Source organism: Bacillus sp. SD075 (genome assembly GCF_017355165.1).
In the GTDB taxonomy this organism is placed as follows: domain Bacteria; phylum Bacillota; class Bacilli; order Bacillales; family DSM-1321; genus Peribacillus.
In genome coordinates, this window is sequence record NZ_JADILK010000002.1 from 1 (window position 1) to 115343 (window position 115343).

A 115343-nucleotide genomic window follows, 5' to 3' on the forward strand; every position below is an offset into this window, starting at 1 on the left:
AATCGGAGTCTTTTTTTATATGCGTTCAATTATTTTTGAACGTTAGCTGCTTGTGGTCCACGAGCGCCTTGCTCGATTTCGAAAGAAACTTCTTGGCCTTCTTCAAGCGTTTTGAAGCCTTCGCCTTGGATAGCTGAGAAATGTACGAATACATCGTCTTGGCCTTCAACTTCGATGAAACCGAAACCTTTTTCTGCGTTAAACCATTTTACTTTACCTTGTACCATGATAGTTCCTCCTGTGTTTGGAAAAATCCATTTTATTACTATTTTTGGTTCTGGATAATGTTTCAAGAGGAATCCTATTACAGTAAATCCTTCTATCAAACTTATTCCGAACAAAAATAATTACTTATATTATATCATGGGAAATCCTAAAAAAACAAGATTAACGCAGTAAATCAAACGACAAATTATCCTAAAATTCTACATTTTCCTCTTCTTGCTTTGTCGGAAGCCTTCGTCCAATAAGTAGCGCTCCGCCTCTACTGGACTCTCGAAACACTCCTCAAGATTCGACCCTGAATACACATTCCAAAGCAGGTCTTCCCTTTCAAGTGTAAGCTCTTGCTTTTCAGGGCCAATCCATGTCCCTTCCAACCTAGCGAACTCGTTTTCCTCTTCTTCGAATTCAACTGGAGGTTCAGATAGGTAATCCACGCTTTTTTGGATCAATTCTTTTAATTCCGCTTCATTATAGTCACGTATATTGATAAACCCTTTACGGTCAGTGTCTTTTTTTCTCATATGCCCTGCGTAAACGAATCCATTTCCATTGGGATGCAAGTGCTGAACGACGATCTTTTTCTCCTGGACACTACCTGGATAATGGAAGTTCACACGTCCCAATGAAACGTCTTTTCGCTGTAATTCCGGAAAAGTTTCAATGATGCTCAATTTTTCTACAAATGTTAACAAATTTCTTCCTCATTTCATTAGTTCATATTGTTTGTCGATTATAACACAGACTGATTAGAAACAACACTCTCCCTCTTCCAATATAAGGTAATGAAAGGGAGTGTTAGGATTTGATCATGAAAATTCGGGACCTGGACACCGATTATAGCCAACAGCTTTTTAAGCTTCAGAAGGAAGCCTATAAGGTGGAAGCGGAAATGATCAAGCATTGCCAAAACACCTCCTCTATCGGAATCATATGAACAATTCATTGTCATGAAACGTTTTATGCTATTTAATGGGTGATGCCTAAGCTGGTGCAATTTCAAAAGCATTCATTTTATGTAAGTCACGATAAAAAGCATAATGAATGAAATGGCGATAATTGCGGCAACCCACAGCCAGGCCAATGTCATATTCCCAGAGTCCATGGCGATATAAATCGCAGTCGGTATGGTTTGTGTCTGTCCGGGAATGTTCCCGGCAAACATGAGGGTGGCCCCGAATTCCCCCAACGCACGCGCAGAACTTAAGATGGCACCTGTGACGATGGATTTGATCGCCAATGGAAGGGAAACATTCAGGAATAATCTCCACTCACCGGCCCCGTCTACCCTTGCTGCATTTTCGATTTCTTCATCTATACCTTCAAAGCCCGTTTTAGCAGATTGGTACATAAGCGGAAACGCTACCACGGTAGATGCAATGACCGCCGCCCACCACGTGAACATCAATGGCTGATCAAAAACCCTTTCAATGAATTGTCCCGGCATTCCATTCTTGCCAAAAATCACAATCAATAAAAAACCCACGACGGAAGGCGGTAAAACAAGCGGCAATAAAAACACTGTTTCCAACAGGATTCGTCCCCTGAATCGCTTTTTTGCCATCATTCGCGCTAGGATAATTCCTAAAAAGAGAACAAGGATACCCGATAATCCCGCTACTTGTATCGATAGCCTGACTGGTGACCAAAAATCCGCTGTCATGATATTATCCGCACATCATTGTTAAATATCGGCCTATGCAGGCCCTTGTTCGGCACCACTACCCAAACGGTTTCTTTTTCATTAAAGGCAGGCTTCATTTCAGTTTCTCCCTTTCTTTTTTAAATAACATTTAAGTTTATTTTTCTTGACATCTTGCTGACACAAAGAAACGTTAAAGTAAGAGTATCACAAATATAAAAATAATTTCATTCCAATAAACTTGAAAACTTTGAAGGAGTCGATTTTAATGGTAACAATTTATACTACTCCAAGCAGTTTAGCCTGTCGTAAAGCAAAAGCTTGGCTTAAGAAGAACGAAATTTCCTTTAATGAACGTAACCTATATTCCCAACCTCTATCTATAGAAGAAATAAAAGAGATTTTACGTAAAACGGAAGGCGGGACAGATGAAATCATCTCAACCCGTTCTAAAAAATTCAAAAGCCTGAATATCGATATAAATAATACACCACTTAATGATCTTTGCAAGCTTATTCAGGATAACCCGGATTTACTTCGCCGGCCAATCATTTTCGACCATAAGAACTTGCATGCAGGATATAATGAAGAAGAAATGGGACGCTTCCTTCCAAGGAAAGTCCGTCATGTACAATTATGGCGAGCAATCAGCCAATTGGCTTAATTAGTTAGCTTTCTGTATAAAAAAGGGTTGTCCATTACATCGGACAACCCTTTTTTATATCTGATCCGCTTTCTCTATGACAATCGTGAAGGTTGTCCCTTGTTCATCGCTATCCTTAAGTATAAGATCTCCCTTTTGCGCTTTTGCGAGCATTCTACTGAATGGCAGTCCCAAACCTAGACCACGTACCTTCAACTTTTTGTTCTCACCCCGATAAAATGGTTCGAACACATATTGTTGTTCATGTTCCGGGATCCCCCGGCCGCTGTCCAGTATATCAATGCAGATCCTTTCTTCATCCTTTTCATAAAGGTGAACCGATATTTTCCCTTTGCCATCAAGTGCATGTCTGGCATTATTCAAAAGATTAATGACGATTTGCTGCATCCGTAATGAATCTATTTGACCAAAGACCGGTTCATCAGGAACTCTTACCTCAAAAGCGAACGATTGATCATCATCCTGGGTCACCTGCCAGCGATGGGCGATTTCCTTGATGAATATATTGATATTCTCTTTATGCACCCGAATTTTAAAAGCGCCTGCAGATATGGCATTATAATTGAGTAAATCCTCTATCATCCCTTGTAAACGTTGAGTTTCCTTCAAGGAAATATCGAGGAATTCCTTACTTTGCTCTCCCTTAACGACATCATCCTTAACCGCCTGTATCAGTCCGCTGATGGAAGTGACTGGCGTTTTCAAATCATGGGTTACGCCTGCAAGCAATTCCGCCCGCAACTTCTCCATGACCTTCAATCTGTTGGTCATTTCCTTAAATGATTCTACCAGTTCATAAATTTCCTCTTCCTTGATTTCCTCTTCCTCTTTAAAATGGATATCATAGTTGCCTTCTCGAACCTGGACAGCTGCGTTAGCAACGTCTTGAATGGGCCGTGAAATCTGCCTGGAAAGAAAATAAATGACTCCCGTTCCCAGAATCAGAAGGCCACCAATCATGATCGCCAACAAGCCATGATCTTGGTTGATTTCCTTCAATGCCCCTTCTTCCTGTGCAATGACCACCCAGCCTCTCGTTTCATCATTAAACGTAATGGGGGACTTGACTACATATACTTTGTTGTCGGAAATCTTGACCTTCTGGATTAACTCCGTATTTTTCATGATGACGTCCGGAAGTTTATTATCATCGGGATCTATATACAATTGTGGCATCGTATAAATGATGGTGGCATCGGGATCGACGATATAGATGATTGGCTGTTGGTTCAGATGGAGGATTTTCTCCCTTTCCTCAACAATTTCCGAAAGGATCGGGCCAATGACAATCTGACCATTTTCCTTAATCGCCCGATCGGATGTTTCATCCGCTAAATACTTAAGAAGGCTAAGCCTATATTCCAAAGCCGTTTTTTCCATCCACCATAAGGAAAAAACAGATAATAATATCAAGCCCGAAATCAAGGTCAATACGTATCTCTTGGTCCAATAGCGTTGCAAAGTGGTTCTTTTTTTAGTTTTCATAGACACTCAATTGATACCCCAATCCACGCAATGTTTTTATTTCCCCCTCAGTTACAGGCCATGCATCTATCGACTTCCTGATTCGTTTGATCGCCAGGTCCACCGCACGGTCACTGCCGTCATAATCCAAACCCCACACTTGGTCGAGCAGCTGTTCTCTCGTGAAAATTTGATTAGGGTGCTTAGCGAAAAAAACGAGAAGTGACAAATCACGCGGCGTCAAGTTTATCTCTTCCCCATTCAAATGCACCATATAAGACAGATCATCGATGGTTAAACTTCCAAACTCATGTACATGACCATCTTCCGTAACAACCGATGAGGACCTTCTTAAAACGGCATGCACCCGGGCCACGACTTCTTCGGCAACGAAGGGTTTGGAGATATAATCATCCGCACCTGACTTAAATCCCGATAATCTGTAATCGACATCTGTCAGTGCAGTCAACATGATAACCGGACATGTATCATCCTCCCGAATTTCCTTCAATATATCCCAGCCTTCCTTACCTGGCAGCATGACATCAAGCAGGACAAGGTCTGGCTTCGTTTCTTCAAACACCGGTATGGCCTTTAGCCCATCGTAAACTTGGACTACAACAAAACCCTCCCGTTCCAAATATGCTTTCAATACCATCGAAATGGCAATTTCATCTTCTACTACAAGAATTTTCTTCATTTATGGATTCCTCCTTCCTGAATTATAGTGAAATCATGTTGCATATGCTAACTATTAAAAACATCAAGCTTTTTCCCTCAATCTTACCCTTATTATGTGTCAGGATTATGTTCGCAGTAAAATTCACCGATGTTTTCACTTAGTCATTTCATGCCAGTGATCTGGATTCATTTTAACAGGAATGTACCACATAGTAGGAAATGGACATAAAATTACTTGAAACTCTTATTGCACTCTTAAGAGGCTGGCTCTAAACTGAGCCAGCCCTTTTCAATTACATGTCTCATGTGGATTCGGGCATCCTGCTTCCTGTCTTTCCACTTGAATTGTGCTATGTTCGATTCCAAACCGATCATGAAGTAGTTTTTGCGCTTCTGCTAAAACGGAATCGTGATCACCGCTTTCATCTATGACAACATGGCAGCTCATTGTCAAAAAACCAGAGGTGATCGTCCAGATATGGAGATCATGGACTTCGGATACACCAACCAAATCTGTCAAAGATGCTTTCACTTCATCCATATCGACTTGGTCTGGCGTGCCCTCCATCAAGATATGGAAAGAATCCCTCACTATCCTAAAACCGCTGATAATAATTAAGATAGCTACTATGACGCTGGCAATCGGATCTGCTATTCCCCAATCGAAAAAATAAATAAAGAGTGCGGCAGCGATGGCTCCTACAGATCCAAGCATATCACCAATAACATGTAAAAAGGCACTCCGTACATTCAGATTGTCTTCCTTATCTCCGCTCATTAAAATCCAGGCCGCAATGATATTAACAAGTAAGCCTATGATTGAAATCATTAGCATTCCCATGCTTTGCACCTCAGGGGGATCCAGGAACCTCTTAATTGCCTCTACGAAAATGAATACGGATATGATGATCAAGGTCAATCCATTCAAACAAGCAGCTATGATTTCAAAACGTTTATATCCAAACGTTTTGGACGATGTTGCTTTCCTTTCCCCCAATCTTACCGCTGTATAACTAAGTCCTAAAGCTGCCGCATCGCTAAGCATGTGACCTGCATCCGACAGTAAAGCCAGACTATTTGTCAAGAATCCACCAATTACCTCGACTATCATAAATGTGGAGATTAATAAGAAAGAAGCCAACAATACTTTTTTATTATTGGAATGATGGTGGTGGTGTCCGTGCCCATGATCATGGGAGTGACCATGATGATGTCCCATGCCATCCCCCTCCTCTCGGATTTGAAACTTATATATAGTATGGGATAAATCCGGAATGGTTTCAAATGATTCACTTCCGGGATTCCCCGGCTTTAAAAAAGGTGGTGAAAAAGGCATGGCGTGATCTTTTACGAAAAACCAACATTCTGCCTTCCCATTTCAAAGTAAAAATAAACGCTACAGACAATTCCTGCAGCGTTTTTCCCGTTTTATCTTTCCTCTTGCATCGTATCATCGACAATGGCATGCAAATCCTTATTGAACAATTCATCATTACAGACAAGACTGTGCCGCTCCATCTCTTCCTGCTCTTGACTTACCTGTTCCTTTTCCTTCATAACCTACCTCCAGCATCATGATGTTTGCCTATTATCGTATCCACAGGCATGTACCTTTATGCTCAACATTTTCCCATACTTCATCAAAAATTAACGTATTAGGCCTGCTGCCCGCCATGGAAGGCACGTATAATGAATTCATGCTCTGGAACTTGTAAGCTTTTATACGATAACAGGAATGATGTATTATCATAGGCCACTTTTTCAAGCTTAACCTGAATACCGGTATTTTCAATCGTAACTATGGCATAAGGAGCAACTGGTTCACCATTGCAGCCAAGAGAACCAGGGTTCAGAAATATCGTTCGGTCATTTTTAAAAAGGTGGATAGGGTGATGATGACCAAACCCTATTAAATCGTGATGTTGATCTCTGAAAAGCATTTCTAAGTTATCTAAATTCGGTTCAACGATTTTACTAAATGGATTTCGGCTTATGTGCTCATCCAATTTCTTCGATTCCATGTGATAATGGGTGAAGTAAACGGAGTGATCATTAATGATATGATGTATGGTACGAGGTAATTTTTTCAATTTGGTTAAGAATTTCCGATGCATCCTATCCGCTATCCATTCATGATGCTCCTTTACATGAATATGACCGGCGGGATGCGGCTCCCCGTTAATGATGGCCAGGACAGCTTCATCATGATTTCCAGTTATCATCGATAAATCATTTCTTGAAAATAAAAGTTCAAGGACTTCATTTGTATCCGGGCCAATTCCGACCATATCTCCCAAACAATAAAGACGATCTATATCTTCCCTTTGATCAATATCCCTAAGAACGGCTTTTAACGCTGATGCATTACCATGCACATCCGTTATAATGGCAACCTTCATGACTTAATTCAGCTCCCTTCCCCAACAATCCACATGGTATATTATAACATTTAAAACGAAATCAAAAAAATATTCGGGCTTATTCCCCCTGTTATACCCATGCCCATTTTTTATGAATAAGCAAACACTTCGGCCTAGAATACATAGTATGAAGTATTCCTGGTAAAGATGTTTTGCTAGGTTTGTAATTCATAATATGTATGAGGAGGAAATTAAATGGGTGGAAATGGTAATGATTGTTATGGCGGCGGTGGCGGCTGCGGTTTCGATAACGGATTTGCATTGCTGATCGTATTATTCATCTTGTTGATCATCATCGGATGCAGTTGGGGATTCGGTGGCGGCTACTAATAATGACATAAATCAAAAAGGCGCCTGATCAAGGCGCCTTCTTTGTTATGAATTGATAATTAGTGTATGTCATTGATTTCCCCTTTTCAATTGGTTATTACACACTTTAGCTGTTACCAAGCGAATACCTCTGGTACACAAGAATATCGATAGCCTCCACTCTCAAATCATATAAGGGGCAGAGACCCTGCTCAAACCATCTTCCATTTGTTTTTTTGCATCTTTCATCATGCCATCAAGTAATTCCTTTACCGTGGGTATATCATCAATCAATCCGGCAACCTGGCCGCTGTTCATGAAACCATTATTAACATCCCCGTTCATCGCCCCATTAATATGATGGACTTCAGAGGTCATTTCACGATAATTCATAGGAGACAGCCCCTGTTTTTCCAAATCCAGGACTTTCTCGGTATATGGGTCCTTCAATACCCTTCTGACCTGGCCATGTGACCTCCCCAAAATTACCGTATCATTGCCCATCGCTTCGATGAGTTTCTGTTTATATGACGGATGGAACGGTGCTTCTTGTGTAGCGATAAGCCTGGTTCCTAATTGGACTCCAGAAGCCCCCAGCATCAATGCAGCTGCCAATCCCTGTCCATTTCCTATTCCGCCAGCGGCTAAAACTGGCAGTGTCACATGCTTGCTGATTTGCGGAATGAGTGTAAAGGTCGTCATTTCCAGGTTCGAATTGATGCCGGCAGCTTCAAACCCTTCAGCGACCAACACATCGGCACCGGCAGCTTGCGCTTTTTGCGCGTGCTTAACCGACGCAACGATGGCAATCACTTTTATATTCTTTTTTTGCAATAATGGAATGATAGGGGCTGGATTTCCTGCAGATAAGGAAACTACAGGTATATCATGCTTCAGGACAAGATTGATTAATTCATCTGTATATGGACTAACGTTTATCGGAATGTTCAACGCAAAATTGTTATTGGTTTTATCTTTGGTATCGAGAATGATGGCTTCTACCTGTTCAGGATTCATGGTACCGCACCCTATTGTCCCTAGGCCTCCTGCATTGGATACTGCAGCCGCAAGACTAGCATTGCTTATATTCCCCATGCCGCCTTGAATAATTGGATATTTTATCGAAAAAAGCTCACAAATATATTTCACTTTCATCCCTCCCTGTCACTTTAATGTTATACTATATTCATTAGAAAAACAATTCTGACTTTTCAAAAAGGAGCGAGACTATGATTATTCCGTACAAGAATAAAAAACCATCCATTGATGATACCGTTTTCGTGGCACCTGGTGCTCATTTAATCGGTGATATTTTGATTGGGAAAGACTCGACCATTTGGTTTAATGCCGTACTGCGCGGTGACGAAGATTCAATTACAATAGGAGAAAGATGCAGTATTCAAGATAACTCCACCATTCATTTATTTGAAGGATGCCCAGTTGTCATTGAAGATGAAGTGACGGTTGGTCATAATGTAATCCTGCATGGTTGTAAGATAGGAAAACGCTCCATTATTGGTATGGGTTCAACGATATTGGATAATGTAGAAATAGGCGAAGAATGCATTATCGGAGCGAATACATTGATTTCCTCTGGCAAAAGCATACCTCCACGTTCTCTGGTCATTGGTTCCCCGGGGAAAGTGGTTCGCAGATTGAATGATAAAGATCTTGAATTGATCCAACTTTCGATCGATACATATGTTCAAAAAGGAAAAGATTTCAAAGGGATCCTTGATTAATTTTATAAAAGGTTCGAATATGTTTATGTGAAAGGAGCTTCAGCTAGTCGGAATTAGCGACTGGCTGAAGCTCCTTTCACTTAATGATAAGTGGATGATCCTTGGCATCATAGGTTTCGTCTTTCCGCCATAAATCGTTGTTTTCCTGAAATACGCTTTCAAAGAAACGGCTTGCCGGTTCTGCCAAGACTTGATAATACTGGCTAAATAAAAGAGCAGCATGATTCCCGTTCCACTTTGAAGGCAACAGTTCCTTTGGAAGGCCCGGATCGATAAATAAAAACTTACGGTATTCATGCACCAAGTTCGTTCGTTCTACAAAGCAATCTGCATCGGACATTTCTCCCCTGCTAATGATGCTTTGATGAACGATGAATTGTTTGCTGTATTTCTCGATGAATTCTTCATATTTATTTTCAATCTCTTCTAAATGCCAGCTCTTCTCGACAAGCGATTGATTTTCTTTTGGACCCTTGTACTCCGATATGAAAAAATCAACATATTCATTGATGTCATATTTCTCGATCAAGCGATTGATTTGTTTCTCCAAATCATTAGGGGAAATCCAGCAACCACTGGAAAAGCTGCCAAATCCGCTCCATAATAATTCTTTACGGAGATCGTCCCGTAATTGCCGCTTATCTTCAGGTATCGTGTACATTAAGGTACGCCATTTACCGTCCCATTCATTTGGTTTCATCTTGTATATGCGATTGGCCGCTTCATCCATTCGCTGTACACCCCGATCGGTCAAAAAGTAATAGCTTTTATTTCCCTGCTTTTCTGACTGAATCCACCCTTGCTTGACCATTCGTGAAACGGCTACACGAACGCCCTGCTCATTATGACCGAATTCCTTTAATAAACGAATTAAACTGCCTATCCAGATTTTACTTCCATAATTGCGGATATAATCTCCATAAATCGTAAAAATCATGGATTGCGTATTAGTTCCTATTTTTCTCACCTCACTCTCATATTATTACTATTTTCACACGGACGACATAATTATTATTATATCTTTTTATAAAGAAACCGCAATATTATTTACCCGTAAATTGCGTTTTTCTCCGTTCACTAAATGCTTGGAGCGCCTCCAATCTGTCTTGAGTCGGGATGGTCAATTCATAGGCTTTTCCCTCTATGGCCATACCGGTCTGCAAGTCCGTATTCATTCCTTGGTCAATCGCATATTTGGCTTGTTTGACTGCAATCGGCCCATTTTTCATGATATTTGCTGCCAATTCTTCACAAGCTGACATAAGTTGATTCCTTGGCAAAACCTTCAAAAGGATCCCTAATTGACATGCTTCTTCTGCAGTCAATTTTTTAGCGGTGAAGATTAATTCCTTCGCTTTCATTTCCCCAATCAATCTCGGCAGCCGCTGTGTACCGCCTGCCCCAGGAATAATGGCCCAGCTGGTTTCAGTGAGCCCCAAAGAAACACCTTCCGCAGCAATTGCAAAGTCACATGAAAGCAGCCATTCGAATCCTCCCCCCAATGCATACCCATTGACGGCAGCTATGGTTGGCTGCGGAAGCCCTGCGATACTATTAAAAACATCGCGAATCGCTTTAACGTTCCTTCTTACTTCCGCATCATCCAAAGACTTCCTTTCTTTCAAATCCGCTCCCGCGCTGAATGCCTTTTCCCCTGCACCTGTGAAAATGACGACACGGATTTCGCTGTCCATATAAACTGAATCGATGACTTCCTGCAATTCAGAAAGTGTCTCATAGTCGAAGCAATTCAATACGTCAGGCCGATTCACTGTTACATATCCGATTTGATTCATCACTTTATAAATAACATTGGACATGAGTCTCCTCCCCTTTTAAAAAAATGACCCTTTTTGAAGATAAAACTAATAAGGGCCGGCCCCTCTTCAATCTTTTTCAATATTTTCTATAATGGCGGATATGCCTTGGCCAACGCCTACACACATCGTCGCAAGACCATAGCGTACTTTCCGCTTTTTCATTTCGTGGACAAGTGTTGTTAAAATACGCGCCCCGCTTGCACCAAGCGGATGGCCAAACGCTATTGCCCCTCCGTTGACATTCACTTTCTCCTGATCCAATTTCAATTGGCGGATACACTCCAAGGATTGGGAAGCGAATGCTTCATTCAATTCCACTAGCCCGATGTCTTCAATCGTCAAACTTGCCCTCTCCAAAGCTTTTTTAGTGGCATGGATTGGACCAAGGCCCATAATGGATGGTTCTAAGCCCGCTACCGCCCCTACAACATATTTGGCCAGAGGTTTCAATCCAAGCTCCCGTGCTTTTTCTGCACTCATCAAAAGTAATGCCGAGGCACCATCATTTACACCTGAAGCATTACCTGCTGTTACAGTGCCGTCTTTAAAGATTGGTTTGAGTTTTTCCAACTTTTCGATGGTTGTGTCAGGACGAGGGTGTTCATCTTTATCGACAATGACCTCACTCCCTTTACGATCCGTGTATCTAACAGGTACGATTTCATTAATGAAACGCTCATTTTCCACTGCGTTTTTCGCTCTTTGCTGGCTTTGATACGCGAATCGATCTTGATCCTCCCTTGAAACCGAAAAACGCCGGGCGACGTTTTCAGCCGTTTGAGGCATGGAATCCACGCCATACATTTCTTTAAGTTTCTCATTCGTGAAACGCCATCCGATCGTTGTATCCTGAAGCTCCATTGACCCCCTCGGAAATTCACTCTCAGGTTTGGCCATGACGTACGGCGCCCTTGTCATACTTTCAGTACCTCCTGCGATATAAATATCGCCTTCACCTACAGCAATGGAACGTGCCGCATACATGACGGCATCCAGTCCGGATCCACACAAACGATTTATTGTCGTTCCAGCTACGTTTACCGGAAGACCAGCTAAAAGGGCGGACATCCGGGCCACATCGCGATTATCCTCCCCTGCTTGATTTGCATTCCCGAAGATGACATCCTCAATCTGATCTGGGGGCAGCTCTGGATTGCGATCGGTCAGCGCCTTGATTACAATTGCACCGAGGTCATCCGGGCGGACGCTTTTCAAAACTCCTTTATATCTTCCGATTGGTGTTCTCACAGCATCGATAATCACAACATCCTTCATTTCCTCATCAGCTCTCCATCTTTTGTATAATCGTACACACCTTTACCTGACTTTCGGCCGAGCCTGCCAGCTTTAACATACTGTTCAAGGAGCGGGGCCGGGCGGTATTTCTCACCAAGTTTACTATGTAAATATTTCAAATTATTCAAACGGGCATCCAATCCTACCAAATCACCTAGCTCAAAAGGTCCCATTGGGTAATTCAGCCCTAATTTTATTGCCTTATCGATTTCTTCCGGTGTTCCTAAACCTTCTTGAAGCATAAAGAACGCTTCATTCCCTACCAGACAGCTGATCCTGCTGGTAACAAACCCAGGGAATTCATTTATGACCACGGTTTCTTTTCCCATTTTTCCGGCTACCTCTTTTATTACGGCTGCCGTTTCATCGCTGGTTTCAAGACCACGTACAATTTCAACGAGTGGCATCTTTTGTACAGGATTGAAAAAATGCATGGCAATCGTTTTTTCGGGACGCTTTCCATAAGAACCAATTTCCGTCGGGCTCATCGTGGAAGTATTGGTTGCAAAATAACAATCTTCTTTTGCATGGGCTTCAATCGTTTCGAAGACTGCCCTCTTAATTTCCGCTTTTTCTGGAACTGCCTCTATGATCAAGTCGGCATATGCTGCTGATTCTTTCAAATTGGAAGAATAGGAAAATCTGCCTTTTGCGGCTGCCGCTTCTTCCTGGGTGATTTTTTGGTAGCGCACACCCTTTTCAAAAATGGCATCGATTTCTTTTCCAGCACTTTCCAAAGCATCCTGATTCACATCCACCAGTACTACATTAAAACCTCCTGTCGCCCCTACATAAGCTATTCCCCTGCCCATGACACCAGATCCGACAATCACTAAATTTCTAATCATTCGTTCATTCCTCCTTCACAAAATAAATAGGGGCTGGCTACGAATAACCAGATCAGCATTCATCCATACCTGAATCACTTTTCCGACATACCGTTCAGCCAGCCGCCTATTTTATGTTTTATTAAATTCCAAATGGATTTAATGGACGGCTTCCATGATAGGAAATGATGCTTTTCGTTTCTGTATATAGATCAAGTGTCTCAATACAAAGTTCCCGGCCGAACCCTGATTGTTTATACCCTCCGAAAGGTGTTCCAGGAAATGCGGAGAATGGGCAATTCACCATGACGATTCCCGCTTCTATTTGATTGGCCACTCTAGTTGCACGCCCGCCATCTTTTGTCCATAGTGCTGAACCCAAACCGAATTCCGTATCATTCGCGAGTCTCACGGCTTCTTTTTCATCTTTGAATTTCATTATGACAACGACAGGCCCGAATATTTCCTCTTTCACTACATCCATTTCATGATTGACATTCGCAATCACCGTCGGCTCATACCAATAACCGTTTTCGAAACCTTCTATGACCGCTGGCTTTCCTCCTGTCAGGATTTCCGCTCCGTCAGTAATGGCAGATTGTACATAATTGTCGATGACATCCAATTGCCCTTGATCTATGACTGCACCGACATGTGTTTCTTTGTCGAGCGGATTGCCCAATTTCAATTTTTTCGTTTTTTCTACGAATCTGGCAACGAACTCATCATATATGTCTTCGTGCACGTATAAACGGGATCTAGCTTCGCAAGACTGCCCGGTATTGTAGAAAATTCCATATAATGATCCATCGATAGCCGCTTCAAGGTCTGCATCTTCAAAAACAATATTAGGGGACTTACCGCCAAGCTCCAATGTCACCCTTTTTAATGTCTGTGAAGCTTTGCCCATGAGATCCCTGCCGATTGGCGTAGAACCCGTGAACGCCACCTTATTCACTTTCAGATGCTCGACAAGATAATTCCCTACGTCCGATCCAGGACCTGGAATGATATTGACCACGCCGGAAGGAACACCAGCTTCTAAACAGATTTCCCCTAATACGATGGCAGTCAGCGGCGTTAACGAAGCGGGCTTGACAATGACTGAACAGCCAACTGCAATTGCAGGTGCAATTTTCCACGCTGCCATCATCATAGGGTAATTCCAAGGGATGATTTGAGCACAAACACCTACTGGCTCTTTTTCCGTATAGTTATGGAATTGACCAGGAACATTATTGACAGATCCGCGGTGTGCAACTAAAGCGCCTGCATAAAACTCAAAATCCTCAATTGCCTGCATGACTTGGCCTTGCGCTGCAGAAATGGATTTGCCGCTGTTCAGGACCTCCAATTCAACCAATTCATTAAAACGTGAACGCATGATTGAAGCAATTTTGTTCAATACACGAGACCGTTTATTAATCGGAGTTTTCTTCCATTTCCCCTTATCAAATGCTTCACGTGCAGCTTGAACGGCTTTTTCTGCATCTTCCTTGGTCGCCTTTGCAACCTTGGCAATGATTTTACCAGTCGCAGGATTGTATGCATCAATCGTGGAACCGTCAGAGCTTTCCACTCTTTCTCCATTGATGATCAGATGATAATAATCACGCTTCACTTCCGCTTTTTCAAATGCTGCCTCTTGTACTCTAACCATGTAATCCCACTCCCTTTTCTATATTACTTGCCTATGAATTGAGCCGTCCTTTTTTCAGTGAATGCTGCCACACCTTCTGCATAATCCTTCGTTAAGCCAGCAATTCGCTGACCCTCAGCTTCTTCTTTTAAGTATTCTTCCAATGAAAGGTGATAGGACGCTTCTAAGTATCTTTTGATTAAACCGATTGCTTTCGTTGGTTTGTTTGCGATATTCTCTGCAAAGGCTTTCAATTGCTCGTTCCATTCCTCCACATCGATCACTTTTGTAGCGAGCCCGATATTTTCCGCCTCGGCTGCAGGAACCTTTTCCCCCAATAATGATAATTCCAAGGCCTTCGCATGACCAACGATCCGCGAAAGGTAATACAGATTCCCCGAATCAGGTATCAACCCGATATTGACAAAAGCATTTAAAAAACTGGCTTTTTCAGAAACAAGGCGGAAATCGCATGCCAGCGCCAGACTGAAACCAGCCCCTGCAGCCACTCCATTGACTGCTGCAATGATCGGTTTTTCACAGTTTGCTATTTGCTGCATCATCGGACCGTAGTCATCGCGAAGCATCTGGCCTAAATTCATGCCCTCATCAACATCCGATAAATCCTGCCCCGAACAAAAAGCCCTGCCTTCCCCTGTAATGATAATGGCCCGCACTTCATCTGACCCTGCAGATATTTTGATCGCTTTCTGTATTTCCTTATTCATTTGGGACGTAAAGGCATTAAGTTTATCAGGACGGTTCAAAGTAAGCCATGCCACTCCATTTTCAACTCTATATTTGATCGTTTCGTACATAGAGCACCCCTTATTCTCCAGTAAAATTCGGCTCTCTTTTTTCAACAAATGCGTTCATTCCTTCTTTTTGGTCCTCTGATGCAAAAAGTATATAGAAGTTCTTCCGTTCAAATTGCATCCCCTCATATAAGGGGTAATCAACGGCTTTATTGACGGACTCTTTGATCAGTCTTACAGCCAATGCAGGTTGCTTTGCTATCTTTCCAGCAAAATCAACCGTTTCTTCCATTAACAATTCAGGTGCCACGATCTTATTAATGAAACCATATTGTAGTGCTGTCTTTGCCTTTATCCTTTCAGCCGACAATATCCATTCTAGTGCCTTTGTCTTGCCTACCAATTTCGTCAACCTTTGGGTCCCCCCTGCACCAGGCATGACCCCTAATGTCACTTCCGGAAAGGAAAACTGGGTGTCGCTGGAAGCAATAAGGAAATCACAGGATAAAGCGAGTTCAAAACCACCACCGAATACAAAACTTTTCACCGCACCAATCACAGGCTTCTTGACTAGGTTCATTCGGTCCCAATCGGCAAATTGGTTCGTTAACTCCATACTGATTGGATTGTCGTTCACCATCTCGTCAATATCAGCTCCAGCGGAAAATGCTTTTCCATTGCCCGATAGCAAGATCACCTTCACTTGTGGGTCCCGGTCGAATTCTTCCATGGTTGAAACTATTTCCCTAACCATTTTCCTGTTAAGGGCATTCAGTTGCTTCGGCCGATTTAAAGTGATATAACCAATGCCATCCGCAATTGTTGTTTCAATGAATTGAAGCGCATTCATTTTATTTCTTCTCCGATCATCATCGTGACAAGTTTCCCGGCAAAGCCCATTAGGTCTTTCCCTGATGCTTTTCCTTCAGGGGAACGCATTCCTTGCTGCAATGCATCGTGGTCTTCATAATACATTTCACAAAGAATGTAATACTCAGAGTCTTTGCCCATTGGGGTCCCTACAATTTTAGTGACCTCCATTTTTTGAAGACCAGGAATTTTTTCCGTTATCGGACCATGTACATTGAAATAGTGCTCATCGAACTCTTCCTTATTTTCAGGTTGTTTATATAGGGCGATTAACTTTACCATTTTAAAAAACCTCCAGTTTTCATTAGATAATTTTTATCATAGGTTTCATCGCTTCGAACGGATTTTTGCATGCTTTACAATATAAAATGCTGCGGCAGGCCGTTGGACCGAAGATATTTTCCATCGTGACATATGTCGATTCACAATATGGGCAATCCACATGCCATGATCCATCACTTTTCATTTGTCGAGGAGGAGGGGAAATTCCAAAAACCTTCAATCCAGCTTTCCCCTTTTCGGTAATTCGATCAGATGTCCAGGAAGGGGAACGTAAAAATTCCACACTTACATTTTTTATGGAAGGCAGCTGTCGAAGGGCTGTTTCCACATTTTTTTGAATGATCGACAATGCCGGGCATCCAAGAAAAGTTGGCAGCATTTTTACCGAAACGTCATGGCCCGAAAACGTCACGTCTTCAACCATCCCTAAATCCAGGATACTCACTGTATCGATTTCTGGATCTTTAACGTCTTCCAGGAGTTTATATATTTCTTCTGTGTTCAACTGTATGGTCGACATGGTACCCCTCCCCTTTCTATTGATTCACCATGAAGCTGCTTTATCGGATGCGTACACTTCACTTAGGGTTTCTAACGCCTTTTCCAAATCTTCCGTATGCTGGCCATTTCGACCATCACCTCTTGCCATTCCTATTTCAATAGTTGTTGTCAAGCCAACACTTTCAAAAATTGGGGTGATAGCCTCGATCCATTTTCTTTGTAAGTCAGTTTCTCCCTCTATCAAGCCGAGCTCAACCATTTCCTCTCCATATTGGCCCAGTGAAAATACGCCAGCAAAATCCGGCATTGTTTTCCCAATCGCCGCTTTCATTCTCGAAACCGCTTCCAAATGACCAGATCCCAGCAATTGGACGAACCATGTTTTCCAGTGCATCAAATGATAGTACAGTTCCATTTGTACCTTTTGTGCCACTTCCGCAAGCGGTTCATATGAACATGAATGAAGGGATTGAACTTTAACCGCTTTGGCTTGGGTATAAAAATAATTCCGCACTACCGCAAACGCCCAATCATAATCCGGGTCTTTCATATAGTAACCAGGACCATTGACCAATTCGAGAATGATTGCATTGCGCCGTTCCTTGGCTGGACGGTCGTGAGCAAGCTTATCAGCATCCCCTTCACCGAGTTCATCTAGTAACTTATAATATATGGCTGCATGCCCCATCGTGTCTTGAGATATCGAAGCGGATGAAACATCTTCTTCGATATGCGGTGCGAGTCCAAGCCATTCTGCACCACGGTAAGAATGGATGAAGTCATCATCCGCCAGTTGAAGCAGCAATTCCTTGATTGCGATGTTCTTCAATGATTCACTCTTCATTTTTCACACCTCCCGCCCAAGACATTATCTCTTTTTCATCGAGCATTCCTTGCTCATACTTCCGCCATTTTTTCTTTAAATACCCGTACCCTTTCGTGGTCCTGTAATCTTTATTATCAATACGTTGAAGCGTTTTCTTTTCCTCGGCCGTCATTTTCCGTATATTCTGTCTTTTTATGACCCAGATATCATCAACCGATTCACGTCTCATGAAGTTTTCTTGTGCCATCATGATGGCAATATCCTCATTAGGGGCCAGCAGGCTAAAATGATATTGAACGGGTGAAGTTTGCGTTTTACGGCTAAACACTTCAAATTCTTCAAAGTAATTTTCTTGTCTAGTTTTCATATCGTCCTTCCCCCCTCCCTTAGATGACCTTTGGCGCTAACGCCTCACGTACCCATTTATTATTTTCATAAGAAGTTCTTCGAAGACTTAAGCGATCCTGCGAACAGGGCCCTTCATTCCTTGCGATGATTTTCAATTTTCCCCAATCGGGTTGTTGGTAAATCCATGTTTCAGATTCTTTATCAAATCTAAGCGTTTCATCTGGAATGGTAAAACCGAGTGAAAGGATTCGCTTCACATATTTAGACAAAAAGCCCTGGCGAAGCTCTTCATTGGTACTGGTTCTGATTCTGTACTTTATCGTTACATCCTGTTTGGATGTTCCCACTTCATTCTTACTGGGAGGTCCAAAGAAAAGTAACAAAGATTCCCACCAATAATTGATGGAGTCCTGAACCAATTTCCTTTGTTCTTCCGTTCCTTCAGCCAAAGCCATGATGATCGCTTCACCATGCTGGGCGTGAAAAACTTCTTCCGCGCAAATCCTCTGTAAAGCTCGGGCATAGGGTCCATATGAAGCACCAAGCATATTCGTTTGGGAAATGATGGCAGCTCCATCAACCAGCCAGCCAATCAATCCTGCATCGCCCCAGGATTTGGCTTCCATATGGAAAACATTATGAAACTTTAAATCTCCTTTAAATAAATCTTGCATAAGATCATCCCGTTTTTTGCTGTACGGCTTTAGCAAATCCTCGGCGACTCGAAGCAATAATTGCCCATGCCCCATTTCATCCTGCACCTTTGCCATGATTCCAAGTTTTCTATTTAAGGTCGGGGCTTTAGGTACCCATTCCTTTTCTGGAAGCGCCCCCATGATTTCACTGATGCCATGCATCGATATTAACTTGATGAGGGTGCCCCGATAATCTTCCGGCATCCAATCATCCGCTTCTATCTTTTTCCCAGCTTCGACTCTGGCAATAAATTGGTTCAGTTTTTCTTGTTCTGCCATATCATTTAAAAGAACGCTCATTCAAATCACCTCTTTTTTATTATATAACGTTTATATAACGTTATTATATTTTACTGTTATATTTATTGCAAGACTATTCCGTCTTTTTTTCGAAATAAAAGGAAATTATCAGGGATTCTACGATTCTTTTATTCAACTAAAACCTTAAACGGCGTACTTTCCACTTTAATTGACTCTGTTGGGCAGCCTTCCATTGCATCATCCAGATCATCAAATAAATCTTCCGCGACCTCTGCAGTTCCTTCATTTTCATCCTGGATGACAAATGCCACTCCCTCATCATTGTAATCAAAGATTTCCGGTGCAGCGGCACCGCACGCACCGCATGCAATGCAAGTTTCTTGATCCACAATTGTATATTTAGCCAAGATGCTTTCCTCCTTCTCTATTTCATGATTGATTCATCTTCTCTTCCATTAATAGATAACCCATAGTTAACCACGATTGCATCCGCCTTATGTAGCGCGTTTTCACAACAATCGTTCGATTCCCTTCAGCTCCGGGTATTTCAGCCAGGACATAAGCAGGCAAATACAGAACGAAAGAATCGCATTTTCAACGCTATCTTCATGGGCACGTAATTTATAAACTTATCACTTCATCCTTCCGTTTATCAACGACACGGATGGCCTTTCCTTCTGAACGAGGAATGCTTTTTGGAATGTTGACAACAATATCCATCGTTACAAGACATGTGGACTTCATATGATGCTGAATCGTTTTCCTTAATATCTCTATATTTCCATGTGTTAAGTCTTCTTCAATCTCTTTATAGAAACCGCTTTCAATTTCGATATGCAGTTCAACACTATCCATTTTCCCCTTCTTAACGAGATGAATCTGATAATGAGGCACGATTCCCTCCATTTGGAATAACACACGCTCAATTTCTGAAGGAAATACATTCACTCCCCTGACTATGATCATATCATCCGTTCTGCCTTTAACTCGGGACATTCTTGTTGTGGTACGTCCGCATTTACACGGTTCATGGGTAATGGAGGCAATATCACCTGTACGATAACGAATGATTGGCAGCGCTTCCTTTGTAAGGCTGGTAAAGACAAGTTCCCCCTCTTCGCCGTCCTCTACTGGTTCAAGCGTATCGGGGTTAATGACCTCAACAAGGAAATGGTCTTCTGCGATATGCAATCCATCCTGCGCTTCACGGCATTCTATCGCAACTCCCGGCCCCATGATTTCACTTAGTCCGTAAATATCGATCGCTTTCAAATTCAGTTTCCTCTCAAGGGTCGCCCTCATTTCCTCTGACCACGGCTCAGCTCCGAAAATCCCATACTCAAGCCCATTATCAGCTGGGTCAATCCCCATCTCTTCCATCTTTTCAGCGATATTCAAAATATAAGAAGGGGTTCCGCAAATGCCGCGCGGTTTAAAATCATTGATGATCGTAATCTGCCTATCGGTATTCCCCCCTGAAATTGGTACGGTGGCAACCCCTAGCTTTTCTGCACCGCAATGGAGACCCAGTCCGCCTGTAAACAGACCATACCCATATGCGTTATGGAAAATATCCGACTTCCGCCCCCCTGCCGCTACAATTCCACGTGCGACGATCGTTGCCCAGTTTTCCAAATCGTTTTTCGTATACCCAACAATGGTAGGCTTTCCACTTGTTCCGGATGAACCATGAATGCGTGTAACATCCTCCATCGGAACAGCGAATAGACCGAATGGATACTGATCACGAAGAGTCTGTTTTTTTGTAAATGGAAGCTTTGTCACATCGCTTAGAGTTTGAATCTCTTCTGGATCAAGGCCCATCTCTTCAAATTTCCCTCTGTAATAAGGTACATTTTCATATACATGGCTTATCGTTTTTTTAAGGCGTGCCATTTGTAAACTTTCCATTTCAGCACGCGTAGCCGTTTCAACTTCCGGATTGTACATTATTTCAGTCCCCCTCATTTGGTCCCATAGGATTCCATTTCGTAACGTTAATTATACGGAAATAAAATTATCGTTATGCTTAATTTCAAGATTAATACGTCATTTATACGTTGTCAATCATGTTTTTTTGAATTCAACAAAAATGACAGAGTAAACAAAAAAAATAAAGTTTTAATTTACTAAATTTTCTGAATATGTTAACTTTAGCATTGATATATCGTTTTATCGAATGTTCGTTTCAAAAACGTTCTATAATAAAAAGGGGGATCATTATGGAAAAACCTGTTAAGGTGAGCCTTTCACCTGAAGGTCATGACAGTGGAAGTAAGTATCGTCAATTAATTGAAACGGAAGAATTCAAGGATCTGCTTCAAAAGAAAAAAGCTTTTATCGTACCTGTCACTCTTTTCTTTCTTGCCTTTTATTTTGTTCTGCCTGTTTTAGCTGCATACACAGAGATACTGAAAGGTGAAGCCTTTCTGAATATTACTTGGGCGTGGGTATATGCACTTCTCCAATTTGCCGTCGTATGGATAGGAGGAATTGTCTATATAAAAAAAGCAACTACGTACGACAGGATGGCTAAGAATATCTTGAATAAATATGAGAAGGAGCTTGGCAAATGAGCATTTTATCCCTTACGCTTTTTTTAGGCATCATTTTGTTAACGCTTACAATAACCTATTACTCTTCAAAAAAAACAAAAAATGCCAGTGATTTTTATACTGCTGGCGGCGGATTGACAGCATGGCAAAATGGATTGGCCGTAGCTGGTGACTTTATGTCAGCCGCTTCTTTCCTGGGAATTACAGGAGCGATCGCGCTTATTGGTTTTGATGGCTTTTATATGAGCATCGGGAACCTTGTTGCCTTTCTTGTCTTATTGTATCTTGTATCGGAACCGCTTCGCAATTTAGGTAAGTTTACGCTGGCAGACATGATATCAGCGCGCTTTAAATCAAAAAAGGTGCGTGGGATAGCTGCGGCTAATACACTTGTCATTTCAATCTTTTACATGATTGCTCAACTTGTTGGTGCAGGAGGATTAATTAAACTGTTGCTCGGCATCGATTATTGGCTATCCGTTCTTCTTGTCGGTGTATTGATGACGATTTATGTAATTTTCGGTGGAATGAGAGCGACAAGCTGGGTACAGATCACCAAAGCGGTTCTTTTACTAGGCGGTTCCGCTGTGTTGACGTTCATCGTATTTTCCCGTTTTAATTTCAACATTTCAGAGATGTTCCATCATGTCCAAACTGCAACACCGCTCGGAAGGGATTTTTTGAATCCCGGAAATAAATACACCGATGGACTGGACATGATTTCATTTAATATGTCGCTTGTCCTTGGTGCAGCGGGCCTTCCGCATTTACTCGTCCGCTTCTTTACAGTAAAGGACGCAGCTACCGCAAGGAAATCCGTCGTATATTCCACATGGTTTATCGGGATATTTTTCATCATGACGATTTTCCTCGGTTTCGGCGCTGCCGCTTTCGTCGGTTTTGACCGGATTGTCGAAGCAAACTCGGCCGGAAACATGGCCGCGCCCCTACTTGCATTAACCGTGGGCGGTGAATTTTTATTCGCTTTCGTATCCGCTGTGGCATTTGCCACGATATTAGCGGTTGTATCCGGACTTGTTTTAACGTCGGCATCCGCTTTTGCACATGACATATACGGGGAAATCATCAAGGACGGGAACATTACGGAAAAACAGCAAATTCTCGTTGCCCGAATGGCTTCGGTCGGCGTAGCGGTCATTTCGATTTTACTTGCTTTATTTGCACAATCATTGAATGTCGCTTTTCTTTCAGTCCTTGCGCTTGGAATTGCCGCCAGTGCCAATTTACCGATCATCCTTTGTACAATATATTGGAAACGTTTCAACGCAACCGGAGCGATCACAGGAATGTTATTCGGGTTACTCAGCTCCATCATACTGGTCATGCTCAGTCCTAATGTGTGGAATCCGGAACCTGGAATGGGTATTTTCACAGGCAATCCCCTCTTCACTATGAGCAACCCGACCATTTTCACCGTACCACTCGGCTTTATGGGAGCCTATTTAGGTACAATCTTGTCAAAGGCAAAAAATGAGGAAAACAGTTTTCCTGAAGTACTGTTCAAATCTAACACCGGATATGGGATAAGTTCAGCAAAAGACCATTAAAGAAAGGGGATTTCCATGACCACATATTTAGATCAGGATATTCACGAATTGCATTATGACCAAATCAAACAAGCTCTGGCCGACGAACCATACGCTTCTTTTCTCGGGATGAAATTGACGAAACTCGGTCCCGGTACAGCGGAAGCAGAATTGATTCCAAGTGACCACATGCTTAATGCACACGGAACGGTTCACGGTGCCATTATCTTTTCACTTGCTGATTACGTGTTCGCAGCAGCCAGCAACTCATATGGCAAAATAGCGGTTGGCGTTTCAAACAACATCAATTTCTTATCAGCCGGTAAACAGGGGGAGACTTTAACTGCTAGAGCGCAAGAGATAAAGAAAAACCATAAACTTGCATGGTATAAAATAGATGTGTTAAATGAAAGGGAATTGATCGCAACCATGGAAGCGATGGTATTCAGGAAAAATCAATATTTCGTCGACCTAGTTGAATAATTATCATTTGAAACCGGACAAGCAATCCACTTGTCCGGTTTCTTTTCCCCTTGATTTGCCCATGAATACATAAGCAGAGCTGATAATAAAGGGGGATTCCCGATTCAGAATCCCCCTCCCTTTAAATTGCCCCGAACCTTATTTGAAAATTAGCTATTGACCTGAATACTGGAATCTATTACTTTTAACCACTCCCCACGCTTCCTATCACTTATTACATCAGTCTGATAAACTATTTTCCCTCTATTAATGGTAGCCGTGATTTGGCAAGGAAAGGTATGGCCCATATAAATGCTTTGCTTATGTTTCGCGAAAAAATTCGTTTCCGAAGCTTCATGCTTACCATTAAGGGAAACGATAGCAAGGTCCGCATCCTTCCCTTCCTTAACTTGTCCTTTTCTAGAAGAGAGACCGAATCTTTCAGCCGGGGCTGAAGCTGTCCACTCAGCGACTTTATGAAGCGGGATACCGTGTAAAACAGCCAATTCAATCATCGACATCAATGAAAATTGTCCCCCACTTATTCCCCCCCACGCTTCAAAAATATTATGTATGGCAGGATCTTTCAGCTCATAAGGGCATGGTGAGTGGTCGGAAGAAATCATATCGAATTTCCCTTCCATTAAACAGGTAATCAATCTTTCTTGTTCTTCTCTTTCCCTTAGCGGGGGAGCACATTTTGCAACCGCGCCTTTTTCTATTAAATCATCCTGATTGAATAATAAATAATGCGGACACGTCTCAACCGTCACATCCAGCCCCTTTTGTTTGGCCGATTCAATTTTTTCGACAGCCAAGGCACTGCTAATATGGACAAAGTGCAGCGGACAGCCTGTTAACTCTGCATATGTAATAGCACGCCCCACAGCCTCCGCTTCCGCTTGTACAGGTCTTGTAGCTGCATAATCATTCGCACTGAATAGTCCATTCTTCTCTTTTTCCTGTTTAAACCACTGAGTGATCGGATCACTTTCCGCATGAAGGGCCAAGACCTTGCCCAATTCTGCAATTTTCTTCATTCCATGTAAAAGGGTGAAATCATCCGCTCGTTCAAACTCCTCATTTCCCGTCGCTGAGAGAAATGCTTTAAATCCAATGACTCCGGATTTAGCGAGATCCTCCAAATCAGCGATATTTCCAGGGACCAGTCCCCCCCATAACCCAAAGTCTATAACCGACTTCATCTCACCGATCTTGCCCTTTTCAAGGAGAGCCTTTCGATCGATGGTTGAAGGGATTCCATTCAATGGCATATCGAAATATGTGGTGCATCCCCCCGCTGCCATCATTTGCGATCCCGTTTCAAAGCCTTCCCAATGAGCGCGGCCAGGTTCGCTAAAATGCACATGGACATCAATCATACCAGGAAAGATATGCTGGCCACCTGCTTCATATTCTACATCCGCTTTACCATCCAGGCGATCCCCAATCTTAACAATCACCCCATCTTGGATGGCAAGATCAGCTTTCTTCACTTCATCAGGAAAAACTACATATCCATTGCGGATAATAAGATCATAAATTGACATACGGACCACTCCTCCAAAATAGTTTTTTAATCAAAAAGATTCCCTAGATGCAACCACATTCCCCGTCTTTCCCATATATACATTTAGTGCTGCCTGTAAGGCCTCTCCCCGATTGACTTGGAACCCCTGGCGCAAAAGGACAGCTTCCAAGGAGGCCAATACAAAGAGGATGTTTTCTTTCCTGCAACTAAATCCCATGGTCCCAATTCTCCAGATTTTTCCGTGAAGTGGGCCAAACGAGGACGCAATCTCGATACTGAATTCATTCAACAGCATCGCCCTTACAGCTTCACCGTCGATTCCTTTTGGAATTTCGATGCAAGTTACACATGGAAGTTTGTTTTTCCCATCTCCGAATAACGACAGTCCCATCGCCTTGATGCCTTCAACGAGAGCAGCTCCGTGGAGTTCATGACGGGCAAAGCGCGTTTCCAGACCTTCTTCAAGAACAAGGCGCAACCCTTCACGCAACGCATAAATCATCGAAGTAGCTTCTGTATGGTGATTCAAGCGGCGCGGCCCCCAATAATCCTGCAGCATACTTAAATCGAAATAATTACTGGTGATCGGACGGCGGGGCGAAACCTTTTGGTTGTCTTCATCCGTCGCAATACCACGTTCCACCTTTTTGCGGGACTGGATGATTTCTTCTATTCGCTCATTATACGTAATCGGTGCCATACCTGAAGGAACGGACAAACACTTTTGTGTCCCCCCTACCAATCCATCAATACACCATTCATCCACCTTAACATCGGTGCCACCGATGGAGGCAACCGCATCCACCACAAGCAGGACACCCAATTCACGGCAGGCCAACCCAATTTCCTTCAAGGGCTGCATACACCCAGTGGAAGTTTCCCCATGGACGATTGCTGTTATTTTAGGTGAGACTTTCTTGATTTCCGCGATGACAGCTTGCGGTTCGAACACCTCTCCCCAAGGACATTCCATCGTATGGACTTCAGCTCCGTATCGCTCACAAATTTCCACCAACAAATGACCGAACCTTCCGAATATGGGAACCAGGACCTTATCTCCCGGCTCAATGATGCTGCATAGAATCGCTTCATTACCCGATCTTGAGGTGCCATCTATCGGGAACGCCCATTTATTTTTCGTTTGAAAAACCGAACGCAGCATTTCCATCACTTCGTTCATGATAGTAGTGAATGCAGGATCGAATTGCCCTAATATCGGTGTGCTCATCGCCCTTAAAACACGCGGGTCCACTTCGACCGGTCCTGGTGTCATGATTGTTCTCATCGGGGCATTCAATTCTGAATATGCCATTTTACCCAACTCCTTTAATAGGCTAATTTATATAATATTTCACTTAAAACGTCGATTCCCTTTTCCATATCCCCAACACTCGTAAACTCCTTGGGAGAATGGCTGATTCCCCCCTCACTCGGAACGAACAGCAGGCAAGTCGGACAAAACGAACCGAACACCTGTGCATCATGCCCGGCTCCGCTGATCATATCTTGGTAAGGTATATTTTTATCTTCAGCTATCTTTCGGACAAGGCGATTCATATCCAGATCCATCGCAACAGGTTTGACATCCATCCATTGTGAAACCTCCAGTTTCATTTCAACTTCTTTTGCCAAGGAATCGAAAGTCGAAAAGATTTCCTTACAAAACCTTTCCAGAACCACTTCCTCGTGGTGCCTTATATCGAGACTGAGTTCCACTTCACCAGCAATGACATTCGGAACATTAGGTTTGACATCCATTCTTCCAACCGTCGCAACTAGACCCGGGTCCATGCTCTTCGCTTTTTTCGTTAAAAAAGAGATGAATTCCGATGCAAAACCTACTGCATCCTTCCTATATGACATCGGAGTGGTGCCCGCATGATTACTCTCCCCAATGATTTTCACCGTATAACGGCGCTGCCCCACAATATGGCTGACAACCCCAATTGTATTCTCATTCTTTTCAAGTACCATCCCCTGTTCTATATGAATTTCGACGAACCGGTCAATATCATCGCGGACCGGGGTTTTATAGGTTTCAGGTTCAAACCCTGATTTTTTCATGGCTTCCAAAAAAGGAATTCCTTCTGTATCTTTTAAATCCCTGACATGCTCAAGACCATAGACGCCCTTAATATTCCTCGACCCCCAAAACGTTAAGGGAAATCTGCTTCCTTCCTCCTCGCAAAAGGAAACGACTTCAATCGTCTTTCGCGGCGCCCCATGCGCTTTATACAACCTCTTAACTGCGAGGAAACTGGCAATGACCCCATATGCGCCGTCATATTTCCCCCCATCCTTGACCGTGTCTATATGAGAACCGGTCAGAATGGTTCCACCGGAGGGATCTGTTCCCTCAAGCCTTCCAAACAAGTTGCCTACACTATCAAAATATGTAAGAAGGTTTTCTTTTTCCATCTCGGCTTTCATTGCCTGCTGAGCGCTCATCCATTCCTTGGAATATAATAACCGGGTCACCCCATTACTCTCCGTTGCCCCGAAAGTTGCTAACCATTCAATCATCGACGCAACATCATCCTTTTCATCTATGAATTTTTCGATTTGAATGCCCATCACATCGCTTCCCTTCTCAATATCCATTCATGTTATGAATATTCACAAATTTATGTTATCTATTATTTTACTTACTTTAGCATCTAACTTCATTGACAATTCTGTTAGTAATTTGATGATTTTTTGTGCAAAATAACCAACTGAAAGCAAACCAATAAAAGAAGAGAGTGCCCATTTAACAGGGACACCCTCTTTTTGTCAGCTTGTATAATTCGAACCTAAGCCCAATTCCCTTAATAGCTGACGATAAGCGATCGACGTCTTATCTGCTGCGATATGTGCTTCCGCTTGCAAATCGAGAGGCAGCTCCTCCGGCTTTTGATTTTCCACCATTTCCTTATCTTCATTGAAAATCTGCAGGTTGAATTCATAGGTATCTTCAATCGGGGCATCTAAATCAAAGTTACGGGCCATCGGCGAAAACATTCTTGTCTTCCGTGCAGAAACTGGACTGGCACAGTTCAGGATATGAAGTTTTCCATCCTCCGGAAAATGGACAGTAAGTCTGGCCGCAAGCGGCGGATAGATATCAAAAACACGCAGCCACTCAAAGTTGGCAGGTTCTAAATGCCGCATGCCTTTTCCGTAATTACTGACGGAACTTAAGTATTCCACATGCAGGCCATACTCCGTTTTTTCCACCTTATAACTAGGAACGATAGGGTTGTTACGATCAGCGAAGCTTTCCGAATGAACCCAAGCAAAGTGGGACACATCCAGAAAACCTTCCATCTGCCTACCGGCTGAACCGGCAATTTCTATGGACGGCGGCAGGATGTTCAAATATTCCTCATCATCCCAGGCAGGTAATTTCGGAATATCCTCTTTATCGCTCGCAATCGATGTCCAAATCAAACCGTAGCGTTCTACCGCAGGATAAATATTAATGCAAAGGCGCGGGGATATTTTAGCATTGGGATGTGCGGGAATCCCCGTACAATTCCCTTCAGGTCCATATCTAAAACCGTGATAAGGGCATACGATATCATCACCTTCCACCCACCCCATGCTTAATGGCACACCGCGATGCAGACAAAGGTCCCTTGCAACGATAATTCTTCCATTGGCCCGATAAAGAACAAGGTGTACATCCAAAAGTTTAATACCTATCGGTTTTTCCGATACTTCCTCGACGGCAGCCACAGGGAACCAGTATTGAGATAATATATCCCAGTCCTCTTTACTGAATGTACATTCTTTAGGAAACGGCGTGACTCTTTTTTTCTTACTTGAAGCAACTGTGCCTTCGCTCATTTTATCGTCTCCCTTATCCTTATGTTATTTTTATAAATATTAACAAAATTAAGATAATATGTCACCTTCAATGTTATAAAACCTAACACAAAAAACCACCTTTTAATTTATACCCATAATCAAAACACTAAAACTTGTAGGATATACCAAAGGGTTTGTATGATATGATAATGAAAATCCGCAAAGCAACTATTAAACGGAGGGATTCGGATAAATATCAGTATCACTCACTATCAAAACGAATTCAATTTTCCCGTATGTATAAAATCACACTCCATACTCTATTTTTTAAAATGAGGTGTTTCAGATGAAGGTAAGCGAGCTTTTAACATTGCCGGCATTAACCGGCATGCATTTAATTGCCGGAGGTACAGGGATCGAAAGGGAAGTCCGCACAGTAAATATGATGGACGCTCCAGATATCATCAACTTTTTAAAACCAAATGAATTCCTTGTAACCACGGCTTATCACATAAAAGACAAGCCACAACTCTTGTCATCACTCGTCGAAGCGATGGCAAAACAAGACTGCGCAGCCCTAGGGATTAAGACAAGGAGGTACCTAAAAGAAATACCGGCGGAAGCACTGGCTCTCGCCAATGATTTTTCCTTTCCAATCATTGAACTCCCGGCAGAATTGTCACTCGGGGAAATCATCAACCATACATTACGGGGGATTTTGGATCAACGTGCAGCGGAATTGACTTTTGCCATGGAAACACATAAGCAATTCACCAACTTAATCATGCGGGGTAAAGGGATTCAAAGACTGCTTGATCATTTATCGGATATGATTGGATATCCCATCTTATTAGTTGACCAGTACCTAAAACCGATATTTCATCCAATCTCAACATCCGGAATTATTCCAATAATCAAAAAAATGAGCGAAGAGGGATTTCGATTCCATAAAACCAAAACTTCATTCTTTTCATTTTCATCCCTTTCCAATAAACAGCCCTATACCGTTTTCCCCATCTATATGAATGAAGAAAAATTTGGTTATTTGACAATATCGGGAGAAATTAAGACTAGCGATCACCTCATGACATTGACGATAGAACAGGCGACTAATGTCATTTCTTTTGCCCTGATGAAAGAACATGCACTTAAACAGCATGATCGGAATATCCGAAATGATTTCTTCCTTCATTTTCTGGATGGCAGTTTCTCCTCACAGGAGGAAATCATAAACCGAGCAAAAGAGTTTTCCTTACGCAATGAACAAACCTATATATGTGCAGTTGGAAAGATGGATGAATCCGAATCGGACATAAGTTACACACAGCTGCAACGAAGGGCTGATTCGATATACGAGTTTTTGGAAGATGAACTTCACCTATCACCTAATCCCATTCATCTCTTTACAAAAGGCAAGAAATGCATTCTATTATACGAAGTGAATGAAGTTTCTGCCGATGCTCTCCAAACCGTCGAAACCTCGCTAAAATCATTGCAAAGGATAACGGCAAGCCAGTTCGACTGCACGATTTCTTTCGGAGTGAGCCATATGAGCCCAAGTTTTTTACAGACCAAGAACTCTTACAAAGAAGCGAACGACTCCCTTCTCGAAGGAGGTCTTTCCAAAAGGACCGAATACATCCAAATATTCCGGACAAAGGATATTATGGAGTTATTGAGGATCATCCCCGAAGAAGACCTAATGAATTTTCACCATTTTGCACTACAGGGGTTTTCAAAGATTTTCACCGATGAGGAACAAACCTTATTACAGACATTATCCGTCTATCTCGAAACGCATTGCCAAATATCCGAAACTGCCAAAAGATTATTCGTTCATCGGAACACCGTTGTATACAGACTCGAGAAATGTGAAGAAATGCTCGGCAAGAGCTTAAAAGATTCAGAGACCACACTCCAGATACGCCTTGCCCTTCGCATCAAATCCTTACTTAATATATAAAACACAAGTCTCCCTTCGCTTTATGCAAGTTGTCTATATCCGTAACCAAAAATTGTCTAATCTAACTAATGACAATTTTCTGTTTTTTTATTATGATGATATTATTCATAACAAAATCACGTGATATAAAATGACATGCCATTAGAGAAGGGAGTTTTTTTATGAATGAAAGAATTAACAAGTCCAAGGCCTTCTCGTTAGGTCTTCAGCACGTTCTTGCCATGTATGCTGGTGCCATCTTGGTGCCGATCATAGTCGGCGGGGCATTGGGATTCAATTCCCAACAGCTCGCCTACCTTATTGCCATTGATCTATTGACATGCGGGATCGCTACATTATTGCAATCTTGGAAAAATAAATACTTTGGCATTGGCCTCCCGATTGTTTTGGGAACTTCTTTCGTCGCAGTCACCCCCATGATATCCATTGGCAGTAATTATGGCATTTCCGCTATCTATGGATCAATTATCGCCGCTGGATTATTCATCATTTTTTTCTCCAACATATTTGCTAAACTGCTTAAATTATTTCCACCTGTCGTGACCGGGACCGTCGTCATCATCATTGGATTATCCTTAGTACCCACCGGCATAAGGAATATGGCTGGCGGATCCGGCAGTAAAGACTTTGGCTCAGCCGAGAACTTGATGCTTTCTTTAGGAGTCCTCGCTGTTATTCTGATTATCAATCGATGCTTCACTGGATTCATTCGTTCCATTTCCGTTCTGATCGGCATCATAGCAGGAACGATCGCTTCGACATTTTTTGGGAAAATGGACTTTTCAGCTGTTGTGGGGGCTTCTTGGTTCCATATCCCTGCTCCTTTTTACTTTGGTACACCCAGCTTTGAAATAGCACCCATACTTACGATGATGTTGGTTGGCACAGTCATCCTGGTCGAATCCACTGGCGCATTCCTTGCTCTCGGAAAAATAACCGACAGGGAATTGAGTGAAAAAGATATTGTCAAAGGCTACCGGGCAGAAGGTCTGGCATTCACTTTAGGCGGGATTTTCAATGCCTTTCCTTATAGTACATTCGCCCAGAATGTAGGCCTCGTTCAATTATCCGGTGTGAAAAAAAGAACGATCACCATTGTAGCCGGCTTCATTTTAATCGGGCTTGGACTTGTGCCGAAAATCGCAGCACTCGCTACACTGATTCCTACTGCCGTCCTCGGGGGTGCTACCGTAGTCATGTTCGGAATGGTCGTTTCATCGGGAATTAAAATGTTGAATGACGTCGATTTCTCGGATAATGCTAATTTATTGGTCATTGCTTGTTCAGTCTCACTCGGACTGGGCGCCACCGTCGTTCCCGAATTATTCTCAAGCCTGCCTGAAGCAATCCGTATCGTTGTCGGCGATGGAATCATTACAGGAAGCCTGACAGCCATCATCCTGAATGTGATCTTGTCTCCGCAAAGGAAAGAAGCAGATAGTACCATTCCTGATACAGATCAGTTAATGGCAAAAAGTATATAAGAAGGAGCCTTTAGAATGATTACTCTTAAGTCACTAAATGCACTAAGCGAAAAAGAGTTCACGAATTTCCTTGGTGATACTTTCGAACATTCACCTTGGATTGCAGAAAAATCGGCTGCCAATAGGCCCTTTTCATCAATAATCAACCTGCATCGATGCATGGTTGACATTGTAAGCAATTCGTCAAAGAAAGAAAAGTTAACGTTAATCAGGAAGCATCCGAACCTTGGGGACAAAGTTGAAATGAGTGAGGATTCAATTAAGGAACAGCATGGCGCCGGTTTAAAGGACCTCACTGCCGATGAATATGAAAATTTCATTTCATTGAACCGACAATATATGAATAAATTCGGCTTTCCATTTATCCTGGCAGTACGCGGCAAAGATAAAAATGACATATATCAATCGATGAAAACAAGGTTTCACCATTCCGAAACAGCCGAGTTCGATAAGGCCCTATCTGAAATTCATCAAATTGCCCTATTTCGTTTACAGGACAAAATCAAAATTGAAGGAGAGAATTTAATGAAAAATAAATCAGCCGCACAAATGCTCAGCTATGGAAAAGGGAATGTTTTTGCCTATAGGACCTATTCAAATCCTTTAACCGGAATCAAACAAATACCTGAATCCACTTTTTCAGGCAGAGATCATATCATTTTTGGCACCAATGTAAAAGTTTCCGTTGGAGGCTCCTCTTTTCTTCCATCCTTCACCGAAGGAGACAATTCAATGGTCGTTGCGACAGATTCGATGAAAAACTTCATCCAACAGCATTTAGCAACATTCAAAGGGGCAACATTAGAAGGGTTTGCTTCATATGTATCAAAAGCCTTCCTGAACAAATATCCTCAAATTGATACGGTTAAAATGATTACCGAAGATATCCCTTTCGAAGCTGTTACTGAAGCGACGGATCTTCAATTGAAACCGAGCGACCTTGTATTCAAAAAGTCCCGCAATGAACGGGCCAGGGCTGCCGTCGAACTTATCCGCGGGGAAAATGGCAGTGAAATCATTCAGCAAAGCAGCTCCATCCTCGACCTTCAATTAATCAAGGTAAGCGGGAACTCCTTTGTCGGTTTTGTCCGTGATGAGTATACCACGCTTCCCGAAGATGGAAATCGTCCGCTTTTCATCTATTTGAATCTCCATTGGGTCTACGAGGATCAAAAGGATGCATTCGGCGTGGATCCCTCTAAATACGTAGCTGCTGAACAGGTAATCGATATTGCTACATCCGTTTTCCATGAATTGGAGACTCCATCTATTCAAAATCTTATTTATGAAATCGGCTGCCGTATTTTAACTAGATTCCCTCAGCTTCTTGAAGTTACATTCGAATCCCAAAACCACACGTGGGATACAGTCGTTCCCGAAATCCCGGAATCCACAGGAAAAGTATATACAGAGCCGCGCCCGCCATATGGCTTTCAGGTCTTCACCGTTAAAAAAGAAAATCTCGAAAACAACATAATCCTGGCTGCTGCTGAAGAAAACATCGGGTAAGGAGTTAATTATGCCTGGTATAACAACACATATATTGGATTTAATGCATGGCCAGCCGGCCGAAAACGTGACGATTGAATTATACTTTTCCAAATCATCCACATCTGACTGGCTGCTGCTCCAGTCGGCTGTCACAAATACAGACGGGAGGCTCGATGCCCCGCTGCTGAACGCAGAAAACACTAAAATAGGAAATTATGAAATCATTTTTCATATCGGGGATTACTTTCGGAATAAGTCCATCGAACTTCCTGATCCGCCCTTTTTGGACCAGGTACCCGTCCGTTTCGGACTATCTTCCCCAACCTCTCATTATCATGTGCCACTGCTCGTTTCCCCATGGGGCTATCAAGTGTATCGGGGAAGTTAAAGAAACTGCCGGAGAACATGACTTGCTTCCCCGGCAGTTTCTTGTTTAATTGATTACATTCTGGATCATAAGCTGGATGAGCAATCTAAATGTGTACAACTATAACACACATGACAAAACCCCACCTGTTCCCATAGCAACTGGTGGGGTTTCTAACTGGCTTCTACATCTACATCAATCGGGAGATCCATCTTGTGCAATCACGCCCTTTCATTTAAACGGCTAATTTACTGTATTCATTCAACTGGTCTTTGGTTAGATTTTTGATGAAGTGGTCGAAGTTTACCGACTCGATTTCATACCTTTCACAAATCTTTAAATAACTTTCATAGGCTTTATCATGAATATTCATCATATTGATTCTCCCTTCTGTTATATAACAATAAATTTAACTTATTAATAATATATAACAACTGTATTTTCCCGTCAATGTATTTTTCCGAAAATTCGGTGATATCTTCATTGTCTTAGTATTTCCCACATTGTTCTTCGCTAACCGCCGTATATCGAGTAGGGGGAAAATAAGTGTATTATTTTCGCCCCTCTCACAACACCGTACGTACGGTTCGCGTATACGGCGTTTCAATTTATATCACAGTGTGTACTTTTAGATAATGTTCTAAAGCAGAGGGAAGTCCCCTCTGCTTTAGTCTTTTGTTTGAGATTGCTCTTTGGACAACTTTGGATACTCCTATGAATCGGTAACCTTTTCGACAGCGGGTTAATCCTTCGCTGCTTCCTCCGGAATTGCTAGTTGAATAAGCGATTTAATTTGTTTCTTCGCTACTTTCCATTGTTTCCATATGATGACCCTGATTCTAGAGTGAAGAATTGTCTCTATTCGTTCCGTCGTTTTTTCATGTTTGCCACTCTGAAGTAGTTTACCCATCCAACTATTACTTGGTTCAATTTCAATATTCGGCAGTCTAGTGGAACATTCCAATTTCGCTTTGTCAGTTGTCGAAGTTTCCTTTGAAACTTCTGTACAGACTTGGATGGGGTTTCACTTTGTAGTTGTTGTTATTCGTGCCGTAATAATACACAAATCCTAAGAATTTCAACTCTTTTGGACGTGAGATTCTACTCTCTCCGTTGACTATCAGGCCTAATTTCTCTTCTATAAATCTCACGATTGTGTTCATTACTCGGTTCGCTGCCTTTTTACTTTTCACAAAGATTCCTGCCTAGTTAAGACTCGGTGCTTCAAATTAGGGAATACATCACGAATTTTAGCAATCTGAGATGGATCAATCTCTGTTTTTATAATCGTTTCTTCATCTCCTCCAGCAGCCACAACAATCCCCCATGGGTCAACCACTTGACTATGACCAGCTAAAAGGACGCCATTAGTATTACCAACACAATTACTGGAAATCAAGAAACACTGGTTTTCTAATGCTCGAACTGAGTTGAATAATTTCCAATGCTCAAGCCTTCTATGCGGCCAAGCAGATGTAACAAGAAGAAGTTCTGCTCCTAAATCTACTTCTGCACGATACAATTCAGGAAATCGCAAATCATAGCAAGTTGATAAGCCCATTTTCCCGAATTCTGTATCCACTACCGTCGTTTCATTCCCCCTCGTCAATATTTGCCCCTCTTTTGAACCATATTGAAATAAATGCATTTTTCGATAGGTTCCTATAAGTGTCCCAACAGGAGAAAACAGAACACTTGTGTTATAGTATTTCCCATTATTTTTTTCTATAAAACTACCTGCAAATATATATGAATTAACTTCTTTGGCCTTTGAGGAAAAACGTTGTACAAAACTCCCATTCAATTCTTCCGATTCATCAATATAACGATCAAATGAAAAGTACCCCGTTGCCCACGTTTCTGGCAGAACTATTAAATCTTGTCCTTTTAATCCGTCAATCATTGACTCCACACGATCTATGCGAGCATTTTTAGGTTCACTATCTTTAATCTCTAATTGGATTGATGCAATTTTCATTTCTTCAACCATCCTTTTATTTATATTTGTTATATTAGTTCTTTCACCTGAGTGGGAAGTGGATAGCTTCCTAAAAATCCATCCACCATTTGAACCGGCTCATCATATCCGTGATTTCTAAATGAAAAGCCTTTCGTGACGAAGGCTGCACCATTATAGAACATGTCATACTGTTGATGTCTACCACCAAATTCTGAACCAATGATATCCCATACTAACTTAAATAAGTTAATTTTCTCCTCAGCCCCAACTCCTGTAGAACGTATATATTGATACATATCATCTTTCGTTTCAGGATCGATGGGTTCTTTATATGAAGATGGTAATTGTAAAACACCTCCACCGCATAACTCCCTTAAAATTATAATAGTGGAAGCATAAATAGTTAACTGTTGACCTACTACACCATAAAGAAAACGTGGATTCGGTTTTGCACACCGTTTTTGTCGATGGTACAATTATATTCAGAATCTAAAAGATTACCTTCTACAGAAGCCGCAATAGAAGCAAGTTCCCCTAACTTCTCTTGAACTGAAGGATTTTATCAATTCCATCATAGCGTTGACTTTTCGAGCAGCACCAATCAAAAATTACAATTTATTGCTAAATCTTATTTGCACTTGATTATTGCCTAATATGTGAGCTAGTGTTTCATGGAACTGCTCTTACTGATATCAATATTTTTGTAAACAAAAATATCTTGCCAAGGGATGGATACCACAATTTATCAACTTATCAGCAATCCTTAATTGTATTATGTGTTGTGTATACATCAATAGTTTTCCAAAGGCTTTCTCTCTAAACCTGAAAAGAAGAATTGGTCTGACCTTGCAGGAAATAGGCAAATCTCAAGGGCTGAAGTTGATTCTAAACCATTTTTTGTCCCTAGAGATGTAGTAAGCTACCTTTTAATAGGAGCAATCCTCCCCATCAAGCAATTGATAGAAATTCAGGAATTATCAACAATATTTAATGTTTCTTTTGTATTTTCTAAATGGTTTAATATCGCCTGTGTAGCTAGTTCGGGATTTTTCTTCTCTAAGGCCAGGATAATTTGATTATGTTCCATTAAAACATTTTTCATTCTCCCATGTTTACTGACTGCTTTTAACCCCATGAGCTGAGTAAGGTTATGAAGATTGTTCAAAACTTGCTCTATTATGGTGAAGTTTGCTAGTCTTGTCAGAGAGAGATGAAACTCATGGTCTAGCCTAATAAAACTAATAGCATCATCATTTTGCAATGCTTCTTCTTGTTGCTTCAGAATTAATTTAAGTGATCTCAGTTGTTTAGGTGATGTAATTTCTTGTGTTAGTTTTTTCACCGATTCCACTTCAATAGCACTTCTTAGCAAAAAGATTTCATCCTGTTCCCCTGGTGTAATCTTTCTTACAGTTAACCCCTTCCTTGGGATAGAAACAAGCAATCCTTCCTTCACCAAATCTTGTATGGCTGCCCTTACCGGCGTTCTTGAAGTATTTAACCTTTCTGCTAATTGAACTTCTGTAAATATTTCATCACTGGTAATACCACCAAATAAAACTGCCTTTTTTATTTGCTTATAAACTTTATCTTGCGTTGTTCTTTCCTTTTCGATTGGTTTTAATTGAATCCCTGCCATATTATTAATCCGTCCTTTATGATGAGTCTTTATTAATTGGCTAAAAGTCCATATGTCTTGGGTGTTATGTATTATGTATACATAATACATAACACCCAAGACATATGGCAACGATATTTTTCATTTTTCTGAATTTTACAAAATGCACAGACCCTTTGTGATTTTCATAAAACGCATTAATCGTGATATGAAATATTTTAGCGGAGCAACAACAAAAGCAGTGAAAACCCGCGGTTAGCTTGGATATCTGAGAAAATATCCTCACCCGCGATATTATCTGATGAATCATACCTGAATCCTTCTCAACGATAATGGCTGTATTGCAGAAATGCGATTGTGATTAATCCCGAAATCCCTCTTCAGGAAAAATAAGGAGTAGTCATCATCCATTAGAGGTTATTAATTACTAAAAAAACAATTGTGGACTGACCCCATATTCCCTTTGCTTTCCCTTTTCCAACGCAAGGAGTCATGCAGAGATTATAGCCTAAACACATTCATAAACGGCAGTTTGAGCAAATTAACATAGAAATTAATTTTAAGATAAGAAAAAGTTACCAGATTGGCCAAAAAAATAAGTATAAGAAGGTAATAGAGTGGATAAACTAATAAAAAAGGAGTGAGGGATTATGGAGACTAAAATTAAAGAAGGAACGAGAGAAATGTGGAGCGAAATAAATGCATGTATAACTCGGAAAATTAATGAAAAACATGATTTATCTTTTCAAAAGAAAAGCAATGATAATTATATGAATCTATATATTCAAACAGCTGTATTACACACCCTGTTTGAACTATCAGACGAGTTCAGGAAAATTGAAAGAAAATATAACGAATTGTGATGTTTCTGGAAAGGTCAAACACTAAATTTAACTTAATGGTGGATTAGGATTAAACTCCCTAAGGGAGCCGTTAAATCCTAATCCACTTTTTCTTTTCAGCTTTATAACTTACTATGTAAAATCGATCATTATCGCTATCGACAACTTGACTAACATTAACACTGTACCATTTGTTCTTTCCCTCCCCTATAAATCCCTCTTTTCGTTTCAACTAGAATCCAATAAGCCAAATAGAAAACCCACTAGTTGTTAATAGTAACAGGTGGGGTTTTGTCATGTAGTTTAAGTCTTACATACTATCCTGATCGACGAATAATCTTTTGCTTCTATGTAAGATTGCAAATTAGAATGTACAATCCTCTTGCTGATTTCTAAAGGTACGCTAGGTCTAAGACTATTATTTGTTTTTTTATTAATCTAAAATCTTGTATATTTAAATGAGTTTTCTGTTATAACTTACTGATATTTAAAACGATTGATTAGTAGCGGCTCGGAATAGCTTAATAATTAACTAAAATCATTGAAAATAAATATTTTCGAAAGAGCGCTGACAGGCAAATCGGATTTTCTTTTTGGATAGGTACAATATTCATTCGGGAAGAATAACCGTAATAAAAAACATTGAATGGCGTTTTATATTAAAAAGTACCCTATAGACACTTTAAAAAAAGTTTTCCTACCTATAGGGTATTTTATGCACTGAAAAATAGGATTGGAAAAATTTTTGCTACTCATTTATCCTATATACATTTGTAATTTTCAGCGCCAATATAAAGAGAAAGGGATCACTACAGACAGCTACAACAAGTGCCTAAAATTCGACCTCTTATAGTTTAAAAATCGTACTACTTACCAGTGCATTAGATGCTCCTATTTTTTTATGTTGCAGAAGCTTCTATAGCACTCATAAGCTCCCGGATACTTTTCTTATGTTCAAGGTTATGAATGGTTTCTAATAACCTCTGCGCAGGTTCTTTTCCTAGAAATGGTGTGGTCAGCCAGAAGTACTTGTCTTTTTTATCTTCAGCCGTTAAAGGGTAATTATAGTCTCCACGGGCTTGCATGGTTTCAGATTGATAAGTGCATCCATCCTGCATTAGTATTTTAACCCTACTTAATGCTTTTTCTGGGAATGCTTCATTAAGTTGTTGATCAATTACCACTGATATCTTGTCCATAATGCTCAAAATTTTTGGATCATCCAGATGATCTAGTATTTGTTTTGGACCCACTTCACCGTAAGAAATAAATGATGCAACAGGAAAAAACAGATTGTACTGTGCTTCCTCTGTAGTTTCTGGATAATCTTTCGATAATGCTGCCGATTCTGTAAATGTATGAATGACTATTTTATTAATATTTGTGGATATTAGTATATTTTTAGTTTGTATTTCCCTAATTGCCTCAATAGCTGGCTGTGCCCACCGGCAGCAAGCATGTGGCTTATAATACAGTTCATTTACACGATAGTTTTTTCCTAAATCGTGTGTAAGGCCTTCTGTTTCTTTTTGTGTAAATAATGATGGAATACCTGTATAGCCTGCTTTTGCTAAATGAGCTGCACTAACCCCTGCCATACATCCCCAATTAATTCCGTCTTTTAACATGGATGGATGTTCGATGCAGCGCATCATGGGAGAATAAGCACCAAAATATTCCGCATTGCCCAGTGCGTTCCCGATCGTATTCCCTTTAAGCCCTAAAATGTACGAAACACCAGCTGCAGCACCAACTGCTCCCCAAGATCCTGTGCAATGATAATCTGGCCGGCTCAGGTGTGCGGCAATACCAGCACGGATACCCACTTCATAGCCTATAAGGAGCGCCGTTAAAAACTCTTCACCGCTTACATCATTTTCTTCTGCAACGGAGAGTACCGCTGGAAAAACAACCGCGCCGGGATGCCCTTTTGTGAGGCGATGACCATCATCCAAATCTAGGGCATTTGCCATTGTCGCATTGACAAAAGCTGCCCCGGCAGTCGTTAATCTTTCACGGTGCAGGATGAGCGAACTATTGCCTGTCCCCCACTGCGATACAGCAAATTCTTTTGAAATCTCTGCTGCATTCGTATTTCGACCTGCAATAGTACAAGCGATAATGTCTGCTAGGGCTTCTTTGAGTGAGGTTAATGTGCCTCCGTCCAAATATTTTATCGACTCAGATTCTATGTAGGTGATGAGGGAGTTATTTTCTTTCATCTCAATCTAGCATTCCCTGTTCAACCAGCCATGTTTTAGCAACTTCATTTATATCTTCATGTTTAATATCGACACGATAATTTAAATCCTTCATTGTATCTGCATCTAAATGATCTGACAGTTCATTAAGAAGCTCTTCTAATTCCGGATACTCCTTCAATACTTCTTGACGAATGACAGGTGCTCCATTATACGCCGGGAAAAACTTACTATCATCTTCCAGAACGAGGAGTTTAAACCCTTTAATGCGACCATCTGTAGCAAAACCAACAGCCACATCAACCTGGCCTTCTTTTAAAGAATTATATAGAAGTCCCGTATCCATTTTGACGACATTTTTAGCTGGTAAAGAGAAATTATATTTTTTCTCTAAACCTTTCATTCCATCTTTTCGTGCATAGAACTCAGAGTTTGAACCAAATTTTAATTCACTAGAATTTTTCTTTATAAAATCAGCAAGGTCGGATATTGATTTGATTCCTAATTCTTTTGCATAATCTTCCCGCATTAAAATAGCATATGTGTTATTAAATTCGGATTTATTTAACCATTCAAGTTTATTCTTACTATCCAGTTCTTTTACTTTTTCATATGCCTTATCTGGATCAGTTTCAACAGGTTCCTTTAAATAAACCATTAATGCCGTTCCCGTATATTCCCAGTACACATCGAGCTGACCATTTTCAAGCGCGGACCGGGCCACTGTGCTCCCCATACTACTTGCTTCATCGACTTTATACCCTTTTTCTTTTAAATAAATAGAAGTAATTTGCGTTAATATGTGCTGTTCAGTGAAATCTTTTCCGCCTACCGTTATTTTTCCTTTACTTGCATTTGAACCGGCATTGGACTCAGAAGAACTGCATGCTGTAAGCATACAGGCAAGAAGCGTGACACAAAATAATAGGCTAAACTTTTTCATTTTACTTCCCCCTTTATTGTCTTATATTAAATCAGCTTTTCTTTGTAATCCTTTCGGTGTAGTGACTTCTTCAATTTTCCCTAATAGAAAATCAATTGCAACGGCCAAAAAGATAACAGGAATGGCACCTGCGAGCATAATGCCTGGATCGTAAAGTGAAATTCCGGTAAATATAAGGTCACCTAACCCACCACCGCCAATTAAGAAGGCAAGTGCAGCTGATCCAACATTAATAACTGTTGCGGTACGAATGCCAGCAAGAATCGCATATGATGCATTCGGGAGTTCAAGCTTGAAAAGAATGAGTTTTTGCGTCATCCCCATTCCTGTTCCAGCATCAATAATTGATGGAGGAACCGATTGAATTCCAGCGATTGTATTACGTAAAATTGGGAGAAGTGAGCTGAACCACAACGCAAATACCGCTGTTTGCCACCCTAAACCTAAATAACTCATTACAAGCGCTAAAATGGCTATACTAGGAACCGTTTGCCCGATATTCGCAAAATTCACTACTATAAATTCAAATTTTCTAAACTGAGGTCTCGTAATGAAAACCCCCAGTGGCACGGCCACAAGAATGGCTGCCATTGATGAAAGCGCCACCAATTTCATGTGCTGTCCAGCTAAGTATAGTAGTTCACCAGAGTTTTCTTTTATATATTGAAACGCACCGGATTGGAAAGTATAAACGAGTAGGGCAATAATAATTAACACCAACAACGCGCGAATCATTATTTCTATCTTGTTAAATTCCTTCATCAAAAACCCTCCTTATTGAACTATTGACTTTAACTTCGAAGGGTGAACACCTGTCAAAACTTCAAAGTCGCCAATACCTAGTACTCCGCCTGGCTGTCCTTTATGATCCATAATCACGGCTTCCCCTTTTGGGGATGATAATAATAGTGAAAGTGCTGTACGAAGATCTGTATCAATATGAACGACATATTCGCTGGATTCCATTGTCCTATTCATTTTACGATTCACCTTTTTCGCTTTATTCAATAGATCCCTAACCGTTAATAGCTGTAACCGTTTAATCTCACGATCATTGCCAATGAAGTTTTTCACGAAATCATTTTTGGGATTAGACAAAATCTCATCCGGTGTTCCATATTGCATGATTTGGCCATCGTTAAATATAGCGATTTTATCCCCAAGGCACAAAGCCTCATCGATATCGTGACTAATAAATAAGATTGTTTTCTTTACATCTTTTTGAATTCGTAAAAATTCATTTTGTAACTTATCACGAATAACCGGATCCAGTGCTCCAAATGGTTCATCCATCAACATAACGGGCGGGTCTGCTGCCAGCGCTCTTGCCACTCCAATACGCTGTTGCTGTCCTCCGGATAGTTCCCAAGGAAAACGCTTTCGGTATTCCTCATGGTTCAATCCCATCATTTCCATTAATTCTTTGTAACGTTTTTTCATTTCCCCTTCGTCCCAATTCAGCATCTTTGGAACAACATTAATGTTTTCTTCAATCGACATATTCGGAAACAGACCATTTTGTTGAATCACATAGCCGATTGAGCGTCTTAATTCGATTGGGTCCAATGAGTAAATATCTTTGCCTCCGACTTCAATAGTCCCATCTGTAATCGAAACCAGCCGATTAACCATCCGTAAAAGTGTTGTTTTCCCACATCCTGAAGGGCCAAGGAATACACAAATCTCGCCTTTTTCTATTGTCATATTTACATTATCCACTGCTTTCACCGATTTGCCAGAGCTTTTATATACCTTCGACACATTTTTAAATGTAATCATAAGACGTCCCCTTCCCTATCCTATATGAACTTTTTTAGGCGAAACCCGTTTTTGTACCTGACCTAGTAAATAATCAGCAGCGATCGCTAATATTGAAACAGCAATGGCTCCAGCTTGAACCATCTCTGTGTAACTTGTTGATATCCCTCTTGCGATATATACACCAAGTCCACCCGCACCGATATAGGCTGCAATAGCCCCAATTCCAATCGTTAACACAACGGCCATTCTAATTCCTGCCATAATGACTGGAAGGGCAATTGGGATTTCAACTTTTAGAAGACGCTGCCATGTGGTCATTCCCATTCCTATAGCCGCGTCACGCATATTGGGATCCACATTTTTTACAGCGATGAATGTATTACGGATTATTGGAAGCTGCGAGTATAAGACCAAGGCGATAAACGCTGGTAAAAACCCAATTCCTTGATTAATAATAGATAAAATCGGAATCATGATACCGAACAGTGCAATACTTGGTATCGTCATAATAATACCTGCAACCGTCAGTATAAGGTTAGATAACTTATCGTGCTGTGTAATATAAACTCCAAATGGAACACCGAGTAAGATGGCTACCCCAACCGCTAATCCAACTAATTGGATGTGTTCCCATGTCATTGCTAAAAGGTCCCCCCAGTTCGAGCCGATAAAGTCTAATAGTTCCACTTCGTTCTCCCTCCTTTAATTTTAATGACGAGCTGCTGACTTATAGTTATTCAAGGCCACCAATCTCTTAAAATATGGAAATGCTAGCTCTAGTGTCACTTCAAGCGTTTGCCTACTTAATTAAACAAGCATCCGCTAATATTTCAACAATGTGTTTAACATCCACATCACCGCTAGTACCGCTTCTCTCTACACCTAGTTTCATTTGGAGCAGGCACCCCGGATTGGTTGTAACGATTGTTTTTGCTTCGGTTTTCCCCACTTTATGCATTTTTTCATCTAATATTGTCATTGATTCATCAAAATTGATTAAATTATAAATACCACCAGAAGCACAGCAACGGTCACTTCCCTCCATCTCCAAATAACTTGCACCTGGTATGGACCTAAGAAGTTGCCTAGGTTCTTGAAATACTCCCTGGACATTTCTCAAATGGCAAGAATCTTGATACGTTATACGACCATTCCATTCTTTTTTAAATGGGAGAGGGCCAAATTTCACCAGAATTTCGGTAATATCTTTTGATTTTCCTACAAATGCTTCACTGCGCTTTTTCCATTCAGATTCTTGGCCAAAAAGGTGATTATACTCACTAAGCATTGCTCCGCAGCCTCCTGCGTTATTGACATAATAATCAGCACCGGACGCTTCAAATGCTTCTATATTTGCTTTTGCGAGATTTACAGCCTCTTCTTTCAAGCCTTGATGGGAATGAAGGGCACCGCAACAATTTTGATTTTTCGGAATAATCACTTCACAGCCAATTACTCGGAGCAGTTCAATTGTAAGTCTATTAATCTTAGACATGATAGCGTCCATGATGCACCCCGGGAAGAAGGCAATTACTGCTTTTGTCTCACCTTTTGCAGGGAATTTTTGACCGTATTTATAACGTTTATATGGTGCTTCGAGCTCCGGCAAGACCTTTTCAAACTGTCCCATGGATTCTGACACTGTATTAATCATTTTTGTTTTTTGCACCACTTTATTTAAATTCGTTTTTTGATACAGCCAGGTTAGGTTGCCTAATGTACGAAGACGCTTGCGGTGCGGAAATAAACTTGTCAACGTAAATTTGACCACTTTTGTTTGAATCTTTGGTTTACTAATTTGCTTTTTGTGATGTTCATGCTTTTGATTTTCAATTATGACTTGTTTGGCTGCCTCATAAATTTGTCCGTATGGAACATTAACCGGACACGCTACTTCACAAGCTCTGCAACCGAGACAAAGGTCAATGGGTTCAGCGAGATCTTTTTGAAGATCGATTTTTCCCTCTGCCGCCATTTTGACCAGGTTAATTCGTCCGCGGGGTGATTGCGATTCCTTCCCCATGGATTCATAGGTTGGACAAGCAGGGAGACAGTAACCGCATTGCACACATTGATTGGTTGCCTCATACGACAGGTCATGCAATTTTTGGGTAAACTTATCTGAAAGCGCTAGTTCCTTTTCAAGAGGAGCTTTATTCATGTTAGTTCCACCTTTAGTTTTCCAGGCTGTGGAAATATTTTTCCTGGGTTTAATATAGAATTTGGATCCCATGCATCTTTAATTTTTTTCATCATGAGCAGACCATCAGATCCAAGCTCCAATTCCATATATGGAGACTTTAATATACCAATCCCATGTTCCCCTGAAAGCGTCCCGCCAAGTTCTATAGCAGCTTCAAAAATTTCACTGACTGCATCCTCGACACGTTTCATTTCTTCTATATTTCTCTTGTCGGTAATAATATTGGGATGGAGGTTACCGTCCCCCGCGTGACCAAAAACGACTAAGTTCAACTGATATTTCTTTCGAATTTGATAAAGCTTTTCAATCATCGCGGGGATTTGGCTTCTTGGCACTGTCGCATCTTCAGAAATTTTCGTTGGTCCCATTTGTGTAATAGCTGGAGAAACCATTTTACGCGCTTTCCATATCTCATCTCGCTCAGCATCTGTTTCCGCCACTTTGACATTGGTTGCGCCTTGTAAGAGACAGATATTCTCACACTTTTTTATTTCTGCATCGATTGCTGTTGGATGACCGTCGACTTCAATGATGACAATCGCTTCCGCCTCTATTGGCAAACCTGCTGGTGAGTAATTTTCAACCGCACGAATACATGCATTATCCATTAATTCCATCGCACAAGGTAAAATACCATTTGATAATATTTTTGTTATGGCGTGCCCCGAATCAGCAATTCGTACAAATGAAGCTAATAGTGTTTTTCTTGCTATCGGTTTTGGAATAAGACGTAAAATGGCTTCTGTTACAATTCCCAGTGTGCCTTCCGATCCAACTATGAGTCTTGTTAAATCGTAGCCTGTTACATTTTTAACCGTTTGCCCCCCTGTCCGAATAATTTCTCCGGTTGGAGTAACAACTTCCAAACCAATCACATATTCCTTCGTAGTGCCATATTTCAAACCTTTTGGACCACTTGAATTTTCCAGCAAGTTTCCTCCAATTGTTGAGACATGGGAGCTGCTTGGATCGGGAGGATAAAATAAGCCCACCTCTTCGGCCTTTTGTTGTATGTATCCTGTAATGACACTTGGTGAGGAGATTGCCAGTAAATTTTCACGGTCAATCACTAGTTTTTTCTCAAATTGTGACATATCTAGAATCATGCCCCCTTCGACAGCAAGGGAACCCCCGCTTAAAGAGGTAGCCGCCCCTCTTGGGTAAACAGGAATTTTAAACTCGTTTGCTAGTTTGATTAAGTCTGCTACTTCTTCTTTATTTTTTGGTTGAACAACGATTTCCGGCAAATATTCACCGAATGAAGCATCAAAACTATAAGAATATAGCTCTGCTAAATCTGTCAGTACCCTTTCTTTTGGAACTATGGTATATATAAGTCTAATCAGTTGCTCTTCCATCGCACGTCACCACCCTCACTATTCAATATCTAAAAGCTGCTTTGGATTATGAACAATCATCCTTTCAATCTCGGTTTCCGTTATACCTTCTTCGATCATTTCCCCGACAAAACGACTTAATGCTTCTATTGGCGCAATATTGTGTTCTTGGCCATAATCCGTTACAAGCACACAGGACATTGGCCCGATTTCACGTATAGACTCAGCCATTTGAGCTACCGTTAAGTCTTGAAAATCCACACTACAGGCTAAATAACATTTCTCGATGATAGCGCCTTTTTTGGCAAACTCTTTTTGCATTTCAATGGGGATAGGGGCAATGCCTAGATCTGCATGCTGAATTAGGATTTTATCGATATCACGTTCTTTGGCTTCATCAATTAAAACAGCCACTTCTTCTACAGATAAATGACCTGTTGCAAGGGTAATATTTGCCTCACTAATAAGTTCCAGAATTTCAATGACTTCAGGTTTTAACTGTTTATTCTCATTTAAAATGGTTAAACCATCTTCAATGGGCAGGCTCCGTTCACTATTGAAAAAGCGGGTTTTCTTCTTGGCAAAATTACAACAATGCTGATTTGCTGAAATAGTAGGCATCCAAATTATTTTGGCACCCTGTCTAATTGCAGCATCAACAGCTTTGGGTGATAAGCCACCTGTAAATTCATTTAATACAAGTCCACCGTAAATATGAAGATCAGGATCTTTTAAGCGTATTAATGTAGTGCGGTCTACAGTTGATGCCTCATGTGCCTTTAGCACGGCCCCCGCCATTTTAGCCTTTTTTAGGTCTTCTATAAATTCCCAATCAGTTTGCTTTCTTGGGAAAATACTCGGATACGTATGGCAATGCAACTCAATTGCACCTTCTAATAAAGGATGAAAACCCATCATGCCACTCCTTTTTAAAAATTTATTCCTTTAACAGAGAAATGAATGCAAGAACTATGCCACGCTATAATAAAGGATTTATTAAAAATTTTTCATATTTTTGTAAAAAATTTTTTCAATTTGAAAAAATACTTTTACAAAAATATGAATATTAGAAATATTAAGCAGAAAAAAAAGAAGAATTAATTAAACTCTTCTTTTTTTTGCTTAATTTCCTCAGATGACTTATTCATTTGTTCATGATATTTATTTATCTTGTAAAATAGCCGCTGCCTTGAAATTCCTAGTTCTCTAGCTGCTGCAGCAATTTGGCCATTGTTCTCCTCAACTGCAGACAAAATAAATTGTCGCTCAATGTCTTCCATTTGTTCAGGAAGCGTTTTCTTTTTATTAAAAGAAACGATGGTCGGTAACTCCGAAAGCAGTTCACTAGATCCCTTTATTTCGCAAGGGAAATCTTGTAACGACAAATCTTTTTCCTTACACAAAACAACTGCCCGCTCTACAGCATTTTGAAGCTCCCGAACATTACCTGGCCATTCATAAGCTGTCAAAATATTCATAAGCTGAGGTGATACACGATAATCTTTCTTCATTTTTTTACGGTGCTTCTCCAAAAATTCCCCAACCAAAAGAGGAATATCCTCTTTTCTTTCTCGAAGTGAAGGAATATGCATATCTATAATATTCAAGCGGTAATACAAATCTTCGCGGAAAGTTCCTTCTTGTACCATTTGTTTCAAATTGCGATTTGTTGCAGAAATAATTCGAACGTCTACTTGTTTTAGTTGATTGCTTCCCAAACGCATAAAGGATTTCTCCTGAACGATTTGAAGAAGCTTAGCTTGAAGCGTAAGAGGCACCTCACCAATTTCATCCAAAAAAATAGTACCGTTTTGGGCAGCTTCAAATTTTCCCGCTCGGCTGGCTGCAGCTCCGGTAAAAGCACCTTTTTCATAACCGAAAAGCTCACTTTCCAATAAATTTTCAGGGATAGCTGCACAGTTTACAGAAATAAAATGACCTTGGTTTCGATCACTTAAGCTATGAATCATTTTGGCTATCATACTTTTTCCTGTTCCACTTTCTCCATGAAGAAGAACTGTTGCATCGGTTGCCGAGACACGTCCAATTAATTCATAAATCTGTTTCATTTGCTTGCTTATACTAATAAAGCCCTCTAACGATTCAAGCTTGTTTAACTGATTTTTCAATTGGATATTCTCTTGTTTAACTTCGAGTAGTGTATATGCTCTATTAATCACAAGTTCTATTTCTTCTAGTTTTGCTGGTTTTACTAAATAATCGAATGCGCCTGCCCTTATTGCGGATACAGCACTTTCTATATCACCATAAGCTGTCATAATGACGAACACTTTTTGAGGATAAAGTGCAATGAATTCCTCTAAGAGTTCCAAACCATTTGCATCAGGAAGATTCAAATCCAGAAAAATAAGGTTTGGATCGTCCTCTTTCATTCTTCTTCGTGCTTCTTGTCCATTCGCAGCTAGAATTACGTCGTATCCCTTCTTTCGAAATGACAGTGATAAAACGCGTAAAAGTCTAATTTCATCATCCACAAACAGAATGCTCTTCATATTGATTCTCCTCATATTTTAGTATCTCAATATGGATTGTGGTTCCTTGAGAGTCTAAGCTTTCCGCCCAGATTTCCCCACCATGTTGAACTATTATTTCGTGAGCAATAGATAACCCTAGACCAGTTCCCTCAGGTTTTGTGGAATAGAATGGATTGAAAACCCAATTTAGTTTATCTTCTTTAATGCCTTCTCCCGTATCCGAAATTGAAAGCTTCCAATATGCCCCTTTCTCATTAAGCGAAATATGAATATCGCCCTCATCTTTTATCGCTTGTATACTGTTCAAAAAAACATTCAAAAGCAATTGAGTCAATTTATGCCGATCCCCTAAAACTGGAGCTTTACTAAACTTATATTCGGTTGTGACCATTATGTTTGCATCATTAAATTTCCTTCTTAATAAATTTAGCAATTCATTTGTAATAACAACCAAATCCGTTTGAACATGCTTGTTATATTCATCATCTTTGGTAAGCTTCAGAAAATCCGTTAATAGTTTGTTCATCCGATCCGATGCTGTTAAAATATCTCCTGTCAATTCATCAATAACTTCATTTTCTTCAAATTCAGATTCAATTTGAAGTCGAATCGTTTCAGCTGCAACCTGAATAATACTTAAAGGATTTTTTATTTCATGGGCTATCCCAGCAGTCAACTCACCTAATGATGCCAGCCGTTCACTTTGTTTTAAGTATTCTTCAAGTTTTTTAACATCACTTACATCACGAATGACAAGAATGGAGCCGATGTACTCATCTTGTTCCCCTTTAAGTAGAGAGGCATAAATACGAACATCATGGAACCCCTTTTCTTTATCAATAATATAGCTTTCGACTTCTTCAAAAGACTTCCCTGCATTAAACGTTTTTAACAGAACAAACTCTTGTATATCATGTTTTATCGGCAAATTAAAAATAAGCTGATTTAATACTTCTTCGCGTCTATATAGCATTAAATCTTCAGCGCCCTTATTGAAGGTCATGATCCTACCATCTTTGTCTGTAGTAATAACACAATATGGAATGGACTCCAGGATATAAAACATACTTCTTTCTTTTTCCCTCAATTCCGTAGCCATTTCTGATAAAACAATCGATAGATCCTCTATTTCATCATTTGTTTTCACTTTAACAAATGCATTTCGCTTACCTTCTTTATATTCTTGCACATGCTTAATAAGCGTCGTGACAGGGCGAATCACTCTTGATGCACTGAACATAGCAAGTCCTATGGCTATAATAAAAACGATAGAAAAACCTTGAAAAAGTAAAAATTTCACCAACCTAGCTGGCTGTAGTGCTTGTTTAATAGGTTCTCCCACAATCAGACCGATATCTCCCAAAAGAATGGGGCGATAGGCAATGACCATATCCTTGCTGAAAATCTCACCATTCCATATATCAAAATCTTCTTTTTGAAGATGAATTCCAACTTCATGTTTCTGAATGGATTTGCCAATATAACTTTGGTCGGTATGTGCGATAATGGTTCCATTGCGGTCAATCATCGCATTCACTCCTTCTTTCCCTATTGCAAACCTTTGAAGGTGATCTGATAAAACCTGTAGATTCAAATAAGCGACTACACTCCCCTTAAATTCTCCCTTTTCATTAATGGATGGATAGGCAATTGCAATGGTCTTGCGCCCGTCCGGCAGTTCAATCATATTTGAAATATAGCTTGTCTGACTCCAGGATAGTCTTTTTATAATGGAAGCGTTTTCTACAAAATACGAAAAGGGAACATCCGGAAGACGGAGGGCCAACTGATCCTCTTTATATACTTCAATAAACAGATATTGTGGATCGTGTGACAAGATTGTTTCCATTTCTGCTCGATAGGCGTTTTCTGCATCATTATCAAAGTTTGTAACAATGGGTGATATCTGGCGCATATCAGAAACTGAATTTTCGAAAACATTTTCAATTTGGTTCCCTAGGGTTTTTGCTATAAGTTCATCTCGATACTCCATTTGAGACCGAACGGATCCATTTATTACATTTACGGCAATCATATAAAGCGAGGCCAGTACAAATAGAACGACAACTAAAACAATAGCTACATAACGTTTCATTAGCTTTGATTGAAATACTTTCATTTACAAAACCTCGATATGGGAGAATTGAAACAGTACTTTACCCATGTAATCAAAGTACTTTATATGTTTGTTTCAAATTAACAATTATCTAATTCGGATATAAAACGTTTACATTTTTATTTTTTTTACCAACGGCCTGTAAAAAATAGGCCTTCTTGATCGTAAAAGCTTATGTTGATCAAACCACCCATTTTGTTCCATTTTAGAATTAACCACCATCAATACTGCTTCATATTGAGAAGAGGCAACTACCGGCATATCACTTCCATAGATTGGATCGGGCGTATAAAGAGCACTCCCACCTTTACAACCGATATCAGTACCAATGAAATTCGCAATGAATGTTTTCGTTTGCGAAAATCTTGCCGTGGCATCCCATGTCGTCATTGAATTAAACGGAAACTTATTTTCCATCATTTTTTCAGGAAGTGCCAATATTTCTCCAAATTCACCATACCAGCATGAGGGGATAATAATAACATCAGCATGCTTTACGGCAATAATGCCAGCTACCTCAGGGAATGTAGCATCAGAACCGACTATTAGGCCCACACGACCAATATCTGTAACATTTGCAACCACAATTTCCCAACCTGCCGAGGCCCAGCGTTCGTCCGATTCTGACAAGTGAATCTTACGGGCTTTAATTACCCTATCTTCCTCTGGCGTCAGAAGAACAACTGTATTATAAAGGAGATTCTCTTCCCTCTCTATCATACCAAATATAATTTTAATTTGATATTCAGCTGAAAGCCTTCTCATATCTTTTACCGTTACTCCATGTATGGGTTCACTGAGTTTCAGAATTTCCTCAGGACTAAGTGAATGAACAGGACCTGTTAAAGAAAGCTCTGGGCAAATAACCAATGATAATTCGCTCTTTTGTTCTTTTGCTTTTACGGCAGCGTCCGCCAAGAGCCTTTTTATTTTCTTTAGATTTTCTTTTTTATCTCCTATTACCGGTTCATACTGCAATAAAGCAGTAGAAATCCTTTTTTCATAATTCTCCGTACTAATTTGCTCTAATGGATTTATCGATGTTTTATTTTCCCATGGTCCGTCATGCAACATTAAATCAGAGTAAAGGCCCGGCTTTCGTTTTTCCATCCTTTTTTTTGCAGGGTTCTCAAATAGTTCGGGGTCAATATCGGCATATAAAATGACGGTCTCATCTCTTGCTTGGCTTTCTTCCACGTATGGAGTTTCAGCAATTTTCCTGCCTAAAGGTGACCAAACGGCACTTGCACCGACCATATGATAATCGGTTTCCGTATTTGAACGATTCGCACCTATGACATACAGACCGTTCATTTCAGCCCATGCCTGTAGCATCGAAAGCGATCCACCTGTTGAATTCGTCGGAAAGCAAAGAATATCAGCTCCCTTCACTGCAACAATCCTGGCTGATTCAAAATAGGTTGAATCCATACAGATAATTATGGCAATCCTACCAATAGACGTTTCGTAAACTGGTATACCCAAGTCTCCCCAATGAGCCCAGTTATCTTCCGTTGCCCATTGATGCACTTTCCTGTATTTTCCGATATATCCCTTAGGACCCACTAGCGCAGCGGAATTATAGCAAAGTCCGTCCTCTCCATCCACCTCCGCCATTCCTATGACAATATGTGTACCGTATAATTTTGCGACTTCTTCAAAACGATTGGTCGTTTTTCCAGGGATGGTATCTGTAAATGGAAGGATAGACTGACGATTCTCATAATGATAACCTGTTGTAGCCATTTCCGGAGTGACAATTAGTTTTGCTCCATTTTTTGCTGCTTCTGTTACCGCTTCTAGCAAATTATCCAGATTGTTGTCCAATTGATTTAATTGTGGATTAAATTCAATAACGGCTGTTTTGAAAGGATGCTTAATTCCCATAAAGTGGCTCCTTTTGATAAATGATATGAAAAGACAGATGACAAATAATTTGCCACCTGCCAAGCTATTATCTAATTCACCTTTGCAATTGGGTGACTTTACTATCTTCTTCCTTTTTTGTTAGAATTCCATTAAAGAATGCTTTTAGCTGTTCATTCAAATCTTGGAAAATTTCATGCTCATGATACATAAAATCATTATGCTTACCATTTATTATATAAAGTTCCTTAGGTTCATTTGCTGCTTCGTACAGCCCATTCGCCTCATCCAGTGGATGTAATAAGTTATCTTTCCCATGAGCTATGAAAAGTGGCACAGTTACATTTTTCACTTCTTCTTCGGCGTTCATGCTTATTATTGAATCCGTAAACTGCAACACGGTTTGCTTACCAAATGGGGATAGAATGGCCAATTCCTTTTCAACATAATCCGCTGTTTCCGGATCAAGTGGATAATGAATAAACGTATTGGCAAGTTGCGACTTTCCAGTTAATACTCGTTGTTCTCGATCTTTTTTAACCGTCTTTAAGATTTCATTCCATTCAACATAGGAATGAATAGAGCGTAACCATCTTTGGCCATTATAAAAACCATTCAGTGCTGCCACTGCCTTGACCCGTTTGTCTCTTGCAGCCACACGGACAACATTCGAACCACCCATACCCCAACCTATTAATCCTATTCTATCTGAATCTACTTCTTCTTGGAGGGAGAGAAATGTTATCGCATTATGAATATCTTCTACCTGCTCATCCAAAATAACGCGACCTTCTTCTCCTTCACTTTGCGCAAAGCTCCGATAATCGAATCCTAAGCAGACATATCCTGCCGCTGTTAAATTTCGTGCAAATAACTTTGGATAAAATTCATTAAACCCTTGATATCCAGAATTCGGAATAATCGCTGGTCTTTTTTCTCCTTTTTTATAATCGTCGGGAAGATATACCGTGCCGTCTAATTTGTAACCTTCACTATAAAATTGAATGTGACGCTCTATCATTTCCATTACCTCCAATACTGTTTTAAAAGCTTTCATGAATAGATATTGCAAGCAGCGTGCCAGTTTTGGAATTTGCACATTGGAAGCAGAAAAATGGAGTAAATAAAAGGGAAATCTAAAAATAGTCACAGTGAAAATCTATTAAAATCGAAAATGCGTTAAATTTTTTTTACATGGGTAATTAATTTTATGACAATTCGAGTAAAGAGAGTATGTACATTCTAAAATTGAAGAGGACAATGAATCGGAAACTCAAAAGCACTGTTACTTTTTGAAATTCAATTAAAAAAGTAAGGTCAATTAACCTTGCTGCAGTTTGTAGACAAAAGGAGTTTCCATCTAAAATTTTAAACATAGTTGATTGGAACGGAAGGTGCGAGACTCCTGCGGGAATAGCGAGTCTAAGGGAGACCCCACAGGCGCAATTGCGCCGAGGAGGCTCCCGGACCGCCCGCGGAAAGCGAGTGCCTGAAGTGGAAATCAACGTCCAAATTTGTACAAGCCAAAAAAAATGTAGACAAACTCGATTTTCATCGAGTTTGTCTACATTCCGAACCCCTTTTGAAATCCCTTTTGAATGTTCGCCTAAATGTAATACTTGGGCTTCCTGCCTCTGAATACTTCTCTTTCACTAAGTCATAAATGAAAGAGAAGTCAGTGGCAGCCTCCATTTTACGAACCAAATGGTTCGATGGCACCAGTTGTTCTAAAGTAATCATTTCCAGTTGATCTCGCTGAATACAATCATGTTTAGAAATCATCCTCATCCCCTCAAGTTTTAATCCTTTTATTTTAAAACCAAAAAGACTCTAAGCAAAAGTGCTCTATCTTAAAGGTAAAACGAAGTTGATTGGACCGGGTGTTCGAGACTCCTGCGGGAAAAGCGCGTCTATGGGAGCACGCGGAAAGCGAGTGCCTGGAGTGGGAATCAAATTGCCTCAGAAACCGAGTTTTTTAGGTACTCATTCCAGAAGACTCTACTCCCTATATTTTGGATGTGTTTTCCCCTCGTATTTTCCCTTAAGTTTCGTTTTTTCACTATATATTCTCCACATCCTCTAATACGAAAATGCGGTTTCCCCTGAAATCTTTGCCATACTTAACTTCCTCAAGAACCGACCGCCGCACCGTCCCCACGCGGATCGACCCCGCCTTTGAGGAAGTTATGCTCATCAATCCGAATGGCTTGTGCATGGCCCATCACCCCATCGAATTCTTCTACCACTTCGACATGATGTCCCCTTTCTTTCAGTCCATCTACTGTCTCCTTTTTGACACGGCTTTCGATTTTCAACGACTCGCTATCTTCCCCCCAGGTTCTTCCCCAGACGAATCGCGGTTCATTGATAGCAGCTTGTGGGTCCATTCCGTAATCTATCATCCTGGTAATGATAGCAGTCTGTGTTTGCGGCTGTCCTTCCCCACCCTGAGTACCATATAAAATGCTGGGTTTTCCATCTTTGCAGGCTATTGCCGGCATCAATGTATGGAATGAACGCTTGTTAGGTTCGAGTGAGTTGACATGGTTGGAATCAAGCGAGAAAAACGATCCCCGATTTTGTAACATGACCCCCGTTTGACCGGCAGTTACACCTGATCCAAACTCAAAATAAAGGCTTTGAATAAAGGAAACCGAGTTTCCATCTTTATCGACCACTGCGGCATAGGCCGTGTCATTTCCCATTGAAGGACTCGTGACTTTCACGGCATTTGTCTGAATTGCTGATGCTAGCTTCGCTGCATATTGCTTATCTAGCAGCTTATCTAGCGGAATATCAAAGAATTCAGGGTCTGTAAGGACTTCGTTACGATCTCGGAAACCTGCTTTCAGAGCCTCTGCCAGTAAATGATAGTATTCAGCAGAACCATGATCAATGTTGTCAAAGTTAAAATTCTCAAGAATATTGAGCGCCATCAGCCCGACGAACCCCTGAGAATTTGGCGGAACCTGATAAATCGTATAATTTCTATACTGAGTTGAAATGGGTTCTACCCAATTGCCATGGTGATCAGCGAAATCAACTGCGGATAACAGACCTCCTTGCTCTTTTAAAAAGGATACGATTGCTTTTGCAAGTTCTCCCTTATAAAAAACGTCACGGCCTTGATCAGCAATCAATGCTAAGCTTCGAGCAAGATCTTTTTGAACAAACCGTTCACCTACTTGCGGAACATGTCCACCCGGTGCGTATATTTCAGATGTTATCGGTGTCGTCGAGAGCCAACCCCAATTTTCCTCCGTATACATCACTTGATTTTTCGTAATCGGAAAACCCTTTTCTGCATACTCGATCGCCGACTCAAGAACTTCAGCTAACGTAAGTGTCCCGCATTCTCTCAATATCTCATCCCAGCTGTCTACCATCCCAGGAACTGTAATTGCGCTTCTCACCCCTCGAAAAGGAATCTTCTTTTCCCCTTTATATGCCTCTCGATTGACATTGCTTCCTGAGCGTCCGCTTCCATTGAAAGCACGAATTTTCCCGTCCTCCCTTTCATATGTTAGCCAGAAAGCATCTCCTCCAAGTCCAGTCATATGTGGGTAAACAACACCCAAACAGGCACTGACTGCCACTGCGGCATCAAAAGCATTCCCCCCTTTTTCAAGAATTTTATTTCCTGCCATCGATGCTAAATAGTGAGGGCTTACCACCATACTTTTCGTTCCAATTATCGATTGGGTCATAAATTCACTCCTTCTCCATTATTTCATTTTTCAAAAAATTATGATATTTGTATTATAACTTGTTTGTTTTTTTAAAGGAAATCCAAATCCCTATTTAAGACAAAAAGGTTTTTTTTTTCATCCTAATCCGTCTATTTTATCAATAAATACCATTTATACATTCATTACGTAATTATCATTTAAATTTTATATACATTTCGTAATCATTTTTGTTATCATTAATTCATAATCATGGAAATGAACTCTAAACGTTAAACAAAGGAGGAATCGTTTTTGAAAAATCCATATACGGAATTGACGGTTGGGATGATGAGAACGGGGATTCTAGGTTTCGGCGGCGGGCCATCTGTCATCCCGCTCATCCGCCATGAAGCCGTTTCCCGTTATCACTGGCTCGACGATGATGAATTCGGGGACACTTTGGCGATTGCCAATACACTCCCAGGACCGATTGCCACGAAGATGGCAGCATATCTTGGTTATCAATTAAAAGGCTGGCCGGGAGCCCTCTTAAGTGTGGCCGCTCACATTTTACCTTCAGGCTTTGCGATGGTTTTCTTGATAGCGTTCATTAATGTATTAAGTAATTCAGCGATGATCAGTAATATGATCGCTGCTGTCATGCCGGTTGTTGCCGTCATGCTTGGTCAAATGGCTTATGAGTTTGGCGAAAAGGCGGTAAAAGGTTTAGGAAAGGTAGTCGGAATCACCTTTTTTGCGATTTCCTTTTTCCTTTTGCAGGTCATTTCCCTGCATCCAGGTATCGTCATTATGATTTTCCTTTTATATGGGGCGTTCCATTTTAAATTAAAGGATAGATTGAAAAATAAAAAGGTTGATAGGAAGGAGGAATCCGCTTAATGGGTCTAATCATCCCTATTGGAATTACTATTTTCCTAGCGTTTTTCATAGCCAATATCCTTGGATACGGCGGAGGTCCAGCCTCGATTCCGCTAATGTATGATCAAATCGTCACTCGTTTCGGTTGGCTTGATAATACTGAGTTCTCACAAATGCTTGCGTTAGGAAATTCACTCCCAGGTCCGATCGCCACCAAAATAGCTGCATATGTCGGATATGATGTATATGGCTGGCCAGGATTTTTAGCTGCATTGGCGGGTACGATCATCCCTTCAGCCGTGGCTTTAATATACTTATTAAGAATCTTGCGAAAATACAAGCAATCACCTATCGTAAAAGGCATGTCCCTGCTTGTGCAGCCCGTGATCGCAATCATGATGTTATTGCTCACCTGGAATATGGCTACTGATGCCGTCGGTTCCATCGGCTACATCCATTCAATCGTCATCGCTGGATTGGCCTTCCTGGCTTTAGGTAAATTCAAGATTCACCCTGCATTCGTAATCATTCTTGCCTTTGCGTACGGCGGCTTTATCATACCGCTCACATGATAATAAAAAATCCACCTATTATAGGGGGATTTTTTCATTTAAAGCTTCATGCCCATCCGGCTTTTATAACGTTTAATTAGAATCTGGCAATCAACGCTGACAACACCGACGACCGCATACAGCTTCTCATTGAGAAAGCGTTCCATCTCCTGGTTATCAGTAAAGATTCCGTGCATATGGAGTTTACTCGGACCGGTCATATGGTATAAGCTCGTTACTGCCGGTTCACTTTCTAATTGCTGCGCTACCGATTCCAGATATTTAGGCTCAACCTCAACGTTAAAGAAAGCCGAAACATGGATGCCGACCTTAGCTGGATTTATGACTGCGGTAAACCTCTCGATCACACCGTTCTCAACAAGATGATTAATTCTCATTTGAACCGCAACCCTGGAGAGCTCCACTTTCTTCGCTAAGTCGGTATATGAAATTCGCGCATCTTCATGTAAAACCGATATGATTTTCTTATCGATCTCATCAACTTTCAAACTGGGAATCTTAAAGTCCTCTGCCATCCTACGTAACTCCTTTTCGATTTCTTTATTCCATTATCGCAGAGAACACCCTCGGATCACAACAATCTTCCTTTTCACTTTTTAACCTCCATTAAAAACGGAGAACTTAAGCAATAGCCTAATATATATTGGCCTGCCCATTTTCAATAATCACCCTCCAAACTGCACATGAACGTCCATCATATATGTAGTTTTTCAAACTAAGGATACATATTCCGCCCAGCTGTATGGCTAAAAGCGAAGCCATCAAAAAGATGAAATCCGATAGAAATCAGAACAGGACAAATTAACCACATCGGAGACAACCCCTTAAGAGGCAACAAGGGAAACCATCATCCCCCTCTATAATTAATGGGAGTCCCTAATAAACTGCAGTCCCCCTCCTCATTTGAGAAGGCGGGGGTTTTACAGCCCGTTTAATGCAGGATAAAAGTTTATGAATATCCAATGGACACTTCCTCATTCCTTAGTTTGAAAAGTCTTCGCGATATTTTTGTATTCCTCTTCATTGAGAATGCCCATTTTTTTGAATAATGCGGAATAAGCCATTATTTTTTTTTGCGTACGGTTTGTACAATTCATATGGATCAGCTCCTTTTTTACATAGTATTCATTTACGACAAAATGTTTCCTCAATACAAAACATTTTGAATTGGCTAAATCAAAAAAATTGAAGGTAAAAGTCAGTCACTAACCAAAACGCTATGTATATTCCCAATTGATTTTTATGCTGTTTAGTAATGCTTATGTTCATTTAGATTAAGTGTCAAAATACAACCTTACAACCTGATTTCCGATTACCATATAACCAAGACTGAAAAAATGCAGTTTAGGTCCATTAAAATGTTGTCCTTCTTGCAACAAGTGATGATTCGGATTATCGTTGTTTAAGAAGATGCGAAGAAATTGAAAAAACTGCATACTTTCTTCATACTTTTTCGCTAAACTGAATTTATTCCATAAGAAGGTGAATACGTTGAAAATCTCCTTTAAACTCGGACTATCTATATTTATTTGCATTCTTATAATGGAAACCATTTCCATGATTTACTTGCATAATAAAGTGATCCATTCCCGTATCAATCAAGAATTGGAATCACTGAAGGCCCGTGGCAATAGTCATCGTGATGTGTTGGAAATCACGTATTCCGACTCAACACTTCAGCATATCGGCCTGATGGAATCACATACCGATACAGATGTCGTGATTACGGACACAAAAGGGGATATTCTGATATCTTCCAAAAAGGTAAATGGGGGAATGGAAAAAATCTTAGCAAAAAACATTCCACAAGTACCCCGAAAAGGCCTGGTCATACAATCAAGTTGGAAGGATGACAGGTATATAGCCACCGTTACTCCATTTATCAGTGATAAAGAAAACAAAGGCTATGTTTATATGTTCAAAGATACTAGGAATGTTGAGGAGTTAATCGCACAATTGAATAGGCATTTCCTTCTTGCGACAGCATTGCTCCTTTTCTTCATGCTTATCACCATCTATTTTCTCTCAAAAGCTTTGACTAGACCGCTTATTGCCATGAAGGAAGCGACAACCAAACTCAGCAAAGGAAATTTTTCAGTGGCTGTACCAGTACGATCTCATGATGAACTTGGGGAGCTTGCCCAATCCATTCAAGGTTTGGCTAATGAATTGAACTATTTAACGAAGGAACGCAATGAATTTTTGGCAAGTATCTCTCATGAACTTCGCACGCCGCTAACTTATATCAAGGGATACGCTGATATTGCCCGCCGGAAAGATTTGGATGCTTCCGAACGAACAAGATACTTAGAGATCATCCAAGATGAATCCGAACGATTAAACGGATTATTGGACGAACTATTCAATATGGCTAGAATGGATGTTAATACATTCACCATATCAAAGGAAACCGTCCAGATCTCCTCATTCCTGCAAAATATTCATGAAAAAGTCTTACCGGCTTTTGCAAACGAAAGAATTCAATTGAATCTGGAATGTAAGGATGATTTATTTATAGATATAGATCCCTCACGGTTTGAGCAAGTCATTCTTAACCTGCTGGATAATGCGCTGAAGTACTCGAACGAATATACAGTCACCGCCATCAAAGCCACTAAATGCCTTGGCAGGATTTCCATCTCCATAATCGATCAAGGAGTTGGCATTCCCCCTGAAGATATCCCCCATATCTTTGATCGCTTATATCGTGTCGAGAAATCACGCGCAAGAGATACCGGTGGATTCGGGTTGGGGCTCTCCATCGTCAAGCAATTAGTGGAAATACAAGGAGGAACCATTTCGGTTAAAACCAACTTGGAACAAGGAATGTGCTTCACCATCACATTTAAGGAGATAACAAATGAAGACAGTAGTTCTGGTTGATGATGAACAGAGAATGCTTGATCTATTAGAGCTATACATTGTACCTCATGGATATACATGCATGAAGATGAATTCTGGACATGAAGCCTTACAGTTCTTGAGGCATAAACATGCGGACATAGTACTTCTTGATATCATGATGCCTGAGATGGATGGGTGGGAAACGTGCGAAAGGATCCGTGCGTTTTCCAATATTCCCATCATCATGCTCACCGCCCGGGATGCTGCACAAGAAGTGGTGAAAGGGTTGAAAAAAGGCGCAGACGATTATATTACGAAACCCTTTAATGAGGATGTTTTAGTTGCCAGAATCGAAGCGGTAACGCGGCGAATGCAAAATCAGGATGATCATGTGATCTTTAGAGGACTAAATTTAACTGAATCCGCTTATGAAGCACACTATGGTACTAAGACAATCCCATTAACGCCAAAAGAGTTCTCACTGTTGTGCTTGTTTTTAAAATCCCCAGATCGAGTGTATTCCAGAGACCACCTGCTTTCGACCATATGGGGATTTAAAACGGATACGGAAGATCGGACAATCGATTCCCATATTCGAAATATTAGAGAGAAATTGCGTCATGCCGGTTTTCCAGCAGATCACCATTTGAAAACGGTCTGGGGCATCGGATATAAATGGAGTTCTTTGGATTGATATGAATTTCATTTCTGAGGCATTACTATCCAGCGGCCCTTTTTCCATTGCTGTAAGTTTAGTATCCAATATATTGATTAGCGTGCTTGGTTTTATTCCAAGCGTATTCATCACGGCCGCCAATATCACCGTATTTGGATTTGAAAAGGGATTGATTCTATCTTACATGGGGGAAATTGCCGGAGCAGTGGTCAGCTTTTGGTTATATCGAAAGGGCTTTCAAACATTCCAACCCAAGTTCATGAAGAACAGGTGGGTCATGAAGCTGCAAGAGTCACAAGGGTTTCATGCCTTTTGGATGATCCTGATGCTTAGGCTCCTTCCTTTTATACCATCCGGCGTGATCAACCTTACAGCAGCATTAAGCAAGACAGGAATGATGATTTTCTTTATCGCGACATCCATCGGAAAACTCCCTGCCCTCCTTGTCGAAGCCTATTCGGTGACACAAGTATTGAAGACATCGGACGATGTAAGGATCGTTTTGGTTCTGTTGATTCTTCTAATCGCGGTCGTTTATTACTTTAATAGAAATAATAAAAAAGGAATGTAGTAAAAACCTTCTCTATTTTTTCGTTAAATTGGAAGAAGTTCAACTTCCATTTTACAGGCTCCATCCATTAAATTTTTCCAATAATCGGTAACCCTTGTCCTCGAGGGGTTACCAGAAGGCGGATGCGACCTTTTCTTTCCTCGAGGGCATTCCCCCATTATATCCGGAAAAGATATCCGGCGAGTTCGGTGTTTAATATATCCCTGTGCTGCGAACGGTTTCGCAGCCTTTTCATTAAAACAACACAGAAGAAAGACATCACTATGGATGGATCGCAATGCTTTCCTTTTTGTTCGTTTATGAAAGATAATGCCCGCTCCACGGACCAGGAATCTTTATAAAGCCTTCTGCTGGTCGATTCATCGAACATACCCACAATGGGATTTCCTACCTTTCAAACCGATATCCAGTACCATCCCATTTTTGATGATGTTGGAAGATCATGTTTTCAGCCACTTCCAGGCTGCTGATCACATCATTGTTATTTCCCTTGAAATTTTATCCAAAATATCGGATCCCATTAACGGATGCATCGCGATGATTTTTTTCATATGGAGATAACAGGCCACGTTTGTATAAAATCCCCTCAGTATCTCAACTTTCCCGATACCATGTAGAATACTTGAATGAATGATATGATTCATATAACTTTTAGATAGTTTCAGCTGACATCTTCGATTATGAACCATACTTAGCTGCTCGGTTAGATTTTAACTATCTATAAATGCTCTTCAATGCCGGGATCAGGATTTTGCATGAAATGGCAAGGACCTTTAACAATTCCCTTTGAGCCTCTGCCCTTTTCTTTTCTGAACTGTAAAAATTTCCACGAAATACCCCAGATACCCTAAATGAATGGGAGTAATCGTAATCGAGGAATGCCAAATGTCACCCGATTTCTTTCGATTGGTGAAGACTCCTGACCAAGGATTTCCCTTCCTTAACTCATTTTTCAGAGCTGCGTATGTACAAAAAGGTGTAAACCCTGACTTTAACAACCCAGCTTTGAATCCAATGATACTGTTCCTTGAATGCCCTGCCAATTCAAATGACAGCCTTGATTTTCCTATCATAAAATCTATACCTCCAATAACCTGCTGGATTTTCCAATTCTGTCTCCTAGTTACACGGTTCTCACTGGCATGGCCCACTCCGTTCATTATTAAAAATTTCAACACATAGCCCAAATGAACTATACCTGGATGATAAGGTATATAATACCATCCAAGTTTGTGATTAAGGGATGGATGACACGTTTCTGTCTGCACCAGGCATCAGAATTCGCACGCTCATTAAGCTTATTGCATGTCGAAGGGTAAATTGGTCCATTTCCACGAATGTAACACTTATATAATGAGCTATTGCCTATACTATCTTCCTGTTTCCTGGAAAAAAGAATGAATATATTGTGTTTTAATGGGAAATTCCTTTATAATGCGCATTAGATGATTTTTTAGCACTGAATACGAGAGGAGACTGAATATGAAGAAACTAATGTACCCAATCATCATAGGATTATTGGCAGTTGTTCTGACAGCTTGTGGTTCGAACGATGAAGCTGATAAGAAAAATGACGAGAAAGAAACTAAAACAACTGAGAAAGAAACGGCTAAAGCAACTGAGGAACAGCAAAAAAAGATGGAAGAAATGCAGAAGAAACTAGACAAGCAAAAGGTGGATGAAAAGAAAACGGTGGCCATCGTCAATGACGAAAAAATATTAGGTGCGGAATATAATACCGTGCTGTCTACCACACAAATGCAAATGCAGCAATTCGGACAAGACCCAACATCCAAGGAGGGAGCCAAACAAATTAAAGAGCAAACGATCAACTCTTTAGTGGGGCAAACACTACTGCTTCAAGCTGCTGATAAAAAGGGCTACACAGCTTCCAAGGCCGAAATTGAAGAGCAACTTGCCGAAATCAAAAAGCAATATGAGAGTGAAGAGAAATTCAAGGAAGCGATGAAGCAAGCAGGTCTTAATTCGGAAATGCTGAATGCACAAATCGCAGAGAACATCCCATATACGAAGTACGTTGAAAAAGAGATTAAAGTGGAAGAAGCAACTGATGAAGAAATCCAAAAATATTACGATCAGGTTGCGGAGCAGGCTAAAACAAGTGGGCAAAAGGTACAAAAACTCGAAGAGATGAAGCCGCAAATCAAGGAACAACTAGAGCAGCAAAAGAAACAGGAAAAGCTTGTGAAGCATGTGGAAGAACTTCAGAAAAATGCTAAGGTCGATATTAAGATTTAATGATGAAAAGAGCTGCCAAAATTGGCAGCTCTTTCTTTAGGGTCTTTGGTTGCCTACTAAACGCACTAACCGTTTTACACCCTATAAGCATGTTTAAGGTCACTCCGGTATTGCGGGATTATAAACTGCCGAGCAATTTCTTTATAACAACTGCTACCGCACCCCACGGCCTTTCCATTTTATTTATTCACCCGTTTTCGAAAAACGTGCCATTCTTTCACCAATTTCATCACGAACACGTTTGAAGGTCGCCCATTTTTCTTCATCTGATCCTTCCGCTTTTGCCGGGTCATCAAAGCCCCAGTGTTCCCGTTTAACATGTGGTGGCGTCATTGGACATTTATCTGCCGCATCGCCACATAACGTAACGACAAAATCAGCATTATTCAATATGTCAGGATCGATGATATCCGATGTTTGATTGGAGATGTCCATTCCAACTTCATTCATTGCTTTTACAGCTTTTGGATTTAATCCATGTGCCTCGATTCCTGCACTAAGCACTTGCCATTCGCTCCCTAAATATTTCTTCCCCCAAGCCTCTGCCATTTGGCTTCTGCAAGAGTTACCAGTACATAAGAAGTAGAGTGTTTTTTTAGCCATGTAGTTTCTCCTCCGTCAGTAAGTTATTGTTTAATGAATAATTCGTAACCATATGTATAAGCCAGCCAATGTGATGAACAATGTTGGGATGGTTAAGATGATTCCCGTTTTAAAGTAGGTTCCCCATGAAATCTTCACACCTTTTAATGAAAGGACATGCAGCCACAATAACGTAGCCAATGAACCGATCGGAGTGATTTTCGGACCCAAGTCCGAACCGATGACATTTGCATAAATCAGGGCTTCCCTGATTGCGCCTGTTGTATGGGTGTCGGAAATGGCAAGGGCATCAATCATAACGGTTGGCAAGTTATTCATAATGGAAGACAGAATGGCGGCGATGAAGCCCATTCCCAGCGTTGCGGCAAATAATCCTTGATCTGCTGTCACTTGTATAAGGTCAGATAAAATATTCGTCAATCCAACATTTCTCAATCCATACACCACGACATACATTCCAACTGAGAAGAACACAATCGCCCATGGTGCGCCTTTTAAAACTGTCTTGGTATTTACAGCTGGACTTCGCCTTGCCATAAACAAGAAGAAAATTGCGATAACACCTGCAATGATGGATACAGGAATGCTGAAAAATTCACTGATAAAATATCCTACCAACAAAACACCTAAAACAATCCCAGACAGGCGAAACATTTTCACATCACGAATGGCTTCGACTGGCTTCTTCAATTGAGCCATATCATAATTCTTCGGAATGCTCTTTCTGAAATACAAATATAATACCAGGATGCTTGCTACTAATGAAAAGAAATTTGGTATGACCATTCTAGAGGCGAACTCAATAAACCCGATATCAAAAAAGTCAGCAGAAACAATGTTGACCAGATTACTTACCACAAGCGGTAAGGATGTAGTGTCCGCAATAAACCCACTCGCGATGATAAATGGGAAGATCATTCTCTCTTCCAACTTCAGGTTCCGAACCATTGCCAATACAATCGGAGTTAAGATGAGAGCGGCTCCATCATTTGCGAAGAACGCAGCGACTAGGGCTCCGAGAATGCTCACATACACAAACATCCTTACTCCATTTCCCTTGGCCGCTCTAGCCATATGTAGAGCTGCCCATTCAAAGAAACCAATTTCATCTAAAATCAAAGAAATAATGATAATAGCAATGAACGCCAACGTCGCGTTCCAAACAATGCCCGTAACGGTCATTACATCGTTGAAGTCAACAACTCCAACTAGTAAGGCAAGCACCGCTCCCCCGCAAGCTGACCAGCCGATTGACAATCCCTTTGGTTGCCAGATGACGAATGTCAACGTCAGCAAAAAGATGATACTAGCTAATATAACTGTACCCACTGATGTTCTCCTCCTAGTTAGTCACAGCAAATCCGTTTTCCTTGTGCTGTTAATTCTTCTAATTTAAAGTTTTGACTTGGTAAGTCCCTGATGACCGTCTGAATAAATGAGTAATAGGAAGAAGACGAATTTAACGAGTAAAATATCCACTGTCCCCTTCTCGCTTCATTCACAATTCCGTTATCTTTCAGCTTTCGTAAATGTTGGCTGATAGCCGGTTGGCTCATCTCGAATAGGTCCACAAATTCACAGACACAGCATTCATGCTCAGCCATGATCTTAACCATGGTCAACCGAGTTTTATCACCTAGTAATTTAAGAATGTTTGCCGTGGTTTCTAAATCCGACGCTTCATTCGTTTGCATTTTATCCCTCCTCGCACAATCGAACAAATAAGAATATGCTTATACATTGCAACATCAGTATATAAGCATATCCTTATATAATCAAGCATTAAATTTTCAAGAAAATAATATTAAAATATCCCCGCAAACTTAGCCTGTCCCCCCCTCCCACGACTAGCATGGGGAAATCTTATCCAAAGGTTCTGTTAAAGGGTTATAGAAGATTTAAACTAATATCAAACAGATGTTAAATCATATTATAGATCCTTTGCTGTAGGCGGGGTTGGTCTTATTATTACAGAAGGAACTATATTGATGATAAGTATAGTCAAACTTACGATTTTCATCCAGGTATTGCATTTGATGAGCAAGCACAAGAGTGGAAAAGAGTTTCAATGCCGTTCATTCAGCAGGAGCAACAATCTTTATGCAGGTACAACATACTGGGCCATTATCTCAGGGAAATCATTTCACTTAGGTGAAGGAACCTTTCAATTACCTAGAGAAATAACAAAAGAAGAAATAGAGTTTAGTCAATGACCTATAATCGCAAATGGACAGTTAGAGAAGCCAGAAAGAGCTGCTGAAATGATTAATAAAGGTCATGCTGATATTATAACTTTAGGTAAAGGAGCATTGGCTAATCATGACTGGGTAAAGAAAGTTCATAATGAAGATCCTTTAGAAGCGTTCGATTCGGAAAAAGTATTACACCCAACTGCTGTTATTAAAGATTTCGAATTGTAGATGAAAAAATTAAATGTTTAACAACGCCTTTCCAAAAGGAATTTGTACTGCATCTTGAATTAAAAAGTATCCTTATTAAAAGAACAGCCAGGGGCTTTATCAGACTAAACAAGAAAACTGCCGAATGACCGGCAGTTTTCTTGTTTATAAATATTTCCGGTGAATACCTTTTCCATCATAGGAAAACAGGACTTCTTTCCCTTCCATGACTGATTCCATGTGCACGGAGCGGCCCCAGAGCTGATGGATATATGGCATGACTTTTTCGAGATATTTAAGGTCCAGTTCAATACCTTCATACCAATGCTTTAGATAAAGTTCCCCATTACGCATGAAGTCTCCATCATTTACTGTGATATAGGGGAACCCGCCGTTAACCCTCATGCTGACGAGTTGGTCACGAACCTGTTCCCATGCCTTATCGACGATTTTATAATCCTTGCCCTGCTTTTGGAATAAATACATATCCTCCCGCATGACCAGATCTTTCGTCAGATAATTGCGGAGAAAGGAAATATCCGATTCGATTTCCCTGACTTCGAACATCTTTTCCCGGCCAGATCCAGGCTTGACTCCAAGCCTGATCATTTCTTCGGAGGGATTATCATAGCGTTCTTCAATATCTTCAAGCACTTTCAATCCAAGATAATAAGGATTGATGCTGGTCCGTGATGGCTGAACGACGCCTGCGTTCAGTTTTGCGAATTCAATGGCTTCCCCTGAGGATAGATCCAATTCACGGATTATGCGCTGATGCCAATACGACGCCCAGCCTTCGTTCATGATTTTCGTTTCCAACTGCGGCCAGAAATACAGCATCTCTTCCCTGATCATCGTCATGATATCCCGTTGCCAATCGGTTAAATCCCTGCTGTACTGTTCTATGAAAAGCATAATATCCTTTTCAGGCCTTGGCGGGAATTTTTTTCTTTTTTTAATGTTGGATTTCTGCGGTTTCCCCTTATTATCAAGGTTCCATAAATCATCGTATTGTGTGGCTGTCGGTTTTATTTCCTCTTCTTCTTCCTCATCTTCCATCGTCCAGGCAAGCTTCGGTCTCATCAGCGACGGATCGATATGTTCTTCAATCGCTAAAAGTGCATCGAGGAAGGTTTCCACTTCCTTTTTGCCATGCAGGATTTCATATTCACGTATTCTTTCCGCCGTTGCCGACATACTTTCCACCATATCTCTCTTAGTATTATTGAAACGTACATTATTCTTAAAGAAGTCACAGTGAGCCAAAACGTGGGCAACAATCAATTTATTTTGTACAAGTGAATTGGAGTCCAGCAGAAAAGCGTAACAAGGATCAGAGTTAATGACCAGTTCATAGATCTTACTTAATCCAAAGTCGTACTGCAGCTTCATTTTATGAAATTGCTTCCCAAAGCTCCAATGAGAAAAACGGGTAGGCATTCCATAGGCACCAAATGTATAAATGATTTCTGAAGGGCATATTTCATAACGCATCGGGTAAAAATCCAATCCGAACCCAGTTGCTATTTCGGTAATTTCACTAATGGCATATTCCAGAGCCTTTTGCTCCGCTTCATTCATCCGATATCCCCCTTGTCTTCCGCCTTTAAACTAATGTATGAAAAAAAGGAGGAAAAATGCCGTGATCATGAGTAAAGGTCCTAGATAATGGAAAAAAAACACCTCCATGAAGAAGATGTCAGGTGAAGTCATTCATGTATTCTGCACTCAATTTTAATTTTCCCCTTAATTTTAATATTTCGCGAATCCTGTATTCGCAGCCTCTTTTTTCATTTTTGAACGGACCCAGGAAACGATAAGCGCTGCAATGATGACAAAACCTAAGTATCCCGTGATTGGGTATACCGTCCCAACCAATTTAATAAAGCCAACGAAACTTGCGAGAAAAGCGAGGATACCAACTATTATCACGGATATTTTAAAGCGTTTCGTTTCGGCAGTCACCAACCTGGCAGTGAATGCATATAGCATCCCGACAGCGGTATTATAAATCATTCCTAAAAGGATGATTGATAGGATATATCCCAACCATGGAGAAATCTGATTCGCTAAATGAAGGGTAGGCATACCTGAGCCTTCTATGCCCTTCAAGTCGGACATCATCCCCAGATTGATCAAGAATAGCAAGATCCCCAATCCGATACCTCCTAGAATTCCTCCCATACCAGCCTCTTTCTTATTCTTGAAGGTCCCTCCCATTACGGCCAGCATGGCAATTCCGGCAGTCATATTATATGAAACATAAAGTAATGAACCCATCATCCAATTTCCGGTAGCAGCCATTCCTTTACTAGAAGATGAAATGATTTGATTGAAACTTAGATCGGATGTGAAAAATGAATAACCTGAAATAATGATCATGATAACAAATAAAAACGGTGTGACGGCACTAATGATGGACATTATTTTATTTACATTAAGTAAAAGCGTACCAATCGTGAGCACCGTCATGACGATTGCACCAACTATACTTGGAATCCCGAATTGTTCTTCAAAAATCGTTCCGGAACCAGCAATCATGATGACTGTTACGCCAAACAAGAAAAATGTGATAATAATATCGACCATCCTGCCTATATAGCGCCCGCAAATATGATCGATGATGCTTTTATGGGAGCGTGTTTGGAGAGTGCTCCCCAATTGGGTAACCTGCATGCCTAAAAATGCGAATAAAGCCGTCGCCACAACAATTCCCAATACACTGAAGATTCCAAAACTCGTGAAGAACTGTAATACTTCTTGTCCTGAAGCGAAACCTGCTCCAATGATGATTCCAATATATGCTCCTGCAAGATTTATACTGTTTTTCATATCAAATACCACCCTAATTATATGATTATTCTGACAATTGAAATTAAAGGAAGTACCTCGTTTCCACCAAATCCAGTTCTTCTATATCCTCCCAGCTAAACTGGGAGGTCCTTTAATTCCTACTCTTATTTACATATCATTTGGTATATCTTTTACTATAGGAAGTGAATTCATCGACCGCAGCGTAATCGACTTCATAGCCAATGCCTGCCGCCTTTGGAACGGTTATGACCCCATCAATCACTGTAACCTCCGGCTGGATGATGTCTTTATACCAATAATTCGCGGATGCTGCGGTATCACCAGGCATCGTGAAGTTATCAAGTGTTGTCAATGCGATATTATGGGCTCGTCCCACACCAGATTCCAACATGCCTCCGCACCAAACCGGTACATTCCTTTCTTTACATAATTCATGAATTTTCTTTGCTTCCGTTAAACCGCCAACCCTGCCGATCTTAATATTTATGATTTTACAGCTTCCCAATTCAAGGGCTTTTCTTGCATCCTCCACGGAATGTATACTTTCATCCAAGCAAATCGGGGTTTTGATGTCTGCTTGTAATGTGGCATGATCGACAATATCATCCGATGACAAGGGCTGCTCGATCATCATTAAATCAAATTGATCAAGCTGCTTCAATAATTCGATGTCTTTCAGACGGTAAGCGGAGTTTGCATCTGCCATGATCGGGACATCGGGATATCGATTGCGCACTTCCCTGATTACATCTACATCCCAACCTGGTTGAATTTTCATTTTGATTCTTTTATACCCATCCTTCAATCCAGCTTCTATCTTCGCCAGTAATTCAGGTACCGTTTTTTGGATGCCGATACTGATCCCGACATCGATTTTTTCCATTTCCCCGCCCAAGGCCATACTTAATGGGATATTCTTTTCTTTTGCATATAAATCCCAGATGGCTCCCTCGATAGCCGATTTTGCCATATTATTTTTACGAATATGCGAGAACATATCCGATACCTCACGAGGATGCTCTATTTCTTTATCCAATACAAGCGGAATCAGGAAATCCTCCAGCATGGTCCAATTGGTTTTTATTGTTTCTTCGTTATACCAAGGTGCTGAAAAAGCCACTGATTCAGCCCAACCAGAAAGCCCCTTTCCATTTTTAACTTCCACAAGAATGAACTCCTTATCTACAAACGTTCCAAAGCTTGTTGTAAAGGGAGCTACCAAATCCATATTTAAATGACGTAAACGCACTTCAGTTATTTTCATCCCGATTCCCCTCTATTCTTGTTTTTTTAATAAATAGTTTTGAATGCTTTCACTTTGTTCCCGTTCGATTCCGACTGCGACATATCCTTTGGCAAAAAGCGTTTTGAATAATTCACCCGTTTTTAACCGCCAATCAATCGCAAGGCGGAGATCACCTTTTTTTATTTTTTGAATATCCGTCGGAATGGGTATCGCGATCACTTCGGCATTGGTTTCGAAATGATAATCCTTGATGTATGGAAAGCCTTGGTCATTCAAGCCTGTCGTTACGATGTGTATGGCTTTATCAGAAGGGGAGGTCACTCCCTTTGCTTCCTGCCTTATATTCCATTCCACCATGAACCGATCAGTGGACAACCCTTCATTGAGGGTATCATTCATATTTCCATAACAATCTTCCATATATGTAGAGCAAACAGCTTTTAGCTTACCGATATTCAAGTTCGCATTCACACTTTCCAACGGGTCATACGTCCATGTGATCAAGTCGTAGCCTTTTTTGAGTGCTTCTTCTTTTTGTGCCAGTTTAAGTAACCTGCCGTATCCCTTCTTTTGATGAGCCGGATGGATGGCTAACATATGTGAACAAAGATACACCCTTCCATCCTTGAATCCAGGGAAACTGTATTGAAACCCTACTAATTTGCCATTGATGTAGCCGCCTAAAACAAGCCCTCCGTTTTTGACTGCCGTAATCGTCTGATGGGTGGGAACGCAATCCATGCCCCATACAAGGACTTCCAATCGCTGCACTTCTTGTAAATCCTCTAGTGTTGATAGGGATCTAATGATCAATTCATCAGTCATGTAAGTGGGCCTCCTCTCCATATTTCTCGAAAGTCAGTATGATGGCTTTCGTCAGGATTTCAATACCCGATAACAACGCTTCTTTGTTGAACGTCATGTTCGGATGATGAAGCCCTGGTGCTAAATCACAGCCCAATCCAAGCATCGTCGCCTTGACTTCAGGTCTTTTCAACGTATAAAAATGAAAATCCTCTCCTCCTGATGTAATGACGGGTGCTACCAGATTCTCTTCCCCGAGTGTATCGACGATCGCTTCAGACATTATTTCCTGTGCTTGATCGTTCACGATGGCTGCAGCAACATTGGTTCCCGGTTCGAGTTTCACATCGACTCCATGGACAATGGCCAAAGATTCTGCAACCTTTTCCACCTTTTTGGTAAGCTCTTCCATAACAGCATTATCCTGTGCCCGTAAATCCAATGAGAAAGTGGCTCTCCCCGGGATGATATTGGAACTTTCACCGCCAGCAAAAAACTGCGTCATTTTTACCGAATAAGGAATGGATGGATTAAGATGTATACCATTTAATAAAGTGATGAATGCTGCTCCTATCTCGATGGCATTTTGCCCTTGATGCGGTCTGGCTCCATGTGCATCCGTCCCCGCTATTTCTCCTTTAATGAACTGAGCGGCTCCATGGACAATGGCTGGTGCCGCTTGCCCATCCTTCACTTCCTCAACCGGCCTTAAGTGCACCCCATACAGGAAATCGACATCATCCAATATCTTTTCTTCAATCATCTTCAAGGCGCCCGTACCTTTTTCTTCAGCAGGTTGAAAAATGAATTTCAACTTGCCTCTTGGTCGAAAGTCCATTTCCTTCAACACCAGGAATACTCCAAGTGCCAAGGCCATATGTCCATCGTGTCCACAGGAATGATTGGCCTGAAACGTCCCATTCACTTCCTGCCAAAGTGCATCGATATCCGATCGTAACCCGACTGTGAAATTCCCTTCCCCGATTTCCCCAATCACCCCCGTACAGTCCTCGAATGTTTTCACCGTACATTGATTTTCCATTAAAACCTTTAAAATGAAAGCTGTCGTATTCACTTCATTCCAACTCGTTTCAGGATGTGCATGTAACTGGTCAAAGATATCGAGTATACGAGGCCTTAATTTTCCGATAGATTGTTTGATATCCATTTCTGTCTCCCCCTTGTATCCCGGTTTAATCGGCATATTCACCAAACTGATGGAAGTATTATCTCAAAAGAAGTAATCATCTTGATCGAACGCATCATATATAGCTTTTCTTTCCTTGAAACTCTGTTCGTTTTTAATCGATACACCGGCTACTAAACTATTCAATAAGGAAAATAACACCGGTGCCGTATCGATAGTGGAAGTCCTAGGTGTTGAAATGGGCAATAAAATGTCCGTGTATTCAGCAATTGGAGCCAGTTCAGAATCCGTGACCCCAATTACAAATGCACCCGCTTTTTTGGCCATTTCCGTGATTTTCACAGTCTCTTTGACATAGCGATGAAATGAAATGGCTACAAAAACGGAATTTTCAGTCATTTTATCCAACAGTAAAAAAATATCATCTGTATCAGGCCTATATAAATGGACCTCTTCCCTAACAAGCCTCAGCGTAAAGGTTAACCAATGTGCTGCCGAGAATGATAAACGGTGTCCGGATATCAAAACATTGTCAGCTGCCGCCAATTTATCAACTGTTTTGGAGAAATCTTCAATTGATAAATTTTTCATTGTCTTTTCGATACTTATGATATCCTGTCCCATCACTTGAGCCATGAAATTCGGCTGATTAGCGGCTTCAAGCTTTGAAGAATGATATTCATTCAAACTGCTGCTTTCGTATATCAACTGATTGCGTATAAGTTTTTGTAGTTCCGCATATCCACTTAACCCCAATGAATAGCAAAAGCGGATGATGGTCGTTTCACTGACTCCTATATTTTTTCCGAGGTTTTGAGCTGAAGTGACTGCAAATGTATGTGAATGCACCAACAAGTATTTTGCTACTTTTTTTTGGCCAGTAGATAAATCAGGGAATACTTCTTTAACTTTTTGCTGTAAATCCATAAAACATCCCCTCTAAAGCAAGATATGAATCCAAAACTTTTTATATGAAAATATGAAGTTTTGACTTCATTTACAATAGAGAGTATTTTATCACGGTACTTTTGATAAAACAATAATATTCTGAATTTTTAACATAAATAAGTGTTGCGATGATTCAATCCAAAAAACCACGAAGATGGACTCCGTGGTTTTCTTACCCTTATTTTTTATGGCGCTTTGCATAGCCACAGCGTTTACACAATTCTTCAACTGCACATCTTCTTGAAAAACCATCGTACATATTTTTCGCCCGTTCACCATTTAAAATGTCTTCAAGTGATGTTTCGAATATATTTCCCAGCGGCATTTTCCCTTCACTGTCCAAGCAACATGGTACGACTGTACCATCTACCAAGATGCCTAACTGATCTCTAAGGGCATAGCAGAAAATATTTTCATCGATAATGTCACGGTCCAATTCCGGCCACTCGAATTTTTCGGCCATGTTTATATATACCCGGTCCTTCAACTTAATATTATTCTTTTGCTGAAGAGCTTCACTTAATCGAATGTCCAATGAAAGCTTCTCCTCCAACATGCTAAGAATATCGTCGTTAAGGCCATTACTCGCTTTTAATTCATCCGTATCCATATTCCATAAACGAATGGCACAAATCACTTCACTTTTTTCATTTGCTTCATTTATGAAATCGGCTATATTACTGACATATGAGTCAAGACTATTGCTCGTATCGTTTGCCTCAAAGCTATGAAGTGAAATATTCACCTGCCGAAGGGCATTTTTGGAGAGCAGTTTGTCTTTTACCTTTTGAATCAACGTACCGTTCGTTGTAATATTAACCTTCAGGTCATTTTCAGCACTGATATCAAGGAATGTACCCAAATTTTTATTTAAAAATGGTTCACCCATCAGATGAAAATATATATGATCGGTGTGTGGTTTGATTTTCTCGATTACTTCCGTAAACCCTTCAGGATCCATGAATTTCAGGGTCCTTTGCAAGCTGGAGCTTGGACAAAAATTACACTTCAAATTACATATATTCGTAATTTCCACATAAACTTTCTTAAACTTTCTCATTTTCTAATACCCCTACAATCAAGCTTATTGTTTCAATCTGATACTAACTATACTGGTTCGCTGCTCATAAATGCAATGAAAACTTCATGGCAGCTGCTTGGACAGGCATCACTTCCCATTGGCACCCAATCCAATATCCATCATTTTCCGGAAAATATTTAAATGAAATCAGAAAAAAACATCTTCTGAGGTGAAGATGTCCGATAAGAGGCATACCTTTAATTTCCCGTTTGTTTAGATCTCACTTCCCTTTTTGCTCTGTGACCTTCAAGCTAAGTAATTTTTCATTTTTCAAATCATGTTGTACGGTCACGATGACATTGAACTCCCGGCCTTTATCCTTGACCACAAATCTGAAATCGTCTTCGACTAGATTTTCCGCTGCAGTTTTTCTGCCTTTATATTCGTAATCAGTAACCTCAACTTCAGGATAATCTGCCTGCACTACTGCAATTGCAATCTTTCCGTATTTTTCGTAATCGGGTTTTTGGGCCTGTGCTGAAATCGCCCCTGATTGTATAATCAAAAAAATTCCCATTAATATCACGATGATCTTTTTCAAAATGTTATCCTCCTATACTTTCCTCTTAGTATTATTATGTAAAATTGTTCAGTTATTATGCAGCTGTTTCGCTTCTTTTACAAGCATGATTCCAACTAATCGATTCCTCTTCCATTCCTCAGGAAACACAGCCAACGGCGGATTGGTTTCATCCACTAAATAACTAAGTTCGATCGTCATTCCCGGACGGCGGAATTCAGTTATGAACCAATCCGTAAAGCCGCTTCCTACCGCTTCTTTTTCTGGAAAGGTCAGTTCATATCCAGTCAATTCGGCAGTCTTTTTGGCAATCCCATAATCCCTTGCCATGTTTTTCCGTTTATTTTTGTAATGCCAAAAGATTTCCCTTCCTGAGGTATGATAGGAAACAGCAATAAGTGGATCGATTTCCTTCGTGAAATCCGTAAGCGCTTTTACTTCAGCTGCTTCTAATGGTTTGCCGCCTTTAAAAAATTGATACGTTGGTTTCGTTTCATGACTCATGACTTCATTCCATCCAACCGGATACTGCCTATTTAAATCTATCCCTTTAGCGTTGGCTTTCCACCGGGACCAATTCCTGCTATATCGGTTCATTTTCCATACTGCAGCCCTTTCAAGAACATTTAAGTTGGAGAAATCTCCTTGCTGGATGCTGACCCCATCTGGATTCAGCATCGGGATGAACCAGATGCTCACTTCATCCAATGATTCCGTCCGATATTCCCCAACAGGTTTGCCTGCTCGATAGGCGGCTGCATACTCTTCAAGCATACGCATTAAAAGTATGGAGCTAAGCCATTCCCGTCCATGATGTGATCCCACTAGCAAAATCGATCTTTTTCCTTTGCCTAACTTAACTGCCTTGATATTTTTCCCCTTTTCAGTTTTCCCGATTATTTGAACGTCCAGTTCATATTGCTTTTGGATTCCTTGCAGTTCCAATTCCATCTGTTCAGGGGAATATACTTCTGCCGCCAGCGATGGTTCAGGAAAAAAAAGGAGCACCAATATTCCAATTACCATTATTTTTCTCATGTACTCACCTTTTATTTTTATTCAGGTAAAAAGCAACAACCGCGGTCCAAATACATCGCCACTTATTGTAAGGAAATCTTCTGTCATATCTGAACAAAATACAAATAGCTCCTTATTAAGGGGGAGAAGAACATGAGGATTGCGGATTATGATCAAGCATTGTTTCACACACACCGTTCTGATTGGGACAGCTTGTTAGTATTGATGGTTCGAACGAAAGATCACTTTCTTTCGAAAAAAATAGAACATTTTTTGCACGCTTACAGATTTGAGCATGATTATCAAATTGTTCAATCCCAGTTGTATGCACTGCTTCGTTATCTAGATCATGCGGCAGAAAAAACAAGTGATTATTTAAGTGAACTTCCAAGCTAAATCAACTATAGTTTTTGCAAAATGGGAAAATTTATACAAGAGGATCGATTCTCGGGGATGTAACTTTGGCTGGTGAAACCCTATAAAAACAAGGAAGGGTCAGGTATTTAAATACCTGACCCTCATTTCATCATTTTTTCATTGTAGCATATGCAGTCGCATACATTTTAAGCTCTTCAATCATACCTTCTACAAGTACGGCAGACTCTTCAAATAAACCATCATTTTCATAATCGAAGCAATGTGGATCCAGAACCAATTGTTTTGCGATCACATTTGCATAAAGGCTTCGACCCACTGCCCTCATGGAATTCAAGGCATTGATCCCGCCTTTTCCTCCGCCGGATACAGCCAATAATGCTACTGGTTTATGCGTGAATTGTTCACTGCTTAAAAAATCCAAGGCATTTTTCAAGGCACCGCTCATGGAGCCATGATATTCCGGAGTGGCCAGAATCACACCATCAGCTTCCTCGATGCTTTTCTTAAGACCTTGAATGACTTCCAATTGATATTGCTCACCTTCACCTGAATATAAAGGGATTTCACTATTGCTTAAATCAATAAGTTCCGCTCCGTATTTCTTGGATATGTAGCGTGAAGCTATCCCCGTACGCCCTTGTTTACGTGGTGAACCGTTAATGATTACTAATTTCATGAATATATACCTCCATTATTCCCGAAGTTTTCCGGGATCAGTCGCCAATACAGTATACCAAAACCGAAGCGGAATTTCCTAGAATTTTGATCATTCACGCTGCAAAAAAATACCAGAATCAACTTTTATATAAAAAAACGAAAGACCAAAGAAGTCTTTCGTTTAGCTTTCATACATTTAAACTAATGCTTCAATCTTGCTCATGAAATCTCCCATGACTCCCGATAACTTGGACTCAGCTTCCGGCATTGATTTACCCTGGACACCGAAATAGAATTTTATTTTCGGTTCAGTTCCTGAAGGACGGAGGCAAACCCATGTACCATCTTCAAGGAAATACTTCAATACATTTGATTTCGGAAGCTCGATCAATTCTTCAGCATTTGAAAGTAATGTACGTTTTTTTCCGCTTTGATAATCTTCTTCAGCGACTACCTGAATGCCAGCTATTCGGGCAGGAGGATTTTGACGGAATTGATCCAATATTCCCTGAATCTGCTTCGCTCCCTCAATGCCCTTTAAAGTCAATGAACGCAATCCTTCCAAGTAATAGCCGTACTTTTCAAACACATACAGCAACCCTTCATATAGTGTCAATCCCTGCTTTTTATAATGAGCACAGACTTCAACAGCCAGCACTGCCGCTTGAATGGCATCCTTATCACGTGCAAAGTCTTTAATCAGATAACCGTAGCTTTCTTCATATCCGAACAAAAAGCTATTTTCCCCGCTTTCATGATACTGATTTATTTTCTCGGCGATGAACTTAAACCCGGTAAGTACATCAACGGTCTTCAAGCCATATGACTCTGCAATCGTCCGACCGATTTCAGAAGTGACGATAGTTTTTAAGACGACTCCATTTTGAGGAAGCTGCTCTTTTTCTTTTTTCTGAGACAGTAAATAATCCAGGAATAGTGCACCTGTTTGATTTCCAGTCAGGACAACATATTGACCCATCTCGTTTTTCACGGCAATGCCAAGCCGATCGGCATCCGGATCCGTTGCTATCAATAAGTCCGCCTCCACTTTCTTTCCAAGCTCGATCGCCATTTCAAATGCTGCTGGTTCCTCTGGATTTGGAGACTTCACTGTTGAAAAATCTGGATCTGGCAGTTCTTGTTCCTTAACGATATGCAAATTTTGATACCCTAAGCTTTTGAGCGCCCGTCTGACTGATTTATTTGCCGTACCATGAAGCGGCGTAAAAACGATTGACACATCTATTTCCTCGGCAAGCTGCGGATTCTCGGGAACTGTGAGCAACTCACGGTTATATGCCGTATCCAATTCCTCCCCAATCATTTCGATAAGGCCCTGTCCCTTAAGGACTTCAGCTTCCTCAATTTGAATTTCAAGCTCACTTTCAATGGCATTCACATAGTTGATGACTTGATCCGCTGCTTCCGGTGGCAATTGCGCTCCATCTGGCCCATAAACCTTGTATCCATTATATTCAGGTGGATTGTGGCTCGCCGTTATGACGATTCCAGCAAATGCATTCAGTTCGCGAACCGCAAATGATAATTCTGGTGTCGGACGCAATTCATCGAATAAATAAGCCTTCACCCCAAATGTTGCCAAGGTTTTAGCTGCTTCGAGTGCAAATTCCGGGGACTTATGTCTCGAATCATAAGCAATAACAGCCCCTCTTCCTTTTGCCTCTTCCCCAAACGAAGAGATATATTGAGCTAGCCCAACCGTTGCCTTCCTTACAGTATAAAGATTCATCCGGTTCGTTCCCGCTCCGATTTCCCCCCGCATTCCGCCTGTTCCAAATTCTAAATTTTTATAAAAGGCATCTTCGAGTTGTGCTTCATCCCGCTGCATTTTCTCAAGGAGGACACGTAATTCCCCATTTAAATTCTGGTATCCTGCCCAAGTGGTGTATAAAGATTTCCATTCCATCTCCCACATCTCCTCCCAAACGCCTTATTTGAAATAATTATGTATCTGCCTACATATACAAAATTATCACATTTATTCCAATAAATGAAGAGAAGGCTCATAATGAAAAGAACCAAATTTTGCGTTCTTCCATTACGAGCCCCTTTACCTCTTTATTTTTCGCCATCTTTGTAATGCAGATTGTAAATATCATGGCGGCGATCTTTCAATTGCCTTACAGTACCAGACTGACGCTCCCGCCTTAAGATTTCCAAATCAACATCGCCTATCAGGACCATCTCAAGATTTGGGCTGGTTTCCCCTACTATGCCGTCACGTGCAAATTCGAAATCCGATGGAGCGAAGATTCCAGATTGGGCATATTGGATATCCATATTTTCCGTTTGCGGAAGATTCCCGACCGTTCCGGAAATGACGGTATAAATTTGGTTTTCCACAGCACGGGCCTGGGCACAATAACGAACGCGCAGATAGCCTTGCCTGTCTTCTGTACAAAATGGAGTGAATATGATTTTGGCCCCCATGTCGGTGGCAATCCGGGCGAGTTCCGGAAACTCAATATCATAACAAATTTGTATGGCGATTTTTCCACAATCCGTATCAAAGACACGGACGCGGTCACCTGCGTTAATCCCCCACCATTTTCTTTCATTCGGCGTGATATGAATTTTATATTGCTTTTCAATCGTCCCATCACGACGGAATAAATAAGCGATATTATAGATATTGTCATCATCTTCTTTTACGAAATGGGAACCACCGATGATATTGACGTTATACCTTACAGCTAAAGTGGTAAACAACTCAATATACTGCTCCGTGAAGTCTGACAGTTTCCTTACCGCCAAGCTTGGTGACCTCTCATTCAAGAAAGACATCAGCTGGGTGGTGAACAATTCCGGAAACACGGCGAAATCCGCATTAGCATCCGAAGCAACGTCGGTGAAATACTCGACTTGATTAGCGAAGTCTTCGAATGAATCGATTTTACGCAGCATGTATTGCACGACGCAGATCCGTACCGGTTCGGATGTTTTATAATAACGTTTTGTTTTCGGCTGATAATCGACGTTATTCCACTCCATGAGCGTAGCATACTTATTGGATTGCAAATCATCCGGCAAGTAATTCGGATTGATCCTCATAAGCGTGAACCCATTTAAAAGCTGGAACGATAGAACCGGATCATATATTTTATGCAATTGCACTTCTTTCACATATTCCCTTGGTAACAGTTCACCCGCATGTTTATGGTAATTGGGGATCCTGCCGCCGATAATGATGCTTTTTAAATTCAAATGGGCAACAAGTTCTTTCCTTGAATCATATAGTCTTTGACCAATTTTCATCCTGCGGAATTTAGGATGGACCATGACTTCGATTCCATATAAATTATAACCGTCCGGATTATGATTCGTGATGTACCCACCATCTGTTACATCGTCCCATGTATGCCGATCATCATATTCGTCAAAATTAATAATGAGGCTGGAACATGAGCCAATCACTTTTCCATCATATTCAGCCACGAATTGCCCTTCCGGAAAAATCGCCAGATGGCTCTCAAGCTGATCTCGCTTCCAGGGAACCATTCCAGGAAAGCAACTCGACTGCAAAGCAATTATTTCATCTATGTCTCCTAGCCTCATATTACGTATTTCCATTATTTTTTCATATTTATGCAGGTCCAAATTAGGCATTTTCCTCAGACTCCTTTAATCTCTTCCATAAGGATTATACCCCTTATTCAAAAATTAAAACAGACGAACCTACCCAAGGTTTTCAAAATCACATGGATAAAATCCATTCTTAATGCCCGTTAAAAAGAATATATATTTTACAGACGCCATCCATACATACTATACTTTTCATGAGAGCAAAAAGAGATGGGGAAGAGGAACCATGAACAAGACAAAACACAGTGTGGAAAACGTATTATTTGTTGCCTGGGTTGCTTCCATCATTGCTATGTTTGGAAGCTTATATTTTTCTGAAATCAAGCAATATGAACCATGTGCGCTATGTTGGTATCAGCGGATCATCATGTATCCTTTTACAATCATATTAGGAATTGCAATCATTCGAAAAGATTATTGGATCAGCTTTTATACCATGATATTATCCGCTATCGGAGCATTCATTTCCACATACCATTATTTGATACAAAAGGTTTCATTCTTTTCTGACCACACCCTTGCATGCGGAAGGGTTCCATGTACAGGACAATATATAAACGTATTTGGTTTCATCACCATCCCGTTCCTAGCCTTGACTGCATTCATCATTATTTTCATTTGCAGTTACATCATATGGACAAGATCCAAGGAGGTTGCAGCTTAATGAAGAAAATGGCTATATTTTTAGTGATAATCGTCGCGCTATTTGTCCTGCTGGGCGTTTTTACAAACATGAAAAAAGAAGAAAAATCAAAAGGAAATCCATACGGCAAAGATAAGCTTAAATCCGCTACGGTCGATCAGTTGAATGACCCCAACTACCAAAACTTGATACTGCCGCAAGAATTGGAGCAGGACCTCCAGGATAACAAAGATATGACCGTTTATTTCTATAGTCCTGATTGCCCGCACTGTCAAAAAACCACGCCAATCGTAGCTCCTTTGGCAGAAAAATTGGGCATCGACCTAGTTCAATACAATCTTTTGGAGTTTGAACAAGGATGGAGCGACTATGGCATCAAAAAGACACCGACAATCGTTCACTATAAAAATGGTCAGGAACAAGAACGGATCGTTGGCTATAAAGATAAGGAAACGTTCGAGAAATGGTTCGAGGACCATGATATTAATTAAGGATGGAAAAAATGAGCCGGCCCTAACGGAAATGCATCTCCCGTTATAGCCGGCTCATTTTTTTTGCCTTATACTAAATATTGATTCGCCACCTGGATGTCCAACATCTGCATCTCATTACTCTCTTCATGGTTTATACTTGAAAAATGGTCATAATAAAAAGGGAAGAATATTCCGCATTCATTCAATAGAGTGATGTTATGTTGGAACAATTCTTCAGATTTAGATTCCATCACTATAGGATCTTCTCTCTTCTGTTTGTCTAATATCGACATGAGGACTTGAAGACATGTCATGACTTGGAATGCGTCTCTTAATGTTGCCAAGTAAGTGAAAGAACTTTGATTGGGCTCTAAAACGCCAATCTCGCGGAAGTGAAGGATTTCACTTTCCGTAAAGTATTTTGGAAATACAGATTCGTAGAAACGAGAAACGAGACTCGCTATTTCTTGCTCTTGTTCTTCCGTTGAAGAAAAGACCGTCTTCACTAAAAAACCACCTTTCTTCAGATCCGTTAGACCTATCTAATATATGTATATTCTAGGACAAGCGATTTCTTTCCCCATAGAATAACATAAAAATTGTAAAAAATACGTGGTAATTTCCACCACTGAAGTTCTTATCAATAGGCACAAGGTTACTTTTTTACAGCTTATCCGTAATTATTATATATTTTTTTCATTTAAGCACAACCAAACGAGTCGAAAGTAGGGGTTAAATTGGAAAATTTCAAAATAACTAACCAATATTTAATAATAGAAGTTCTCCAACGTTGGAATGGATTAACATTGGAAAAGCTTTTTAGGGAGCATTGGAAGGCCCCAAAGAAGCTAGTGCATGAATGGAGGATGAGTAAGGAAGTGACAGTGAATGGGAATGCCGTCCCATGGTCAACCATCCTTAACGAAGGAGATACGATCAGCATCCCCTTATTGGATTACGCTGAAAATGAAACAGTTCAAGCGACAGACTTAGGAATTTCCATCATATATGAAGATGATGTGTTGTTGATAGCCAATAAACCGGCTGGAATGGACACTCACCCATCTCAACCCGGTGAAGCACACTCCCTCATAAATGGAGTGGTGCACCATCTTCAAAATACCGGCCAGGTTTGTATGATCAAGCATATTCATAGGCTTGATAAAGATACCACCGGTGCGGTCCTTTTTGCCAAAAACCGCCTCATCGGGTCCATGCTGGATAGAATGTTGGAAGAAAGGGAAATCAAACGGACTTACCTAGCATTAGTTGAAGGAAACATTAAAAAGGATGAAGGCGATATCAAAGAAAAAATTGGCCGTGACCGCCACCATGCCACGAGACGAAGGGTTTCCCCTACAGGCCAGACGGCAGTTACCCATTACCGGGTAATCACTCGCGATTCCAAGAAAAACTTGACGCTCGTCAGCTGCACCCTGGAAAGCGGCCGAACCCATCAGATCAGGGTGCATTTCAGTCATTTGAATCACCCCTTGGCCGGAGATACCTTATATGGCGGAAAAAAGACATTTCATCGTCAAGCCCTGCATGCCAGGAAAATCGAATTCATCCACCCCATTTCGGAATTAAAAATGATCATTGAAGCTCCTTTCATTGATAGACCTGAAATATTCGACGATCACAAATAATACAAATAGAAAACACCGCTCCATTTCGGAACGGTGTCTTTATTTCTTCATTATTATTCCGTATTTGTTGCTTGTTTTTTTTGCGCAACCAGCGGACAGACTATGTTGGATGGATAATCATTCTATCGAACGGATTATCTGCTGGAATTTTCACTCTCTACGAACAGATTAACTGCATTTGGTTCGAATTTTCACCTCTACGGTTAGAATACACGCATGTTGAGACGGAAACCGTTCATTTTTGCACAAAAAAATTGCTGGCCACTTGGGCCAGCATTATTTTTGTAATTTAAGACGCTTTTCTCATGCCTTTTAAGATAAGGCTTAAGATGAAGACAAATACGATTGCACCTATCAGTGCTGGAATTATAGCGAAATCTGCTACTGAAGGTCCCCAGTTCCCAAGAATTAATGAACCTAACCAAGCTCCCACAAAACCAGCGATAATATTACCGATAATTCCAAATGGTACGTCACGTCCAACGATCATACCTGCTAACCAACCAATGATGCCTCCGATAATTAATGACCATAAAAATCCCATAATATATTTCCTCCTTCAAATTAGTTAATTTTTCAATTCCTGCAGCAGACTCCAAGAAATCCAATCACTTCCATATTGTCATGCCTGTATTCAGCTCTTTTAACTTTTACATTCAAATGGTATGATGCCGATTCGCACAATATCTAATGAATGTGAATGTTTTAGTTATTGGGTGGAGTTAGCCAGCTATAGCCCTTGAGTAACTGATTGGACAATCCTCATGATAGTGAATTTTTTCTTTTTGTTTGCCGCTGTACTCATTATTTTCCCCGTTTAATTAATCTAAAACCTAATTTTTTTAATAAATATTTGGCAATGGAAACAGGATTATCAGACATATTAAACGGGTATACCATAGGCTTAACTTTGTCACATAGTTAGTATAAGCAGTAACTGTTTCAATTATGTTCATAAAGGTAAAAGAAAAAGGGTGCCCCATTATCTGGACACCCTCCATCATTTAGTATTCTTTTTTAGAACATAAGTTCATCGGGATTGCTACCGAACCGTTCATTTTTGTTCAAGGCATCTATTTGATTCATTTCATTCAGGCTTAATGTAAAGTCAAATACCTGTGCATTTTCCTCGATGCGGGACGGCGTAATCGATTTAGGAATTACAACTAGATCATTTTGGAGATGCCACCGAATCAACACTTGTGCTGAACTTTTCCCATGCTTCTTCGCTATATGATTAATTGTCGGCTCTTCCAATAGGTTCCCCCTGCCTAGCGGGCTCCAAGATTCTACCTTTATTTCATGTTTTGCACAGTAATCACGAATTTTGACTTGAGTCAAAAGTGGATGCAATTCAATTTGATTGACGACCGGTTTCACTTCACTGTTTGCAAGTAAATTTTCCAAATGATGAACATGAAAATTACTTACACCGATTGATTTCACCTTACCATCCTTATAAAGCTTTTCCAATGCCCTCCAGGTTTCCAGATATTTATCTTTTCCGGGCCAGTGAATCAAGTATAAATCCAGGTATTCCAAACCAAGGCGATTAATACTATCATCAAATGCTTGGAGAGTGGTTTCGTATCCTTGCTCAGTATTCCATACTTTAGATGTAATGAACAATTCTTCACGAGGCACTCCGCACTCCCGAATCGCCTGACCAACACCTTCTTCATTTTCATAAATGGCGGCCGTATCAATCGCACGGTAACCAATCTCGATCGCTTTCTTGACGGACTCAACCGTTTCATTGCCATTTTTAACTTTAAATACACCGAAACCCAACTGTGGCATTTTAACTCCATTATGTAAGGTGATCGTTTTCCCAATATTTGCAATCATTCCATCATTCCCCCTTACTTTTATTTACCAATTATACATCCCTCCACATTCTATTTCTAACCATAAGCCTCGGGATTTAAAGAGTCCCTTAAGTGAAAACACGCCCTTGAATACCATTTATATATATTAAAGGGAACATTTTACCTTTTTAATCATTCACTAAATTAAATATTTTGTAAAAAAATGACGAAACATCTATCTTTATAGGTATGTAATTCGTTACAATTGTATAGTTCGACTTTAACCCGAGTAAAAAGAAGGTGCCATCTTTAAAGAATAATCAAAACGTAAAACTCCCATTCTAGATATTGAGGAGTTGCAAACAGTCCTGCGCCCATTCTTTGCCACAATTCCATATACACTTTACATAATTGATATCAAGGGAGTCCTCCATGTATGAATAGCATACTCATCTTAACCGCGTTAATTATTATTTTTGCTTTGGTCTTTGACTTTATCAATGGTTTCCATGATACGGCTAACGCCATCGCTACAGCAGTATCAACCAAGGCGCTTAAACCACGTCATGCAATCATCATGGCTGCCATCATGAATTTATTAGGAGCATTGACCTTTACCGGTGTAGCACATACCATTACGAAGGATATCGTGGATCCTTTCACATTGAACAATGGTTCTTATGTCATCCTTGCTGCCCTGCTTTCGGCAATCATATGGAATTTAATCACTTGGTATTTTGGCATTCCAAGCAGTTCCTCCCATGCGATCATTGGTTCAATAGCGGGAGCTGCCATCGTGGCTAGTGGATTCGATGCGATTAAATGGAATGGATTCTCTAAAATTATACAAGCGTTGATTCTATCTCCTATCCTTGCCTTTACGCTTGGATTCATTGTATACAGTATCTTCAAGGTCATATTCAAAAATAATAACTTAGGAAAAACCAATAAGCGATTCAGGAGAATACAAATTCTCACGGCGGCCATCCAGTCTTATACACATGGAACGAATGATGCACAAAAATCCATGGGGATCATCACGATGGCTTTGATTGCTAACGGATATGCCTCTACATCTGAAGTTCCTTTCTGGGTACAATTATCCTGCGCAATAGCCATGGCGCTTGGAACATCAATCGGAGGTTGGAAGATCATCAAAACTGTTGGCGGTAAAATCATGAAAATCCGCCCGGTTAATGGTGTGGCGGCCGATATGACTGGGGCGGCCATCATTTTCGGTGCAACCTTCCTGCATATGCCGGTCAGCACGACACATGTCATTTCTTCTTCAATACTTGGAGTCGGTTCTGCACACCGCATAAAAGGGGTAAAATGGGGAACAGCGAAAAACATGTTAATCACTTGGTTCATTACATTGCCAATTTCCGCTTCCTTAGCAGGAATCATTTACTATTTGATTGCTTTATTTTTATAAAACTTTTGCCTTTCATATTAGGAAAGGCTTTTTTTCTACAGATTTTTCCTTTATAAGCGTTTGTTTTTACCGTTTTTTAATTTCCCTTGTTTTTTTATGTAAAGTTTTATTAAGATTTTGTAAATTTTCGTCGAAAAACCTTCCCGGATACTACATGAATTCGTTACAATCAATTTGTTAATACTAAGCGTACGACTAAGGTGCGTAAATTTGCATGACTAATTGGGAGGCTTTAACATGGCTTTTAAATCAAAAAAAGACAAATTCGCAGTAATGCTTTTTAACATCGCTCAAAACCTAAAAGAAGGTGCGGATTATTTCGCGGATTATAAACTCAAAAACATCTCCGATCTAAAAGTATTTTCAGATACGATGAAAGACTATGAGCATAAAGGCGATTCAATGGTTCATAACGTCATTAAAGAGCTGAACAATGCCTTCATCACTCCTATCGAAAGGGAGGATATCCTTGAATTAACCATGAGAATGGATGATGTCATAGACGGTTTGGAACACTGTGCGGCATTATTCGAAATGTACTCAATTGTCAATGCAGACGAGTATATGCTTAAGTTTGTGGATGCAATCAAACAATGTACGTATGAAATTGAAAATGCCGTCGATACGCTATCCACTAAAAAACTGCCAATGATTCGTGAAAATGCAATCAAAATTAAAGATCTTGAATCCGTTTGTGACGGAATCCAACGTCAATCAATCAAAAACTTGTTTACCGTTGAAAAAGATCCAATCAGGATCATTCAATATAAAGAAATATATGAAAGTCTTGAAGAGATTGCCGATCACTGTCAAGCGGTGGCCAATACACTTGAAACAATCATAATGAAAAACGCCTAAGGAGTACCCCAATAAATGGATACTTTATTAATTTTAACAATATTAATCGTTTTCTTTGCTTTAGCATTTGACTTCATCAATGGTTTTCATGATACAGCCAATGCAATAGCGACTGCTGTTTCAACAAAGGCCATGAAGCCTAGGCATGCCATCATCATGGCAGCCATCATGAATTTCGTCGGAGCTATGACCTTTACTGGAGTAGCGAAAACCATAACGAAGGATATCGTGGATCCGTTCACGCTTCCGAATGGTTCATATGTAATCATGGCTGCTCTGCTTGCCGCCATCATATGGAACCTTCTTACCTGGTATTACGGAATACCAAGCAGTTCCTCCCACGCATTGATTGGTTCGATTGCAGGGGCTGCCATTGCAGCAGCTGGCTTCTCCGGCATTAAATGGGAAGGATTCATGAAAATTCTTCAAGCTTTGATCTTCTCCCCGCTAATTGCTTTTGCAATCGGGTTTATCGTATACAGCATCTTTAAAGTAGTCTTTAAAAACAATAACTTGACAAAAACAAACCAAAAATTCCGTACTATACAGATTGCTACTGCAGCACTTCAATCGTATACCCACGGAACGAACGACGCTCAAAAAGCGATGGGGATCATCACGATGGCCCTTATTGCAAATGGTTATGCATCAAGTACCGATATCCCCTTCTGGGTTCAATTCTCCTGTGCGCTAGCAATGGGACTTGGAACTTCCGTTGGCGGATGGAAAATCATTAAAACGGTTGGCGGCAAAATCATGAAAATCCGTCCGGTCAATGGTGTTGCAGCGGATTTAACCGGGGCCTTTATCATTTTCGGCGCAACTGTAATACACATGCCAGTCAGTACAACCCATGTTATTTCGTCTTCAATCCTTGGTGTTGGATCAGCGCATCGTGTCAAGGGTGTAAAATGGGGAACGGCCAAAAGAATGATCATCACTTGGTTCATTACCATTCCCATCTCGGCAACATTAGCAGGTGTTCTCTATCTTTTAATTAACTTGCTATTCTAAAATGAAAAATCAAATCCCTTCCGGTTACCATCGGTAGGGATTTTCTGTTTTAACAAAGGATTTATCTATGCTTATTAATAGGAAATCGTTTAAAATTCAAGGAGAAGGAATTTTTTTAGCGAGGGGCAAAATAAAAATGAAGGAATTCGAAAAAAATAGAGATATTTTTAAAGACCTTTATGGAGATATGATGGAGTTTGCCGACAGAATAAGTTCTGTTTTAGGTTGTCCCATTACAATCGAGGACGGTAACCACCGCTTACTTGCTTATAGCACACACGATGATACTACGGATCAGGCTCGTATCATGACCATAATCGGAAGACGTGTCCCTGAAAAGGTCATCAACAGTTTATGGAAAGATGGCTTCATCCCAGCGTTATTGAAAGAAGATGCCCCCATTAAGATCGGAGCCATCAATGATGTCGGTCTTGGTAACAGGGTCGCGGTCTCCATCCGGAAGAATAACGAAGTACTTGGATTCATTTGGGCTTTGGAAGTAAATGAACCTTTCTCCGAAGAAGATATGAAATTTCTGCAATTCGCTGCCAAGGAGGCCAAAAACCAGTTACAGCAATTGCAATTGAAAAAGAAAAGGAAAGAAGCAGGCCATCAAGATTTCCTCTGGCGCATGTTGACCGGGCACTATCAAGAAGAATCGGAAATAATTGAAAATTACACGAAATTCTCCATCCATGTACCAGTGGTTTTTTCCATATTGGTATTCGAATTTCCTAAAGAGATCAATCGCGAAGTGGAGCGATACATTTCATACATGTTAACGACCACTCAAAAGATAAGCAGTTCCTTATTTGCCATTGACCATAATAAGCTCATTCTTTTCGCGGGAGCCAACCAGGAGAACAGCCCTTCTTTCACTTCATCGATTTATGAATTCATTCCTTTTTTCATTCTGGAGATGAAACGGCGTTTCGGTGTTGAGCATATCCTTGGAACGGCTGGAAATATGTATAAAAACTTAATGGATGTTAAATCAAGTTACGAAGAAGCTCAATACACCCTAAAAATGAAGAATATTTTCCCTGATGACATGAAACTCATATTACATTATGAAGAACTTGGCATGTTTCAAATGATTGAAACACTCGCAAGCAACAAACAGCGCCGTGTTCATCCCTCCATCCTTAAGTTAAAAGCATACGACATGAAAAACCAGACGGAATTGCTGCAAACACTCACTGTCTATCTAGAGAAAGACTGCAACCCGAATGAAGCTTCAAAAAATCTTCATATCCATGTGAATACTTTGAATTACCGATTAAAAAGGATATCTGAAGTGGGAAATATACGGTTAAAAGACCCGATTCAAAAAATATCCCTCTTTCTTAACATTAAACTTAATCAATATGATGAATTTTTCAAGAAAAATTCATGATATATTCCTTAAAATGGAATACTAGAAGTGTGGAAAGGTTGATCATATGATATTTGAAACAAAAGATGAACTTGAAAAGGAATTAATAATCATTGAAAAATGGGAGAAAGACCAGAAAGGACTATGGTTTTGGGAACGGATTGGGCGGATTCCCTTCAAGCTATTGGATAAGTTGACACCTGATTTCATTCAGAAAAAGTTAGGTGTCATGCTTGATGAAATCGGCAGCTACATTCAGAATGGCGGCAAATATTTAACGAAAGAAGCCCATATTCTAAGTCAGCTGCAGGCCAAGGTTCCCGAGTTGAACATCACCTCCCTGGAAGATCTTTCAAACATCCCCCTCCATATCATGGATAGCGTGAGTCAGGATATTAAAAATTCAGGCAGTAAATTTGCAGCGGTTCAAGGTGCCACTACGGGGATTGGCGGAATCTTCACCTTGGCCATCGACATCCCCCTTCTTCTCGGCATGTCGATCAAAACCCTTCAGGATATCTCCATCACATATGGCTTCAATCCTAGAGACCGCCAAGAACGTATTTTCATCGTCAAATGTCTGCAATTCACAACTTCGGATGTTGTCGGTAAAAAGGCTCTATTAAATGAATTGTCAAAAATGAGCCAGACTGATTCCCAATCAAAAAGGGAAATAGCATCCGAACTGCAAGGATGGCGAGAAGTTGTTTATACATACCGTGATCAGTTTGGCTGGAAAAAACTTTTGCAAATGGTTCCTGTTGCCGGAATAATATTTGGCGCCCTTACAAATCGTTCCATGATTGCCGATATAGCCAATACGGGAATCATGCTATATAAAAAAAGAAGGATTTTAGAGCGCATTCAAGAACCTATTGCATAGAATTGAATACAGCTTAAAAGGACCTTGATTCTGGCGAGTCCATCTTTTTTGAAATTGCGTTTGTGGAATTCCACAAATACACCTTTTTCATTTTTCTGATTTCCACATACTAACTACTTCTTTTTCCAACTATACTTGTGATACAAATAGTAAAACATATTATTGGAGGGATTAAGATGAGAATAGGAATTCCAAAAGAGATTAAGAACAATGAAAATCGTGTAGCTATCACTCCAGCTGGGGTTGTGGCATTAGTCAATGCAGGACACGAAGTATTAATCGAAATGAACGCAGGCCTAGGAAGCAGTTTTACAAATGAATCATATCAAGAAGCTGGTGCTGTGATAGTCGAGGACGCTGCTAGCGTTTGGTCAAGCACAGAAATGATCATGAAAGTAAAAGAACCTATCTCATCTGAATATAAATATTTCCGAAAAGATTTAATCCTTTTCACATATTTACATCTTGCGGCTGAACCGGCACTAGCTCAGGCCCTGAAAGAAAGCGGTGTCTTGGCTATTGCTTATGAAACGGTTGCAGTAAACCGCACACTTCCTTTATTGACACCAATGAGTGAAGTTGCAGGACGCATGGCTGCACAAATCGGTGCTCAGTTCCTTGAAAAAAATAACGGTGGGAAAGGAATTCTCTTAAGCGGAGTTCCTGGAGTTAAACGTGGTAAGGTCGCTGTTGTCGGCGGAGGTATGGTTGGAACGAATGCTGCAAAAATCGCTATTGGATTAGGCGCAGATGTTACCATTCTTGACTTAAGCCCTGACCGTCTTCGTCAACTTGATGATATTTTCGGAAATGAACTGACTACACTTATCTCCAACCCATATAATATTGCAGAAGCAGTCAAAGATGCCGATTTAGTAATTGGTGCTGTTTTGATTCCAGGTGCTAAAGCTCCTAAGCTCGTTACTGAAGAAATGGTTAAATCGATGTCTCCAGGTTCAGTCATTGTCGATGTTGCAATCGACCAAGGCGGTATCTTTGAAACGGTCGACCACATAACAACACATGATAACCCTACTTATGTTAAACATGGAGTAGTACATTATGCAGTGGCGAATATGCCAGGGGCAGTGCCTCAAACTTCTACAGTTGCTTTAACTAACGTAACAGTGCCATTTGCACTTCAAATTGCAAACAAAGGTGCCATCAAAGCTATTCTTGAAAATGATGCACTTGCAAAAGGCGTCAATGTAGCGAATGGTGAAATCACGTTCGAAGCAGTTGCCACAGACCTTGGCTACAACTATGTAAGTGTTGAAAACGCCTTAAACTCAAATAACATTAACGCTTAATAAAAAATAAGACTCCGGACGACGCAATCTTGTCTGGAGTCTTATTTTTTTGGACGGGAGACTCGTTGAAGCTGTACTTCTTCCGACAATGTCTAGGTCAGGCCGAATTATCTCGCACAACGGGCGATTTTTCCGGATATAGCTCGAATTAAAGACTAAAATCATTATTTTTATACGTTTATATGTTTAAATTACGTGATAGGTAATTGGCATTTTTGACTTGATCCCCATATAGTAGGCAAAGATATGCCACTACATTTTATATGGGATCAAGTCGAGTTATTACTAATCTAATAAAATGGAGTATTCCTCTTAATCTACGAAAATCTTCCCAGGATTCATTATTCCTTTCGGATCCAATGCCTGTTTGATCGTTTTCATCACTTCGTAAGCTCCTCCATGCTCCCTTCGTTGATACTTCGATTTTCCAAGTCCTACCCCATGTTCACCCGTACATGTACCGCCTTTCATTAATGCAAATTCGACGATTTCATCATTTAACCTCTTCGCTTCTTTAACTTCTTCAGGATTTTTCAGATCGATCATGAATAATACGTGATAATTCCCGTCACCTACATGTCCTACAATCGCACCCTCCACTTTGGATTGTCCGACTTTCTTCCTTGTATCCAGTATGGCATTCGATAATTCATGAAGGGGCACACTTACGTCGGTCACCATCAGCTTCTTTCCAGGTGCGCTGTGAATGAATGCGTATGCGAGATTATGGCGCGCTTCCCATAAGGCATTACGTGCTTTTGAATCGGTTTCAAACTGGATATCCCCACAGCCAAAATCATTTACGATTTCCTTGGCAAACTTGACGTCCTGTTCCAGTCCGGCAAAGTTTCCATGAAACTCGAGGAATAAAGTTGGTTGGACATCATAGGATTTGTCCATAAATTGATTAACTTTTTTTATGGACACGGCATCAACCAATTCAATTCGTGCAATCGGGATGCCGGCAAGCATGATCCCATTAACCGCAGATACTGCCTGTTCGACGGTTGGAAATGAAGCTCTCCCAGCCATTGTGACCTCAGGAATGCCATAAACTCTTAAAGTCAGTTCAGTAAATACACCTAGCGTACCTTCAGAGCCGACAAACAAGCCATTCAAATGAATGCCTGAAGATGATTTTGTCGCTAAACTTCCGGAATGAATCACTTCACCGTTTGCTAAAACCACTTCTAAATCCCGGACTTGATCACGCATTATCCCATATTTGACCGAGGTCGTCCCACTTGCATTCGTAGCTGCCATCCCTCCCAATGTTGCATCGGCACCAGGATCGACGGAAAAGAACAAACCGTATTTTTTTAATTCTTTATTGAGTTGCGTCCTTGTCACACCTGGTTGGACCTTCACAAGGAAATCATTTTCCCTAATTTCCAATATTTGATTCATCAAGGACAAATCCATGGAAATTCCCCCTTTGACTGGAACGACATGCCCTTCCAAACTTGACCCTAATCCAAAAGGAATGACCGGTATTTCATGCTCATTCGAATACCGCATGACTGAACTGACTTCCCCGGTATCCCTTGGGTATATGACCACATCCGGTAAATGCGGAGTGTGGTAGGATTCATCATGGCTGTGCTGTTTCAATAAAGTTTCATTCACCGTTACTTGTTCTTCCGAAAGTATCTTTCTTAATTCTTCTATATAACTATTCATTATGCTGCCCCCTCTTTTTTTTACAAATATTCTGAAAATATCGCACAAATGGGATTGCCCGCTAACTGGCAATCCATTTCTTCACTTACTGAAACCTTTCGTTTTATCCGTGCAGGCCTTCATTGCTTGTAGAACGCTGGATCTTAGCTGATTCTCTTCTAAAGAAGCTACCGCAGATATCGTTGAACCGCCCGGTGTACAGACATCATCTTTTAAAGCAGCAGGATGTTTTTCCGTTTCGAGGACCATCTTAGCAGCTCCCATTACAGCTTGTGCAGCCATTCGGTATGCTTGTTTTCGTGGAATGCCATCACGGACCCCTCCATCAGCCAGCGCCTCGATGAACATGTATACATAAGCAGGTGACGAACCGCTGATGGCCGGCACTGCGTCCATTAAATCTTCATGGAGGATTTCCGTTTTACCGAAACTATTCAGCAGTTCAGTCACACCCTCTATATCAGCATCGGTCATTTCATCATTAATACTCATGGCCGTCATGCCTTCACCAACAAGCGAAGGAGTGTTTGGCATCGTCCGGACAACCTTCACTTTTTTTCCAAAGCCGCTCTCAACTAGAGAAATCGTGATCCCCGCTGCCATAGTGATGATCACAGCGTCTTCTTTCACATGATTCTTCACTTCTTCAAGCACTTGCTTATGCTTGGCAGGTTGGATCCCTAAAAAGAGAAAATCGGCAAAACCGGCAACTTCTTTATTATCCAACGTACCTTTAACCTTATATTTCATGGTGATTTTAGTTTTGGTTTCCACACTCGCAGTACTGACCATGATTCCTTCTGGTGAAATGACCTCTGCAAGCAACATGCCCTCAAGCATTGCCTCACCCATTTTACCGCATCCAATAAACCCGATTCTTTTATTCATATTTTACACTTCCAATCATAAGTTCATCTATATTCCTTCTTATTATATCGGATTTGATAAATGGAAACACGTAGGAGATATTAATCTGGAGGAGTTGATGGTTTTTAGTCGAATTACTTAAGTGTTTTGAATGACCTTTATATCCACCTTCATGCAATTGGAATTTTCAGCGAAAAAACCGTTGACTAATTGGTCATTTCGGATTTATAATTTTGACCTATTAGTCATAAAACGAATAAGAAATACAGTTCTAGGAATGGAGAAATCATATGGAAATGGATAAAAGAGCGGTCAATACCAAGCTAGTCTTAACAGGATTGATTATCGGAATGTTTTTCAGTTCATTGGAACAGACGATCGTCGGTACGGCCATGCCGACAATTATCGGCGAATTGAATGGTTTTACTATCTTTGCATGGGTAACGACTGCCTATTTAATAGCCTCAACGACTGTTGTACCCATTGTTGGAAAGCTATCTGATTTATATGGCAGACGTTCCCTTTATCTGCTTGGTACGATTATTTTTACGATCGGTTCGTTTTTATGTGCCACGGCCACTTCGATGGAGCAATTGATCATCTATAGAGGGCTTCAGGGAATAGGCGGCGGGATGATCATGCCTTTATCCCAAACGATAATCGGCGATATATTCTCTGCCGAACAAAGAGCCAAATGGCAGGGTGTATTTGGAGCCCTTTTTGGTTTAAGTTCCGTCATTGGCCCTTTTCTGGGCGGACTGATCGTTGACCATATAAGCTGGCATTGGATCTTTCTGATCAATGTACCGACGGGCTTACTATCTGCCATTTTGATTTATGTAGGATTGAAACATGAAGCCATAAGAAAAGCAGAGAAAGTGAATATCGATTATCTGGGCATTTTCACATTGATTCCTGGTATTGTCCTGTTACTGCTGGGCTTGACCTTCGGTGGTGATAAATTCGAATGGTTATCACTCGAATCTCTCTTGATATTTGGCAGCACCCTTGTCTTCATTGCCCTATTCATCATTTTTGAAAGAAGAGCAGTCGAACCGATTCTTGATTTATCCCTTTTTAAAAATAGAGTTTTTTCCACCACGAATATTTTGGGATTCTTGCTGGGCCTTGGCATGTTCGGGGCAATCATGTTCGTCCCGCTGTTCATGCAAGGCGTACTGGGAGTTTCACCAACAAAAGCTGGGTCGACCATGACACCAATGATGATCGGTATGATTCTTTCCAGTATCATTGGCGGGCGGTTACTATTGAAATTCCGTTTTCGTACCGTGCTTACCTTTGGAATGGCCTTTGCAACGCTTGGCTTCTTCCTAATGAGCATGATGGACGGCAGTACGACCATATTCACTGCGTACTCATTCATGGCCATCCTTGGAATAGGCATGGGTCTTGTCATGCCGACATTGATGATTGCCGTTCAAAACGAATTTCCTAAATCCCAGCTAGGGTCGGTTACAGCGGCTTCGACATTCTTCCGATCTATAGGAGGAACGATGGGCATCACGATTTTGAACGCTGTCATGAATCACAATCTCCAGCAAAATATGGATGATGCGGTCGTAAGCCAAAAGGACCCTATATTGCATGAGGCACTGAAAGCATTAGCCGATAAAACGGATGCATTATTCAACGTCATGCTTTATCCGGAAAACCTTAAAATGCCGGCAGAAGTCAGCAATGTCCTTGTACAAACGATTGAAAATGCTTGGATCGATGCATTCTCCAGTGTTTTCATCACCGGTATCTTTTTTGTTTCCGCGGGGATATTAGTGGCACTTTCCGTGGGTTCGGGCCGAATCAAAAGAGATCAAGAAACGGAAAAGGAAACAGTCTAAAAATTTGCTCGGGCCCGGCTGATATAAACAGCCGGGCTTTTTATTCCCTTCATGTTTCTTTTTCATTGATAAGGGAATTTTACCTGTATGAGACTAAATGGAGTGATACTATGAACAAGATAAACCATTCAATTTTACCTGAGGATTTTTATCAGCAGCCCACGCTTGAACTGGCAAAATCCCTTCTTGGCTGCCTGATAGTAAAAGAAACAGCGGATGGAACCGCTTCTGGATTCATTGTTGAAACAGAGGCATATATTGGACCTGAGGACAGGGCTGCACATAGTTTCGGAAATAGAAGGACAACACGGACGGAAGTGATGTTCGGTAATTCCGGATTGATATATACATACGTCATGCACACACATACACTGGTCAATGTCGTAAGCGGAGGACCTGAAAATCCGGAGGCCATTTTAATCCGGGCGGTTGAACCCTTTTCCGGGCTTGAGTTAATGCATGAAAGACGCGGAATTGCCGATATTCATAAATGGACCGATGGACCTGGGAAGCTAACAAAGGCACTAGGCATCACCATGGATGATTATGGTCGATCTTTTACGTCCCCCCCGCTATATCTTGCTGCCGGAAAAAAGCCTGAACACATTTCCAGCGGGCCCCGCGTCGGAATCGACAACTCCGGGGTAGCAAAAGATTATCCTTGGCGTTTCTGGGTTACCAACAATCCGTTTATATCCCGTAAAAACCTAATTAATAAAGTGTTACCAAAAAGGAAAACATGATTTTATCCCCTCTAAGTGAACAGCGTAAAAACTGCGGATGTTACACTGTTCACTTAGAGGGGATTTTACTTCGCCCGGAATCATCCCGAAATATCAAAATTCGTGAATGAAAGGATTAGGAAATAGCTGGAGGCACTCATAGCCCAAAAGGAAAATGGCTTAAGTTGAAGTAATACTTAATTCCTGCCAAACCTATTCATTACCATAATTCCCTTACTTTTTCAACTTCCAACCTATTACCCCAGTAATAATAAATTGACTTCTTTCTATTACGAACCTAATATAGTTAAGTCAGCAATATGGAAGGTGGTTTATGATGAACGTTCAGGCCCTTTTGCAAATGAATACAATTTTTATTAGTATCCTAATTGAATCCCTTCCCTTCATTTTACTTGGAGTCCTTATATCTGGAATCATCCAAATGTTTGTGTCAGAAGAGATGATTGCAAAAATCATACCGAAAAATCCGATCTTATCTGTTCTATCCGCAATAGGTGCAGGAGTCTTTTTTCTTGCCTGCGAGTGCGGGATCGTCCCGATTACCCGACGCTTGATCGCTAAAGGGGTTCCTCTTTCAGCAGCCATTGCCTTTATGCTTTCTGCACCCATTCTCAATCCGATCGTCCTGTTTTCCACCTATATAGCGTTTGGTAATAGCTGGAGCATGGTTTTCTACCGTGGCGGAATTGCATTCATGGTCGTTCTGATCATTGCATGCATCCTTTCTTTTCAATTTAAGACAAATCAGCTTAAACAGGAACCTATCGATCATATACATCACCATAAACTTACATTTAAAGACAAAATAACAGGGATGTTTAAACACTCGATTGAAGAGTTCTTTTCGGTTGGAAAATACTTAATCATTGGTGCACTGTTGGCAGCTGTCATCCAAACCTTTTTGAAAACATCCCTATTGCTTGAAATAGGTCAAGAAAAACTATCCGGGAATGCAGTCATGATGGCTTTGTCCTATGTCATGTCCTTGTGTTCCCAAGCCGACGCCTTTGTTGCAAGTTCTTTTAGAAGTACCTTCTCGCCCTCTTCACTAGTTGCTTTTCTTGTATTTGGGGCCATGTTTGATATAAAAAATACGATCATGCTATTAGGTACCTTCAAAACAAAATTCGTTTTATGTTTGATGGCCTATATATTTATTTCCGTCTTAGGCCTAACTTTATTGTTTATTTCTTAAAGAGGGTGTTTTATATGGGGAAATTATTCATATTACTTGGACTTACTTTTTTATTCATGCATTTACACGCCTCGGGGAATATATCGAAATACATTAATATGGAGTATTCATATGTTTCACAGATTGCTATCTATATACTGGCAATACTCACGTTAATGGGATCTTACTTATATTTTAAGGAAGATAATCAAGAAGAATGTATGGATTGTCAGTGCGGGCATGATCACTCCCAGGAAAATAAGAAATGGACAAGGAACCTTACTTACTTCCTATTCTTCATTCCCATTTTAACCGGCCTCTTTTTGCCAGTTGCCACTATGGACTCCAATATTGTAGAAAAAAAAGGATTTCATTTCCCGGTGTATGAGGACTCGGATGAGTATAGCCAGCATCAATTTCTGCAGCCGGATACGAGTCTTTATTATGGCAAGGATGACTATTTAACTCTAATGGATAACTCTCTCAAAGGATTGGTTGATCGTGATAGTCTTCAATTAACCGATGAAAACTATCTAAACGATTTAGAAGCCATCTATTACGCTCCTGGAAAGTTCACTGGCAAGCAAATAACGTTAACCGGGTTTTCGTACAATTCAGATGAGCTAGCCAAAAACCAGGTATTCCTGTTTCGTTTTGGGGTCATTCACTGTGTCGCAGACTCTGGGGTATTCGGTATGCTAATCGAATTTCCTGAAGGAATGCACCCTAAAAATGATGAGTGGTATTCCGTGACAGGTGAATTGGAATCCATTTATTATCAGCCATTCAAGAAAACCATTCCACTGCTCAAGGTATCATCACATAGTAAAATCGCTGAACCCGATGATCCCTACGTTTATAGACAATATTAAAAAATTCATCATGGAAAGGTAAGGATTATATTATTCTTCCTTTCTTTTTTATTACCTCAAACTTCCATTTTATGAAAGGCTTTTTACTAGTTATCTCTTTATGCGAAATGGCCCTCTTACTCCCCACTTGAATTCACTCAAGGTGACAGATCTACAAAATACTCTAAAAAATGACGAAAAAGTTGAATTTTATTTATATGGGTCATGTTTTTTATATGGCTTACCTTTATAATATAAATGCTACATATTTTTTTACCACATCAGGAGGAACTTTCCTAAATGAACAATTCGAAAAACTCTTTCATTCTTGCAGGAACGATTATAGGTACCCTTATCGCCGGCACCTCTGCTTATGCTGGTTCTTATCAAGTTAAATCCGGGGACACCCTTGATAAAATCTCTAAAGCCAATAATACAACTGTCCAAAAATTAAAATCTCAAAACCATTTGACTAGTAACCTTATTTTTCCCGGACAAGTCTTGAAGGTTAATACTAAAGCCCAGACAGATGAAAATATTGATAAAACCGAAAAATATGTGGTTAAATTGGGGGATTCTTTATCTAAAATTGCTAATAGATATAACCTTTCCCTTACTGCCCTGCTTAAATTAAACTCTCAAATTTCTAATTCGGATCGCATTTATATTGGCCAAACCATCCGGGTTTCCGGACAAGCCCCTGCATCCAGCTCTACGGCTACAAACAGTCATTCTAATGCTACATATACAGTCAAATCCGGGGACACACTGGACAAAATTTCGAGATCCAATAATATGACTATCCAACAATTAAAGTCTAAAAACCATTTGACTAGCAGCCTTATTTTTCCCGGACAGGTCTTGAAGGTTAATACCCTTACCAGCAATCCGGATAATAGTAAAAATACAACAGAAGTTTATGTGGTTAAATTAGGGGATTCCTTATCAACAATCGCTAAAAGATACAACCTTTCCCTTAGTGCCTTACTTAAAATAAACCCTAATATTTCTAATTCAGATCGTATTCGTATAGGCCAAACCATCCGTGTTTCTGGGAAAGCCCCGGCATCTGCGATTAAAAAAACGTCCAAATCGACCAAAGCAGATCAAGTTTTGGCTGCTGGCGCTAAATACATGGGAGCCAAGTATGTTTACGGTGCGAGCACTTCACGCACTGACGTATTTGATTGCTCTTCATTCACATTAAGGGCATTCCAAAGTGCAGGTGTTTCCTTGCCTCGAAATTCAGTGGCTCAATCGCACGTTGGTAAAGCTGTATCTTCAAAATCCCTCCAAAAAGGGGACTTAGTATTTTTTGATACTAATAATGATGGTGTAATCAATCATGTTGGAATTTATGCAGGTGATGGTCAAATGCTGAATGCCTCTACATCTCAAGGTGTATCCTACGCTAACATTAACAATTCTTATTGGGGACCCAGCTTTGTAAAGGCAGTCCGAGTTCTTAACTAAATAATGAAATGGCATTAAACAATTGTTGGCTAAAAAATAAACTCTATAGGCCTTGATTAAAGAGCAAAAAAGTGTGTATTGATAAAATATCATACACGCTTCTTTGCGTGTTATAATGTCAAATAGCCGCCAATTGGTGTTATGGCTTATAACCCTTCTCATCCTCTCACCGCATTAACTTTGCATCTCCATAATCGCATAAGTGAGTTGTTTACTGATACGTACTCCTTCCAATCATAATAATTCCTTTCGTTCAGCTATTTCATCCTTCTTTTTTCTATGACAGACAATCGTTTATTGTAAATACCATGCTTTTCTTAATAACTTTTTCATCACCTGCCTGTTTTGTTAGATGTCTTTCCTGCATTTCCACTTGCTTGTAATGGACTTTTTCTTCAGTAAGATCGATGAACAGCATATACTGTTGAGATTCTTTATTCGACTCTATTAACCGTGCCAATGATACATTTTTACGCATTTTTGTGTCCCTTTAACTATAGAAATTGCCATGCTAAAAAGAATGGTTTTCTCCACTTAGGAAAAAAATAGGCCCCATTGCTTCGTGACATTTTCAAAATACTCCTAATTTAAAAATTCCTGGTTTCAATTTTGATAGGACAGTGACAATACTGATATTGTCATTTTGAATATATCCTGTTTACTTTTTCACCTTTCCATTCTTGTCCTTGGTCGGCCCATTTATATATAGTAAGCAGTATCTACATTGCCAACAAAAAAGGACTTCATCACAGAAGACCTTTCAGATTGGAGATAAGAAGAGCATTTGCCTACAGTTTTTTCTTTAAAATAATTGCAGTTGATTTCAAATACCCGCTCCCTTTTGTAGACATTGATTTTAAATCCCTTTCCGCCGACTGCCTGCCAAGTCTCCTCTCCACAAGCACCTAGCGGAGTCTCGGCTAGACAGTTATTCGGCAGGAGGGTCCCAAATTTCTTCAATCCAATCAGGATTACAGTAAAAAACCATTAAGGATAATCCAGTCTTGTTTTAAAATCATGGTTCGGGGTGAGATTCCGAACTTCCTTTTGGTATTACTTTAGTTTTTCTTGCCTTTCAAGATACTGCCTCATTTTTTGCAAATAATCAGGTGCATCCATTTGATCTTTCACGACCAATTCTATAAGGCAAAGCTTATCGGCGTTCATGTCCTGAGCATTTAGAATGGCTTCATCCAATTCACCATTCGTCTCGACTTTTGCTGTAAATGCCTCTTGACCAAACGCTTCAGCCAGTTTTGTATAATCCCACTCTGGTATCTCGTTGTATTTCTGTTTTTCTATATCGACTTTTACGTTTAAGAATTTTTCTATCGTGTAGCCGTTATTGTTGAGGATGAACACGATGGGCTTGCAGCCATTCTCCAGCATCGAGCTTATTTCCTGTGCTGTCAGCTGTATCGAGCCGTCTCCGGTAAACAAGAGAACACGCCGGTTTCTATCTGCTATACAAGCACCGAAAGCTGCAGGCGTCGCATATCCGATACTTTGCCAGCCTCCCTGAGCTATGTAGGTCGCCCCTTTCGGCAACCTGACCTGTGACATGCCATAAGAGAATGTTCCTGTTTCCGTGACCACAATGTCATTTTCCTTCAACATTTGCTGAAATCGAGGATAATAGGAAGCGGCTTCCAGTGGTGCTGATTGGCCTTCTACCATTGTGTCATATGGAAACGAGATATTTCCGACAGATCCGTTCTGCCGGTAGCCAATGTCCTGGAGGGCATTTAGAATTTCCTCCGCCCTGACATTCATATAACTGGCTTCTCCCACTTTTAATGTGTCAGGTTGAATTTCCACCATTTTCAACGGGTTAAGCTTTGCTGTACCTTTGGAAGTATTGACGTCTGACCAAACAGCACCAACAGCTATGATGAAATCCGCGTCTTCAACAGTCTGAGTTACATCCATACTTCCCAAAGCGCCGCCGTATACACCAATATACTGGGGATGGCTCTCATCAAACCCGCTTTTTCCCTGCATTAACGAAGCAACTGGTACATTTAACCTCTCGGCGAGCTGCAGTACGGGTTTCTGCAGGTTATACCGAATTGTTTTCACGTCGACAAGCAAAACCGCTTTGTTTACATGTTCTAACATACCTTTTATATGTTCCATTGCTGACTGTACCGCATCGATATTCGTTTTATGCACATTTTCAGAAGTCTCACTTTGAGAAAGCAACGGTTTTTCAACAAGATCGATAGCCACTACCAAATAAACGGGCTTTTTCTTTTCTTTAGCGATTCTGATTGCAGCCGGTATCTCCATAGCTGCGTTTTCTGGTGTAAGAATCGCCGTATAACTGGTGATATGCTCATAAACCTTACGGAAAACATCAAAATCTCCGTCCATTAACGTATGATGGGCAAGCTCCTTCTCCTGTTGCATCATGGACTTTGGAGAGCCGACAATATGTATGAGCGGCACATTTTCACTGTACGCGCCAGCTATTGCATTACATGCGCTCATTTCCCCAACACCAAAGGTGGTGATGAGTGCCGACATACCCTTCACCCGGGCATAAGCGTCCGCTGCGTATCCAGCATTTAGCTCATTTCTTCCATTAATAAACTCAATCCCATCATAATCTTCCAAAGTATCTAGCAATGAGAAATTATAGTCGCCAGGCACACCAAAAATCTCTGTAATGCCTTCTTCCTTTAAGCAGTCGTATAAATATTGTCCCAGGGTTCTGTTTCCAGCCAAGTCAACCACTCCTTCATTCGATTACTATCTACTTTATTTATACCCAATCATAAGTAGGTTAATCGTATAAGTATCCATATTCTTAATGGGTCTAGCCATTCTATTACTCTAGTTATAGCTTTGATGAAAGAAGTGAGTGTCATCATTCCAGCATGGAATCTTCTTAAAAATGATTCAAATATAAATCGAAATATCTGAAAATTCTTGATTTCACCTCTATTTTTGATTTATATTTGAATCACCGGAACATTGGATAAGGGGGAAAATGATGAGTGATAACAATGTCAAAAAAGTTTTGGAATGTATCATCAACACATCCAATAACAATATTACCGTGACAGATGAAAAAGGATTCATTTTATTCACGAATCCTAACCATTGGTGGATATATGGAATCGAACCAGAACATTATCTTGGGAAATCCGTTTATCAGCTCGAAACGGAAGGAATCCTTTCACCTTCGATTTCTGCCATGGTATTGAAAGAGAAAACACCTGTCCAGATCATGCAGCAAACGAAGACGGGAAAAATCGTCATGTCGACTGCCTATCCCATCTTTGATGATGATGGTGAATTGATTCGTGTCGTCAGTTATGCCCAAGATCAAACTGAAATCAGGAACCTCCAGGATCAGTACGGTCAATTGGAGAAAAAGATTCAAGAATACCAATCGGAGGTCGAGGAACTTAGGGAACAGGAAGAGCTGATCTATCGCAGCAAGGAAATGCGGCAAATCGCCAAAACGATACACCGTGTTTCCAAAACGGATGCAACCGTCATGCTTCTTGGGGAATCCGGTGTGGGAAAGAGCGTCTTCGCCCGCCGGCTACATAATCAGAGTTACCGCAGCAAAGAGCCATTCATCGAAGTCAACTGCAGTACCATCCCAGAAAGTCTCTTTGAATCTGAAATGTTTGGATACGAAGGGGGATCCTTCACTGGTGCGCAAAAGCAGGGGAAGCAAGGGCTGGTAGAACAAGCAGATAACGGAACCTTATTTCTCGATGAAATCGGGGAGCTTCCCCTCGATATGCAAGTAAAATTGTTAAATGTCCTGCAAGAGAAGACTTTTAAAAGAGTGGGTGGAAAAAAAGAGCATAAGATAGATTTCAGGCTGGTAACGGCAACCAATCAAAACCTTGAGGAAATGGTGGAAAAGGGAACATTCAGGCTCGATTTGTATTACCGCTTAAATGTGATTCCCATCCAAATACCGCCATTACGAGAAAGAAAAGAAGATATTGCCATTTTAATCAATCATAATCTCGAAATCATCAACAAGAAATATAAGTCTGCTAAGAAATTGCACCCTTCCACTTACGAAATACTTATTCAGCATAAATGGTCAGGAAACGTGCGTGAATTGGAAAACCTGATTGAACGGCTCATTTTGACCTCGGAAGACTCCATCATTTTCCCAGGCTTTCTCCCTTCCCATTTCCATGGGCAAGAATCATTGACGAAAATAGATGATACGTTAATGATCGACGATATGATGGTTGATGATCGTGATCTCAATACCGCACTCGAACAAGTGGAAAAATGGATGATGATGAAAGCGGGTAAACAATGTAAGTCCACATATGAAATGGCTAAATTCTTAGGGATCAGCCAGCCTTCCGTCGTCAGGAAAATGAAGAAATATAAAGGTCAATTACCCATTAAGTAAAAGAATATTTCACTGCAATCTCCCCTTTTAAGTATATAGAATAAGGACCTTCATATGAAGGTCCCCTATTTCTTACTTATTTGACACACCTGCAGATTCAAATGTTGCCATTTCCTTAATGACCAATGTCGCTGCCTTAAGGATTGGGTATGACAGTGCGGCCCCTGTTCCTTCCCCGATTCTCATTCCCAGGTCAAGGACCGGCTCCTTGCCCAGCAGTTCTATGGCCGTTCTATGACCCGGTTCTGCAGACCGATGCCCAACAAACATATAATCGGCTGCACGTTCGGAAATCAGGTTTGCCAATACAGCAGCCGTGGTTGTAATGAAACCATCAACAAGAATGGGTATACGGTTATTAGCTGCAGCAAGCATCGCCCCTGCCATACCTGCAATTTCGAATCCACCGATATTCATCAAAATATGGATTGGATCATCAGGATTAGGATTTCTTAATGCAATCGCTTCTTCTATTATTCTCCGCTTATGTAAAATGCCTGCTGACTTCAATCCTGTTCCTTGCCCCACTAGTGATTCGACGCTTTTCCCGCTTACGATGGAGATGATGGCGGTACTGGAAGTCGTATTTCCTATTCCCATTTCACCTAGAATCAGGCAGTTCGCTCCACGGGCAATCATTTTCTGTGCACGGTCATATCCAATTTCAAGCGCTTGAATTACTTCTTCCTTTGTCATCGCCTCTTCCTTATAAAAGTTTCTAGTTCCATTGCGGACTTTTCTCGAAGTTAATCCCGGAGCTTCGATATCTGCATCGATCCCTATATCGACAATGTCCAAGTAAGCATCTATCGCGCGGCTTAAAACATTGATGGCAGCACCATCATTCAGGAAATTGAGTGCCATTTGTTCCGTCACTTCTTTTGGATAAGCCGAAACCCCTTCTTCCGTAATACCATGATCGGCTGCAAACACGATCACTCCCGGTTTCGAAATGTCCGGGAATGCCTCTCCGGTCATCTTGGCCAGTTCGATTATCCATTCTTCAAGCCGACCTAGGCTTCCCTGAGGAACCGTCAGCGAATCGACATGGCCTTTAACCCGCCGTCCCATTTCTTCATCCAGCATCGGGATGGAGATGGCAGCTAACCCATTCGTCATATTAATCCCCCCCACAACTCAAAATGAAAAACCTTAACCATCGGAAAAGGTTCTTAACCATCATCTGCTATAAATACAACTTAGTCCATATAATTATCCTTTTATCACTTGTATTCACTGTGATTTATTTACTCCGGCACTCCCATTTCATTTAATGGGTAGATTCGAAATTTCACTTTGCCCAAAAGTGATTTCTCAGAAATAAAACCAGATCTTCTTCCATCCCAACTATTCCTTCGATTATCCCCCATGACAAATAATTGGCCAACAGGCACCTTGGATTTCCCAAGTAAATCATTCAGAGTGAAATTCTCCGTCAGATTTCCTTCTGGTGGAATCTCCTTCTTTTTTGTTTTCAAATATGGTTCTGTATACTTTTTCCCACTGATATATAAGACATCATCTTTCATTTCGACACTGTCACCTGGTAAACCGATTTATATAATTCTTTTCCACGTCCGGGGCATAAAATACGACCATATCGAAGCGTTCCGGCTTTCCGATTTTAGCTACCACGATCCGATCATCATTTTCATAAGTCGGCTCCATTGATTCACCTTTTACTGTGACTGGTGTAAATAAAAACTGTTGGCAAATGAACACGATGATTAAAGCGAATAAGATAGATTTCAACCACGAGGACACTTCACTTTCCACTTCATTCTTCATAAGGGCTCCCTCCCCTCCATTGTCAACGGCTAATATTGGCACGCAGCTTCAAGACCAATTCTTTAGCTCTTTTAATCCCTTAATGCTGAGCAGTCGGTGATTTTCAGAAATATTAAAAAGAAATATATGGAAAAATTGTAACATATCCATTTATAGCTTGCGAGAATGAATCTTTTTTTGAGTGCAGAGCAAATCACAAAACCACGAAAAAAGGATAGCGAATTTTAGCTATCCTTTTACTCAGTACAAATATTGGTCAAAAACCTTAGTATTTATTCCAAGTCAACATAGTATCGAGTGGCAAACGGACTTTTTCAAATCCTGCTTTAGTTCCTTTTCCAAGGGATATTAACATGACAGGTTTGAAGTTTTCCGGTACATTGAATGCATCCACAAATTTGGCTTCATCGAACCCTCCCATAGGAACTGTATCATATCCTTTTGCTTTTGCAGCTAACATGATCTGCATGGAAACCAAGCCACCGTCAATCATGGCTACACTTAAAGCTTTCTCAGCAGAAAAGTTACCGTAATTATGCATGATTGATGCTACATATGGCTCTTTGATTTCATTCTTCATGATTCCTTTATTGACTAATTCACCATAAATCCGCTCTGCATTTTTGAAACCTTCTATATCAGCTAAAACGGCAATGACAGCAGATGCATCGACGATTTGTTGTTGGTTATTGGCGATAGGGAGTAATTCTTGCTGGGTTTGCTTATCTTGAATCACAAGGAATCTCCATGGCTGTAAGTTGGAAGAAGACGGTGCTTGAATCGCAATCTCCAGGATTTCACGAATTTCCTCTTCAGTCATCACGTATTCAGCATCGTACTGGCGAACAGATCTCCGTTCTTTTGCTACCGTAATGAAGTCCGTATCAGTAAGAACCTTTGGCTTTTCACGCGGTATATTCAATTCTTTCGATTTATTTAGGTACTCTTCTTTACTCATTATATTTTTTGTCATTAATAATGACCTCCATTTAACTGTAATAAATACAGGAACAGTATATAACGTATACTGTTCCTTTGTCAAATACAGTTAAAGAAAAACGAAACCTTATCAGTTTCGTTTCTCACATTAAGATTTTGATAGTAAATCAGCAATTGTTTTCTGCTCCAAGCCCTGTATTATCCAGCTCTCCATCTCGTTTTTCAAACCGCATAAAGCCTCGCGGGAAGATGGCTGAAAGCATTTTTTATCATTCACATCTAAAAAGCCTTTTGAAAAAGGTTCGGATTTAATTGCAGAGTATATATCTGCAAGAATGATTTGTTCGGGATTTTTGGCAAGTGAATATCCCCCATCCCTTCCTTCCTTCGCCTGAATCAGCCCTGCCTTCACTAAATTACTTAATATTTTTCTAAGAAAGCCTGACTCCGAATCAAGCTTATCTGCTAATTTATTACTGTTACATAATCCATCATGATCAGCAAGAACAAGCAGGGCTTGTACTGCAAGACTAAACCACATTATACTGGAAACCTTTTCTGACATTTCTTTCACCTCACTCCTCTACTTTAAACTATTTTTCAATGAATATACAACGCTGCACCGAACAATCCTGCCAAAATCTCTTTTTATCGAACATCATCGGAAAAACCTTTATGGACCACTGGGGGGTTCCAGGGCAGTGATAGGAACGATGAATCCTCACAAGATCTATCTTCCAAAAGATAAAATAAATAGACAAATTACTTGTCTTACAAATTATATTTATTGGAATATGGTAAACTTAAAAATAATAGTATTTACTTTTCTCAGAAAGTGGATGAATGATGCTGAAAACAATAAATGAACAAATGGATAAAGTTATGCCTCTTATCACACCGCTAAGCGTGGCTATTGGGGTATTATTGGCCGAACATCTAATGGATTACACCTTTCTTGTTCCATGGGTATTTGCCTTCATTACATTTTCCGGAAGTTTAGGCTCTAACTTTAAATCTCTCCAGCAGGCTGTCACCCACCCCTTACCTGTATTAATCGTATTGATCATCCTACATATGCTTATGCCTATTTGGGCTTTTGGTCTCGGCCATTTAGTGTTTCATGGTGATGCTTTCACGATTACCGGCCTAGTCTTGGCTGTAGTGATTCCGACTGGTGTCACCAGTATGATCTGGGTATCCATCTATAACGGGAATGCCGTACTTGCCCTAACCATCATCTTAATCGACACCCTTCTCTCGCCATTCATCGTTCCTTACAGTGTTTCCCTTTTTGGAGGCGGTTCGATCGAAATGGATTTAGGGTCGATGGTGAAAGGATTAATCGGAATGGTCGTTCTTCCCTCAGTGCTTGCCATGTTCTTGAATCAGGTTACAAAAGGGAAGATACAATATACATTATCCCCCCGCTTAGCTCCTTTTTCCAAGTTAAGCGTTGGAATCGTAGTCATATTGAATAGTTCAAAAATTGCGCCTTACTTAACCCATTTCGATAAGAAATTAATGATACTGTCCCTTTTGGTTTTGTTCATAGCTGCTTCAGGGTATGCCCTATCCTGGATGGTCGGTGCATATTTAAGATGGGAAAAGGGGGATATCATCACCTTGACATTTACAGGCGGTATGCGGAACATCAGTGCAGGAGCCGTTCTAGCGACCACCTATTTCCCCGCTGCTGTCGCGGTACCCGTTGTACTAGGCATGCTGTTTCAACAAATGCTTGCCTCCTTTTTTGGCTATGCCATGGAAAAGCATTTTAATCGTGGTGTGAATGAAGGGAGATCCGCCCAATGATCATTTCCCAAAGCATCCTTTTTCCCTTTCATTAATATTCCAATTATAATAGGTGAGTGGAATACATTCACATGATAATCCATTAAAAATCCTTGGAGGTATTGAAGATGAAAATTGTTGCATTAGTGGGAAGTATCCGTAAAGAATCTTACAACCTTAAACTTGCCAAATATATTCAAGCTAGATATCAAGATCGGTTTGACCTCGAAATCTTGAATATTCGGGATTTACCTTTTTATGATCAAGATATTGAAAATGACCCTCCATTAGTCGTAACAGAATTTAAAAGCAAAGTAGCCGAAGCAGATGCAGTCTTGTGGGTAACACCTGAATACAATGGTACGATTCCAGGCGTATTGGGCAATGCAATCGATTGGTTATCACGTGTCGATAAAGTCTTGATCGGCAAACCATCATGGATCATGGGTGCGTCAATGGGGCAATTAGGAACGGTTAAAGCTCAATTGCATTTGCGTGAAATCTTATTCGCAATAGGCATCTCCTCCCCACTCCTTCCCGGAAATGAAGTATATGTTGGTGCAGTGCATGACAAAATCGATAACGAAGGCAGGCTTACACATGAGTCAACTGTCCAGTTTATCGATACTGTCGTCGATAACTTCATTAGCTGGTATAATCATCATACTCGTTAATGCTTTTTAACAGTAATCCCAGCAGGTTTGATCCTGCTGAGATTCTTGTTGCATCAAAAAAGAGGGGATTAAACAAAATTCACCCTCTTCCCGCTTGGAATGCAGGGTATTTTGTCATTCCTCCGTCAGCGAATAGAGTGATGCCCGTTACATAACTGGACTCTGAAGATGCCAGCCATGCAGCAACCGCAGCAATTTCTTCAGGCTTTCCGATATACCCCATTGGAATCATGCTTTCAAGATCCTTTTTCTTTTCGGGATCTTCAAGTTTATCGGCATTTATTGGCGTGGCGATGGCTCCAGGACCAATGCTGTTCACACGGATCCCTTTTGGTGCATATTCAAGAGCCAGGGTTTCCGTAAGCAGCTTCACCCCGCCCTTGCTTGCCGCATAGTGAACGAATAAAGGCCAGGGAATCATCTCATGTACACTGGACATGTTTATCACATTCCCTTTAATATCGTTCTCTACAAAATACTTGATAGCTTCACGGCAGCCTAAGAAATTTCCGGTTAAGTTTGTATTGATTACCCTATTCCAGTCACTTAACGGCATCTCGTGAGATGGAACAGGATTTTCAATTCCTGCATTATTGATGAATATATCGAGTTTCCCGAAATTCTTTATCGCTGATTGAACAAGGTTAATCACATCTTCTTCAACGGTGACATCGCCTTTTACTGCAATGGCATCCCCACCATTTGTTTTGATTTCTTCCATTACACTATCCGCTTCCTCTGATTTAGTGCGATAATTAACCACGACCTTTGCCTTTTCCTTAGCAAAGCGAATGGCCATCGCTTTTCCTAAACCAGTAGATGAACCCGTTATAACAACGACCTTACCTTCTAAATCTGTATACATTTATTCACCCTCCAATTAACTTTTTGCCAATCCGAGCATAATCCCAGCTATTATGATCAAGATAATTCCAATTACAATTCCAATTAGTTGACGCTTCGTTTTCTTTTCACGTAAGATGATGATCCCGCCGAGTGTTGAGATGACTATGCCCATTTGCGAAAGCGAAAAACTAGTAGCCACTCCCACACGGGGCTGGGATATGAATAAAAACATGTTCCCTGCAGCCCAAATCAATCCCGGAATGATATTGCGGATCATATATTTGTTAAATGGTTTATGTTTAAAAGTCAATAACAGGCCGCCTATCACCATCCCGATCGCTTGAGGGAACAACGCTGACCAGCCATCAACATCAAATAGACGGGCCACGACCACATAAACCAAATAACCGAATGTCGAGATGAGGAGAATAACAATTCCTTTCTTCAAGTTTCCCGACTTGCCCTCTTTTGATTCTTTATCTTCCAATGATGTCAAGACGATTCCTATAATGATGAAGACTAATGCCAAAACGCCTAAAATTATCGCTTTCATTGTAGACCATTCGTTAAAAACTATGACCCCGAATAATGTGGTTGAAATGAGCTGCAGTCCAGTTGATATCGGCATCGTTTTGGATACTCCCATTAAATCAATGCTCTTAAGCTGATTAGCTTGTCCAACGGCCCAAAACAATCCAGATACGACTCCGACTCCAAACACCAGAAGTGACAACTTAATATCGGCAAAAATATAAACACCAATTGAAAAAATCAAGGCGCCAATCGTTGTACCCAGTGTTTGACTATAGGGTCCACCCCCCAGTTTCACATTAAATAAAACGATGCTTCCCCAGAATAATGCAGGCAAGAGAGCTAATAATATATCCATTTTCAACCCCCATATATGTAAGTTCAAAACTAAGCAGAAAATTTCATTTTGTCTTCTTTTAATATGTTCGCATTATTTGAAATGACCCTTGGTAATTTTATGAAGTGTTTTTTGCAAAAATAGTGTACAACACAAAATGGGCTTAAGATGCTGATAATCTTGCAGCTAGCCACCAATTTGATGATGTTGCATGTCCATTTTCGAATCATCGGCGACCATGTCCAAACAGCCGTCGATCCGATAATGATGATGGAGAACAAAGAGTCAAAAAGAAAGGAGTCGTTAAAGGTATTTCTTTAACGTAAAAAAGGTAATTCAGCTTGAATTACTTTATTTATTAGTGTTAGACAGTACAGTTTTTAGTTTTTTTTTAGTCTAGAAGTTACAAGTTTGAGACACTAAATAAAACATAAAGATTCTCCCTGTCACTTTGACCGATAATTTGCGAATATTTTAAGTGTTATTTTGCACATCCACCTTTAAAAACCCAACTACCTCCACATCAGAAGATTAGCTGGGTTTCTTAATTATTTACATCTAATTATTTATAGAACTATTCGTATCCGCCTAGTAAAAAAGCGACTGCTCATTGTTCAGCAATCGCGCCCGATTGTTTAATACGCCTTTCAACAAATGTCACAAAAAAAAACAGTTTACTTCTCTGTAAAAAACACTGGAGCAGAATCAACATTCTTAAGCCATATGTGCTCTTGATCATCCAAACCTTCCTTCACCCATACATCACCGTTATACTCCCTATCCTTTTTGCGTAACCAAGTCAGATATGAACCAACAGCTTGAGGATCTTCATCAAGTTCATTATTTTTCGGAAAAGAGATCTGTAATTGTTCTTCCTTTCTTGTATTGATAGCGTAAAGTGCTGTGAACATGGTTGGAACCGGCCCTTCCTTCCACTCCTTATACTCTTTTGAACGAGCCACAATCACCTTGTATGGTGAGTACCATACTAGATCAAGGTCAACATAACCTTTAGGTGTATATTCCTTTTGTTGCTTTGATGTTGGCATGTCAGCAACCGTAGTTTTCTTGTTTTCAACGAAAAACCTCCCTTCTCCAGAAATATAGGCCAATTGATTGGCTGATGGAGCCCACTTCATCCAGTCCTTGAACCTTAGCATTTTACCTACTGCTTGAAAGTGTTTTCCTTTTGACGATATGACACATAATGTATTGCTATCCATGGACCAGGAAGCAGTGGGAGTGGCTAAATAACTAACCCACTTTCCATCAGAACTCCACTTAAAATAGTCAGCATCAATCGCAAACAAGTCAGTATCATTTGTTTGAATGGTATAAAAAGGATCCATTTTATCTATTGCAAGATTTGCATCTACTGGAATTCTATAAAGTGGGATTGGACCCCATCCAGTGGGACGTAAGCTGGATTGTGAGGAAACGATAAATTCTTTTCCATTCGGAAACCATT

116 protein-coding genes and 1 pseudogene (1 of these 117 running past the window's edge) are annotated in these 115343 nt (G+C 40.6%); 39 read left to right on the plus strand and 78 right to left on the minus strand.

Features of this window, described 5'->3' with window-relative positions; genetic code table 11:
• Positions 1–29: 29 nt before the first annotated feature.
• Complete coding sequence (locus IOC57_RS02105) at positions 30–227, minus strand: cold-shock protein (protein ID WP_028393295.1); 198 nt, start codon at positions 225–227, stop codon at positions 30–32.
• Positions 228–425: 198 nt separating this feature from the next.
• Positions 426–917 (minus strand): hypothetical protein, encoded by a 492-nt coding sequence (locus IOC57_RS02110; protein ID WP_207437198.1) that lies wholly within the window; start codon positions 915–917, stop codon positions 426–428.
• Positions 918–1027: 110 nt separating this feature from the next.
• On the opposite strand from IOC57_RS02110, the gene IOC57_RS25625 reads away from it, so the two are divergent.
• Positions 1028–1159: a hypothetical protein gene (locus IOC57_RS25625; protein ID WP_286184452.1), complete on the plus strand. Its 132-nt coding sequence runs from the start codon at positions 1028–1030 to the stop codon at positions 1157–1159.
• A 72-nt stretch (positions 1160–1231) separates the two neighbouring features.
• On the opposite strand, the gene modB is transcribed toward IOC57_RS25625, so the two are convergent.
• Positions 1232–1885: a molybdate ABC transporter permease subunit gene (gene modB / locus IOC57_RS02115; protein ID WP_207437199.1), complete on the minus strand. Its 654-nt coding sequence runs from the start codon at positions 1883–1885 to the stop codon at positions 1232–1234.
• Between the two features lie 247 nt (positions 1886–2132).
• On the opposite strand from modB, the gene spx reads away from it, so the two are divergent.
• Positions 2133–2528 carry a transcriptional regulator Spx gene (spx, locus tag IOC57_RS02120; protein ID WP_034314875.1) on the plus strand — a complete coding sequence of 132 codons (396 nt, stop codon included), beginning with the start codon at positions 2133–2135 and terminating at the stop codon, positions 2526–2528.
• 54 nt (positions 2529–2582) lie between these two features.
• On the opposite strand, the gene IOC57_RS02125 is transcribed toward spx, so the two are convergent.
• The 5 genes from IOC57_RS02125 to IOC57_RS02140 form a co-directional block, all read right to left on the minus strand.
• Positions 2583–4013, minus strand: coding sequence for a HAMP domain-containing sensor histidine kinase (locus IOC57_RS02125; protein ID WP_286184485.1), 1431 nt, complete (start codon positions 4011–4013; stop codon positions 2583–2585).
• Positions 4003–4692 carry a response regulator transcription factor gene (locus IOC57_RS02130; RefSeq protein WP_207437201.1) on the minus strand — a complete coding sequence of 230 codons (690 nt, stop codon included), beginning with the start codon at positions 4690–4692 and terminating at the stop codon, positions 4003–4005. The genes IOC57_RS02125 and IOC57_RS02130 overlap by 11 nt, the downstream gene beginning before the upstream one ends.
• 270 nt (positions 4693–4962) lie before the next feature.
• Positions 4963–5892 (minus strand): cation diffusion facilitator family transporter, encoded by a 930-nt coding sequence (locus IOC57_RS02135; RefSeq protein WP_207437202.1) that lies wholly within the window; start codon positions 5890–5892, stop codon positions 4963–4965.
• 209 nt (positions 5893–6101) lie between these two features.
• Positions 6102–6230 carry a hypothetical protein gene (locus IOC57_RS25630; RefSeq protein ID WP_257790334.1) on the minus strand — a complete coding sequence of 43 codons (129 nt, stop codon included), beginning with the start codon at positions 6228–6230 and terminating at the stop codon, positions 6102–6104.
• A 98-nt stretch (positions 6231–6328) separates the two neighbouring features.
• On the minus strand, positions 6329–7072 hold the full coding sequence (locus IOC57_RS02140; RefSeq protein ID WP_207437203.1) for a metallophosphoesterase family protein: 744 nt from the start codon (positions 7070–7072) through the stop codon (positions 6329–6331).
• Positions 7073–7288: 216 nt separating this feature from the next.
• Here IOC57_RS02140 and IOC57_RS02145 point away from each other — a divergent pair, with 216 nt between their 5' ends.
• Entirely contained in the window at positions 7289–7423 is a 135-nt protein-coding gene (locus IOC57_RS02145; protein ID WP_207437204.1) for a YjcZ family sporulation protein, read from the plus strand.
• Positions 7424–7585: 162 nt separating this feature from the next.
• On the opposite strand, the gene IOC57_RS02150 is transcribed toward IOC57_RS02145, so the two are convergent.
• A complete protein-coding gene (locus tag IOC57_RS02150; RefSeq protein WP_207437205.1) occupies positions 7586–8551 on the minus strand; it encodes an NAD(P)H-dependent flavin oxidoreductase in 966 nt (321 codons plus the stop codon).
• A gap of 80 nt (positions 8552–8631) precedes the next feature.
• Between IOC57_RS02150 and IOC57_RS02155 the strand changes: the two genes are divergently transcribed.
• Complete coding sequence (locus IOC57_RS02155; RefSeq protein ID WP_207437206.1) at positions 8632–9144, plus strand: gamma carbonic anhydrase family protein; 513 nt, start codon at positions 8632–8634, stop codon at positions 9142–9144.
• Between the two features lie 76 nt (positions 9145–9220).
• Here IOC57_RS02155 and paaX read toward each other — a convergent pair whose 3' ends face one another.
• From paaX to IOC57_RS02225, 14 genes are all read right to left on the minus strand, one after another.
• Positions 9221–10102, minus strand: a complete 882-nt coding sequence (paaX, locus tag IOC57_RS02160; RefSeq protein WP_207437396.1) for a phenylacetic acid degradation operon negative regulatory protein PaaX — start codon at positions 10100–10102, stop codon at positions 9221–9223.
• Positions 10103–10187: 85 nt separating this feature from the next.
• Positions 10188–10964: an enoyl-CoA hydratase-related protein gene (locus IOC57_RS02165; protein ID WP_207437207.1), complete on the minus strand. Its 777-nt coding sequence runs from the start codon at positions 10962–10964 to the stop codon at positions 10188–10190.
• Between the two features lie 66 nt (positions 10965–11030).
• Complete coding sequence (locus tag IOC57_RS02170) at positions 11031–12239, minus strand: acetyl-CoA C-acyltransferase (RefSeq protein WP_207437208.1); 1209 nt, start codon at positions 12237–12239, stop codon at positions 11031–11033.
• Entirely contained in the window at positions 12236–13108 is an 873-nt protein-coding gene (locus IOC57_RS02175) for a 3-hydroxyacyl-CoA dehydrogenase (protein WP_207437209.1), read from the minus strand. Before IOC57_RS02175 ends, IOC57_RS02170 begins: the two co-directional genes overlap by 4 nt.
• Positions 13109–13229: 121 nt before the next feature.
• Positions 13230–14747, minus strand: coding sequence for an aldehyde dehydrogenase family protein (locus IOC57_RS02180; protein ID WP_207437210.1), 1518 nt, complete (start codon positions 14745–14747; stop codon positions 13230–13232).
• Positions 14748–14770: 23 nt separating this feature from the next.
• Positions 14771–15544: an enoyl-CoA hydratase-related protein gene (locus IOC57_RS02185; RefSeq protein WP_207437211.1), complete on the minus strand. Its 774-nt coding sequence runs from the start codon at positions 15542–15544 to the stop codon at positions 14771–14773.
• 10 nt (positions 15545–15554) lie between these two features.
• Positions 15555–16331: an enoyl-CoA hydratase/isomerase family protein gene (locus tag IOC57_RS02190; protein WP_207437212.1), complete on the minus strand. Its 777-nt coding sequence runs from the start codon at positions 16329–16331 to the stop codon at positions 15555–15557.
• Positions 16328–16633, minus strand: a complete 306-nt coding sequence (locus IOC57_RS02195) for an EthD family reductase (RefSeq protein ID WP_034314904.1) — start codon at positions 16631–16633, stop codon at positions 16328–16330. Before IOC57_RS02195 ends, IOC57_RS02190 begins: the two co-directional genes overlap by 4 nt.
• Positions 16634–16655: 22 nt before the next feature.
• The gene (paaD, locus tag IOC57_RS02200) at positions 16656–17153 is read right to left on the minus strand and encodes a 1,2-phenylacetyl-CoA epoxidase subunit PaaD (RefSeq protein ID WP_207437213.1); all 498 of its coding nucleotides are present in this window, start codon (positions 17151–17153) and stop codon (positions 16656–16658) included.
• Between the two features lie 24 nt (positions 17154–17177).
• Positions 17178–17978: a 1,2-phenylacetyl-CoA epoxidase subunit PaaC gene (paaC, locus tag IOC57_RS02205; RefSeq protein WP_207437214.1), complete on the minus strand. Its 801-nt coding sequence runs from the start codon at positions 17976–17978 to the stop codon at positions 17178–17180.
• Positions 17968–18327 (minus strand): 1,2-phenylacetyl-CoA epoxidase subunit PaaB, encoded by a 360-nt coding sequence (paaB, locus tag IOC57_RS02210; protein ID WP_207437215.1) that lies wholly within the window; start codon positions 18325–18327, stop codon positions 17968–17970. Before paaB ends, paaC begins: the two co-directional genes overlap by 11 nt.
• 19 nt (positions 18328–18346) lie before the next feature.
• Complete coding sequence (paaA, locus tag IOC57_RS02215) at positions 18347–19303, minus strand: 1,2-phenylacetyl-CoA epoxidase subunit PaaA (RefSeq protein WP_207437216.1); 957 nt, start codon at positions 19301–19303, stop codon at positions 18347–18349.
• Positions 19304–19431: 128 nt separating this feature from the next.
• A complete protein-coding gene (locus IOC57_RS02220) occupies positions 19432–19671 on the minus strand; it encodes a ferredoxin (protein WP_207437217.1) in 240 nt (79 codons plus the stop codon).
• Positions 19672–19885: 214 nt separating this feature from the next.
• Entirely contained in the window at positions 19886–21214 is a 1329-nt protein-coding gene (locus IOC57_RS02225) for a phenylacetate--CoA ligase family protein (RefSeq protein ID WP_207437218.1), read from the minus strand.
• Positions 21215–21486: 272 nt separating this feature from the next.
• On the opposite strand from IOC57_RS02225, the gene IOC57_RS02230 reads away from it, so the two are divergent.
• From IOC57_RS02230 to IOC57_RS02240, 3 genes are read left to right on the plus strand one after another with little or no spacing between them, the layout of a single operon-like run.
• Positions 21487–21840, plus strand: coding sequence for a DUF485 domain-containing protein (locus IOC57_RS02230; protein WP_207437219.1), 354 nt, complete (start codon positions 21487–21489; stop codon positions 21838–21840).
• The gene (locus IOC57_RS02235; protein WP_207437220.1) at positions 21837–23387 is read left to right on the plus strand and encodes a solute symporter family protein; all 1551 of its coding nucleotides are present in this window, start codon (positions 21837–21839) and stop codon (positions 23385–23387) included. Before IOC57_RS02230 ends, IOC57_RS02235 begins: the two co-directional genes overlap by 4 nt.
• 15 nt (positions 23388–23402) lie before the next feature.
• Entirely contained in the window at positions 23403–23849 is a 447-nt protein-coding gene (locus IOC57_RS02240; protein WP_207437221.1) for a PaaI family thioesterase, read from the plus strand.
• 149 nt (positions 23850–23998) lie between these two features.
• Here IOC57_RS02240 and IOC57_RS02245 read toward each other — a convergent pair whose 3' ends face one another.
• From IOC57_RS02245 to IOC57_RS02260, 4 genes are all read right to left on the minus strand, one after another.
• Positions 23999–25378 (minus strand): allantoinase, encoded by a 1380-nt coding sequence (locus IOC57_RS02245; RefSeq protein ID WP_207437222.1) that lies wholly within the window; start codon positions 25376–25378, stop codon positions 23999–24001.
• Positions 25379–25408: 30 nt separating this feature from the next.
• Entirely contained in the window at positions 25409–26671 is a 1263-nt protein-coding gene (locus IOC57_RS02250; RefSeq protein WP_207437223.1) for a pyridoxal-phosphate-dependent aminotransferase family protein, read from the minus strand.
• Positions 26672–26685: 14 nt separating this feature from the next.
• Positions 26686–27933, minus strand: coding sequence for an allantoate deiminase (gene allC / locus IOC57_RS02255; RefSeq protein ID WP_207437224.1), 1248 nt, complete (start codon positions 27931–27933; stop codon positions 26686–26688).
• Between the two features lie 198 nt (positions 27934–28131).
• On the minus strand, positions 28132–29187 hold the full coding sequence (locus tag IOC57_RS02260) for a Rieske 2Fe-2S domain-containing protein (RefSeq protein ID WP_207437225.1): 1056 nt from the start codon (positions 29185–29187) through the stop codon (positions 28132–28134).
• Between the two features lie 307 nt (positions 29188–29494).
• Between IOC57_RS02260 and IOC57_RS02265 the strand changes: the two genes are divergently transcribed.
• From IOC57_RS02265 to uraH, 4 genes are all read left to right on the plus strand, one after another.
• Positions 29495–31111 carry a PucR family transcriptional regulator gene (locus IOC57_RS02265; RefSeq protein WP_207437226.1) on the plus strand — a complete coding sequence of 539 codons (1617 nt, stop codon included), beginning with the start codon at positions 29495–29497 and terminating at the stop codon, positions 31109–31111.
• Between the two features lie 161 nt (positions 31112–31272).
• A complete protein-coding gene (locus IOC57_RS02270; RefSeq protein WP_207437227.1) occupies positions 31273–32595 on the plus strand; it encodes a nucleobase:cation symporter-2 family protein in 1323 nt (440 codons plus the stop codon).
• A gap of 15 nt (positions 32596–32610) precedes the next feature.
• A complete protein-coding gene (gene pucL / locus IOC57_RS02275; protein WP_207437228.1) occupies positions 32611–34104 on the plus strand; it encodes a factor-independent urate hydroxylase in 1494 nt (497 codons plus the stop codon).
• Between the two features lie 10 nt (positions 34105–34114).
• Complete coding sequence (gene uraH, locus IOC57_RS02280; RefSeq protein WP_207437229.1) at positions 34115–34474, plus strand: hydroxyisourate hydrolase; 360 nt, start codon at positions 34115–34117, stop codon at positions 34472–34474.
• A gap of 214 nt (positions 34475–34688) precedes the next feature.
• Here uraH and IOC57_RS02285 read toward each other — a convergent pair whose 3' ends face one another.
• The 6 genes from IOC57_RS02285 to IOC57_RS02305 all read right to left on the minus strand — a co-directional run bounded on the left by IOC57_RS02285 (position 34689) and on the right by IOC57_RS02305 (position 38052).
• A complete protein-coding gene (locus tag IOC57_RS02285; RefSeq protein WP_207437230.1) occupies positions 34689–34829 on the minus strand; it encodes a hypothetical protein in 141 nt (46 codons plus the stop codon).
• Between the two features lie 366 nt (positions 34830–35195).
• Complete coding sequence (locus IOC57_RS25635; protein ID WP_286184453.1) at positions 35196–35363, minus strand: hypothetical protein; 168 nt, start codon at positions 35361–35363, stop codon at positions 35196–35198.
• The gene (locus tag IOC57_RS25640) at positions 35312–35431 is read right to left on the minus strand and encodes a group II intron maturase-specific domain-containing protein (protein ID WP_286184487.1); all 120 of its coding nucleotides are present in this window, start codon (positions 35429–35431) and stop codon (positions 35312–35314) included. The genes IOC57_RS25635 and IOC57_RS25640 overlap by 52 nt, the downstream gene beginning before the upstream one ends.
• Before the next feature lie 211 nt (positions 35432–35642).
• Positions 35643–36431: a carbon-nitrogen family hydrolase gene (locus tag IOC57_RS02295; RefSeq protein ID WP_207437231.1), complete on the minus strand. Its 789-nt coding sequence runs from the start codon at positions 36429–36431 to the stop codon at positions 35643–35645.
• 29 nt (positions 36432–36460) lie between these two features.
• Complete coding sequence (locus tag IOC57_RS02300) at positions 36461–36889, minus strand: 4-hydroxyphenylacetate 3-hydroxylase C-terminal domain-containing protein (RefSeq protein WP_207437232.1); 429 nt, start codon at positions 36887–36889, stop codon at positions 36461–36463.
• 491 nt (positions 36890–37380) lie between these two features.
• On the minus strand, positions 37381–38052 hold the full coding sequence (locus IOC57_RS02305; protein WP_207437233.1) for a GntR family transcriptional regulator: 672 nt from the start codon (positions 38050–38052) through the stop codon (positions 37381–37383).
• A 629-nt stretch (positions 38053–38681) separates the two neighbouring features.
• Here IOC57_RS02305 and IOC57_RS02310 point away from each other — a divergent pair.
• The gene (locus IOC57_RS02310; protein WP_207437234.1) at positions 38682–38894 is read left to right on the plus strand and encodes a hypothetical protein; all 213 of its coding nucleotides are present in this window, start codon (positions 38682–38684) and stop codon (positions 38892–38894) included.
• Positions 38895–39772: 878 nt separating this feature from the next.
• On the opposite strand, the gene IOC57_RS02315 is transcribed toward IOC57_RS02310, so the two are convergent.
• The 14 genes from IOC57_RS02315 to ggt all read right to left on the minus strand — a co-directional run bounded on the left by IOC57_RS02315 (position 39773) and on the right by ggt (position 57502).
• Complete coding sequence (locus IOC57_RS02315) at positions 39773–41095, minus strand: MmgE/PrpD family protein (protein WP_207437235.1); 1323 nt, start codon at positions 41093–41095, stop codon at positions 39773–39775.
• A 1-nt stretch (position 41096) separates the two neighbouring features.
• Entirely contained in the window at positions 41097–42017 is a 921-nt protein-coding gene (locus IOC57_RS02320) for a glycine betaine ABC transporter substrate-binding protein (protein WP_207437236.1), read from the minus strand.
• Between the two features lie 21 nt (positions 42018–42038).
• Positions 42039–42779: an ABC transporter permease gene (locus IOC57_RS02325; RefSeq protein WP_207437237.1), complete on the minus strand. Its 741-nt coding sequence runs from the start codon at positions 42777–42779 to the stop codon at positions 42039–42041.
• 12 nt (positions 42780–42791) lie between these two features.
• Positions 42792–43796, minus strand: a complete 1005-nt coding sequence (locus IOC57_RS02330) for an ABC transporter ATP-binding protein (RefSeq protein WP_207437238.1) — start codon at positions 43794–43796, stop codon at positions 42792–42794.
• Between the two features lie 15 nt (positions 43797–43811).
• Complete coding sequence (locus tag IOC57_RS02335) at positions 43812–44465, minus strand: ABC transporter permease (protein ID WP_207437239.1); 654 nt, start codon at positions 44463–44465, stop codon at positions 43812–43814.
• Positions 44466–44577: 112 nt separating this feature from the next.
• Positions 44578–45939: a (Fe-S)-binding protein gene (locus tag IOC57_RS02340; protein ID WP_207437240.1), complete on the minus strand. Its 1362-nt coding sequence runs from the start codon at positions 45937–45939 to the stop codon at positions 44578–44580.
• Positions 45936–47339, minus strand: a complete 1404-nt coding sequence (locus tag IOC57_RS02345; protein ID WP_207437241.1) for an FAD-binding oxidoreductase — start codon at positions 47337–47339, stop codon at positions 45936–45938. The genes IOC57_RS02340 and IOC57_RS02345 overlap by 4 nt, the downstream gene beginning before the upstream one ends.
• Before the next feature lie 18 nt (positions 47340–47357).
• A complete protein-coding gene (locus tag IOC57_RS02350; RefSeq protein WP_286184454.1) occupies positions 47358–48233 on the minus strand; it encodes a DUF6282 family protein in 876 nt (291 codons plus the stop codon).
• Positions 48234–48415: 182 nt separating this feature from the next.
• On the minus strand, positions 48416–49831 hold the full coding sequence (locus IOC57_RS02355; RefSeq protein WP_207437243.1) for a sigma-54-dependent transcriptional regulator: 1416 nt from the start codon (positions 49829–49831) through the stop codon (positions 48416–48418).
• Entirely contained in the window at positions 49806–51932 is a 2127-nt protein-coding gene (locus IOC57_RS02360; RefSeq protein WP_207437244.1) for a PAS domain-containing sensor histidine kinase, read from the minus strand. Before IOC57_RS02360 ends, IOC57_RS02355 begins: the two co-directional genes overlap by 26 nt.
• Positions 51933–52040: 108 nt before the next feature.
• Positions 52041–53816 carry a nitrilase-related carbon-nitrogen hydrolase gene (locus IOC57_RS02365; RefSeq protein ID WP_207437245.1) on the minus strand — a complete coding sequence of 592 codons (1776 nt, stop codon included), beginning with the start codon at positions 53814–53816 and terminating at the stop codon, positions 52041–52043.
• 76 nt (positions 53817–53892) lie between these two features.
• A complete protein-coding gene (locus IOC57_RS02370) occupies positions 53893–54945 on the minus strand; it encodes an alpha/beta hydrolase (protein ID WP_309487657.1) in 1053 nt (350 codons plus the stop codon).
• A 401-nt stretch (positions 54946–55346) separates the two neighbouring features.
• The gene (locus IOC57_RS02375) at positions 55347–55577 is read right to left on the minus strand and encodes a transposase (RefSeq protein ID WP_286184493.1); all 231 of its coding nucleotides are present in this window, start codon (positions 55575–55577) and stop codon (positions 55347–55349) included.
• Positions 55578–55924: 347 nt separating this feature from the next.
• Complete coding sequence (ggt, locus tag IOC57_RS02380) at positions 55925–57502, minus strand: gamma-glutamyltransferase (protein ID WP_207437247.1); 1578 nt, start codon at positions 57500–57502, stop codon at positions 55925–55927.
• A 273-nt stretch (positions 57503–57775) separates the two neighbouring features.
• On the opposite strand from ggt, the gene chrB reads away from it, so the two are divergent.
• Together chrB and chrA are read left to right on the plus strand one after the other, a co-directional pair.
• Entirely contained in the window at positions 57776–58363 is a 588-nt protein-coding gene (gene chrB / locus IOC57_RS02385) for a chromate efflux transporter ChrB (RefSeq protein ID WP_207437248.1), read from the plus strand.
• Positions 58363–58914: a chromate efflux transporter ChrA gene (gene chrA, locus IOC57_RS02390; RefSeq protein ID WP_207437249.1), complete on the plus strand. Its 552-nt coding sequence runs from the start codon at positions 58363–58365 to the stop codon at positions 58912–58914. The genes chrB and chrA overlap by 1 nt, the downstream gene beginning before the upstream one ends.
• Before the next feature lie 38 nt (positions 58915–58952).
• Here the strand turns inward: chrA and chrS are convergent, their stop codons facing one another.
• The gene (gene chrS, locus IOC57_RS02395) at positions 58953–59429 is read right to left on the minus strand and encodes a chromate efflux transcriptional regulator ChrS (protein WP_034315019.1); all 477 of its coding nucleotides are present in this window, start codon (positions 59427–59429) and stop codon (positions 58953–58955) included.
• 976 nt (positions 59430–60405) lie between these two features.
• Here chrS and IOC57_RS02400 point away from each other — a divergent pair.
• The 3 genes from IOC57_RS02400 to IOC57_RS02410 are packed head-to-tail and all read left to right on the plus strand — an operon-like array spanning position 60406 to position 63005.
• Positions 60406–61797 carry a sensor histidine kinase gene (locus tag IOC57_RS02400; protein WP_286184455.1) on the plus strand — a complete coding sequence of 464 codons (1392 nt, stop codon included), beginning with the start codon at positions 60406–60408 and terminating at the stop codon, positions 61795–61797.
• Positions 61775–62452, plus strand: coding sequence for a response regulator transcription factor (locus IOC57_RS02405; protein ID WP_207437250.1), 678 nt, complete (start codon positions 61775–61777; stop codon positions 62450–62452). Before IOC57_RS02400 ends, IOC57_RS02405 begins: the two co-directional genes overlap by 23 nt.
• Position 62453: 1 nt before the next feature.
• Positions 62454–63005 (plus strand): TVP38/TMEM64 family protein, encoded by a 552-nt coding sequence (locus IOC57_RS02410; protein WP_207437251.1) that lies wholly within the window; start codon positions 62454–62456, stop codon positions 63003–63005.
• Between the two features lie 773 nt (positions 63006–63778).
• Here the strand turns inward: IOC57_RS02410 and IOC57_RS02415 are convergent.
• A complete protein-coding gene (locus tag IOC57_RS02415; protein ID WP_207437252.1) occupies positions 63779–64078 on the minus strand; it encodes a hypothetical protein in 300 nt (99 codons plus the stop codon).
• 409 nt (positions 64079–64487) lie between these two features.
• Here IOC57_RS02415 and IOC57_RS02420 point away from each other — a divergent pair, with 409 nt between their 5' ends.
• The gene (locus IOC57_RS02420; RefSeq protein ID WP_207437253.1) at positions 64488–65264 is read left to right on the plus strand and encodes a SurA N-terminal domain-containing protein; all 777 of its coding nucleotides are present in this window, start codon (positions 64488–64490) and stop codon (positions 65262–65264) included.
• A gap of 183 nt (positions 65265–65447) precedes the next feature.
• Here IOC57_RS02420 and arsC read toward each other — a convergent pair whose 3' ends face one another.
• Genes arsC through IOC57_RS02435 form a run of 3 tightly spaced genes read right to left on the minus strand, consistent with a single transcriptional unit; the run spans position 65448 to position 67561 of the window.
• Positions 65448–65867 (minus strand): arsenate reductase (thioredoxin), encoded by a 420-nt coding sequence (gene arsC, locus IOC57_RS02425; protein ID WP_207437254.1) that lies wholly within the window; start codon positions 65865–65867, stop codon positions 65448–65450.
• A gap of 30 nt (positions 65868–65897) precedes the next feature.
• On the minus strand, positions 65898–67196 hold the full coding sequence (locus tag IOC57_RS02430) for an arsenic transporter (RefSeq protein ID WP_207437255.1): 1299 nt from the start codon (positions 67194–67196) through the stop codon (positions 65898–65900).
• Positions 67197–67213: 17 nt separating this feature from the next.
• Positions 67214–67561, minus strand: coding sequence for an ArsR/SmtB family transcription factor (locus IOC57_RS02435; RefSeq protein WP_207437256.1), 348 nt, complete (start codon positions 67559–67561; stop codon positions 67214–67216).
• 291 nt (positions 67562–67852) lie between these two features.
• Between IOC57_RS02435 and IOC57_RS02440 the strand changes: the two genes are divergently transcribed.
• Positions 67853–68080, plus strand: coding sequence for a hypothetical protein (locus IOC57_RS02440; protein ID WP_207437257.1), 228 nt, complete (start codon positions 67853–67855; stop codon positions 68078–68080).
• Between the two features lie 48 nt (positions 68081–68128).
• Positions 68129–68287, plus strand: a complete 159-nt coding sequence (locus tag IOC57_RS02445; RefSeq protein WP_207437258.1) for a xenobiotic reductase b — start codon at positions 68129–68131, stop codon at positions 68285–68287.
• Between the two features lie 144 nt (positions 68288–68431).
• Here IOC57_RS02445 and IOC57_RS02450 read toward each other — a convergent pair whose 3' ends face one another.
• From IOC57_RS02450 to IOC57_RS02490, 9 genes are all read right to left on the minus strand, one after another.
• On the minus strand, positions 68432–69847 hold the full coding sequence (locus IOC57_RS02450; RefSeq protein WP_207437259.1) for a SpoVR family protein: 1416 nt from the start codon (positions 69845–69847) through the stop codon (positions 68432–68434).
• 171 nt (positions 69848–70018) lie between these two features.
• Complete coding sequence (locus tag IOC57_RS02455) at positions 70019–71098, minus strand: YkvI family membrane protein (RefSeq protein WP_207437260.1); 1080 nt, start codon at positions 71096–71098, stop codon at positions 70019–70021.
• 136 nt (positions 71099–71234) lie between these two features.
• The gene (menC, locus tag IOC57_RS02460) at positions 71235–72344 is read right to left on the minus strand and encodes an o-succinylbenzoate synthase (protein ID WP_207437261.1); all 1110 of its coding nucleotides are present in this window, start codon (positions 72342–72344) and stop codon (positions 71235–71237) included.
• 12 nt (positions 72345–72356) lie between these two features.
• Entirely contained in the window at positions 72357–73151 is a 795-nt protein-coding gene (locus tag IOC57_RS02465; RefSeq protein ID WP_207437262.1) for a GNAT family N-acetyltransferase, read from the minus strand.
• Entirely contained in the window at positions 73144–74292 is a 1149-nt protein-coding gene (locus IOC57_RS02470; RefSeq protein ID WP_396020755.1) for a M20 peptidase aminoacylase family protein, read from the minus strand. Before IOC57_RS02470 ends, IOC57_RS02465 begins: the two co-directional genes overlap by 8 nt.
• A gap of 69 nt (positions 74293–74361) precedes the next feature.
• Positions 74362–75204: a MurR/RpiR family transcriptional regulator gene (locus IOC57_RS02475; protein ID WP_207437264.1), complete on the minus strand. Its 843-nt coding sequence runs from the start codon at positions 75202–75204 to the stop codon at positions 74362–74364.
• Between the two features lie 199 nt (positions 75205–75403).
• The gene (locus tag IOC57_RS02480; RefSeq protein ID WP_207437265.1) at positions 75404–76285 is read right to left on the minus strand and encodes a radical SAM/SPASM domain-containing protein; all 882 of its coding nucleotides are present in this window, start codon (positions 76283–76285) and stop codon (positions 75404–75406) included.
• A gap of 241 nt (positions 76286–76526) precedes the next feature.
• The gene (locus IOC57_RS02485; RefSeq protein ID WP_207437266.1) at positions 76527–76847 is read right to left on the minus strand and encodes a DUF3889 domain-containing protein; all 321 of its coding nucleotides are present in this window, start codon (positions 76845–76847) and stop codon (positions 76527–76529) included.
• A gap of 48 nt (positions 76848–76895) precedes the next feature.
• Positions 76896–77864 (minus strand): M14 family zinc carboxypeptidase, encoded by a 969-nt coding sequence (locus IOC57_RS02490; protein ID WP_207437267.1) that lies wholly within the window; start codon positions 77862–77864, stop codon positions 76896–76898.
• Positions 77865–77996: 132 nt separating this feature from the next.
• Here IOC57_RS02490 and IOC57_RS02495 point away from each other — a divergent pair, with 132 nt between their 5' ends.
• Positions 77997–78239, plus strand: coding sequence for a YhdB family protein (locus tag IOC57_RS02495; protein WP_048689737.1), 243 nt, complete (start codon positions 77997–77999; stop codon positions 78237–78239).
• Between the two features lie 130 nt (positions 78240–78369).
• Here IOC57_RS02495 and IOC57_RS02500 read toward each other — a convergent pair whose 3' ends face one another.
• From IOC57_RS02500 to IOC57_RS02510, 3 genes are all read right to left on the minus strand, one after another.
• Positions 78370–78897 (minus strand): NADPH-dependent FMN reductase, encoded by a 528-nt coding sequence (locus tag IOC57_RS02500; protein ID WP_207437268.1) that lies wholly within the window; start codon positions 78895–78897, stop codon positions 78370–78372.
• A 177-nt stretch (positions 78898–79074) separates the two neighbouring features.
• A complete protein-coding gene (locus tag IOC57_RS02505) occupies positions 79075–80805 on the minus strand; it encodes a phospho-sugar mutase (protein WP_207437269.1) in 1731 nt (576 codons plus the stop codon).
• Between the two features lie 152 nt (positions 80806–80957).
• Positions 80958–82505 carry a carbon-nitrogen hydrolase family protein gene (locus IOC57_RS02510; RefSeq protein ID WP_207437270.1) on the minus strand — a complete coding sequence of 516 codons (1548 nt, stop codon included), beginning with the start codon at positions 82503–82505 and terminating at the stop codon, positions 80958–80960.
• Positions 82506–82707: 202 nt separating this feature from the next.
• Here IOC57_RS02510 and IOC57_RS02515 point away from each other — a divergent pair, with 202 nt between their 5' ends.
• Together IOC57_RS02515 and IOC57_RS02520 are read left to right on the plus strand one after the other, a co-directional pair.
• Positions 82708–83145, plus strand: a complete 438-nt coding sequence (locus IOC57_RS02515) for a disulfide oxidoreductase (protein WP_207437271.1) — start codon at positions 82708–82710, stop codon at positions 83143–83145.
• On the plus strand, positions 83145–83615 hold the full coding sequence (locus IOC57_RS02520; RefSeq protein ID WP_207437272.1) for a thioredoxin family protein: 471 nt from the start codon (positions 83145–83147) through the stop codon (positions 83613–83615). Before IOC57_RS02515 ends, IOC57_RS02520 begins: the two co-directional genes overlap by 1 nt.
• Positions 83616–83683: 68 nt before the next feature.
• Here the strand turns inward: IOC57_RS02520 and IOC57_RS02525 are convergent, their stop codons facing one another.
• The gene (locus IOC57_RS02525) at positions 83684–84103 is read right to left on the minus strand and encodes a DUF5365 family protein (RefSeq protein WP_207437273.1); all 420 of its coding nucleotides are present in this window, start codon (positions 84101–84103) and stop codon (positions 83684–83686) included.
• A gap of 231 nt (positions 84104–84334) precedes the next feature.
• On the opposite strand from IOC57_RS02525, the gene IOC57_RS02530 reads away from it, so the two are divergent.
• On the plus strand, positions 84335–85246 hold the full coding sequence (locus IOC57_RS02530) for an RluA family pseudouridine synthase (protein WP_286184465.1): 912 nt from the start codon (positions 84335–84337) through the stop codon (positions 85244–85246).
• A gap of 289 nt (positions 85247–85535) precedes the next feature.
• Here the strand turns inward: IOC57_RS02530 and IOC57_RS02535 are convergent, their stop codons facing one another.
• Complete coding sequence (locus IOC57_RS02535; protein ID WP_170946860.1) at positions 85536–85790, minus strand: GlsB/YeaQ/YmgE family stress response membrane protein; 255 nt, start codon at positions 85788–85790, stop codon at positions 85536–85538.
• Positions 85791–86263: 473 nt separating this feature from the next.
• Positions 86264–87094: an aldo/keto reductase gene (locus IOC57_RS02540; protein ID WP_207437274.1), complete on the minus strand. Its 831-nt coding sequence runs from the start codon at positions 87092–87094 to the stop codon at positions 86264–86266.
• A gap of 396 nt (positions 87095–87490) precedes the next feature.
• On the opposite strand from IOC57_RS02540, the gene IOC57_RS02545 reads away from it, so the two are divergent.
• The 6 genes from IOC57_RS02545 to ald all read left to right on the plus strand — a co-directional run bounded on the left by IOC57_RS02545 (position 87491) and on the right by ald (position 93929).
• On the plus strand, positions 87491–88489 hold the full coding sequence (locus tag IOC57_RS02545) for an inorganic phosphate transporter (protein WP_207437275.1): 999 nt from the start codon (positions 87491–87493) through the stop codon (positions 88487–88489).
• A gap of 237 nt (positions 88490–88726) precedes the next feature.
• Positions 88727–89347, plus strand: coding sequence for a DUF47 domain-containing protein (locus tag IOC57_RS02550; RefSeq protein WP_063235631.1), 621 nt, complete (start codon positions 88727–88729; stop codon positions 89345–89347).
• Positions 89348–89362: 15 nt separating this feature from the next.
• The gene (locus IOC57_RS02555) at positions 89363–90361 is read left to right on the plus strand and encodes an inorganic phosphate transporter (RefSeq protein WP_207437276.1); all 999 of its coding nucleotides are present in this window, start codon (positions 89363–89365) and stop codon (positions 90359–90361) included.
• A 136-nt stretch (positions 90362–90497) separates the two neighbouring features.
• Complete coding sequence (locus tag IOC57_RS02560; protein ID WP_207437277.1) at positions 90498–91757, plus strand: PucR family transcriptional regulator; 1260 nt, start codon at positions 90498–90500, stop codon at positions 91755–91757.
• Positions 91758–91803: 46 nt separating this feature from the next.
• Entirely contained in the window at positions 91804–92619 is an 816-nt protein-coding gene (locus IOC57_RS02565; RefSeq protein ID WP_207437278.1) for an EcsC family protein, read from the plus strand.
• 176 nt (positions 92620–92795) lie between these two features.
• Complete coding sequence (gene ald / locus IOC57_RS02570) at positions 92796–93929, plus strand: alanine dehydrogenase (protein ID WP_076367639.1); 1134 nt, start codon at positions 92796–92798, stop codon at positions 93927–93929.
• A 312-nt stretch (positions 93930–94241) separates the two neighbouring features.
• Here the strand turns inward: ald and IOC57_RS02575 are convergent, their stop codons facing one another.
• Both IOC57_RS02575 and proC read right to left on the minus strand, forming a co-directional pair.
• Positions 94242–95609, minus strand: coding sequence for an FAD-binding oxidoreductase (locus IOC57_RS02575; RefSeq protein ID WP_207437279.1), 1368 nt, complete (start codon positions 95607–95609; stop codon positions 94242–94244).
• Positions 95610–95690: 81 nt separating this feature from the next.
• On the minus strand, positions 95691–96497 hold the full coding sequence (gene proC, locus IOC57_RS02580) for a pyrroline-5-carboxylate reductase (RefSeq protein WP_207437280.1): 807 nt from the start codon (positions 96495–96497) through the stop codon (positions 95691–95693).
• 269 nt (positions 96498–96766) lie between these two features.
• On the opposite strand from proC, the gene IOC57_RS02585 reads away from it, so the two are divergent.
• From IOC57_RS02585 to IOC57_RS02605, 5 genes are all read left to right on the plus strand, one after another.
• Positions 96767–98332 (plus strand): MDR family MFS transporter, encoded by a 1566-nt coding sequence (locus IOC57_RS02585; RefSeq protein WP_207437281.1) that lies wholly within the window; start codon positions 96767–96769, stop codon positions 98330–98332.
• A gap of 110 nt (positions 98333–98442) precedes the next feature.
• Entirely contained in the window at positions 98443–99075 is a 633-nt protein-coding gene (locus IOC57_RS02590; protein ID WP_207437282.1) for a DNA-3-methyladenine glycosylase, read from the plus strand.
• Positions 99076–99388: 313 nt separating this feature from the next.
• Positions 99389–100270 carry a permease gene (locus IOC57_RS02595; RefSeq protein WP_396020752.1) on the plus strand — a complete coding sequence of 294 codons (882 nt, stop codon included), beginning with the start codon at positions 99389–99391 and terminating at the stop codon, positions 100268–100270.
• A gap of 14 nt (positions 100271–100284) precedes the next feature.
• Positions 100285–101121 (plus strand): TIGR03943 family putative permease subunit, encoded by an 837-nt coding sequence (locus IOC57_RS02600; RefSeq protein WP_207437283.1) that lies wholly within the window; start codon positions 100285–100287, stop codon positions 101119–101121.
• Positions 101122–101400: 279 nt separating this feature from the next.
• On the plus strand, positions 101401–102573 hold the full coding sequence (locus IOC57_RS02605; RefSeq protein WP_207437284.1) for a C40 family peptidase: 1173 nt from the start codon (positions 101401–101403) through the stop codon (positions 102571–102573).
• Positions 102574–102850: 277 nt separating this feature from the next.
• Here the strand turns inward: IOC57_RS02605 and IOC57_RS02610 are convergent, their stop codons facing one another.
• Together IOC57_RS02610 and IOC57_RS02615 are read right to left on the minus strand one after the other, a co-directional pair.
• Entirely contained in the window at positions 102851–103051 is a 201-nt protein-coding gene (locus IOC57_RS02610; RefSeq protein WP_207437285.1) for a hypothetical protein, read from the minus strand.
• A gap of 575 nt (positions 103052–103626) precedes the next feature.
• A complete protein-coding gene (locus IOC57_RS02615) occupies positions 103627–105309 on the minus strand; it encodes an alpha-keto acid decarboxylase family protein (RefSeq protein ID WP_207437286.1) in 1683 nt (560 codons plus the stop codon).
• A gap of 256 nt (positions 105310–105565) precedes the next feature.
• Between IOC57_RS02615 and IOC57_RS02620 the strand changes: the two genes are divergently transcribed.
• Complete coding sequence (locus IOC57_RS02620) at positions 105566–106969, plus strand: sigma-54 interaction domain-containing protein (RefSeq protein ID WP_207437287.1); 1404 nt, start codon at positions 105566–105568, stop codon at positions 106967–106969.
• 72 nt (positions 106970–107041) lie between these two features.
• Here the strand turns inward: IOC57_RS02620 and cobT are convergent, their stop codons facing one another.
• The 4 genes and pseudogenes from cobT to IOC57_RS02640 all read right to left on the minus strand — a co-directional run bounded on the left by cobT (position 107042) and on the right by IOC57_RS02640 (position 110261).
• Positions 107042–108088 (minus strand): nicotinate-nucleotide--dimethylbenzimidazole phosphoribosyltransferase, encoded by a 1047-nt coding sequence (cobT, locus tag IOC57_RS02625; protein WP_207437288.1) that lies wholly within the window; start codon positions 108086–108088, stop codon positions 107042–107044.
• A 128-nt stretch (positions 108089–108216) separates the two neighbouring features.
• Positions 108217–108757: pseudogene (lepB, locus tag IOC57_RS02630) on the minus strand (signal peptidase I).
• Positions 108758–109022: 265 nt separating this feature from the next.
• A complete protein-coding gene (locus IOC57_RS02635; RefSeq protein WP_207437289.1) occupies positions 109023–109730 on the minus strand; it encodes a nitroreductase family protein in 708 nt (235 codons plus the stop codon).
• Between the two features lie 114 nt (positions 109731–109844).
• Positions 109845–110261 (minus strand): RrF2 family transcriptional regulator, encoded by a 417-nt coding sequence (locus tag IOC57_RS02640; protein ID WP_207437290.1) that lies wholly within the window; start codon positions 110259–110261, stop codon positions 109845–109847.
• A 281-nt stretch (positions 110262–110542) separates the two neighbouring features.
• On the opposite strand from IOC57_RS02640, the gene IOC57_RS02645 reads away from it, so the two are divergent.
• Both IOC57_RS02645 and IOC57_RS02650 read left to right on the plus strand, forming a co-directional pair.
• Positions 110543–111508: a bile acid:sodium symporter family protein gene (locus tag IOC57_RS02645; RefSeq protein WP_207437291.1), complete on the plus strand. Its 966-nt coding sequence runs from the start codon at positions 110543–110545 to the stop codon at positions 111506–111508.
• 107 nt (positions 111509–111615) lie between these two features.
• A complete protein-coding gene (locus IOC57_RS02650) occupies positions 111616–112161 on the plus strand; it encodes an NADPH-dependent FMN reductase (RefSeq protein ID WP_207437292.1) in 546 nt (181 codons plus the stop codon).
• 79 nt (positions 112162–112240) lie between these two features.
• Here IOC57_RS02650 and IOC57_RS02655 read toward each other — a convergent pair whose 3' ends face one another.
• Positions 112241–113026, minus strand: coding sequence for a glucose 1-dehydrogenase (locus IOC57_RS02655; RefSeq protein WP_207437293.1), 786 nt, complete (start codon positions 113024–113026; stop codon positions 112241–112243).
• Between the two features lie 15 nt (positions 113027–113041).
• Complete coding sequence (locus IOC57_RS02660; protein ID WP_207437294.1) at positions 113042–113896, minus strand: RhaT/GlcU family sugar-proton symporter; 855 nt, start codon at positions 113894–113896, stop codon at positions 113042–113044.
• Positions 113897–114043: 147 nt separating this feature from the next.
• On the opposite strand from IOC57_RS02660, the gene IOC57_RS02665 reads away from it, so the two are divergent.
• A complete protein-coding gene (locus tag IOC57_RS02665; protein ID WP_207437295.1) occupies positions 114044–114196 on the plus strand; it encodes a hypothetical protein in 153 nt (50 codons plus the stop codon).
• A 353-nt stretch (positions 114197–114549) separates the two neighbouring features.
• Here the strand turns inward: IOC57_RS02665 and IOC57_RS02670 are convergent, their stop codons facing one another.
• Positions 114550–115343: the 3' portion of a TolB-like translocation protein gene (locus tag IOC57_RS02670; protein ID WP_207437296.1), read on the minus strand. It continues 424 nt past the right edge of the window; 794 of the gene's 1218 nt are visible here — the last part of the coding sequence; its start codon lies off the right edge, out of view; the stop codon is at positions 114550–114552.

Bases quoted from the DNA above. Each gene is read 5' to 3' on its own strand.
- IOC57_RS02230 (WP_207437219.1), top strand. From the start codon at position 21,487: ATGGAAAAACCTGTTAAGGTGAGCCTTTCACCTGAAGGTCATGACAGT.
- IOC57_RS02555 (WP_207437276.1), top strand. From the start codon at position 89,363: ATGGATACTTTATTAATTTTAACAATATTAATCGTTTTCTTTGCTTTA.
- IOC57_RS02190 (WP_207437212.1), bottom strand. From the start codon at position 16,331: ATGAATGCGCTTCAATTCATTGAAACAACAATTGCGGATGGCATTGGT.
- IOC57_RS02480 (WP_207437265.1), bottom strand. From the start codon at position 76,285: ATGAGAAAGTTTAAGAAAGTTTATGTGGAAATTACGAATATATGTAAT.
- IOC57_RS02510 (WP_207437270.1), bottom strand. From the start codon at position 82,505: ATGCCTAATTTGGACCTGCATAAATATGAAAAAATAATGGAAATACGT.
- IOC57_RS02575 (WP_207437279.1), bottom strand. From the start codon at position 95,609: ATGAATAGTTATATAGAAGAATTAAGAAAGATACTTTCGGAAGAACAA.
- IOC57_RS02260 (WP_207437225.1), bottom strand. From the start codon at position 29,187: ATGAGCGAAGGCACAGTTGCTTCAAGTAAGAAAAAAAGAGTCACGCCG.
- cobT (WP_207437288.1), bottom strand. From the start codon at position 108,088: ATGACGAATGGGTTAGCTGCCATCTCCATCCCGATGCTGGATGAAGAA.
- IOC57_RS02235 (WP_207437220.1), top strand. From the start codon at position 21,837: ATGAGCATTTTATCCCTTACGCTTTTTTTAGGCATCATTTTGTTAACG.
- IOC57_RS02475 (WP_207437264.1), bottom strand. From the start codon at position 75,204: ATGGATTTACAGCAAAAAGTTAAAGAAGTATTCCCTGATTTATCTACT.
- IOC57_RS02550 (WP_063235631.1), top strand. From the start codon at position 88,727: ATGGCTTTTAAATCAAAAAAAGACAAATTCGCAGTAATGCTTTTTAAC.
- IOC57_RS02605 (WP_207437284.1), top strand. From the start codon at position 101,401: ATGAACAATTCGAAAAACTCTTTCATTCTTGCAGGAACGATTATAGGT.
- IOC57_RS02635 (WP_207437289.1), bottom strand. From the start codon at position 109,730: ATGACAAAAAATATAATGAGTAAAGAAGAGTACCTAAATAAATCGAAA.
- IOC57_RS02125 (WP_286184485.1), bottom strand. From the start codon at position 4,013: ATGAAAACTAAAAAAAGAACCACTTTGCAACGCTATTGGACCAAGAGA.
- IOC57_RS02520 (WP_207437272.1), top strand. From the start codon at position 83,145: ATGAAGAAAATGGCTATATTTTTAGTGATAATCGTCGCGCTATTTGTC.
- IOC57_RS02585 (WP_207437281.1), top strand. From the start codon at position 96,767: ATGGAAATGGATAAAAGAGCGGTCAATACCAAGCTAGTCTTAACAGGA.
- IOC57_RS02660 (WP_207437294.1), bottom strand. From the start codon at position 113,896: ATGGATATATTATTAGCTCTCTTGCCTGCATTATTCTGGGGAAGCATC.
- paaC (WP_207437214.1), bottom strand. From the start codon at position 17,978: ATGAAGAGTGAATCATTGAAGAACATCGCAATCAAGGAATTGCTGCTT.
- chrA (WP_207437249.1), top strand. From the start codon at position 58,363: ATGGGTCTAATCATCCCTATTGGAATTACTATTTTCCTAGCGTTTTTC.
- IOC57_RS02250 (WP_207437223.1), bottom strand. From the start codon at position 26,671: ATGGCATATTCAGAATTGAATGCCCCGATGAGAACAATCATGACACCA.
- IOC57_RS02540 (WP_207437274.1), bottom strand. From the start codon at position 87,094: ATGATTGCAAATATTGGGAAAACGATCACCTTACATAATGGAGTTAAA.
- IOC57_RS02650 (WP_207437292.1), top strand. From the start codon at position 111,616: ATGAAAATTGTTGCATTAGTGGGAAGTATCCGTAAAGAATCTTACAAC.
- modB (WP_207437199.1), bottom strand. From the start codon at position 1,885: ATGACAGCGGATTTTTGGTCACCAGTCAGGCTATCGATACAAGTAGCG.
- IOC57_RS02225 (WP_207437218.1), bottom strand. From the start codon at position 21,214: ATGTACAATCCGGAAGTTGAAACGGCTACGCGTGCTGAAATGGAAAGT.
- IOC57_RS02415 (WP_207437252.1), bottom strand. From the start codon at position 64,078: ATGATAGGAAAATCAAGGCTGTCATTTGAATTGGCAGGGCATTCAAGG.
- IOC57_RS02140 (WP_207437203.1), bottom strand. From the start codon at position 7,072: ATGAAGGTTGCCATTATAACGGATGTGCATGGTAATGCATCAGCGTTA.
- IOC57_RS02595 (WP_396020752.1), top strand. From the start codon at position 99,389: ATGATGAACGTTCAGGCCCTTTTGCAAATGAATACAATTTTTATTAGT.
- IOC57_RS02130 (WP_207437201.1), bottom strand. From the start codon at position 4,692: ATGAAGAAAATTCTTGTAGTAGAAGATGAAATTGCCATTTCGATGGTA.
- IOC57_RS02590 (WP_207437282.1), top strand. From the start codon at position 98,443: ATGAACAAGATAAACCATTCAATTTTACCTGAGGATTTTTATCAGCAG.
- IOC57_RS02565 (WP_207437278.1), top strand. From the start codon at position 91,804: ATGATATTTGAAACAAAAGATGAACTTGAAAAGGAATTAATAATCATT.
- IOC57_RS02535 (WP_170946860.1), bottom strand. From the start codon at position 85,790: ATGGGATTTTTATGGTCATTAATTATCGGAGGCATCATTGGTTGGTTA.
- IOC57_RS02105 (WP_028393295.1), bottom strand. From the start codon at position 227: ATGGTACAAGGTAAAGTAAAATGGTTTAACGCAGAAAAAGGTTTCGGT.
- IOC57_RS02375 (WP_286184493.1), bottom strand. From the start codon at position 55,577: ATGATTTCTAAACATGATTGTATTCAGCGAGATCAACTGGAAATGATT.
- IOC57_RS02145 (WP_207437204.1), top strand. From the start codon at position 7,289: ATGGGTGGAAATGGTAATGATTGTTATGGCGGCGGTGGCGGCTGCGGT.
- IOC57_RS02610 (WP_207437285.1), bottom strand. From the start codon at position 103,051: ATGCGTAAAAATGTATCATTGGCACGGTTAATAGAGTCGAATAAAGAA.
- IOC57_RS02270 (WP_207437227.1), top strand. From the start codon at position 31,273: ATGAATGAAAGAATTAACAAGTCCAAGGCCTTCTCGTTAGGTCTTCAG.
- IOC57_RS02600 (WP_207437283.1), top strand. From the start codon at position 100,285: ATGGGGAAATTATTCATATTACTTGGACTTACTTTTTTATTCATGCAT.
- IOC57_RS02245 (WP_207437222.1), bottom strand. From the start codon at position 25,378: ATGTCAATTTATGATCTTATTATCCGCAATGGATATGTAGTTTTTCCT.
- IOC57_RS02320 (WP_207437236.1), bottom strand. From the start codon at position 42,017: ATGAAAAAGTTTAGCCTATTATTTTGTGTCACGCTTCTTGCCTGTATG.
- IOC57_RS02285 (WP_207437230.1), bottom strand. From the start codon at position 34,829: ATGATGAATATTCATGATAAAGCCTATGAAAGTTATTTAAAGATTTGT.
- ald (WP_076367639.1), top strand. From the start codon at position 92,796: ATGAGAATAGGAATTCCAAAAGAGATTAAGAACAATGAAAATCGTGTA.
- IOC57_RS02185 (WP_207437211.1), bottom strand. From the start codon at position 15,544: ATGTACGAAACGATCAAATATAGAGTTGAAAATGGAGTGGCATGGCTT.
- chrS (WP_034315019.1), bottom strand. From the start codon at position 59,429: ATGGCAGAGGACTTTAAGATTCCCAGTTTGAAAGTTGATGAGATCGAT.
- uraH (WP_207437229.1), top strand. From the start codon at position 34,115: ATGCCTGGTATAACAACACATATATTGGATTTAATGCATGGCCAGCCG.
- paaB (WP_207437215.1), bottom strand. From the start codon at position 18,327: ATGAAAACTAGACAAGAAAATTACTTTGAAGAATTTGAAGTGTTTAGC.
- allC (WP_207437224.1), bottom strand. From the start codon at position 27,933: ATGGGCATTCAAATCGAAAAATTCATAGATGAAAAGGATGATGTTGCG.
- IOC57_RS02330 (WP_207437238.1), bottom strand. From the start codon at position 43,796: ATGATTACATTTAAAAATGTGTCGAAGGTATATAAAAGCTCTGGCAAA.
- IOC57_RS02620 (WP_207437287.1), top strand. From the start codon at position 105,566: ATGATGAGTGATAACAATGTCAAAAAAGTTTTGGAATGTATCATCAAC.
- IOC57_RS02265 (WP_207437226.1), top strand. From the start codon at position 29,495: ATGAAGGTAAGCGAGCTTTTAACATTGCCGGCATTAACCGGCATGCAT.
- IOC57_RS02405 (WP_207437250.1), top strand. From the start codon at position 61,775: ATGAAGACAGTAGTTCTGGTTGATGATGAACAGAGAATGCTTGATCTA.
- IOC57_RS02640 (WP_207437290.1), bottom strand. From the start codon at position 110,261: ATGTCAGAAAAGGTTTCCAGTATAATGTGGTTTAGTCTTGCAGTACAA.
- IOC57_RS02450 (WP_207437259.1), bottom strand. From the start codon at position 69,847: ATGAATGAAGCGGAGCAAAAGGCTCTGGAATATGCCATTAGTGAAATT.
- IOC57_RS02365 (WP_207437245.1), bottom strand. From the start codon at position 53,816: ATGGGAATTAAGCATCCTTTCAAAACAGCCGTTATTGAATTTAATCCA.
- IOC57_RS02655 (WP_207437293.1), bottom strand. From the start codon at position 113,026: ATGTATACAGATTTAGAAGGTAAGGTCGTTGTTATAACGGGTTCATCT.
- IOC57_RS02435 (WP_207437256.1), bottom strand. From the start codon at position 67,561: ATGCAAACGAATGAAGCGTCGGATTTAGAAACCACGGCAAACATTCTT.
- IOC57_RS02170 (WP_207437208.1), bottom strand. From the start codon at position 12,239: ATGAAGGATGTTGTGATTATCGATGCTGTGAGAACACCAATCGGAAGA.
- IOC57_RS02410 (WP_207437251.1), top strand. From the start codon at position 62,454: ATGAATTTCATTTCTGAGGCATTACTATCCAGCGGCCCTTTTTCCATT.
- IOC57_RS02465 (WP_207437262.1), bottom strand. From the start codon at position 73,151: ATGACTGATGAATTGATCATTAGATCCCTATCAACACTAGAGGATTTA.
- IOC57_RS02195 (WP_034314904.1), bottom strand. From the start codon at position 16,633: ATGGTAAAGTTAATCGCCCTATATAAACAACCTGAAAATAAGGAAGAG.
- proC (WP_207437280.1), bottom strand. From the start codon at position 96,497: ATGAATAAAAGAATCGGGTTTATTGGATGCGGTAAAATGGGTGAGGCA.
- IOC57_RS02350 (WP_286184454.1), bottom strand. From the start codon at position 48,233: ATGGGTTTTCATCCTTTATTAGAAGGTGCAATTGAGTTGCATTGCCAT.
- IOC57_RS02645 (WP_207437291.1), top strand. From the start codon at position 110,543: ATGCTGAAAACAATAAATGAACAAATGGATAAAGTTATGCCTCTTATC.
- paaD (WP_207437213.1), bottom strand. From the start codon at position 17,153: ATGTCGACCATACAGTTGAACACAGAAGAAATATATAAACTCCTGGAA.
- IOC57_RS02545 (WP_207437275.1), top strand. From the start codon at position 87,491: ATGAATAGCATACTCATCTTAACCGCGTTAATTATTATTTTTGCTTTG.
- IOC57_RS02420 (WP_207437253.1), top strand. From the start codon at position 64,488: ATGAAGAAACTAATGTACCCAATCATCATAGGATTATTGGCAGTTGTT.
- spx (WP_034314875.1), top strand. From the start codon at position 2,133: ATGGTAACAATTTATACTACTCCAAGCAGTTTAGCCTGTCGTAAAGCA.
- IOC57_RS02165 (WP_207437207.1), bottom strand. From the start codon at position 10,964: ATGTCCAATGTTATTTATAAAGTGATGAATCAAATCGGATATGTAACA.
- IOC57_RS02155 (WP_207437206.1), top strand. From the start codon at position 8,632: ATGATTATTCCGTACAAGAATAAAAAACCATCCATTGATGATACCGTT.
- ggt (WP_207437247.1), bottom strand. From the start codon at position 57,502: ATGACCCAATCGATAATTGGAACGAAAAGTATGGTGGTAAGCCCTCAC.
- IOC57_RS02490 (WP_207437267.1), bottom strand. From the start codon at position 77,864: ATGAGAAAAATAATGGTAATTGGAATATTGGTGCTCCTTTTTTTTCCT.
- IOC57_RS02305 (WP_207437233.1), bottom strand. From the start codon at position 38,052: ATGGCAGGGATTCAATTAAAACCAATCGAAAAGGAAAGAACAACGCAA.
- IOC57_RS02345 (WP_207437241.1), bottom strand. From the start codon at position 47,339: ATGGAAGAGCAACTGATTAGACTTATATATACCATAGTTCCAAAAGAA.
- IOC57_RS02495 (WP_048689737.1), top strand. From the start codon at position 77,997: ATGAGGATTGCGGATTATGATCAAGCATTGTTTCACACACACCGTTCT.
- IOC57_RS02240 (WP_207437221.1), top strand. From the start codon at position 23,403: ATGACCACATATTTAGATCAGGATATTCACGAATTGCATTATGACCAA.
- IOC57_RS02175 (WP_207437209.1), bottom strand. From the start codon at position 13,108: ATGATTAGAAATTTAGTGATTGTCGGATCTGGTGTCATGGGCAGGGGA.
- IOC57_RS25635 (WP_286184453.1), bottom strand. From the start codon at position 35,363: ATGGGTAAACTACTTCAGAGTGGCAAACATGAAAAAACGACGGAACGA.
- IOC57_RS02180 (WP_207437210.1), bottom strand. From the start codon at position 14,747: ATGGTTAGAGTACAAGAGGCAGCATTTGAAAAAGCGGAAGTGAAGCGT.
- IOC57_RS02515 (WP_207437271.1), top strand. From the start codon at position 82,708: ATGAACAAGACAAAACACAGTGTGGAAAACGTATTATTTGTTGCCTGG.
- IOC57_RS02315 (WP_207437235.1), bottom strand. From the start codon at position 41,095: ATGAAAGAAAATAACTCCCTCATCACCTACATAGAATCTGAGTCGATA.
- paaA (WP_207437216.1), bottom strand. From the start codon at position 19,303: ATGAGCGTTCTTTTAAATGATATGGCAGAACAAGAAAAACTGAACCAA.
- IOC57_RS02505 (WP_207437269.1), bottom strand. From the start codon at position 80,805: ATGGAATGGAAATCTTTATACACCACTTGGGCAGGATACCAGAATTTA.
- IOC57_RS02445 (WP_207437258.1), top strand. From the start codon at position 68,129: ATGATTAATAAAGGTCATGCTGATATTATAACTTTAGGTAAAGGAGCA.
- IOC57_RS02135 (WP_207437202.1), bottom strand. From the start codon at position 5,892: ATGGGACATCATCATGGTCACTCCCATGATCATGGGCACGGACACCAC.
- IOC57_RS02295 (WP_207437231.1), bottom strand. From the start codon at position 36,431: ATGAAAATTGCATCAATCCAATTAGAGATTAAAGATAGTGAACCTAAA.
- IOC57_RS02665 (WP_207437295.1), top strand. From the start codon at position 114,044: ATGCTGATAATCTTGCAGCTAGCCACCAATTTGATGATGTTGCATGTC.
- IOC57_RS02340 (WP_207437240.1), bottom strand. From the start codon at position 45,939: ATGAATAAAGCTCCTCTTGAAAAGGAACTAGCGCTTTCAGATAAGTTT.
- IOC57_RS02455 (WP_207437260.1), bottom strand. From the start codon at position 71,098: ATGAAAAACAGTATAAATCTTGCAGGAGCATATATTGGAATCATCATT.
- IOC57_RS02500 (WP_207437268.1), bottom strand. From the start codon at position 78,897: ATGAAATTAGTAATCATTAACGGTTCACCACGTAAACAAGGGCGTACG.
- IOC57_RS25630 (WP_257790334.1), bottom strand. From the start codon at position 6,230: ATGAAGGAAAAGGAACAGGTAAGTCAAGAGCAGGAAGAGATGGAGCGG.
- arsC (WP_207437254.1), bottom strand. From the start codon at position 65,867: ATGGCTAAAAAAACACTCTACTTCTTATGTACTGGTAACTCTTGCAGA.
- IOC57_RS02560 (WP_207437277.1), top strand. From the start codon at position 90,498: ATGAAGGAATTCGAAAAAAATAGAGATATTTTTAAAGACCTTTATGGA.
- IOC57_RS02355 (WP_207437243.1), bottom strand. From the start codon at position 49,831: ATGAAGAGCATTCTGTTTGTGGATGATGAAATTAGACTTTTACGCGTT.
- IOC57_RS02325 (WP_207437237.1), bottom strand. From the start codon at position 42,779: ATGAAGGAATTTAACAAGATAGAAATAATGATTCGCGCGTTGTTGGTG.
- IOC57_RS02310 (WP_207437234.1), top strand. From the start codon at position 38,682: ATGGAGACTAAAATTAAAGAAGGAACGAGAGAAATGTGGAGCGAAATA.
- IOC57_RS02360 (WP_207437244.1), bottom strand. From the start codon at position 51,932: ATGAAAGTATTTCAATCAAAGCTAATGAAACGTTATGTAGCTATTGTT.
- pucL (WP_207437228.1), top strand. From the start codon at position 32,611: ATGATTACTCTTAAGTCACTAAATGCACTAAGCGAAAAAGAGTTCACG.
- menC (WP_207437261.1), bottom strand. From the start codon at position 72,344: ATGAAAATAACTGAAGTGCGTTTACGTCATTTAAATATGGATTTGGTA.